Below are 114,269 nucleotides of genomic sequence, written 5' to 3'. Positions count from 1 at the left end.
GCCTAGGTGCCGGAAAAATGATGTGTAGTCCGGGCGTGACTCCTGAAGAAGAGCGACCAGCTCGTCCACGAGCGGTGAGGTCACGCCGTCGTCCAACCCATCACGGAATCCAAGCTTGGCGTTCATACCCACAGACCAGGCGGCACTATACTTCGGGCGGAACCCTTCGAGTGCTTCCACCGCAAGGGCCACCGCCTGTTCCTGGTCCTCGTGGAAGAGGGGCAGGAGCGTTTCAGCGAGCCGGGCAAGGTTCCACTCGGCCACCAGTGGCTGGTTGCGGTACGCGTAGCGTCCGGTCTCATCGATCGAGCTGTAGACGGCTACAGGATCGAAGCCCTCCATGAAGGCGCACGGCCCGTAGTCAATGGTTTCACCCGAGATCGTCATGTTGTCGGTGTTCATTACCCCATGAACGAACCCTACGAGCATCCAGTGCGCCACGAGCGTCGCCTGGGCGGAGAGAACCGCCTGGAGCAGGGCCAGGTAACGGCCGTCCTCCCCCGCCGCGGACCGATGGTGACGGGTGATGGCGTGATCAGCAAGACGGCGAAGCAGACCGATATCGCCGGTGGACCGTGCGTACTGGAAGCTGCCCACGCGCAGGTGACTGCTCGCCACCCGGGTAAGGACGGCGCCCGGCAGGAGAATCTCACGCTGGACCTGGCGCCCCGTCGCGACGACCGCAAGGGATCTCGTGGTGGGAATGTGCAGCGCGTGCATCGACTCGCTCAGGATGTATTCGCGCAGCATGGGGCCGACCACTGCCTGGCCGTCACCGTTTCGTGCGAACGGTGTCCGCCCTGACCCCTTGAGGTGGATGTCGCGGAGTTGCCCGTCAGCGTGCGCGATCTCGCCGAGCAGGAGTGCCCGCCCATCCCCCAGGCGGGGTGCATACCAGCCGAACTGATGGCCGGCGTATGCCTGCGCCACCGGCGTCGACTGGGCAGGGACTGCGTTGCCGACCAGCAGACGGAGCCCCCGTGGGCTCCTGAGAAAACCCGGATCAAAACCCAACTCGGCGGCAAGATCCTCATTGAGTACGAGAAGGCGCGGATCAGGAGCTTCGTCCGCCTGCCAGGGTATGGCCATCTCCTGGAACTCCCGGGCGAAATGATCATCGAAGGTGACGGGTGAAAGCGCGATGTCACTCATCCCTCAAGGATACCGGCGCCACTCATAACATCGTTTTCCAGCGTGTCCGGAACTGTGACGCCGTTGTCCGCTCGCGGTCCCAACGGCCCCCGGCTTTGTTGACTCCTCGGCCTAGCGAGCAAGTGCTCGTGGAAGGATGCTGACCTCAAGCATCGGGCGGGACCGTAAGCAGCGAACGGAGTCCGTGTGGTGTCGGTGTGCACAGGCGTCTTCGCGCTCGCTGCCGCGGGTCTCTTGGACGGTAAGCGGGCAACCACCCACTGGAGAAACGCTGAACGCCTCCAAACCCTTTACCCGGCCGTCGCCATCGACGCCGGTGTCCGGTACATAGACGAAGGCAGCGTCAGCACCAGCGCCGGGGTCGCGGCAGGCATCGACCTGTGCACCTGGTCCGCAAGGACTATGGAACCGAGGCGGCCAACAGCATTGCGCGGCGGATGGGGTGGCGCCACACCGGGAAGGGGCCAGGTCCAGTTCATGGAACGTGCGGTGGCCGCACCCCTGGTCCTCTTCGCCGACACCTGCGCCTGGGCCAGGCAGAACCTCGCTGAACAGCTCACCGTGGAGGAACTGGCAACCCATGCGGGGTGGTCTCCCAGGAAGGCAGCTACGCAGCCGGGCCGGCCGCTTCCTGGTCTACCCGGCGATCGCGGTGCTCGCTCTGGCTGGTGGTGCCCGGCTACGCGCCGCTCAACGATCCGGCCACCGAGGTCTGCGAGGCGCTGCGTCAGGCAAGCTTCGCACGGAAGTTCAGCGCCGAAGCAGGAATGACACCCTTGAACTGGCTGAACGATCAGCGCATGGCCGAAGCATGCCGGATCCTGGAATCCACCGACCTGACGGTGCAGGCGGTTGCCTCCAGAACGGGTTTGGGAACCAGAGCAAATTTCCGGCAGCACGGCGAACATCCCCCTGACGAGTAGCTCGCCGAACTGTTGGGACCCCGCGGAGTCCTTGGTTGTCAGCTGCAGGCCGCCGTCGTCCATCTTGACGATAAGCGCGACGGCGCCGTACACGAGGACTGTGATCACCAGAGCCACGATGGCCAGGATGAGCGCACGCACCCAGATGGACTCATTGGCCACCTCGTTTATGAAGATGACTATGATCTCGCAGGACAGGATGAAGGCGGTAGGCCGGACCCCGCTGGACCGCGGGCGCCTTTTCGTCCGAGCGGTCACCGCGGAGCTTGTGCTAGACCTTCTCGGCACCCTCGTAGCAAAGGTAGGTGCCGCCCAGCATGAGGATGAACGGCCACCTTCGCCGCTCCGGCAGCGGCGTCGTCCATCGAGGCGGCCGCTATGCGGGCCGCCGGACTACGAGGGCGCGGCCGCAAGGCAGGCGCTGGCCAGTGCCGGCGCCTGCCTTGCATTAATGGCCGCTGGGTCCAGCTCATCACGCACGCGGACGGTAAATTCCACAATGGGCCCGGTAGCGATGAGCCGCTCCAACCGGCTGTTCACCGTGGCCCTGGCCATCCCCAACTTCCGTGCAAGGCCGGCCACCGGCGCACGGCCGTCCTCACGCAGCGCAGAAAGGAGTCGACGATCAAGGTAATCAAGGGTGGTCATGCACAGAGTGTATAAAAAGCCTCAACAATCTGATTGATTATCTGACACAATCCGGTAGTTAGGCGATTGCTAGTGCACATCTCCGAAGCCCTGGAGTGTCGGCTTTAGAAGACCGGCGACGCAGGGGCTGGAGGTCCGGGTAGCGGAAGTTACGGGAGCGGCACGGGCTTCTTACCGGGGCCGCCTGTACCGTGCGCAGCCGCGGGCATATCCTGCAGGAAGACCCGTCCCTGCAGCATCAGCCTCCGGAGAAAACCCATGGAAATGCCGAAAGCGTCCGACGCCGACAAGGAACACTTCCGCTCGGTGCTGCCGGACCTTCCCGAGGTGGTCATCAAGCCGATGTTCGGCAATCTCGGGGCGTTCGTGAACGGCAACATGTTCGCCGGCCTGTTCGGTCCCACCATCGGCGTGAAGCTGGCCGGGGCGGACAAGGTACTGCTCGAAAGCACCGAACGGACCGTGCCGTTCGGCCCGGCCGAGCGCCCGATGGGCGGCTACACCGGGCTGCCGGAGGCCTGGAACGCAGACGACGGCGACGCCAACGGCGCCGAGCCCGACGCCCGCGCCAGGGTTTGGGTGGAGAAAGCGTTCGAGCATGTCGCCGGGCTGCCGCCGAAGGCCGCCAAGGCGCCGAAGGTTCCCAGGGCCAAAGCCGCGAAGCAGTAGCCATGCCTTCCTCCGCCGAACACCCGGACCACGTCGACACCCTGGTGATCGGCGCGGGGCAGGCCGGCCTGGCGACGAGCTATTGGCTGAACCGGCACGGCGTCGAGCACCAGCTGCTGGAACGTCGGGACACGCTCGGCGGCGCCTGGCAGGACCGCTGGGATTCGTTTTACCTGAACACCCCGAACTTCTCCTGCGTGCTGCCGGGCATGCCCTATGACGGGCCCGAACCGGACGCCTTCCTCCCCCGCGACACCGTGATCGGGCTCCTCCGGGACTACGCCGCCAGGATCGCCGCCCCGGTCCGGCTCGGCACGGACGTGACGCGGGTCAGCGCGGCCAACGGCGGGTTCGCCGTGGACACCAGCGACAGCCGCTGGCAGGCGCGGAACGTGGTCCTCGCCAACGGCGCGTTCCAGCTCCCGCGGATCTCGGCATCCGCCGCCGCCATCCCGCAGCATGTCCGCCAGCTGCACAGCCACGACTACCGCAACCCGCAGCAGCTCCCGGCGGGCGCCGTGCTGGTGGTGGGCACCGGCCAGTCGGGCGGCCAGATCGCCGAGGACCTGCTCGACGCCGGCCGGGAAGTCCACCTGTCGGTTTCGTCCTGCCCCGAGGCTCCGCGCCGGTACCGCGGCCAGGACGTCTTCTACTGGATCCTGCAGGTCAACCTTCACGGCCCCGAGTACGGCATCAACGGCCTCCAGACGGACCACCTCCCCTCCCCCGCGGCGCGCTTTGCGTGCAACCCGCTGATCTCCGGCAACGGCGGCGGCCACAGCATCCACGTCAGGGACCTCGGCCGGCGGGGCGTCCAGCTGCACGGCCGGTTTGAGGGAACCGACGACGGCGGCCTCGTCTTCAGCGACGACCTCCCCGCACGCCTCGCCCTCGTGGAGGCGGGGTTCGGGCAGCGGCTGGGACGGATGACCGACGCCTACATCGCCGCCGCGGGCATCGAGGCACCCGCCGCCGAGCCTGTGCCGGCGGACGACTGGCTGCCGACGGACTCAGGAGCCCGCCTTGACCTCGACGCCGAGGGCATCAGTTCCATCATCTGGTGCACCGGCTACGGCCTGGACTTCGGCTTCCTCGACGTGCCGGTGCTCGACGAGTGGAACTACCCGCGGCACAGCGGCGGCGTTACCGAGGTCCCGGGTCTCTACGCCGTGGGCCTCCCCTGGCTCACCAAGCACCTGTCGGCCACACTGTCGGTTTTGGGCGACGACGCGGAGTTCGTGGCGGCACACGTCGCGGCACGGTGACGCGACTCGAGGAATGGGCTCCCAGACTCGAACAGCAGCAGCGGTACTAAGGCCACCAAATGACTAAATATCAGTGGCGGATCGAACTTGTTACCTGTTTGTGACGGTTCGCCGCATCAATACGAACTAAGAGCGTCGTATCCCTCACTTAAGCTGAGCAAACTGACTCGCATTCTCTACTGGGGGAACATTGAAAGCCAAGACTCTTGGAGCCATAGCGCTCCTGCCAATCCTCCTCGCCGGTTGCGGCGGCACGCCCGCAAGCGCGCCAACGGCGCCAACTGTCGCTCCCGCCACATCTACGCAGGCTACTGACGCAGCTAGCCCTGGCCCGTCTGCAAGCGCGGCGTCGGCTAAGTCCTCCCGCGGGAACATCGTCAAGACGCCAGGTGAAGGCGCGTCTGTGACGGACAAGGAAAAGACCGTTGCCAGCTTTGTAATCAACTCCATCCAGGTTGACCCTGCGTGCACGAATAGCTCCGCTATGCCGGCAAAGAACGGCCATTTCGTTGTATTGGATGTTTCTATGGAAACAATGCCCGCGCTTGCCGACTCAGTAAACCCGCAGTTTGGACTTGCCGGCTACGGCTGGAAGGCCATCGCCGACAATGGGACCACATTCAACGGCGATGTGGCGTCGTTCGAGTCATATATGTGCCTCCCTGAAGCCGAAAGATTCCCGTCAGCTCTCGGGCCCGCAGAGAAGGCGACAGGAAAGATCGTTTTTGACGTCCCCACAACTACTGGCGTGCTCGTCCACAAGCAGGCATTCATGCCGGCAGGGTGGGAATGGGCATACCCCGCCAAGTAGCCTGCATTCAGCAAGGTCCCGATGCTGGTGCTACGAGCCCGCTCCTCCCGGACCGGCTGCCGTAATCCAAGCGATGAACCGCAGTTCGCCGAAGAGTGAACACACCCTGATGCCCTAAGTGCTGGGTCCGCGTAGGCAACCACCCCTGTGGCAGAATCCTCCTGTGATCGAATCAACCAACGAAGTCGGTATCCGCGTCTCCGAGAACAACGCTGTTCTCGTGGGAGACCCAGACCTAATCAGCACCCTCCTTTCGCGGTTGGATGTTGACGCTAAGCAGGTACAGAAGGCGGGCAGAGGGACAGCCGACCTCGTAGCGCAGGCCACGGGCATCGGGGCGGTCGTCTCGGCGCTGGACGGCAGCTGGGTGCAGCTCACCCCGGACTCCCATCAGAGGCTCATAGAGCTGGCAAACTTCAACATTTCCCCCGGGGGCACGTTCAGCGGAGCCTTCCGGGGAACGAAGGGGCAAATTGATTCGTTTGCCCAGTTCACGACAGGCGGCATGAACCCGCTGGTCATATCGAACCTCGCGACGCTCACTGCGACGATGGCTCTTCAAAGCGCCGTCGCGCAGCTCGAGGATCTAGCGCGGGCGATGGACGTCAAGTTGGATCGCCTTCTTGAAGATAACCGCGCCAAGGCACTGGGCGACATCCAAGGCCTCACGCAGGTGCTCCTCCGTGCATTCGAGCTGTATGAGGAAACCGGCAAGATAACTGACACTGCCTGGTCCCAGGTCGCAGGTCATGCCACGGCCCTTGCACAGGCGAGTTCACACGCGCTGGCCCAGATAGAGACCCTGACGCAATCTCTGAAGGCGCGTTCCTTTGCCGATAAGGTGAACGCTGCCGAGACCCTTGCGGACAACGAGCTGCGTTCATGGCTCGTGATTCTGGCTGCTTGCCAAGCGAATCAGCAGCGTCTCGAGACGCTTGAGCTTGTTCACCTGCGCCAACGCGACCCCGAGGCGGTCGAGGCACATGCCGCATCCATCCAGGTCTCCGCAGCCAAGCGGAACGACGCCGCTGCGAACCGGCTGCAGTCCTTGGTGGATGCGCTGACATCGGCCGCCAACGTCAGCGACTTCAATCGTCTTCGAAGCCCGCTGAAGAGCCGTTCGCTACTGGACTCCGCTGAAAGCGCCAACAGACTGATCGGCACCTTCGCAGAAATTTATGGACTGGATGGCCTGAGCCAAGGAGAGGTCGAGCGAGAGACGTGGCGGAAGTCCTTGTCCGATTTGGCCAAAACCACGACGACGGCCGTTTCGTCCGCTGCAAAGGCGGTGCCAGCTGGGATCGCGAAGGCTGGCGGTGACGCTGTGATCAGGGCAGCCAGCCAAATCGAGGCGCAGCGGTCGCCCGCAAAAGATATTACTTCGCAGACTTCGGAGGAGCCTGCGAACCCGAAGGCCGTAGACGTCCGCTGATTCGGCGAAACAGCCGCTAGCCAGCCAGGTGCACCACATCACCGCGCAGCTCAAGCCGATTGGTATCGACGCCGTACTGTAGACCCTGATTAAGGCGAGCAGTCACTGCCGGGGTACGCCGAGTCTTGCCGAATAGCTGCAGAGTTTCGCGGCACAAGTCTCCGATGGAAATTCCGCCGGAGCCGTGGACAACATGGACCATCGCGTTGCGGAGTTCAACCACGCTGATGTGTTCCGGCTTCCGGTCAGTGGCGGGGCCGTTCGGCCGAAACTGTGTCCAGGCCTCCCGGTCAACCGCAGCGTCCCAGATGAACCCGTCTCGATCACAGCGATGAACCGACGAATCCAGAGCGTCCAGGACGGAGTTGGCCCGGTCCGCGTTCATCTTGTTGAGGTCGAAGGCCATGCAGACCAGCCTGGCCAGCCGCTCCTGATGAATCGGCCCCTCCGCATCAACGATGGTTCGCAGGGCTTCGCGTACGGCGAGCACAGACCGCCGGGAAGGCAGTGCATCCAGGACGTCCCTGCGACCGAAGCGGCGGACGGTCCACGGCTCGTACACGGGGCGATCCCGCTCGACGACAGCCGTCGCAGGTCCGGGCCCACCACCCGCCGGAGCCAGCAACGGGGCAGGCGCGCCAAAGGGGACCACCGCGGAAGCCGGAGGCAGCGGGCTGTCCAAAGCGACTCCGGGGATAGAACCGGCCGACTCGTCGTTCAAGCCCTCAATTCCCGCGGAGGGAGCAGTCTCTGCGTCCGGACTCGCCAATCCGTATGCCGCCCCAGTGAGAACTTTCTCCAGCTTGTCCAGTACGGCATCGCGGTCGCTGAGCCAGGCCGGCAGCCAGACCCGCTGCACCGCGGGCCAACGCATCATCCGGGTCAGAACATCGCCCGGCAGCCCGTCCCGGTCGCCCGCGGTACGCCGCGCCGCCCACACGGGGCTGTCCAGGAGGACAGCCATCAATGGCCGGCCCGGCGCATCCGGAGAAGCGACGCTGATGTCTACCTTGAAATCAGACAGTCCGACGTCGGTGGCGACGGCAAAGCCGCGGTCGCGCAGCGCGTCGGCGATTTCCTCCCGATGCAGGTCCACTGCGAGGCTCCGCCGGCCGTCATAGGGCAGCGCACCGGTCCCCTGCTCGGCCAGGTTCAGGTACGTGCGAAGGTGCTTGATTCCGACAGAACTTGTCTCTTCGGCACGAAGCTCGGACGGGCTGAAGCTGGAGAAAACGATGACCTGCCGCCGTGCCCTGGTCACTGCGACGTTAAGCCTCCGCTCGCCACCGGCACGGTTCAGCGGACCGAAGTTCAGCGGCAGATAGCCCTTGTCGTTCTTGCTGAAGCCCGTGGAGAACAGGATGACGTCGCGCTCGTCACCCTGGACGTTCTCAAGGTTCTTGACGAAGAGCCCTTCCGGGTCCTCATCGAGTGCCTTGATGATCCGGGGATCGTCGGTGTCACGCAGCAGGCCTTCGATCAACGCGCGCTGCTGGAGGTTGAAGGTCACGACGCCGACGGACGGCGAGCCTTCGGCTGCGCCGAATCGACGCCTAATCTCTTCGACGATTGCCTTCGCTTCGATGGGATTGGTCCGCAATACCTTCGACGTTCCGGAGCGGTGGAACTGTCCGTCGACCCTGACGAAGTTGACGCCGTGGCCGCGGAGCCCGGCGTCGGGAGCCCCATGGGACGGCCCGGGGAAGGACAAGAGTTTGCTGTCGTAGTATTGCTGGTTGCTGAAGGCGATCAGGGATTCGTCCTGGCTCCGGTAATGCCAGGACAGCCATTGCCGGGGCACCCGCGCCTCCACACATTCGGACAGGATGGATTCCATGTCCTCCACCGCTGTGGCATCCGTCTCTAGGTCGTCCAGCGAGTCCCCGGATGACTCCGCGAACGACGTCGGGGGCATCTGCTTGCTGTCTCCCACCACCACCACGGAAGCACCGCGGCCCATGGCGCCGACGGCGTCTGCCACACGGATCTGGGAAGCTTCGTCGAACACGACGATGTCGAAGAGATCCGCCTTGGCCGGGAAGAACCGCGCCACCGAGTCGGGGCTCACCAGGGTGCAGGGCATGATCTGCGTGATGAGGTCGGCGTAGCCCTCCATGAGTTTGCGGACCGTGAGGCCGCCTCGCTGGCGGTTCAGCTGGCGTTGCAGCTCCCCCATCCGGCCGGAGTTCGACGACGCCGAAACTTTCCGTGAGCCGACGACGCCGGCGGCCAGGTTGCGCTTCAGGAGCTCCCGTACGGCAGTGGCCCGGCTAGTGAACCTGTCGATGGTCCGCTCGTGCGAGTGGACATCGAAGTCCTGCAAACCCGTCGCTGCCTGCCGCTCCACCAGCGAGCATTCGGCGAGGCCGCGTTCGAAGGCCGTCGCGGTGTCATCGGCGTCGAGTGAACCGTCGAGAATAGCCGCGCGGACTTCGCTGAGTCCAACGCCACGGAGCGGCTCAACGTGGGCAAGGAGCTCACGCCACCGCTGGAGAGGCTGGGACCCTGCGCCATCCAGCACCCGAGCGGTCCGGGTCATGAGCCAGACGCCCAGAAGACCTTGGTTTCTTGTCCACCGCGTGAGTTCTGCAGCGTCGACGGCGGCATCCGCAGCAAACGCGTCCCACGCCGCCGCTAGTTCGCGGAGCCAGCCGATCAGGTTCTCGTGGACCGCCGGTCCCTGCTCAAGGAAGTCGCGCAGCGCGGTTTGGAAGGTCGGACCGTCATCGGTGACGGTGGGGTGCACAGCCTGCGCCGCCCACCGCAGCCAACCCAGCCGGCGGTTCAACGCCTCCTGGTCAGCCGCTGTGAGCGGGTTCCAGGCGTGCAGGACGCCGACGCCGGGAACAGACTCGGTTTCGGCCCGCAGCTGAAGAACCTGGTGCTGCGCTGCAACCAGGTCCGCCAGCAGGGGTACCAGCTCCTTGGGCCGGATCTCGGCACCAGTGTGAACCACGGTGTCCAGCTCCGCAGCCACAGCGCGCAGACGCTTCTTGCGCCCGAAGAAACCACTGGCGGCCGCCTGCTGCGCCCGGCCTTGGATTTCCTGCAGGGGAAGCTCCATGGCCTCCGGCGCAACCATGTCCAAGCCGGGATGGTTGACAGCGGCGAAGGCCGTCACCAGCTGCTCCAAGTTCCGGGCGCCTGTGGACCATTCGCCCGACCGGATCACATCCAACGTCTCTACGGGCACAGTCCGGTCTGCCAGGAGCGCAGCGAGCGTCTCGACGTCGGACGGCTGCCTGGCGGACCGCAAAACGGCGTCAAGACCCGCAACGGAACGAACGGCGTCGAGCGCCGCATCGATGCGGCGCCCGACAGTGAGCAGCTGAGCCGCTTGAGAATCGGTGACCGGGCGCCCGACAAACCGCCAGGAGTGGTCCGCGGAGGGCCGTGCCCGATCGGTGAATTCCGGCAGCTCACGGAACAGGGCGCGGAGTGGCTCCAGAACAGTGTCATTGGCGGACGCCGCAAACCCCGCGCCCAGATTCAGGGCCGGATCATCAGGCTCAAAGGTGAGCGCCTTGGTCCGGGCGCTGTACATTGACAGCTTCGCGCCGTTTTCCTCGTGCAGCCGGGCGGCGTAGCGGACCAACGTCCGGCGAGCGGCCGCCAGATCTGTGGCTGCGGTGTCCAGCTGCTGCGTGTCAGCGGCCAGACTGAGCTCGAGCGCGTTCCTGATCTGGGCGCGGACCACGGCCGGCTTGCTCCCCTTGTCATGCAGGTCCAGGGAAAATGGGGCCATCCCCACTTCGGCGAGGCGCTTCTGGACGACGTCCAGCGCGGCGCGTTTTTCTGCCACAAAGAGCACCCGCTTGCCATCCACGATTGCGCGGGTGAGCAGGTTGGTAATCGTCTGGGACTTGCCGGTACCGGGAGGTCCTTCGAGCACGAAGGTCTGGCCGGCGACGGCCGACGCCACAGCCTGCAGCTGTGACGAGTCCGCGGGGATCGGGCACAGTGCGGCAAGAGCGTCGAGGTCGACGTCGGCAGTCACGCTGACCGGGTCCTGGAACACTTCCGTCGGGGTGCTGATGAGATGGTCCACGAGCTTGTTCGTGGCGAACTGTTCCCAGTTCTCGTCCAGGTCCTTCCAGAGCCTGAACTTGGCAAACTGGAGCATGGACAGGTCCACGGTGTTCTCCACCCGGAATGCCAGGCCCTTGGCCGATACTGCCTCCCGGACGGCGTCGAACGCGGCGTCCAGGTCAATGCCGGAACCGTCGTCGGCTGGCGCGGCCAGCCCGGGGACCCTCAGGCCGTGGGATTGGGCGAGCTTCTCGAGCAGGCAGTAGTTGGGCGTGGACTGGCCGGCTTCGTCCAGGGTGACGCGGTAGAGGCCGTTCTTTCCAGCCGACGTCAGGTTGACGGGGACCAGAACCAGTGGCGAGCGCAGGGTACGGCCGTCGAGTTCCCAGAGCAGGCTGCCGAGGGCCAGGTACAGGTTGTTGGCGCCGGTTTCTTCTAGCTGGGTCCTGGCTTTATAGGCCAGGCCGCGCATTTTGGAGTTGTAAGCCTCTTCGGTGACCTCGGCGAAGACGGTCTTCTTCGAGCTGAGCATGCCAATCAGTTCGTCTTGCGGGAGGTCGCGGCCGAAGCGGATCCCGCGTTCCTGGTGGACGGCGCTGATCTGGTTGGACGGAATGAGGCTGATGGGGGTGTCGTTGTTGATGAGGTCCTCGAAGGCCCCGATCCACGAAGCGGGAACGGCTAAGGGGAAGCGTGCCGTGTCCGTGAAGTTGATGAGGCGGTTCCGCAGGCTGAGGTCCAGCAGGGCGTTCTTCCACTGGGTAACGCGCGGCGGAACATCCGGGGTGGTCCCGTCCGTCCGCGAGACCCTTCCCTGTTTCACGGGGAGGACAGGGACTGCCTTGGCCTCGGGGACGTAGTTCGTGACTACCGTGTCCCCGGTTGCCGACCTGGTCCGGGCGGGCAGCGGGTAGATACCATCGAGGCGGGCACGGCGGATATCCGTGACCGCATAAATGTCCCCTTGTCCCGCTTCGATGTAGTTCGCTTCCGGTCCCTTACGCAGTAGGGCCGGCGTGATGGGCTGTTTACCCGTGAGCAGAGTGGTCTCGATCAGACCGATGAGGCCTCGCTGCACCAGACTGACCAGTTCCACCACGTCGTCTGAGGCCGCCGTATCCAGTGCGCGCTCCTCGCGCCAGTACCCGAGGAAGGCATGACCTTCGACGATCCAGAGCTGGGGCCGGATGCCGCAGAATTCCAGGGCCGCAGCCATAACGACGGTAGTGTCCAGACAGGTCCCGAGCCGATCCTCCAAAACTTGAGCGGGGGTGCGGATCTGCTGGCCCTGCAGGCCCCAACTGGCGGGGGGCATGCTGTAGCGGATGTCGCGGTTACTGGCCGCCTGGGCCACGGCGAAGACGATTTGATCCACGCGGTCGGCGTCGGCCAGGTACCCGTCCAGGCTGCTGCTGCCGGTCGTCGCCGCCAGGAGATCCGCCGCCTCGGAGACCAGCTTGCCGATGGCCGGGTGATGGGGCTGGACGAAAGCGGCCAGGAACTCATAGGACGCCAGACCGTTGCCGGCAATCCAGAGCTGGGCCGGTAGGAGCTGGATCCGGGCTTCGGACCGGCCGATTTCCGAGGTTCCAGCACCGGGCGCGCCGGACTCGACGGTGACCACCACCCGGCCCGGCTGCTTGTCGGACAAGTCGTACATGGTCTGCGCAGCAACGCGGACGTCCAGATCGTCCAGGACGATCGATTGCCCGGCCGCAAGGTCGATGTACTGCTGGAAGTCCTCCGAAATTTTGCCCGCACTGGAGAGTACCTCGACCCGAATCACGGCGCCGCGGATTTCCGTGCCCGGGTTCGTAATCACCACCTGGCGCAAGAACCTGAAATCGTTATGCACCATGGGATAGCTGAGGGCTTCGGCGGCTGTGATCTCGACGGATACCGCGTGTTGCTTCGCCGAATTTTCGGCAGCAGCCCCACCGGACTGTTCCGCATCCCCAGTTTCAGGGTCACCTATTCCGGTCTCGTCGACGTCGGCGGGTTCCCTTGCGCCGTCCCCTGCATCGCGGATCTTATAGTCATCCAACAGGGCAGCGAGTGCCTGTGATGCACCATCTAGCTGGAGATTCTTGGCCAAGCGGCCGGCGGTATCCAATGCGCGGTAGGTGTCCGCGTCATCGAAGCTCTCGTTGTGGGCCCAGAGGTTGCGGATCTGCCGGAGCTCGGAAGTGTGGCTGCGGGCATCGTGGGCCAGATTGAAGGGGTAACCGAGCGCACCCAGAGACTCGGTCATGACGCGGAGCTGGACGCTCAGATCAGTGGCTGAGTAGCTTTGCGCGGTTCTTCCGGCACTGGCGTCCTTATGTTCCAGGAGCTTCGGCCACGAAATCCCGGGCGCCACGCCCTCCAGAACTGACGCAATGTAGGAGCCAAGGCCGCCCGCCAAAGTCTCCAGTGCACGTCCGACGTACTCGCGGTTGGAAAGCCCCATTTGTGTTCCCCCATCTTCGGCGCCAACGCCGACCATCAACTCAGCTCAGAGTAGTGCGCATGCACCGTTGTCCCAACCTAGGCTTAACGGCGTTAGTTCCCCAGCAGCTTCTCCAGGTACGACTCGCCGACCACGGCGATACCATAGCCTCTAGCTTTCTTGGCCTTGCCGGACAGGCTGTCCGGGTCGGCAGCGACCAGGAGTTTCACCGATTTAGTGATGGCAGGATGCGGAAAAGCCGGCCGCCCGGAGGTCTGCCTCGATGTCGCTTCGATCCCGCGACATCTCACCGGTGAGGACGATCTTGTCGCCGGCAGCCAGCACCAGCGGCTGGACCGCGGCACCGGTTTCCGCATCTTGTCCCGAGACAGGAGCCACGAGCCCGCGGGTTATCGATTCCTGGCTGATGTCGAGAATGTCTGCGACCAGTCGGAGGTCGGCTTCCTCCTCTGCGGTAACGATTCCGTCGTCCCAGGCAGCGGCGAGTATGGAAATCATGTAGTCGACGTGAAGTTGTTCCGCGGAACTGCGGCTAATACCGAGGTCATCGGCCAACGCCACGAGGCTGTTCGCCTCTGATGCTGAGATTTGCCGGTCGATAAGCGCACGGTCGAGCATGGCCAGGTAGGCAGTGTGCTCATCGGGGCCAGCCACGCCAGGCAGCCGGTTGACCAAGCGCTCCAGAAAATGCAGTTGCGCCTCTTCAGCCATCCGACGCCGGGCAGGCGGCAGGCGCTTGGGCGTGACTGCAGGCCAGGACGCGAAGTGGGCGCGGTCAAGAACGCTGAACCATTCGGGGTTTTCGGAATCCATGCGCAGGTAGTTGCTCAGCACGTGGGCAGCGGCTTCAGCGTCGTCGCCGGCACAGTGGGCATTGTCGAGGCTAACCCCGAAACTGTCACAGCAGTCTTTCAACGACCGCCCCGCGCCTGGCAGGTACCGCCGCGCCAGCTTCATCGAGCATAGGCAGTCGCGAACCTCGAACGGCAACGCCAGCCCGGCCCGGCCCAGTTCATGGGAAACGAAGCGGTAATCGAAGTGGACGTTATGGGCAACCAGGACCCGTCCCGCCAGAAGGTCCATCACGTCGTGGGCGACGTCGGCAAAAACCGGAGCGTCCAGGATGTCCGCGGCCCGGATGCCGTGGATGTGCTGCGGTCCGAGATCCCGCCCGGGATTGACGAGCGTCTCCCAGCGGTTGGTAATGGTTCCGTCCGGTTCGACGTGCACCACGGCAATCTCGGCAATGCGGTGACTCCCCGGAAAGAGCCCGGTCGTCTCGACATCGACGACGGCGAATCCTGCGTTCATGCTTCCCCCAAATATCCGTTGTTTGTCGGCAGTCAAGGCTTCGTGCCGCCTTGGGCAAGTGTGCCGTTAGGCTGCGACATTCGAATGGTTGACGATCTTTGTGGCCAGGTTCTGGACCTGTTGCAGCAGGTTCTCCGGCCTAGCCTCCAAGTCCAAGGCGTGGCTAAAGATGTGGATGTCGGCGCCGTCGATCTCGTGCAGGAGCTCATCGTTTTCGGCCTTGGCGTAGATGAGGTGCCCGACTTTCATCTTGAACCGCGTGCAGTAGGCGAGCATTTGGTACAGGTCCGCGTTCGGGAACCGTTTGTTCTTTTCGGCCTTGTACTTTGCGTCCAGGACGGCGAGAACGACATTATCGTTATGCCAGACAATGTCCGGGCGCAGGGAGACTTTGGCGCCGACGTCCAAGTGTTTGCCCGTGTACTGCAGATCGATCCTTCCGTCGCTCGAACCCATGGCCTCACGGAGAGCCACCGAGACGAAGTCCTCGAAGACTTCCCACATGTCGAAGAGGAACGCCCTTGCACGGACCTTCCCGGAAGGCTGCTCCAATGAACCATGGCGGAGGATGATCTGCGCCAGAACAACAGCCGGTCGGTAGTGGGCGTTCAGGCGGGTAAATTGTATTTCCGGAAGCGCGGATCCACGGGCAATGGCTGCCACGCCGTCGAATTTCAGCAGCAGCTTCCGTAGGGACTGCCTGTCCGATTCAGGGATACGCGGAACCGTTAGAAGTGTCCTGGCCGCCGACAGCAAAAGGCGGTTCTCTGCGACGTCTACCGTGTAGTCGTCGTACGAGACCTCCGCTGGCAAGGGAAGGCCGGCACGGCGTCCAATCTGGGCCGCCACATCGAGCCTGCCCCGGATCATAGGTACGGCTTCGTGCACTGTCCTGTATCCCTGAAGCAGCCCCTGAACGGTCGCATTCTTTACTTGCCGGATGAATGAGCTGGCAATGCTACTGACCAGCTCGCAATCAGAGGAGAGAGACACATCTTCGTCGCGCCAATATCCCGGCGCCCGCGAATATCCCATTAGATAGAAGAGCCGCGATATGGGCATCTTCGGTCGGATGCTAAGCTCGTCGGTCCCAATGGCGATCACCCCTACTTTTGATACCGCGGACACAGTCCACTGGCCACCTCCTTCAGGAAGGGCCGTAGCGATCCCCAGGTCGTTAATCGCCCGGCCCACCTCATCCGGCAACGCCAACGTCTGACTGGCTCCGCTCTCACGAAGTTCGAAGATTGCCAACGACTATTCCGCCGCGGCCGGTGGTGTGCTCTCGCCGGTCGTATCCCTGGCGGCTCCATTCTCTATTGCGGAACGCTCCGCCCGCAGGGTCTCGAGTCGGTATTGCTTCAGGACATCTTTGCCCTCGCCGTAGTGATGCTCTTCGAGAAGCGGCAGGATTTCCGATGACCAGATACGGTCGAGGACGTCAGCGGTGAGTTCTCCTCGCTTCGGCATCAAGTACGACGGCCCGATGCTGAAAGCAGGGTCCTTGATCTTCGTATTGAGCTGGTTAAGCAGCGCTGCGGGCTCTTGGCCAAGTTGGTTGTGCTGGTGCGCGGCGAGCCAAGCGCTAAGCACCCCAGAGACAGGTTTGTGCGCGGGGTGGAGTTCACGGAACGCAAAACGACGCCGCATCGCCGCGTCCATGAGGGCGATGGAGCGGTCGGAGGTATTCATAGTGCCGATAATAAAGAGGTTGTCTGGGAGCTCGAAGGGCTCTGCGCTGTATTGGAGACTGATCTTCCGGTGCCTGTATTCCAGCAGGAAGTAGAGCTCGCCGAAGATCTTGGCGAGGTTGCCGCGGTTGATTTCGTCAATGACGAGAACGAAGTTCCGGTGCTTGGCCCTGTTGGCTTTGTCCACGATCCGCCGAAGCGGACCGTCTTTGAGCTCGTAGCTGAGGGTGCCATTGACAGTGACCGGGCGGTACCCCTGGAAGAAGTCTTCGTAGGCGTAGCTCGGATGAAACTGGACCAGCTCCGCTTCGTCGCGCGCGATGTGTTCGGCGAGGGCGAGGGCGACGAAAGTCTTGCCCGTGCCTGGCGGGCCAAACAGAATCAGTTGACGCTTTGACTCCAGCAAATCCAATGAGTCCTGCAGCCATTCTTGGTTGATGAACACCCTGCCGCTCAGTGCAACGTCTGCTTGCGGGAAGGGTACCCGCTCGTTTCCGGGTGCCGGCAGCGGTTCCGTTGCTTCGTCGCTAACTTCGCCGGCGTTATTGGGCCTCGGGCTGCTCCCCTTCTTCCACAGCGGCTTATGCTCCTTGTCATAGAAGTCGATGTGCTTGCCGTTCTCCTGCTGCATACGCAGGCCGATGCTAAACAAGTCCCGGTCAATATCCCCGGTGGAATCTGCGTCATGACTGATAAACGCGTTTCGTATCAGACCTTTGTCCTCGTCGGAGAAGCTATCCGTAAACGTCTCCGGATGGACCATGTAGAGCAGAGCGTTTCGTTGCGTCGGGAAGTTGTGGCCTTTCACCCCGAAGACGAAGGATTTCCAAGCCCACGGATCCTGCATCACTTCTTGCTGCGTCTCCACCGTTGCCTGCAGATAGGCCTCGACCACCGAAATAACCACCACCATCGCTTGGAAGGTGTTGCTGTTCATGGCCTGGCCGGGCATGACGACGCCATTCTTGAGCCCGCTGAGAACCTGCTCGGGAATGGCAACCGGCTCGTCCATGGTCTGCAGAACTGCCGAGATCCGTTCGCGTTTCTTTCCGAATCCGATGGCCCGGTCTACCGACGGAAGCACCTGCCAGGTCACGAGCTCGGCCATCAGCAGCCGAGCGTCATCGGAGGCTTCCGCAAACTGCTGGCGAACCTTCTCGACGAACGTCCCCTCGCCCATGTCAGGAGCGTCGATAAACATCTGCCGGATTTCCGAAATTGCCTCTACCGTCCAAACGTCACGGTCCGGGTCGAACACAGACGTGCCCTCGCGGAGACCCCGTTGCACGAACAGCGCAGTCGTGTTCCGGAAAACATCCTCAGCAGAGTTCCGTGAAACCAGCACCGTTCGGAGTTGTTCTGCGCGATTAGCCTTTCGGGCCGCGGTCTGGGCGGCACTCAACTTCGCCATCTGCCCGAACAGCTCGTCTGCCCCGGAGTAAAGGTCCAGCGCTTTGACCCCTTCGGGCGTAATGCGCCAGATCCCGTCCGTCTTGGTCATCCACCCCGCCACGACCAGGCCTATGGAATCAAAGGACAAACTTGAGTATCCGCGGAGCTGGTTGCTCGGATTCGTCGTAGATTCAGCGGGGCTGAGAGGAACGCGTTCGACGGCGAGCTGGAAGACCCCGTCCGCATCTTTCGTGTTAGCGACTCCCTCGGAGTGCGTAGCCAATATTTCCAAGACGGCGCGAATGCGCTTGCGACGGTTCGGTCCGGTGCTTTCAGACATATGTTCTGAACATCCTCTTCGATGTTGCGAAACGGGCGGGGCTAGCTTTCCAGCTACTCCACGATTTCGAGGGCGGGCAGGTTTGCGACAATCCTATTGGTATCCACCGACAATATGACTATTCGTTTGATGAGTTTCAGGACGTAGCGAGGTTTGCCAACTTCGCGACAGTAGTCGTTGGGGTCGTTAAGACTTCCCAGTCATATTGCTGTGACCCATAATCGTCGATGATCCGCTTATGCAGATGTTCCGTTGCCCGGGTAGTTGAAGGCTCAACCGAAATCCCCAGCGGGCCCGAAGGCAAAGCCCGTGAGGAGGTAGCCCATACCCTTCCATGCCGAAGAACCGGAGTGCGTCGCCGACACCCTCGTTATCGGGGCAGATCTGACCGACCTGGCCGGGAGCTACTGGCTCAGCCGGGCCGGCGCCGAACAGTGGCAGCATTCCTCGCACCCTCGCCTCGATGCTGTGGAACCTGTCGCCCGCCCTCCGTGCGCGCGGTCGCTGACGCCAACATTATGGGTCGTTCCCCCAATCACTACGCGGGCGAGTCCAGGAGCTGTTTGTCCGACCCAACAGACTCCGCAAGGCTTACGGCCCCACTACTGACTACGACAAGACCTCGAGCTTCGGCCCCTTCGATTGCATTCTCGAAATGTGCAGAGAGTCCCTTTGTAGCTTTGATGCGCCCAAAGGTCTTGAGTACCAGTCGCCGGAGTTCGTTGGCCGGCATGGCGCCGTTTCGTTTCAGGATGTCAACTGCGGCGTTGGCAATTTCAAGCGGACTGATCTGGGTAAAGACTCGAGTGTCGCCTATTGAACTCGTGCGATAGATCTTCCATTCGCTCGGATCGGTATCTGCGGGCCAGACAAACTTCTCCTTGTCCGTCACGCAAGCCGAGCCGTTGATCTGCGAGACGATCTTCTTCGCCCGAGCCTCGTGGACCTTTCCTAGACCGTAGGTGTAACCGACGAGTTTGGTCAGCCGATCGCGGTGGATCGGGCCCTCTAGATCCACGATTTCCTCGATGGTGGCCCGGACAGATTCCTTGGCCGTCTTCTTCGGCAAATTATCCAAGGTCTCAACGTTGCCGGTAACCACGATGTCCCAGGGTTCAAACGTGGTGCGGACTCCGGTGAAGCGTTCAGATGGGGCTTCGTGCTCGTCGGCGGGCTCCGCATCCGGCTCCGGTTTCTCGAAAGCGGAGGTCCCGTCGACTTCGACGGGTTCGTCGTCGTCCGCCGGTGTCTCAGCGACGGGTTGCGTCACGAGCTCCTTGATCACTGTGCCCCGAAGATCAGCCGCTGCCGCAGCGGCTTCACTGTCCCCAATATACGTGAGCACTATGAAGACCGTATCGGTCGCCCTCATGGCCTCCATTGCCGAGAAAGTATCCCCATGAGCCCAGCGGTTCCGAATCAGACGGAGTTCATTTCCGTAGATACTCATCAGCCGTTGAGGATCATTGGCGCTGAACGGGTAGCCCAGCGCCCCCAGCCGCTCGGTGACGATACGGAGCTGAGGTTGCACGTCGGTGTGGCTATATACCTTCGGCGATTTTCCTTTGATTTTGTCGAGCTGGTGCAGGACGTCCGTCCAGTGGAGCTCAGTTCCCAAGTGCGGGAGAAGCTCCTTCTCGATGTACGGGTCTAGGCTTTTTGCGAGCAGTTGCAACGCTGATTGGACGATAGCTTCATTCGACGACACTGGTTGGAGCCTTTCGATTTGATGACGATGGCACCGAGCAGGCGCGGGTTGAGTTTCTCGAGCTTTTTTTCGCAAACGGGACAGCATCGAGGTTTCCGGGAGTGACTGCGTCAGCCTGCATGATCTAAGTCCGTTCCAAGGGCCGTGGGCAGGACCAGGGTCCAGCAAACCAAGTGCACATCGTCAATGTCGATTAGCTCGAGCGGCGTGGGCGCCAACGGCACTGTAAGCCCAAGTGTTTCGACGGCGAGCTTTAGCTTGTCCACCTTCTGAGCATCCGTTAGATGGTTACCGCGGAGCACCCCCCGGATCTCCCGCCGGATTCGCTCTGCGTACTGTCCACGCAGCTTCTTGATGAGGGTGTCCTGGGCCTCGCCCAAGTGCCCGCCATGGCTCGCTACCAAGTTTGCCGCGTCCCTAAGAGCCTTATCGATCTGTGGCGAAAGGTTTGCCGGATCGGTCTGGTACATCCACGAATCGAAGACATGTTGCCTTGCGGCCTCCCATGCAGAGTACGCGGCGAGCCGCATTTCTGGAGACATCTCAGCACCTTCGAGTTGTTGTCTAGGATCCGCCGCGTTCAGGCACGCTGCTGTGTCGTCGGAGACGAACGGTGTGCCGTCGGTGTGCAGAAGCAAGGCCAGTGATTCATCAAGCGGAACCATCCTGAACCACGGTTCCTCATGATCAGCAATCTTCGCGCAGAAGACTATCGCCGGTTGCGCACGGTCTCGATGCAGGAGCGCGCCAGATCCCCAAGGCAGACCGAGCACGTCACCCGCGGTCTCTTGGTGTTCCATCGCGGCGCGGAGCCGGTACCTGTATTCCTCACCCGAGACGGACAACGCGCCATCATCATTGAAGAGCATGGCGTCTTCGGCCCGGAGCCGTTCGATGGTCTCGCGGTTCTCTGTGATGACGCGTTCAACCGCTTCGACGTCGGGTAGCACTGCGGAAATACCGACTGCAGCGGCCGCCTGCTTCAGTTTTCGTTGAAGGAGTGCTTCAAGCTTCAGCATCTTGTCAAGGCCCTCTGCCGGGAAGAAGCAACGCAGTGTGATCGACCTGTGCGGTGAGCCGATTCGGTCGATTCGCCCGTGCCGCTGAACGAGACGCATCGGGTTCCACGGCAGGTCGTAGTTCACGATGTGGCCGGCCTGCTGAAGGTTCACACCCTCAGCAAGAACATCCGTGGCCACGAGGATGTCAAAGAGGTCTTCATCCCCAGCCTTGCCGGCCGTCGTAGGGGCGAAGTGCGCGATGGCGTGTGTTTTGGACCCGCTGTCCGAACCGCTGACGCGAATGACTCGCCCCGCATAATCCGCCAAGCGCGGATCGTTGGCCGTGAGCTTCTCGAGAGCCTCGGCAACGTACGCGGCAGTGTCGGCGAAGTAGGTGAAAATGAGCACCTTGCGTTTGTTGCGTGTGTCTTGCGTCCCGGTCCCACTGAGCTTCGCCTGCTCCGAAATATGGGCCAACTCGTCCGCGAGAGCCAAGATCTTGGGATCATCCTCCGCCGTTATGCCGCGGACGTCAGCGCGGAGTTCCTCTAGGAGTTTGATGTCGGAACTGACGGCGCTGCTAAGCTTCTCGACGTCGTATCCGGAAGCATGCTGCTTGAAATCGTCGTCAACCCCGTCAATCACGGATTCGATGTCGTCCGTGTCCGCTGCTACCCACTCCTTTAGCGCGTCTCCGGACAGCACGTAGCCTGCTTCGAGGGCTGAGAGGAAGTGCTGATGCGAGGCAATCATGGTCCCGAGGGTCCGCGCGAATGCTTCGCCGCTGGACTCGAAGCGTTTGAGCATTGCAGATCTCAGAAGCCCGGCATTCTGGCGCTGGTAGCTCTCGACGGTGCTCCCGGTCAGGAACCGAGATGGCACGTAGCGAGCCATCGACAGCACCGTGCCCGGCTCCTCAAGGGCGACACCCGTGATTTCCAAGTCGTCTTCTGATGTTTCGGTGGCTCCCAGCGCGGCCGCCAGCTTGTCGAGGAAACCGGGGAGAGACTTCTCGAGATCGTAGTCGACCCGCTGCACCTTAGGCGTGGGAAAGGTGATGACAGTCGAGTGACCATTAAAATCGACTGCGTCGCCAGCATAGTGCTGCTTGACGAATCGTCTCGTTCGCCTGACCGCCACCGCGTCCAACACCGAAAAGAGCTGCTGCGGGGAAAGCTCGTCGGGATCTATGGCCATGGCAGCGCCGAAGTATTTGCCCAGGCTCGGAATTCCGATATCAGCGAAGGCTGCGTCGCTCGGGGCAAAATAGCTGATGAGGTTGTAAAGGTCCAGCAGAGAGTTGTTGACCGGGGTTGCAGTCAACATGACTAGGTCCTTGGGTGCCCCGCCCCCCAGAAGTGCGCGCATTGCTTCTGATTTGAGGGCGTTGGCGTTGCGGAGCCCATGCGCCTCGTCGACAACCACCATGGCATAATCGTTCGGATCAATCCCAGAATTGCCGAGGGCCAGTTCGTCGAAAGAGACAACTTTGGCCGGGATGTTCTTTGACTCGAGAAAGGGACGCCATGTGGTGTCCCGTAGCGTTGCGGGCGCGACGACGAGGACTTTCTGGCGTCGTTCAAAAGTCGCCTTGAAGATCAGTTCGCCAGCAAGGTACGTCTTACCCAGGCCCACTTCGTCCGCAATGATGACACCGCCGCGCGTCTCGAGGATCCGTTCTGCACGCCACACGCCGTCTGTTTGAAAACGGGTCAGGCCAAGATTTGATTTGTCCTCTTGGCCGGCGGGGAACTCTGTGCCGTATTTTTCCCAGAGCATACGAAGGAACACGGTAAGGGGAGAATGAGCGTCCCAGCGGCCGGAGTAAATCCCGGCGAGGTCGAAGGGCTGCGCCAACTCCCATTGTTCGTCGAACCAGTCAACAACCTTGCCGATGATGTGGCCCGAGTCGTGGCCAAGGTTTAGCTCATTGTTACTGGCGAGGCCTGCGTACGTGAAATTGGATGAACCGGCGAGCACTCCTTCAGGCTGGCCGCCGTCACGTTGGACAATGAATGCCTTTCCGTGAAGGAAGCCCTTTTCATACCTACGGACTTGAACATCCGGATGAGTAGAAAGCCATCGGATGAGTCTTTGTGCGGTCGCATCGGCTTCAATTGTGAACCCCAATAGGTCCCGGTCCTCTGCTAGTGCGCGGGCGTGTGCGTCCAGCGCGTCCCGGAGTCTGGGATCATTCCGCCGCGATGGTCGATCGGCCTTCCGCCGAAGAGCATTACGCTGGACATAGGCCTCCGGCTCGGCGCCGAGAAGAAGTCTGACAGGACCCGTCTGCTCCAGCTCGGGCGCCAGCAAATTGAACCCACCAGGATTGAAGTAAGCCGTCGAAATGGAGATGCGCGGAAGCTTGGCCAGCTGCTCGCGGGCGTCCCGGAGAACGTCTACGACGGCGTCAGCGACTCGCTCAGGGGGCGTAGCGTCCGGCCGGTTGGTGGCAAACTCTTGCTCCAGGTTCACTCGTGGTCCTTCCAAATGTCGTAATGGCGCAGGACTGCGTTCAAGCGCTCGGTGTAGTTCCAGCCACGGTGGAAGGTCTCAAAAATGTGGACGACGTCGTCACGGTCCAGTCCGTACAAGAGACTCACCAATGCGTCCACCTCTGCAATCAGATCGTTCTTTTCGGCGTTTGACGCTACGGACCCTACGGGGACGCCCACTGACGCCGCCCAGTCCGCATACCTTTCGTCCACCGCTGCGAGCCGACCTGATACATCCGACACCCGTTCGCCCCACATTGGATGACCCGAACGGGCAGGAACGGGCATGGGTGATAGCAACTCAAAGGTCAAGTGCAGGTCGACGAAACGTCTGGCATACCAGTCGAACGGAATGCTGGACATGACTCCTAACAGAAAAGCAGCGTCATTGTCATTACCACTCTTCTGAAAAAGGTAAGGGGCATTGTGCACAGGTGAGCAAAGAGGGGGCAGCAGGGCACAAATGACGGTTCTGCTATCGGTGGCCCGAGCGATGTCACGAAACGCGATTCGAGCGCGGTGGAGGGGAAGCGTGCACGGATCGGAGACGTCGATTCCATAAAATGCCGACGAAGAGGTTCGCGCCTGCCGCTGGCGCTTGGTATGCAGGTGATTGGTCAGATCTTCCGCATCAACGAAGGCGTACGGTCCGCCAAACCCTGGGGTCCAGAGGTTGAAAGACGCGCCCGCTAACACGGGCACCCGCCCGTCTCCACTTGCTAGGTCAAAGTTCATCAGCGCTTTGTCGCCTTTGGCGTCGAGCTCGCGAACTGGGACGAATTTAAACTCCGTCACGGCATCAAAACGGGGATGCGCTCGCAGCTTCTCGAAGACCGCGGCAGATCCAGAACTCGGCAACAGCGGAAAAGTCGCTGCATTAGTCCAGCTCATGAAATCGTCGGCCGGCACCTCAGCGAGCGTAGACCGCCCGGCCTCATACTCATCCATCGAATAGAAGGGCCCGTTATACCGAACTACGTGTTCACGCCCTCGGCGAATTGTGGACAGAGCAACGGTGTACTGCGGGTGAACCTCATCGAAAATCCACTGCCGGTTGTTCACCAAAAATGTAACTTCATCAAAAGCTCCCCCTGCCAATACGGACTCTCGCCATGCCGCGGTACCGGATCCCGACATCGCACCACGGGGAAAGACCACTCCTGCTCGGCCGTCCTTGCGAAGCAGGTCCCAATCCCTCCAGCAGAAGATCTTGTACAAATCCGTATCCCCGCTGCCGGCGGGATAGGGACCAGCCTTGAGTACCGACCGCAGCGCGGCAACCGTGACGACTTCTTCGTTGTACTCAGCCAACAGCTCGGGGCGGCTAACTTTGAGCGCGTCGAGAAGAGCGTTCTTCTCCATCTGGGGCATTGAGCGAAGTCCTGGGAACCGTAGGCCCCACCACGCGTGTTCCTCGATCTTCACTTTTTCCCACGGCGGGTTGCCAAGGACCACGTCGAAGCCGGGGTTGTCACGCATGAAGACTTCGGGGAAAGAAACCGGGAAGTGCACAGGGCGCAGGGCCGCGATCCTGTCGGCTGTGGCAGATTCAAGGACACGTCCGGCCAGTCCATCTGGGTCGGAGTCGTTTCCGAGCCAGCCAAGTCGCACCGCCAGAGCGGCGTCCATGAGGTGTCTGGCGGGTTTTGCCTCCTCGAGTGCTTCGGCGTAGAGGCGGTGGGCTTCGTTGGCTTCACCTATAGTCGCTTCCGAGACAAGCCCGAGTCTCATAAGACTGCGCCGTGAGTGTTCAAGGGAGTCCGTGAGGCGGTCCGCAAACAGGCTGAATTGTCCAGGCGCCCGTTGCGGCTCGAAGATGTTGAGAGCTTCGTCGAGAGTCGCCACCCCGGTGAGGCTATTTCCGAACACCAGCGAATGATCCAAGGAAGACATCGGAAGGCCGGGGACGAAAGTGTGAATCCACAGCGCAACACGTGTAAGTTCAACGGCAATTTCGTTGATATCAACGCCGTAGATGCACCGCTTTGCGATCTGGCGCCGGAGAAGTGACGCTCGTTCGATTTCGTGCAGTCCGGCGTGTGCACCAAGGCTTTCCTGGGCCGACTGACCAAGTTTGTCGAGCTCTTGATCAACCATCGGAATCGGGTGCTCCACCAAGAAAGCGGACATGATCGATTCCATGTGATCTACAGCGGCAACGAGGAAGTGGCCGGAGCCCATGGCGATATCGGCGACACGGAAGTCAAAGAACAGGGCTGCTGCGGCGGCGTCGTCGTTCGCCGTCAAGAGCTCGCGAACGCGGTTGAGGTGCTCCCGCAGAGTGGGTTCCAGCGCCGTTCGCAGCAGGTGGTCCACCGCAAAGGGCTTGGTGAAATAGGACCCGGTGGCTTTCCTCGCGCCGGATGAGTTGTGGAGATACACCTGCCCAGCTCCGACAACCGGGGCCTGCCCGTCCCCCGCGGGAACGTACGATCCGTTCTTGTCGACGATGAGATCCGACTCTGCGAGCGAAAGTGAGGACTCCAAGAGGCCCTCGTAAATGGTGCCGAATTCTCGAACGCTCAAGTCCCGGAAGTCAACAGGGCCGAGCTCATGGCCATCCACCAGCAAGGCGGCCAGGGCGGGCCCAAATTCCTCATTGGTGAGCCGCAAATCGGAGAGTCGGCTCCCGGAGACGCGGGCAACGGCGTCGTCCCGGAACAAACCTCCGTTGTATGCCGGCACACCAAGATCGTCGTTGCCCGAGTTGATGGCAGCCCAGACGGCAACCTGGTCGTCCCATAAATCGGTGGCGTGATCGTCGAATGTCAGGGTCCCCTCGGACATCCTCGAGGAAAGATGTTGGGCCAGCTGTTTCAGAGACTTAGCTTTATACCTGGAGTCCGTGCGATACGGCAGCAGATCGCCGTCCTCGGCGTAGGCAATGAACAGCAGCCGGAATAGGACGATCATGCTGTGGTGGTAGGCATCTTCCAGCTGCGCCGGGGTCTCGGCATCGAGACGGCGGGCTACGGCTTGGGCGAGCACGGGAACCACATGTTCATAAACGCGTTGCCGCAGACGATCGCCGACTGAACTCGCGTGTTCAGTGGAGGACACCAGGAGGGTCCCGACAGAACCGCCGGCTGAAAGCGCCTCCGGAGAGAACAGGAGCGGGAGATAGGCACCCTCATCCTTGCCGAGCAGCGCCAGATCAACCTGGGTGAATGTCTCCGTCTCACCCTTGCGGCCGACGCCTACGCCGGGATCCGTCGAATAGAGTCGCAAAACGGAGTCTCTAGCGACGACGACCCATTTGAGGTTTCGTTTTTTTGCCTCAGTGAGACCGTGCGCTACCGGCGAGGCGGAGTTGAAGCGGCTCGAGGTTCTTTCGAACGTCTCGTTGTTCTGGAGAAGAATCGCCACAGCTGTGTGGGTTTCACCGTTTTTGAGCAGCGTTCCGGTCGAGCCGATCTCCTCTGTCGCCCATCCCAGGGCTTTGAGCAGGTCTCGGCCGGACTTAGTTCGCGCGGACTCTGCAAGCCGGCTGGCTTCGGCCCAACCGCCGAGTTTGGGGGCGTTCTTCGTCAACGCGTAGGTTGAAAACAGCCCCGAGTTCCAAAGTCCGTGGTGTTCGTTGTCCAAGGACGTCAGCCGCTCCTGGACGGCCCGGGTTGCTTGGATGGAATCCCCGGAGGTCAAACCCAGGCGGGCTATGGCCTCGGCTACCTCCAAGTCCACTTCGGGCACGAAGGCTGCGTCTTCTCCCAAACCGTAGATGGAAGCCTTTACCCCGCCTGCGCTAGCGTAAGCCGCTACAAGCAGCACGGGGGCAGCGCGGCGGTTCCAGCGGGCCTTCCAGAGGTGCTCGACTGCGGCTTTTGTCGGCTTTGAAGGCGCCTGAGCCAGAAGGACCTCCAGCGCGTCGGCACCGTTGCCGAGGAACACCAGGTCAGGGATTACTCCCGAGACGCCTTGGACGGACCACTCAAGGGTCCGGTCATGGTCAGACAGAAACGACTCCAATGCCGATTCCAGTTGGGCCTTCTCGACGCTCATTAACTCCCCATGCCTCTGATTTCGTTTGGCTGCGCGCAACTTTGAATCGCTCGCAGGCGCAGTCCGTAGCCGCTTCTACGCATTGAGCGGTCGTCCAGAGACATCCTAAGGTTCAACATCGCTTTTTCATGGCAGGGGTCGCGGGGCGTCATCACGATCGAGAAACAGTACAGGGTTTCCGACGGTCACCGTGCCCTAAGCCGAGCGGCCGCGCACACTATGCCTTGGACGCCGTCGTCGGTCTTTCTGTGGCTTTAAGGCGAGGCCAGCGAAGGGCGGCTGCGGCCAGGCTGACTCGTGCGTATCTCAGACCCGTCATATGCTCCCGCCCACCCCATTTGGCGACATGAGGGACAACACTCAGCAATTCTTCGAGAACCTCAAGAACGAGACATCTAGTTAGGACAAACCGTTGTGAGGATCGCCAAGCGTCGACGGGGCGTCGAGGACTGATCGCTCCTCGCCGGCCTCATATGAACGGTCGGCGGCAGCTACAGGATCCAACGGAGGATCGATATTGAGGACACTCTGGCCTAACTGCTAGCCCTAGGCGAGGAGCTCGTGGGGGCGACGGCCTGGGCCCAGTTCAGGCGCGCCGGACAGCGGCAGGCCCCCGCACCCATGAAGATGAGACGGAGCAGGGAATTGGCGGTCGGGGCGGCTTAGTTCCAAAGTTCCTGACCCCCGATCTGAAGCTCGGCCGTCTTGGCGCCGACGTCGACGGTGATGCGCAATACGTCGCCGCGCTGCGCGCCCGTCGCAGCGATCGCCGGGTGCCAGCCCCAGCAGAACGCGTGGTCGTCACCAAGCTTCGCCGTCGTCACAGGCACGCCGTCGAGCATGACGGCGAGCGCCTGGCCGGCGAGCATGTTCTGGATCTCCGGGACGAACGAGAGTACACCGCTACCAAGAAACGATGTGGTGACATCCATGGTTTGAGCAATTCGCCCGTCAGCAGCCCAGGACCACGACTTCCGTCGTGGCTCAGCCTTGAGCCGTGCCCTCGCAGCGGTACGGATCGCCTCGACGGCGCCAGGATTGGGCGAGCTACCGCGGAGACCCCATACGTTGGGGCCAAATTTCTCCATCCACTCCCCGTAAGTGGTCCAAATTCCGTACGTGCCCGGAGAGATGCCCGCATCGCTGCAGGCCTCGTACAGGGACTGGCGGTCCATCACCTGATACTGCGACCCCTTCAGCACGTCTATCATCATCGCAGTCGTAGTGCCGAGGATTTCGCGGTAGTTGAGCGGCTCGATCGGGCGCACGAGGTCATCTTCCACAACGAAATAGGGGCTCTCCTCAAAGAAAGCCTTCATGGCCGCGATCGGGGGCAGGATATCGAGACCGCGAAACTTCCACATCCGGCGCGCGCCTTCGTGGATCGATGCGACCGTCTGCGGCGAGTTCACCGACAGGATCGACCGCGCCGTGTTCACCAGGCGATTCGCGTGGCTCCCGTCGTGGTCCTTCTCGACCCAGAGCCACTCGCCCGCCCACTTAATGCTCGGCTCCCGCTCGAGAACGCGGCGGATGTCTGTGGCATCGAGCTGTTTATCGGGGCTGGCAAGAGCCTGCCGAATCTCCTCGACGGTCGTCATGCCGTAGGAGCTCGTGTGCTTCTTGGCTACGGAGACGGCCTTCATCACTGGCACTTCTGACTCCTCCACTAGCCAACCGTCCATGGATACCAGTTGCGTACCGACCAGGTCTGTCGGTGAAGTGCCCGTGAGCTTGAGGATATTGAGGAACCCCTTGCCAGTGAGAGTGGGGCGCGTCATGCCTGACCTAGCGAGTCGACGCCCAATGGGTTCGGGAACCGGCGACCGCGCGACAAGAGTCTCCGCGACCTCCCGAGCGCCGGAGACCGCCGTGCCCCTAAGCTGCGGCTCGATCTTCGCCATAACCTGACGAACACGCTCACGCGTGACCCCGGATGCAGCGCCCGCCTCGTCGAGCGTCGCCACATCGCCCTTCGTTCCTACCCGCATCGCAATCGCCCTAAGCCATTCGTCGGACGGCTGCCGCTTGAACGCGGCCTTGTATGCCTCGATCAGCAGGTCCTCGACCTCGTCCTCGAAACTACGATTGGTCATCGAGATGTGCCCTTCCCTTCTACTGGGGTGATGGTTGCTGTGCCGGCGAGGAGATTCAACGCGATCGTCGCACGGGCGCCGACCGGCAGCCTCAGTTCCGAAAGTAGCGAACCAAAGCCCCAGAGCCTGGCGTTCCCCACCGCTACACGCATCGGTTTCTCCCCCTCGTCCACACGAAACTCTCGTCCCTCTATGAACTCCGACACCGCCTTCGGCACGGTGACGACCGGGCTCGGACTGCGTGGGACCGAAAACTCGATCATAAGCGACCCGTCCGCGCTCCAGGCGAATGTTGTTGGGCGAGCCCGCCCGGCGCGTCGAGGTTCGGCGACACGCGTCGGTTCGCCAGCTGCTTCCTGTCGCCCTCCCCGCAAAGCCCACGTGCCGCGGCCCACCCGCCTGACCGCCGGATGGATGCTTAGAGTCGTCGCGATTGTCGTCGGCTTCAGCCCTGCCCCCGCTGCCGCCTCGAAGAGCCCGCTCCGGTCAACCCCGCCGGGTTGGTCGCGCAGCGCATCGAGTAGGAACTGGCTGACCAGGTCAAGTTCCTCTGGCAGAACCGACGCGATCGTAAGCGGGCGCGCGCCCGAGTCAGCAGACGAGACGCTGAATCCGCCGGCCTCGCTGGCCCACGCGCGCATCGAGGCAACATCAGCAGGTAGTGGAGAGTACGGGGGCCTCCCGCCGGCGCGGGCCCAGGCATTCAGCACCTCATCCCACGGAAGGGGCCCGGTCATCGTGAGCAATCGACGCAGCGCGCGTGCAGTGGCAGGGGAGGCCGCCGATGGCTCGGACGGCGCGTGCAGCGACAGCGATGAGTACACCGTGCCGCTAGTCGTCCCGGATGTGGGCTCGATCGCGTTCAACAACTCGTTCCGAGCCCGCCGGACAGTCTCACGAGAAACGCCGACATCGGCGGCGATTGCGTCGAGACTCGCACGTTCGCCGTGGGCGCGGTCCAGCCCGGCCGCACGAAGGGCCATCATCGCTTTTGCCGCGTTCCACGTGCTCGTGACCTCGAGCGCCGCCTGGCGCAGCTCCTCGAGGTTAGGTCTAAGCGACTCGCTCATAATTCTATATTGACACATGGTAGTAAGTGTGCGAAAGTTGCATCTGGCAGTAAGTGTGCGATAGAAGGAAAGCTTATGAGGCTAACGAAGAAGGACGTGTCGGTGCTTGCGCTGGCCAAGTTAGGCGGGGCGGCGACCGTGATCGCCACTGAGGATGCAGCAATCGCGGCCCACGCCATCGACCGCGGGGCGTTCGGGTGGAAAAAGTATCCGGAGCGAGTAGACCTCGATGCAGTTCGCACCACTCTTCGCCACGAGGGAGAGGGCAAGGACCCCCGTATCGAAGGTTCGATTCAGAAGGGCTGGCATCTCACACCCCGCGGCGTTGAATGGATCGAGGCCAACCTCGAGCTCCTCGGCGATACGACGATCACGGTTGCTCCAACTTCGGCAGCCTCGCAACGTCGACGCGCAGAGACCCGCGAAGAGGGAGCCGCCGTGAACCGCATACGCATCTCGGAAGCGTTCCGACTGTGGACTGAGGGTAAGAAGTTCACGCCGCGACAAGCGGCCGGCGTTTTCCGCATCGACGAGTACACCCCCGCCAAAGACCGCACTCGCAAGACCGCGCAATTGCAGGAGCTGAGTCGCGGCGACGAGGACATCGAAGCATTCATGAAGGAGGCGATCCCGTCGGCCCTCGAATTGCGCGCGCCGGTCGGGCGTCTTCAGGAGGGAAACCAATGAGCAACATCAACGTTGTCAGCCATGTTGGCCGGGACATCATTCAGTCCGCACAGCTCTTCCGAACGCCCGAGGCGGCGGTGTGGGAGTACGTCGTCAACTCGTTGCAGTACGTTGACCAAGGCGTTGTCCCGCACGTGCGGGTGACAGTCGATGTGCCGGGTAAGAAGATCACGATCGCGGACAACGGTTCGGGGATGGACCACAAGGGCCTCCAGCACTTCTTCACCATGCACGGCGAGAACCAGCAGCGCAGGATCGGTGTCCCGGGACGCGGTAAGTTCGGCACCGGAAAGTCCGCGTCGTTCGGCATCGGCTCGGGTCTGACTGTCTCGACGACGAAGAACGGCAAAAGGCAAACCGTCGAGGTGACGCGCAAGGCGATCGACGAGTCCGACGGGAAGTCGGTTCCGGTCAAATTCATCGAGGACGACGTCGACGCGACCGGCGACTCGAACGGCACAACTGTCGTGATCAGCGGGATCACTGTCCGGCTTGCCAAAGAGCCGATCGTTGCACTCATCGAGCGCCACTTGTCGGCCTTCCAGGGTTCGCCCGTCGTCACCGTTAACGGTCGCGCCTGCGAGATTGTGCGCCCGACCGCTGCGATCACCAAGGTATTCAAGCCGACACCGGTTCTGGCCGCACTGATCGGCGATGTCGAACTCACAGTGAAGGCCGCCGCTGCCCCGCTCGAGGACATTCACCGCGGCGTGCAGATCACGATCGCCAGTGACAACCTTGTCGCCGTCGAGACAGCCGGCGTCGACACGAAGGAGTACGGCAAGTACCTCTTCGGGCACATCGACTGCCCCGAGCTGGACAACGCGAAGTACGACCCCGTGGCCGCGTACACCAACGACCGCAGCATGAAGCTCAACCCCGCTCACCCGGTTGTCCAGGCGCTTATCCCGTTCATCGGCGCCAGCCTCGAACAGGTCCGTCAGGAGCTTGTCGAAGCAGGTCGCCAGGCGAAGGCCGACGCCGACCGCAAGCGCCTTAAGGAGACGACTGACAAGATCGAACAGATCCTAAACGCCGACCTCAAGGACTTCCGTGAGCGGGTCGAAGGCCTCGGTAACAACGTCCGCCGGCGCACCCCGCTCGACGGCGAGGCTGGAGGCAAAGAGGAGCACCCGACCGATGAGGTTGTGGACCCGGATGGCCAAGAGACCGGGCGCCAGGACGGGGTAGGCGGCGAGAATATCGACGAACCGACCCCCAACCCTGACCCAACGCCGCGTCCACAGACTACTCCAGGGGCCAATAACCCGGGGGGCGAGAACGCGTCACCTGCCGGGACCACAGACCCGGAGGGTGCAGAGAATATCGCGCCCGCAGGCGCTAGCCATAGCCGCCTCCGGGGTGGCCTCATTATCGACTATGACCACTACGGAGCGGACTACGACCGGTACCGGTGGGCGCAGGACGAGCGAAAGATCGTCATTAACCTCGATCACCCCGTGGTGAAGGCCGCCAAGGATCTTCCCGACGATGAGACGACCTACCGTCGCCTCATCTGGGAGATTGCGTTCACCGCATACGCCGTGGCCCTCGCGGATTTGCAGTTCGAACGCGACCCCGCGCGAGATTCCAGCGACGCAACATACGAGATCCGCGAGGCTCTACGCAGGGTCTGGGCGAACGCGGGTTCCCTGTACGCAGTCTGAGTCCCAAGCTGGCCCCGCGGGAGGTACGGCTGCGGGACAGGTTCACTCAGCATCTCGGCAAAGCTGGACGGGGCGGCGCCGACCGGTCTGGCGCTTCCGAGGCGGGCCTCTACTCAGCCCACGTTGACCATTTGTTGAATGCCTGTGCCGGGGGGTGGGAGGACGGTATAGACGACCTGTCCGTCATCTCCCCGCCGGCGGCCTCTACCGTGCTTTGCAGCGCAAAGCGCCGGACGGTTTTGACGCGCCGAGCTGCGCAGGCCCGCCGCCTTAGCAGCGACGGGCCTGCGCACGCTGTTCAACCGGTTCGATGCCGCTAACTGCCAGACAAGCTCTACCCCGAAGGGGACCGCTGACAGAAGGTCCTGGGCTACTGCGGGACCTGGTGGAGGTCCTGAGGGATGTGAAGTCGGCCCAGGCTGGCAAACACACAGGTCAAGCTACTACCTGACAGGTGTTCTATTTCCGTCACGTGCACGCGATCAGTTCTTAGCTACGGCAGGTAACTTGCGAGCCGCTCCGGAGCCCACACCTTGTTCACGAGGTCGAGCAACAGCTCCGTTCGTTCCAGCTGCTCCTGCTTCCCGAACTTTTCGTACGGTTTGAAGGGCAAAGACTCCCGTACACGGAAACCCTCGAACTGTGGCTGGTGCTGGTAGGCACTGCCGGTCAGGCTGGCCGCATAGAGGTTTTGTTTGGCATAGTGAGGCGCCTTTTCGGCAAATGGCTTGTCCTGATAGCTCCGATTGACGTCCGCGGGCAGGAGGAGCAGCCCGGCTACGTTGTTGCGCCAGTTCTCAAAGTCTTGACGCGTGGCGCACTCGTCCTGGTAACGGCTGTAGTCGTTAGCCCAAATGTGCTCGACGTCGCTCGGGTTTTTGGCCTTTCGATCCACATACTTGTCAAAGAGATCTGGCTTACCAGAATTGACCTCGACGTACGCGGTGACGCGAGCGAGCATGTGATAGATGTACCGACGGCTGAACTGATTCAAGCCAAGTCCGGCAATGCCCCGCCGCCCGCGGCTTTCGCTGCCTTCAAAATCGACATCATCTTCCTTGAGTTTTCGGCTCAGAATGTCGACGAGCTCTACAACTGACTTGCCCCGAATTTCTTTGCAGAGCAGGTACATGGTGTAGCTGGTGGATGAATACCCAACGCGAATGTAGTTGGACGTACGCCGCATCAGCCAGATGTCGAGGTAGGAGGCCGTGATTGCCAGCTTTCGACGCACCGTTTCATCGTCATCGTCGACGTTCAGCGCGGCCATGAGCACTGTCGTTTGCCAAGTGAAATCGTTGTGTGCGTTGTAGAACAAAGGCTCCAAGCCCTTTGTGTATGTCCGGCTTGCTTGAAGAATCAGCTTGTGCGCTCTGGCGAAGAACGGAAACTCCTCCGTCATTAGAGCGAGATTTCTTGGCTCAGACCCGGCACCTAGACGCTCTTCGTTGTCTCTAATCCACCGGTGGAAGGTGGTGCCAATCAGTTCCCAGTCCTTGTCCGACGAGCCCGCCTTTCGCTCACGGATGCTTTCGGCGTACTTCGACCGAAGCCAGGCCTTGAGGCATGTGGCGTCTCGCTCCGGATCCGGATCAGCCTCCCAGGAGATCAAGTCCAGGACAGTCTTCTTCCACATCCGGTTTGCATCCTGGCGGTGTTGCTCTTGCTCAATCGGGGCCAACAGATAGGCCTTCAACATGTCAACTGGGCTAAGCGGCCTGCCTCGGTCATTCATCGTCTCAAAGATCGAGTAGGCGTGGGCGTCATTTTCAGTCGCGATCTCAATGAGCCCGACATTGCCCATAAGCCAATAGATGAAGCTCTGCAGACCCTCCCCGAGGTCGTCAACGACACCAGTGCTTTCGATGTCCTGGTAGCGAGCGAGAATCGTGCGGATAGATTCTTCTTTTCCGTCAGCGTTGTATTCTTCGCCGTTGAAGAGCGCCCTGATGACGGGGACCCGCTCAGGAATATCCAGGTTGAACTTCTTCTCGCCATACGTGTCCGAGAAGATGAGGGGCTCGATTGTGGACGCAACCTGCAAGTTCTTCTCTTTCGCTGCACGGTACAAATGGATCAGCAACAGCGTCAGGGAAGTGACACGCTGCTGCCCGTCCACCAGGTAGCTCTTTCCGCTTCGTTGAGTCACGATTATTGACCCAAGAAAGTAACTGGCGTAGCCACTGGCTGCCACCGGGCTATCGCCAGGCGTGTACTGTGCATCGAACTTTCCGAAAAGATCCGAGACTAGCTCTTCAATATTCTGACGTTCCCACTTGTATTCGCGTTGATAGTCGTCAATGGAGAACGATCGACTCTGCAGCAGTTGTGTGATGGTGCGATAGTGCGGCGTAATAGTGCTCACGCGTGAAACCTCTTCCCTAACCGGTTTAACCCCAGCATCCGGCGCCGGTGGATGTATGCCTGCGCAGCTGCGACTTTCAGGATCATTGTGCCACCGCAGCAGCATTAGCAAACACATCAGCCGGCATCGGCCGGTGCAGCTTCCAGGTAATCGCGATCGGCTTCTCCCCCACGTGCTGCACATAGTCCACTTGGCCAAGGCAGGTGTACGGCACGGTCAGCCCGGTCTCGTCTTCTGACGTATCCCGGGTGAAGATCAGGATCTTCGAACCGTGCGCGGCACGGTCCAGATACCGCTTACCAGTCGGGCTTCCGGGTGACGTGGCATTCTGCGATTCCCAATGGAATAGCTCCGGGCTGATGGCGTAGTCCTTGTACATCGTGGTGGCCGAGTGCTTCTTATCGTCCTTGTTGAGCGTGACAAAGAAGGCGTCCGTAGCAGTAGCGGGACACCAGGCCACACCCTCGCGGTGCTGCACGTTCTTACCCAGCTCCAGCGAGCCGTATTGGAGTGCCGCCAGGATCTCCTCGCGCCGGTAGGTCGCGTGCGAGAGCAACGGAATGTGTTGAAGCCCCGCACCCAAACCCTTCGCCGCGTGCTTGGAGGCGGCCACTCCGAGCTTCACGAGTTGGCGGATCTCGCTGCAGACGAACTGGTAACCGCGCAGATAGTCGAGTCCGTCGTCGTACGACTGGAACGCGCCCCCGTCGTCCCATAGAGTGTAGAACAGCATGCGGGCGAACGTCTGTTCCCGCATGCCGAGCTCCGCGTAGCGGGGCGCGTCGGCGCCGACGAGCATCGAATAGGCTTCCGCGCGTTCCGGATCGTCCACGTGGATCAGGGCGGCCATGCGGCCGAGGAGCTTCTTCTCGCCAGCGTCGGACAGCTCCTGGATCTTCCCACTGAGGAGCGTCTCCAGCGGCGAGAACCCGTCGATCAGCGCGGCCTGGCGCAGGTAGCCGGTCCACGAGTCCTTGGTGGACCGGTAGATCGATTTCACGTCATTTCCGGACCGCTCCAGGTAGGCCTCCAGCTCCGTCTCCGCGAACGAGGCGATGTCCCGAACCAGTTGCGCACGGTTGAACCGCAGCTGGGCCTTGATGTTGTCCAGCACTACTTTCTGCGCCACCCGGTCCAGCACGATCTGAGAGCCCGACGGCAGGTACGGGAACTCGTCCTCGACGGCCTTTTCCAGCTCCTTGCGCCCGTATCCGGTGAGCGCCCGGTAGCGCAGATCGAAGCGGAACTCGCGGCGTTGCTGGCCGATGAAGTCCATCACGGTCAGGACCGCCTTGCCCTCGGCCCGTCGCAGACCGCGTCCCAGCTGCTGGAGGAAGATGGTGGCGCTCTGCGTGGGCCGGAGCAGGAGGATGGTGTCCACCTGCGGCAGGTCCAGGCCTTCGTTGAAGAGGTCGACGGCGAAGATGCAGTTGATCTCCCGTGTGCGAAGCCGTTCCAGCGCGGCTGCACGGTCGGCGTCGTCGGTGCTCCCGTCGACGGCAACGGAGGCGATGCCCGCGCGGTTGAACACCTCGGCCATGTAGTGGGCATGCTGGACCGAGACGCAGAAGCCGATGGCCCGCATCTGCTCGGTGCTGGTGACCTTGTCGCGGAGTTCGCGGATCACCTTGGCGGCACGGGCGTCGTTGCCGGTGTAGAGGTTGTTCAGCTGCGCGATGTCGTAGTTGCCGCGCTTCCACTCCAACTGGCTCAGGTCGACGTCGTCAGAGACGCCGAAGTAGTGGAACGGCACGAGCAGATCCGCGTCCAGAGCATCCCAGAGGCGCAGTTCGCTGGCGGTGCGGCCGTCGAAAAACTGCTTGGCGACGTCGACGCCGTCGCCGCGTTCCGGCGTCGCTGTCAGTCCGAGGAGCTGCTGCGGCTCCAGGCGGTCCAGCAGCCGGCGGTAGGTGGGCGCCATGGCGTGGTGGAATTCATCGATGACGACGACGTCGAAGAAGTCGGGTTCCAGCTGCTCGACGCCGAGGGACGAGAGCGACTGGACGGAGGCGAAGATGTGCCTCCACTGCCGTGGTTTGTGCTCCCCGACGTAGAGTTCGCCGAAGGTGCCGTTCTGCATGACGTCTCGATAGGTGCGCAAGGCCTGCTTAAGGATTTCCTGGCGGTGCGCGACGAAGAGCAGCTTCAGGTCCTTGCCGGCTGCTTCGCAGAGACGCTTGTAGTCCAGGGCGGCGATGACGGTCTTGCCGGTGCCGGTGGCTGCGACCACGAGGTTGTGGTTGAAGCCCTTGAGCCGCTCGGCTTCCAGGTCTTCGAGCATTTCCTCCTGGTGGAGGTAGGGCTGGACTTCGAGGCCAGTGGCGGCCCCCGGGATGGCGCTGCGCCGGCCGCCGTTGCGTTCCAGGGCGGCGTCCAGTTTTTCGCCATCGCGTTCGGGATCATAGCTCTGGAAGGCGCGCTGCGCCCAGTAGCTGTCGAAGGTGACCTCGAACTTCTGCAGCAGTGCGGGTGTGCCGACGGAGCTGAGCCGGACGTTCCATTCCAGTCCGTCCAGGAGGGCAGCCTGGCTGAGGTTGGAGCTGCCGACGTAGGCGGTGTCGAATCCTGAGTCCCGTCGGAACAGCCAGGCCTTGGCGTGCAGGCGGGTGGCCTGGGTTTCGTAGCTGATCTTCACCTCGGCGCCGTAGCGGTTGACGAGTTCGTCGATGGCGCGGCGTTCCGTGGCGCCCATGTACGTCGTGGTGATGACTCTTAGGCGGGAACCGCGTTCCTTGAGCTGTGCGAGGGCTGGTTCGAGGAGCCTCAGTCCGGTCCAGCGGACGAAGGCGCAGAGCAGGTCCACGGTGTTGGCGGACTCCATCTCGGTCCTTAGCTCGGCCGCGAGGTTGGGATCGTCCTTGCTGTTGGTGAGGAGGGCGGAGTCACTCAGCCTGGTGGTGGGCCGGCGCAGTCTACGGCGCTTGAGGGTGTCCGGGCGGTGGAGGGACTGGAGTTGGGTGGGGCCCTCGGCGATGCGGTCTGTTGTATTCAGTTCCTGGAGGAGGCGGTTGGCGAGGCCGACTCTCTCCGCCGGTTTGGCTGCAGAGAGGGCCTGCCGGACGGCGTCGGCGACGTGGCGGGAGAGGATGTCCGGGGAGTCATCGTCTTCGATCTCTGCGAAGACTGGCTGGAGTTGCGCCTCTTGGCCCAGACGCTCGCCGAGTAGGTCCGTGTTCAGTAGTTCGTACAGGCCCTCGGGCAGCTGCTCCGCCGCCACTCCCCCAAAGAAATTAGTCACCGCGCCAGGGTATGGGGTGGAAGCGACAATGACGAAAAGTCAAGTTGCCCGGAGGTCACCTAACATGGGCGGATGACCATCTCAGTGGGGGAACTCTTCGACAAATGTGGACTACATCCGGCCGGCGTTGTGAAATGGGGTCAACAGGTTCCACTGGACGCGCCAGGCGTTTATGTAGTCGCTTCAACACCCGACATTCGTGACTCGTCGGGGGCACTTCGGAGCTACAGTCACAATCCCGCGGCGTTCGAAATGCTGCGCGATGTCTGCCCTGCCGTCGAGATCGACGGAAAATCCGCCACGGGCGATGAGATGGCGGCGCGCGTTGGAGCCTTCTGGATTCCAGATTCCGCTGTGCTCTACATCGGGCGTGCGGGGACCTCCGTTCAGAAGAGGGTGCGTCAGTATTACGTCACACGCATCGGGCAGCGATCGCCACACGCAGGAGGCTGGTGGTTAAAGACCCTCGCTGGTCTGGACGACCTCTTCGTTCACTACGCCTCGGCGTCAGATGCAAAATCGGTGGAGACGGCCTTGATCTCTGCATTCGCTGAATCTGTCCCGCTTGCCAGCGTCAGGAACCTCCACGACCTCCAACACCTCGCACCCTTCGCGAATGTTGAAGTACGGCCGGGAGTCCGGAAGCGGCACGGCATGGCAAACTACAAACTCACGTGATTGCACGGCCGGAACCTGCATTAACAACCGCCAACTTGGCTTTCGCCACTAACATCCGTGGGGTCAATACACCTATGGCTTTGCAGAGCGGTAGTCCACACCGCCCTCTGCGACGACAAGGCCGGTCAGGCAGACAGAACCTTCTAAGTTCGTCAACCCAACTGGCCTGCCGTGCCGAATGAAGGTCCACCCTAACGACTTTGGGGAGGTCCAATGCGCGCTAAAGAGCCCGCTATGCCAAACCAGCGCGTTCATTCTTCTCGATCACAACAGCGTTGCCATTCGCGGTCACTGCAAATAAGAATGGCAGATACAGTGTTCCGCCCGAACTACTCGCGGTCTCGGGGTCCATGGTCAGGTAGTCGAAATCCACTCCGATCACAGCGTTGCATCCGAGTGCATAAGCGGCTTCTTTCAACTCCGCTAGAGCGTTTTGCCTGATGCGCGACAGACCTGACAGCAGATCTGCGCCGACGTCCTTGCTCCCGCGCCCAAACCATCCGTGAGTTGGGCGGTCCATCGATACCGCGTCATCGCCGGAAATGTAGCCTGAGTATTTGGTGATGTTGTAGCCCTCAAAGTTGAAACCGGAGCTGATGAGCATGCTCGCCATGGCCTGCTGCTTGGCCAGCTCGGCTTGATCCGCGTTGGCCTGCTCGAGCGCGAGACGTTCTTGTTCCTGAGCTTCCCGTGCCTTCTCCTGCGTACGGTACTTGTTGAAGTGGCCTACCATCTCGTCCGCGTTGACGCCGTCGTCGACGCTCAGGCCAGTAATTCCAGACTTGAATTGGAAACTGGATTGCCTTAACCACAGATCGAAAGCGGCCGGATCAAGCTGGTATTTCTTGGCAATGTCTCTAGTTTTCATGTAACTCTCTACCGTAGATACTTCATGGCGTGCTGGTTGGGGCGATATCAAGGATTGGGCTTGCATAGCGATAGCTATTCATCGGGGTCTGGCTCACACCTTTGGAGTAGCGTTTGCATGTCCGAAAGCAAACCAACCACGATTTCCTGTTGGGGAACTTTTCCCGAATGCAGAGCCTATCCCGAACGACAGCGTGCCCACACGGAGTACCCTTTCACTTCGAAGAGTTCCCCGCTGCCCCATCGAGCGCACGCAGGTGGCGCCGGACGCCTTTGACCTGCAGAGGCCCAAGGCACAGATCACTTTTTGGTCCGGTGGCGTTACTCCCCTGCCCGCACCCACAACCGCGACGGCCTTCCCCGAGTCCCGTCGGACATCTGCCCGGTCTCCTGCAGCTTCGGCTCCATGAACCGCCGGAACGTATCGCGCATCAGCGTCGCCCCCGCCACCGCCTCATGCAGTTCCCTCAGGTCCTTCAGCGTGAACGGTTCGGCCAGCAGCGCTCCAGGGTCGGGTGCCTCCGCGTAGGCAGCCCGCAGCCACTCCACCGCCTTCGCCACGATGCCCACGTGGCCATAGGGCAGGTCGGCGATCAACTCCGGCTCCCCTGTCACGGATGCCAGCCGGACGCCGTCGGACGTTAGCGCCTGCTCCAACGCTGCCAGCGGCACCACGTCCACGTGCGCTGCCGACAGCACCCAGCCGCGGTCGTCACGCCCCGGGTCGTCAAAGACCTGCAGCTGCCGCGGCACCCGCCCGGAGATCCCCGCCTTCTCCCGCAGACAGCGCAGCACCGCGTCCGCCAGGGTCTCGCGCTCCCGCAGGAACGTGCCGGGCAGCGCCCACTTTCCGTGCTGGTGATCCTCCGCCCGCCGCACCAGCAGCACGCAGACGGAACCGTCCGCCACCGTCAGCACCGCCGTATCCGCCGCCACCGAGGGGCGCGGGTAGTCGAGCAGGGACGCTCCGGGGTCGTTCTTAGAATCCTTCACAGGATTATTTATCGCAGTATTGCGCTAAAGATGCAAGCCATGCATACTGGAACCAATTAGCGCAGAACTGATCTAAATCACCGGGAGGTTTCCCATGAAAGTCCCCCAGCTCCACGTCGGCGCCGGCAGCAGGCTCGGCCCGCTCAGCATCTTCCCCGTCTGGACCTCCGGCTCCGGCAGCCTCGGCATCAGCACCGGCACCCACGCCGACGTGGCCGTGACCGAACTCGCCAGCGGTCCCCAGGTCGCCCGGCTCACCGTCACCAACAACGGCCCGCACCCGGCCCTGCTGCTGGAAGGCGAGCTGCTCGAGGGCGGACAGCAGCACCGGACCTGCGCCCGCGACGTCGTCCTGGGCCCCGGCGAAACCCGCGACATCGACACGTTCTGCGTCGAGGCCGGCCGCTGGGAGGCCGGCCAGTCCAGCCACCGGCGGCAGGCGCGGCGCGCACCGCTGAACGTCTGGTCCGAGCTGGCCAACGGCCTCGACGGCCGCCGCGGCGGCGACCGGCAGGGGCGGATCTGGGAGCGGGTCAGGCGCTTCGACGCCGCCCGCGGCGCGTCCGTGACCAGCTCCCTGCTCGACCACCTTGACCAGTTCAAAGACAACGCGCACAACCGCTTCGATGCCGCCGATGCCCCGGCACCGCTGGAGGGCCAGCGCGGCGTCGTGATCGGGCTGGGCCAGCAGCCGCTGCTGCTGGAGGTCTTCGGTACCGGCACGCTGTTCCGCCGCCACTACCGCCAGCTGATTGATGCTGCACTGCTTGACCTGGAGCTTCTCCCGCCGCAGGTCCTGGCCTCCAGTCCGATGCCGGGCCAGCGGGCCCGCGACTTCGCCGCCCACGTCCAGGCGATGGACTTCGGCACGTTCGACGGCGGCGCCACGGCCGTCGAAGTCCGCAGCCACGGTCCGCTTCGGAGCCGGAACGTCTCCCGCGCCGCCGGCACGGTCTCCGCCGCGGGCATCGCCGTCGAACTTCCCACGCGCCGCCCCCAGCTGGCCCACCTGACCGGCTGGAACACCCAACACCCCCTGATGGAGCTGGCATGAAACTGACCCCCTTGCAGAACGACCGCGCGGCCGGCGTCCTGGTCGCCCTGGCCGCGGGCGACGCCCTCGGCGCCGGCTACGAGTTCGGCGCGCCGTTGCCGGACGGCGCCGCCGTCACCATGAAGGGCGGCGGACCGTTCGGGTTCGCGCCGGCCGAGTGGACCGACGACACCTCCATGGCCGTGCCCATCGCCCAGGCGTTGCTGGAGGCAGCGTCCGACGCCGGCTCCTCCTCCCCCGCGGCGCTCGCCATGGTGGTCCGGGCCTGGACAGCGTGGGCGGCCGAGGCCAAGGACGTGGGCGCCCAGACCAGCTCCGTCATCGCCGCCGCCCGGCGGCTGGCTTCCGCGGCCGGCCGGAGCAAGGTCCGGGCCGCAGATTTCAGCGCCGCGGCTGCGGACTTCCACGCCCGCACCGGCCGGAGCGCCGGCAACGGCTCGCTGATGCGCACCGCCCCGCTGGCGCTGGCCTACCTGGACCGGGATCCGGCTTCCCTGATGGCCGCGGCGGGCGTGCTCAGTGCGCTGACCCACGCTGACCCGGACGCGCAGGAAGCCTGCGGGCTCTGGTGCGTGGCCATCCGGGAGGCGGTCCTGACCGGACGGCTCGATGTGCGGGTCGGGCTGCCGCTGCTGTCGACTGAGCGGGCTGCCCTGTGGCGGGAGCGGATCGAGGGTGCCGAGCGGTCCCGGCCGCGGGACTTCACCCGCAACGGCTGGGTGGTCGAGGCGTTCCAGGGAGCCTGGAGCGCCATCCACTTTGCCGGCTTGTCCGCCTCGGGACCGGCACACCTGCGGGCTGCGCTGGAGGAGGCGGTACGCGGCGGCCGGGACACCGACACCGTCGCGGCCATTGCCGGCGGGCTGCTGGGTGCCGCCTACGGGTACACCGCGGTGCCGTTCGAGTGGCGCCGGCGATTGCACGGCTGGCCCGGGCTCCGGGCCCGCGACCTCATGATGCTGGGCATGGAACTGGGCCGCGGCGAGGGCCGCCGGCCCGCAGCCTGGCCGCGCGCCGAGCGCCAGGACTACAGCATGTGGGGCCGCACAGACGCGCTGGTCCAGCACCCGCACGACGACGGCGTCTGGCTGGGCGGCGTCGGGGCCCTGGGGCGGGTGACGGAGCTGGGGATCGACGCCGTGGTGTCGCTGTGCCGGCTGGGGACGCTGGACCTGCCCGGCGTGGCACCGGAAGACCACGCCACGTTCTGGGTCGTCGACTCCGCCGTCGAGGAGGACAATGCGCATGCCGCGTTTGTGCTGCACGACGCGGCGGCCGCCGTCGAACGTTTCCGCGCGGAAGGCAAGACGGTGCTGCTGCACTGCGTCCGGGCCGAGTCCCGGACGCCGACCGTGGCGGCGCTGTATGGAGCGCGGGTCGCGGGGGTTACGCCGTTGGAGGCGCTGGCTGAGGTGCGGCAGGTGCTGCCTACAGCGCGGCCGAATGCGTTGTTTCTCGGGATGCTCGGCGCGATGCCGACGAGCCCAGTGAATAGTGTCACACCGGCCAAGTAGTCTGCTTTGACGAGCTTGAACAGTCCAAATGGGGGATGAATTGACTGACCTGATCCACAAGGTAATGAATGGGACGGACTCCGAGCCTGCCGCGGCCGCCTCTGTCCCAGCTTCTTACGACTACGCATTCTTGTACTCGTGGCAACAGGAGGCGCTGAAGGCTTGGCACTCAAATGCGCGGCGTGGGGTCGTGGAGGCCGTCACCGGATCAGGCAAGACCCGCGTCGGCATCGCTGCAGCATTTGAAGCCGTCCGCCAAGGAATCAAAGTATTGATTCTCGTCCCCACCGCGGAGCTCCAGCGTCAATGGCTGTCCTCTATCCAGCGCGACCTCCCCCGGGTTCGCCGGGGCGCCCTTGGCGACGGCAGCACAGATTCACTTGACCATGTGGACATTCTGGTGGCGATTGTCCACTCGGCGTCCAACCGCGAGACGCTGCGGAGCCACAAGGCCGGGCTGATCATCGCGGACGAATGCCACCGCTACGCCGCCCTCATGTTCACCGGGGCTCTTCAAGAAGGATTCGCCTGGCGACTCGGACTGACCGCCACGTACGAGCGGTCGGACGGAGAGCACGAGACGGTCTTGTCGCCCTATTTCGGCGGAGTCGTCCACAAGCTTTGGTACGACCGCGCGCTAAAAGACAATGTCATTGCGCCGTTCGACATTGCCCTCGTCGGTGTTGAACTCATGCCGACGGAGAGAGTCAATTACGACGACCTCTCGAACACCATGCTGGAAGCGGCGCGCAACCTGGAGACCTACGCCGGAATCCCCCGGCGACCATTCCATCAGTTCATAGCGGCAGTCGCCTCACTCGCGGGGTCAGACTCCATCACTCGGGAATCAACGATCGCCCGCAAATACATGCGGGCGATGGCGTCCAGGCTCACCTTGCTCGCGGAAGCCCGGACCAAGTACCACGCGCTGGCGGCACTCAAGGAGACCGTGGACCAGTCGCGCGGGACGCTGGTGTTCACCCAAACCCAAGAATCTGCACGGCGTGCCCAGGAGCTGTACACGGCAATGGGTTCGAAGGCTTCTGCAATCTTCAGCGGCATGGCCAAGGATGACCGCCGGCAAGGCATGGAGGACTTCCGCAACGGCACTTCGCAGATCCTCGCCGCGCCCAGACTGCTCGATGAAGGCATCGACGTTCCAGAAGCCGACCTCGGCATCATCGTCGCTGCCAATCGCAGCCAACGGCAGATGGTCCAGCGCCTGGGACGCGTCATCCGCAAGAAGGCCGATGGACGGGTCGGCCGATTGGTTGTCCTGTACTCGAAGGACACTGTCGAGGACCCCGATGTCCAAGGCGAAGAGTTTCTGGGCCGCGTGCTTCCGTTCGCCCGCAATGTCGAGTTCTTCGACATCAGGACCGACTTGGACCGGCTGCAGAGATTTCTCCACCAGATTGTGGCCGAGCCCAAACCCGAACTTCCGCCCTTCCGCGAGGTGGGTCCGATCGCTGGTGGGGAGCAGCCCCAGGCGTCTCCCGAGCCGCCACATGAAGAACCCCAAGACGATGCCGAGCCAACGGGTTTTGATTTGGAAGACGACGAGTGGCCTGAACAGCTCGCCGGCAGTGATGGCGTCACGGATGACGCCGTCGCTGACTATCTCCGTCGGCTGGGCCGCCACGAATTGCTGACTGCTGAGCGGGAAGTGGAACTGGCTCAGGAAGTCGAAGCAGGCCTTTACGCGGAGCAGCTCCTCCTGGACAAAGATGCGCCGCGGCCGCGGCGCGAGACCCGTGAACTTGAATTCCTTGCGCTGCTCGGCAAGCGAGCCGCTGACACGCTCCTGAACGCCAATCTTCGGTTGGTCGTTTCGATAGCCAAGAACCACACAAATCGCGGGCTCGACTTCCTGGATCTCATTCAAGAGGGCAACCTGGGGTTGCACCGGGCGGTCTGCAAGTTCGATTTCACCCTGGGTTTCAAATTCTCAACCTACGCAACTTGGTGGATTCGCCAGGCCATCACCCGGGCTTTGGCCGATCAGGCACGTCTTATCCGTTTGCCTGTCCACATTGTGGAGCAGATTCACAAGCTCCAGTCGGAGCAGCGTACTGCCGTAATGAATGGATCCTCATGCACCAATGAAGATCTTGGCCGCCTCACGGACAACTCAGTCGAGAAAGTTGATTACCTTCTGACCTTGGACAAGGCGATCTACTCGCTGGATATGCAAGTTCCCGATGGCCGAGGAGGAACCGAATCGCTCGCCGAACAGCTGGCCGATCCGTTTGAGCTGGACGTGACGGATCCGCTCTTTCAAGTAGCTATGCAGGAACAGCTGCGTGCTGTTCTGGACACACTTGAGGACCGTGAGGCAGGAATTATTGCTATGCGCTTCGGGATGACTGATGGCCAGGAAAAGACTTTGGACGCAATCGGCAAGGTTTATGGCGTCACCCGGGAAAGGATCCGGCAGATCGAAGTCAAGACAATGAAGAAGCTCTGCCATCCATCACGATCACAAGTGTTGCGACCCTTCACGTTTGACGGCCACGACCCGCTGCACGCCAAAGCACCCGTGGACACGGCAGCCGCTGCCTCGAAGGGCGACCAAGCGGTGTCTTTCGACTGTCACGCCCCGGGGCCGCGCGGCCAACCATCACCACCTGCCGGGCAATGTCGGCCGCTACTGGTAGGAATGGGAGCATGACTACAGCTCCTGAACTCAGTCGGGAACAGCGTGAGGCCGTCATGCGCAGTGAACCAGCGGGCGACGCGTACGCCGCCGGTGAACCTCTCCGCGCCATCGCCGCCGATTTGGGCTGCACGGTCGACGAACTCTGCAATTTCTTGGCCACGCAACCAGCCAGCCACCTTGAGCTACAGCGCGCGAGATCCGTCCGACGCCGGAGCCTGGCCACGGACGAATTTCTTTACAAGAACCGCGTCCTGCTGAACCGGCTGAACGCCGCCGGGATTGCCTGGTCTGATACCCCGAAGGTCCTGAAAGCGCTGCAGACGGCCATCGACGTGGAAGTCGCCGTCGAGCTCGTGCACATTCCCGGAGTCGCTTCCGAGCGGACGGCGAGGGAACTACCTCCACGGACCTTGGGCGACAAGCTCAGTCTTTTGTACGTGGCGGGCAAACACCACGGAATCGAACCGGACTATCAGCTGGCGCTCGGCACCATGCCGATCGAAGAGTTGGCCGAACTTCGGTCACTCATGCAACCCAACCTTCCGCCGCGACGCCTGGCGGAGTTCGCCGCCGTGGCGGAAACTACCAAGCTCGCCATCCGCGCCAGGGCGGCGCGGACCATCTCCTATGCGGACTACACGAAAACGGCGGCGACGGTTTCTTCGCGCCTGGGCAACACGAGAGTTGCCGCCGAGGGCCAGTGGCCGGTGCCGGGATTCGTGCTGCTACGCCGTTACGGTCATGGCTTCTGGGACGATGCACTGCAAGCTGCCGGGCTGAGCCTGCCAGGTTCCGAGTCCGGGTTTACCGACAAAGACTTTTTCGATGCGCTCGACAATTTCACGGAGGAATGCATCGGTTTTGAGCATCCCATGAGCATTGCCATCTATGACCGGTGGGTTTACTCCGAAGCGTCCATGAGGAATGACCGGCCTTCGGCGGTGGAAATCGTCCGTCACTACGGCACCTGGGCTTCCGCAATGGGGATTATCCTTCCGCAAGAGGACGAGGACGACGACGTGCTCGAAGAGGATACTGAGCAAGGCGCCCTGCTGGTCGGCTTGCCATCCGCCGTCCGGCGCGCAATCCACCCGCCGCAACAATCACTGGGGTTTTGAGCGTGAGCACACCTTCATCCGAGACTGACGTTCTCCCGCGCGACGTGATTGGGCAGGTAACCAAATCCTTCCTGGCCGGGGATCCACTGCGGTGCATCGCGGCTGCCGCCAACACGAGCAGTTGGGCGCTTCTGGACATCCTCGGTAGCCGGGTCGCGGACCGGTGCGAGGAGCAGCGGTCCAGGGCCCTCCGGAATCGATGCAATGCCACATTGGCAGCCCTATACCAAGAGCGCGAACGCTTCGAACAGCTCAACCGAGCCGGTATCGATTTCGTGGATATACCCAAGGTTCTCGCCGCGCTCGGAGCACCCGTCGACGTCGACATTGCCGAGGAAATGCTCCGGACTACGCACACGTTCAAGGAACTCGCGCACCGTGCCTACCAACTACATAGGGGTGAGGTGGAGTTTGTTCCTCCCATCGAAATGCTCAGCTTGCTCTACGTGCTGGGCCGCCACCGCGGAGTCCAACCCGATTATGAATTGGCTCTGGGGATGATGCCGCTCTCATCGGTCGCCGAGATCCGGAACTTCCTGGGTCCGGGCGGCCCCTACGGCCAGCCAGCCGAAATCCTGGCGGTCATTGAAACAACGGCGCAGGCCATCCGCGCCGGTGATGACGCCGGAATCTCGTACTCAGACTACGACGAGATAGCGGAGGCAATCTCGGCGGACCTCGGAGACGAACTGCCCGGTCGCGGAGACCTTTGGCCGGTGCCGGCACGCACCGTGCGGCGCCACTTGGGCCAAGGGTTCTGGGGCACCGCGTTGGCTTCCGCAGGGCTGCAGCCGACATTGGACCCAGTTAGCTTCAGCAAGTCTGATTTTGTTGAGGCGGCCCGTAGGTTTGGAGGAGAGTCCCGCTACTTCGGCTCCCCGAAAGACGTGGCAAGCTACGACAGTTGGGCGACTGTCGAAATGGCCGCCGGCCGCCATCGCCCGTCCGTGGTCGCCATCAGGAGGCACTTCGGCGCTTGGGAGTCGGTGATCGGCGCCGCAATGCCGTCAGAAGTCGAGGATGAGTACGACGGCCTTGTCAACCACATCAGAGCCGAGAACGACGTCCAGGAAGGTTGGGCAAAAGCGGGCGAACTGATCAGTGAGGTCCTCGCAAACATGCCGTGGAACTCATTCCTGAGCATTCAATACGCCGAGGACGCCGAAGGACTGACACCCTACGCCCAAGCAGTTCCCAGCGCCGATGGGGTCTGGTTCGAAATTGTGTCCGAGCAATATTTGCCAGCCGACACGTGGCCCATAGATACCGGCTACCTGACCGTGAATGGCTGGTCTGCTCCGAATCACGATTTTCCGAACTGGTTCAAGGACGGTATCCCGCACATTGAAGCGGGGCACCAGATACTCGAAGGCTTCAGATATGGCCGGGACTGCGACGACGCTAGCAAGCTTCGATGGCATACCGGCGAATTCCCGACCGGGCCCGGTCCGGACGGCGGCGTCACACTTGCCGATGCTCTTGCCGGCGCAGTCCAAACACTTCAGAACGCGGCTTGAGCAGTCTCTCAAGGCCATTGCTCGGCGACCTGCCGCATGCACCGAAAATTTCGACAACCATTGGGGATCACAGCATGACGACACAGCACTTTGCATCGGCTCAGGCCGCCCTCGCCGAATTGAAACGGCTGGTGCAGGAGGCGAAAGCGGGAGACCCGTTCGCGCCGGTGACCGTGCTCGTCCCCTCCCGGGCCAGCGCCCTCGATATTCCGCGCTATTTGGCGAGGAAGTCCGGCAGTGGTGTCGTCGGAGTCCGCGCATTCACGCTCATTGATCTGGCCATAGACCTCTTTGCACCGAGTCCGGAGGCCAGTGGCCGAGGTTTGTTGGACCCCATGATCCGGCAGGGCGCTCTGACGGCAAGTCTCGCCCGCAATCCTGGTGTCTTCAAGGAGGTTGCAGACCAGCCCGGCACGGCCGCAGCCCTGACGAGGACTTCCTCGGCGCTGGACGGTGTCAACGTCGACGCCTCGGCGTCACTGCCTGAACTTGTCCCGGACGGACTTCGTCTGAACGACGCAGCCATGACCGCGCTCAAATCGGCGTACTTCACCGAGGCCGAGGCACTCTCGGGAGCGGCAAAGCTCCTTCTCAGCCAGCCGGGGGCTCTGGACCAACTCGGTACAATCATCGGCTTCATGCTTCCTGAGGGCCAGGGGCCCAGCGCCGAGCACCTGCTCGACACGCTGTCCGCTGCGGGCATGCAGTCGCTGGCGGCCGATGGTTCGGTCCGCGGGGTAGATAGCATCTACAGCGCTTCCGATTCCGACGATGAGTGCCGCGCCATCGTGCGCTCCGTTGCGGAGTTGCTCGGCTCCGGCGTCGCTGGGCATCGCATCGGGGTTTTCTACTCTGCGTCAGACCCGTATCGCTCCCTGCTGGCCCGCCGGCTGGATGAGGCCGGCATCGAGTTCAGCGGCCCCTCGGCTCAGCAACTTCGCGACTCGCCCCAGGCCCGCGGCTTGCTGAGACTGCTGCAACTGGACCCGAAAGCTTTGGACGTGAGGGCTGTTCTCAACACCATGGCCGAAGGCAGTGTCCACTGGAGTAACAATGATCTTCCGTCCGCCGCCGCCTGTGAGCGCCTGTACCTGAACCCGCCGCGAGACGAGGAAGCACCGGAGAGCGACGTGGTGCTGGACGAGGAGTCCCAGGAGCGAAAAGCCCGGAGACTGGCGGAGTTGGCCCAGTTCGTCAGTTTCCGCAACGCTCTGTCCGGCGGGTTGGCTCGCGTCGCGAAGGCCTCCTCATGGGCTGGGGCGGCAGCGGAACTCCGAGACTTCGTCCAGGAGTTCCTGGGCCCGCGCTCGGCATCAGAGCACCCGCGGGTCAGCGCCGCCCGGGCTGAAGTCTTAGAGATAGCAGACAGCCTGTCCCTGCTCGACGGAGTGGCGCCCGCTCCCAGCGGTGGCGCGTTGCGCACCGCGCTAGAACAAGGAATCAACCGCCGTTCCGGGCGGAGAGGAAAAATCGGCGTCGGGATCTCGGTTGGGACAATCGCCGACGGCGTTGGGCGGGACCTCGACGTCGTGATCCTGGCAGGAATGGCTGAGGGCCTCGCGCCCTCCAAGGTCCGAGAGGATCCGTTGCTCCCTGACCAGATCAAGGTCGAACTGGGCACCGGCCTTCCGACGGCGGAACAGAGAATTGCCCTGACACACCAGCAGTTTCTCGCGGCGCTGGCCAGCGGATCCCGGACGCTAGTGTTCTTCCCGCGCGGCAATCTTCGAGGCGGGGGATCCTACGAAATGTCCCGCTGGATCTCCGCCGGCCTCGAAGATCCAAAGTCTGTGGTGGAGCTCAGGTCTTACGAGCACGGAATCCGGACGGGCGCCGGAACAACAAACGGCTTGGCCCCCACCGCACAGGAGTGGCGGCTCAGGTCCTGCCTGAGCGGCAAACGCAATGAGCTTGCCTCCGACGACAGTGTCCTCCACCGTGCCCTGGAAATCCGCCACGACCGCCACCACGGCGCGTTCTCGCGCTTCAACGGGGATCTGTCGCGTTTTGCTGGAAGCTTCTTCAATCCGGCCAAGGCCATCTCACCCACAAGCCTCGAGGACTGGGCAACCAACCCCTTCAGCTACTTCATGAAGCGGGTCCTGAAGGTCAGCGTGTTCGAGGACATCCAATTGGAGCTGCAGATCAGTCCGATACAGCGCGGAGAGCTCATTCACAAAGCCCTCGAAACGTTTGTGCTCGGAGCAACCGAAGATGGGCAAGCATCCACTGAGCAGGACCTCACTTCGATAGGCGAAATCCTCTTCCAGAAACCCGAAAACTCAGCGTGGCTCGGCCACCTCTGGGATCGGGATAGGAGCCGAATGCTCGCGGACCTGCGGCGGGTGTTCGCGGCGGACCAACGTGACGCTGCCAAGGGATGGACCTATCAGCAACCGGAGGCAGGGTTCGGGCCCGCCGAATACGGCAAGCAGTATCAGCATGAGTCGGTAAACCTGGCCCTGCTCGATGGACAGGAGATTCAATTCCTTGGCTTCGTTGACCGGATCGATCGGCACGAATCCGGGGCCGTCCGAGTCGTCGACTACAAGACTGGTGGCACCAGCAGATTCAAGGGAATGTCTCAAGCGGATCCTACGGCTGGCGGGAAGAAGTTTCAGCTGCCCGTCTATGGGCTCTTTGCGCGCAGCCTCCAGGCCGACACTGCAGTTCCGGTCCAGGCCCAGTACTGGTTTGTGTCACAGGATGCAGACCCGATTGGGTATGCAGTCGACGACGCGGTGCTCCATCAGTTAAGGACGGACGCCTCCGTGATCGTCTCCGCTCTGCATCGCGGCATCTTTCCGCACAAGCCGGAGGAGTCGAGTTTCTCCAACTTCACTAACCTGGCCGGCACCGCCGGCGCCAAACATACTTGGCAGCGGCTTTCCAAAACCTCCGAATTGGTCTCACTCGCTATCCTGAAGGACGACAAATGAGCAGCGCAACAGTTCTTCCCCCAGCTCTGGAACTGCGCGATGAAAGCCACCGCGTTATCGTGCGCACGATGCTGGACAAGACCGTTTTCGTCGAGGCGGGCGCCGGCAGCGGCAAAACCCGGGAGCTTGTGGAACGCATCTGCGCCCTGGTGGATTCCGGCGTCGAGCTCCGTGGCATCGCGGCCATTACATTCACCGAGAAAGCAGCCGGCGAGCTGCGGGAGCGAGTCCGCAAGCGGCTCGCGGTTGCTAATGAGTCCAACGAGGCCAACGACGTGACCGAGACGCTGCGGGCGGCAGCTCTCAACCAGCTGGACACGGCCCCAATCGGGACTATCCACTCTTTCGCGGCCCGGCTGATTGGCGAGAACCCAGTGGCCGCCGGTGTCCCGCCGATGATCGACGTCGTCGACGAGCTGCGGTCCCAAATCGCGTTCACCAAACGTTGGGAGGCAGTGGTCGCGGCCCTGTTCAACGAGCCCCGCGCGGACAAGGCGCTGAGGGCCCTGCTGGCGGTCGGTGTCACGCTGGACAACCTCCGCGACCTCGGACGGGCCCTCGACTCAAACTGGGATCGTCTGGAGGACAGCCCGTCGGAGACCAGATACATCCCCGAGCTGAACGCCGGGCCGATTATCCGGCAATGCTCTGACGTCGTGGCCCTGCGGGAACACTGCACCAATCCGAATAACGTATTGCTGGCCAAAGGCCTGAGCGGGCTTGAGGCCTGGCTATTGCAACTCCAGGAAGCACAGTCCGCTGACGATCCGAACATGTTGATGGGTGTCTTGCGCAAAGTTCCGACCGCCCACCTCAAGGGCGGAGCGAAGGGAGACTGGCAGATTCCCGTCAACCAGGTGCGAAGTGCAGCACAGGATGTCGTGGCAAATGTCGCGGAGCTCATTGCGAGCATTGTAGGACCCGCGCTGGAGACGGTTACGTCCATAATGTCCGGGATCTTCCTAGACGAAGCCGGGAAACGTCAGCGGCGGGGTGAACTGGAGTACCACGACCTGCTGGTCCACGCCCGCAACCTGCTGGTTGGCGAGGAGCGACGAGAGATCCAGGCCGCCGTTCACCGCCGCTACCACCACGTCATGCTCGACGAGTTCCAAGATACTGACCCTATCCAGGCTGAGATTGCCCTGCGAATCTGCTCTGACGAGGTGTGCGGTCCAGGCGACTGGGAGAAGCTCCCGATACCCGCCGGACATCTCTTCACCGTTGGTGATCCAAAGCAGTCCATTTATCGCTTCCGACGGGCCGACATCGCTACCTATATGACGGCCCGAGGGCGCGCCGAAACGGATACGGCGGCGGAGGTAGCCCGGCTCAACACGAACTTCCGGTCCACTCCCGCCGTTCTTCGCTGGGTCAATCACACGTTTGCACAATTGATCGAGGCCAACGGCAGCATCCAGGCGGACTACCAACCACTCCATGCGGACCCTTCCAGGCCCGAGGTGGACGACTCCACTGGTCCCGCCGTAGCCGTCATTGGACGCAGTGGAATGATGCCGGGCGCCGACGGAGAGAAGCCCAGCGCCCAGGCCCGGCATGCCCAAGAAGCCGCGGACGTGGCGGCAGCCATTGGTTTGGCCCTGGGTCATGCGGGCTCGCCATGGCAGAAGCAGTCTGGAGCACCCTCCTACGCGCTTTCCAACCTCGAGTCCCGGGACATCTGCATCCTCCTGCCCACCCGGACGTCACTGTCTCACATCGAACATGCACTGGACTCGGCGGGCATCGAGTACCGGGCTGAAGCTTCCTCATTGGTCTACGGAACCCAGGAGGTCCACGATCTGCTCCTCCTGCTCCGGTCCCTCGCCAACTCGGCGGACCAGGCGTCCCTGGCCCTAGCGCTGCGGACGCCCTACCTCGGCTGCGGTGACGACGACTTGTACGAATGGCACGCCGGAGGCGGGTATTGGAGCATCCATGGAACGGCTCCCGAGGCTTTGGCGGGATCGCCTGTCGCCAGCGCGCTGAGCTATTTGAAGACGCTCTCTTGGGATCTTTCCTACAGTCCCCCGTCGGAGATCATGGAACGCATCCTGGCTGACCGCCGGGTGCTCGAGTCCGCGACGGACTCGCCACGCTACCGGGACGTCTGGCGCCGCTTGAGGTTTGTGGTCGATCAAGCGCGCGCGTGGTCCGAAGCGACCCACGGCAGCCTGCGCGACTACCTGCTCTGGGCCGCCGTTCAGCAAGAGGAGAATGCCAAGGTCAAAGAAGCCGTGGTCCCCGAGACAGACGCCCAAGCCGTCCGGATCATGACCATCCACGCCTCCAAGGGGCTTGAGTTCCCCATGGTGGTTCTGGCTGGGGCGGGCAGCACCAGAGGTGGCTCGTCGGACAAGGCCCTCTGGGACGAGTTCGGTCAGTTGCAGGTGCACATCTCGGGCAACATCGAGTCGGCCGGCTATCCCGAGGCCAAGAAGGCGGAGGCCGAACTGCTCGCTGCGGAGAAACGCCGGCTGCTCTACGTGGCCTGCACACGGGCCACCAGCCACCTCGTCGTATCCCTCTACAGCGGGGGCCCTTCGAGCCTCAGCGGCATGCTGGGCTCAGTCGACGATCCGGAAACGGTGCAGGAACTTGAGTTCCCCGAAGCGTTCCCCGCCCGCGTGAAATCCCAGCACGGAGTGTCTCCTGTACCGGCATTCGACGAATGGCAGGACATGCGTGCTCGGTGGGTTGCGCAGTCCGCAATTCCTGCCAGCACGTCTGTGACTGCACTGACCAAGGGCGGCGCTGTGCCGGCCGTCCAGGCGGCGGGTACGCGGGACGAGCCGCCGCAGGAACTGAGCTTCGCCGACGACGGCGCTGCCTCCGGTGCGCCATTCTCAAGCGGCGCCGTCGGGATGCATGGTGCTGACTTCGGCACGGCATTGCACCGTCTTATGGATGTGTCAGGTCTGCATGCCGATGACGGTTTCGGAGGCCTGGCCCGGACCGTGGCCCTGCAATTCGGGCTGGAGTCCGCGACTGACCTTGAAGCCTGCGCCCGATCGGCGATGTCAGCTGTTCCCGTCCGACGAGCAGCGGAGCGCCGGCATTGGAATGAGCTGCCCGTTGCAGTAGAACGCGATGGGGTGGTGATCGAGGGCATCATCGATCTGTTGTACCGGGAGGACGACGGCAGCCTGGTCATCATTGACTTCAAAACGGATGTGCAAATGTCGGAGGCGACTCAGTCCGCATACTGGCAGCAGCTCGGCCTGTATGCCGAATTGCTCGCCGAAACCACCGGCGAGCAAGTGAGCGAACTCGTATTGGTGCTGTGCAGGCCCAGCTTCGCTGACGTCCGTCGGCAGAAGCTCGAGAACCTGCCAGTGCCGGTTTCCTGATGCGGAAGAGAGAGGTACAGCGATGAGATGCATTCCAGCCGAGCCTGAATTCGGCGATGGCCAGTTGGCCGAGAAAGCCGTTTGGGAAGCACTGAAGGCCAGCCTGCCGGAGGAGGCGGTGCTGGCGCATTCCGTCCGGGTTCGGGACGGCAGGTCAGAGCACGAAATTGATCTGCTGGTCCTTTGGCCCGGCGTCGGAATGGCCGCCATTGAAGTCAAAGGCGGCCAGATCTCCGTAGACGATGCCCAGTGGTACCAGTCGGACCGCAGCGATAAGCGCAAAATTCAGAGCCCCGTTGCCCAGTCGCAGGGTTCACAGCACGCCTTCAAGAACTGGATCAGCGGCCAAACCGGGTCTCGCCTGACCAGTCGATTCGCTTACCTCGTGGCCTTTCCCTACACAAAGGTTCCTCAGACTTGGAACATGGCTGGTTGCCCGCGAACCTTGGTCCTGGACCAGACGGATATGCAATCCGCCGCTGAACTTGTCCGTCGGGCAATCGAACAGGAGGGAGGCGGCGCTACTCCACTCGCCGCTGCCTTCACTGAACGAATCGTTCGCCAGCTAAGCGGAACTCTCGAGCCCGCCGGAGACCACCAGGACCCCGCGCAGGACGAGTACGTGCAGGACCACCTGACGGAAGGACAGGCAGTGCTGCTCCGCGCAACGCGGTCACTGCGCCGTGTGCAGTTCACCGGAGGCGCCGGCAGCGGTAAGACATGGCTGGCTGTCGAAAAGGCAAAAGTGCTCTCCAAGTCCGGGAAACGGGTTGGCCTGTTCTGCTACAACAAGGGCCTCGGACAGTACCTTCAGGATCAGGTAGAGCCATGGCGCCAGGCAAAGCCGGTGTTCACCGGGGAGTTCCACGACTACGCCCGCGGGCTTGGCGTGCCGGACGGAGTCGGCCAGGCCTACTTCGATGAGGACATGCCCCGGCAACTCAAGTCACTCGCTGCCACCATGGACGAGTGGCTGAAGCTGGACGCCGTCGTTGTTGATGAAGCTCAGGACTTCGCGCCACTGTGGTGGGAAGCGCTGTTGGCTTGCACGAAGGACCCGGACACCAGCGAAGTCTTCGCGTTCCAGGACGATCATCAGGACGTCTACAGCCGTTGGACCGGTGCCTTGGGAGATTCCGGTCATCCGGCGGTTGGTCTGGTGCCCATCCACATTGACGACAATCTCCGGAACACCCGAAAGATCGCGGACACATTCAAGTCATTCGCCGGCGAGCATTTCACTCCGCGAGGCAGCACGGGACTGCCTGTCCGTCGAGTTGAATGTGCCACCGAGGACGCCCTGGACGTGGCTGAGGACTGTGTCGATGCCCTTATCGAGGAGGGGTGGGCGAACAACCAAATCGCCTTGTTGACGACCAAAGCACGGCATCCCATCCATCGAGAGTTCTTCGAGACCGGCACGACCGCGGACTATTGGCGCGAGTTCCACGCGAACGAACGAGAATTCTACGGCCACGTCCTGGGCTTCAAGGGTCTGGAGCGCTCCGTCGTAGTGTTGTGCGTGAACGGTTTCAAGGAGCCTAAGCGTGCGGCGGAGCAGCTGTATGTGGGGCTCTCCAGGGCACGGAGCCTCCTGGTCGTGGTCGGCGACTCCGGGTTGCTGGCGGAGGCAGGCGGTTCTGAACTCGGTCGGATTCTGTCGAGAGCGCAGATCTGGAGGCCCGCTGACGTGTCGAGATGAGCGGCCGCAGATGCCGGTCCTGACTGGATGATGTCCGACCCCTGACACACAATGTTGCGTATTCACAATGACAAGGGGGAAAGATGGCGGACGGCTACGAAATCTTTGATACTGGGCACGGATCAATGAAACGCACCCATTACCGGCTGAACGCCAAGGAAATTGACCAGGTAATGCGCGCAGTGCCGGCGCTAAGCCTAAGTAGCGCCGCCGAGGCGCGCCAGATGCTTCTCAAGGGGTCGGGGCGTAATGTCCAGACCGTCCCAGAACTCTACGACGTCGAACTCGGCAGGGTCCTCGACTACTTGGAGAGGCAAAGGCGCATCCGACGGTCATCTGGCCAGCTCTGACGAGCAGGCTGCCAGCACTGATTCATCCGCCTCGACTCATTTCGGGGTGTCGAAGGCCTGATATGGGCCGAAAGTCACCACCAGCGGTGCCGGCACTCCGGGTTCTGGCACGCCCACTCGGGTGTGCCGATCCCCGTTTTGCCGGTGGCGGGGTATTCACGGACAACCATGTCGATGCAGAAGCCTGCGAACTCGATGTCAAGCCCCGGGTTTGGTGGAGGGTTTGTTAGACCCGTTCCATCGTTTTGATGGTGGGCAGATTTGAGTAGAAAATGGTTTCTGCTTCCACTGGCGGGATATAGCCGATCTCGCCGTGGAGACGCCGGTGGTTGTACCAATCGATGTATTCAGCGACGGCGATTTCAAGGTCGTTGATGCCGGTCCATGGACCTTTGTTCCGGATGAGCTCTGCCTTGAAGAGGGAATTGAGCGCCTCTGCCATGGCATTGTCGTAGCTTTAACCGGCTAATAATTGGGTGCACTTCGCCATAACTGGCTAATCTTCAGGCGTCAGCGTGGTGTGCTGTGCGGCCTGCCTTCGAGCTGCCGGAGGCGTTCTTCCTGGTTGCGGACCCGCGCGGCCAGCGCATCAACCAGCGTGCTGAGCCGGAGGATCTCCAGGGCCATATTCTTCTCCGAGTCCAGGCGTGTTTCCGCGATGCGCCGGTGGATGAGATCGCGTGCCGCGGCGTTGCGGTAAAGGCTCGAGCGCGGGATGCCTGCAAGGGCGGCAACCGCGGTGATGCTGATCCGGGCGCCCTGGCCAGTGAGCTGGCGCAGGGCTGCTTCGACTCTTTCGTTCAGCGGTTCAGGATTCATGCCGTGCCGGTTTCCCGGATGAGCAGGTCCAGCTGGTCCACGAGCGCTTCGTGCCGGCGTGCTTCGCTGTCCCAGCCACGGCCCCGGGCATCTTGGGCCAGCATGGCGGCATCCTTGCGCTGGGCTTGGAGGACCGGGAGGTTGCTGTTCTCGGCGCGGAAGCTGGGGCAATGCTCGCAGATGTTCGCGTAGGGACAGGCTTCCTGGGCCGGGGCGCGTAGGCAGTAGCCGCCGGCCAGCCGGGATTTGATGGTCGGTGTCTCACGCCAGTTTCCGCTGGTCACGGCCGTGATCGGCAGCAGCGTCCTTCCCGTTCCGGTCGTGGTGCCGATGCGGGTCTTGGCCAGGTCCAGGGCTCGCTCGTATTCGGTGCGCACGGTGGAATCAAAGAGAGATGCGTAGCGCAGGCTCATCTCCGCCGAGACGTGCCCCAACAGGCTCATCAGGGCTTGGAGGGTGACGCCGGCATTGATCAGGGCAGTCGCGTAGGTATGGCGCAGTTGGTGTGTGGTCACGTGCCCCAGTCCGGCATTGGCCGCGGCGCGGTCCAGCTCTGAGCGCAGTCCGTTTACCTGCAGCCGCTTCCCGTGGCGGGTGAAGAGGAACTGCACGGGTTTGCCGCTCACGGGGTGGGTGATCGCCTGGCCCGGGGACCGGGTGGAGATGATCCGGTCCAGCAGGGCCAGGCTGTCATCATCCAGGGGCACCATGCGTTCGGTCTTCATCTTGCCCAAGGGGACTTTCAGCCAGGCGCCGTTGCCGGAGAGCTGGTGGACGCAGTCCAATTCCAGGTCCAGGAGTTCACCAACTCTCAGTCCGCAGGCTCGTTGCAGCAGCAAGGCGTCGGCGACCAGCCTGTTGGTGGAATTCAATAGGGCTTGGGCGAGCATCCTGTCGCTGTCCGGCGGCAGGTAACGGGGCAGAGGGCGGGGCAGGCGGGGAACATCGGAACGGAAAAGCAGTTGCCGTGCCGGGGCATCCGGCCATCCCCATTCGGTGATTTCCCGCAGAAAGTTTGAGACGGCATGGATTCTGCGGGCCTGCTCCGCAGGCGAGAGTATGCCCCCGCTCTTGGTGTTCGGGGCCCGACTCAACGCGATGAGGTACGGCTCGATATGCCGGCACCGCTCCAACCCGGCAGGTCCGGAAAGGTCAGGGTCCAGCGTGGTGACATACGCACCAAAATGGGCCAGCCGGGTCGCCAGCGAGGACACGGTATGGGGCACGCAGGTCACGGTCTTGCGATCCAGATACCGCACCAAGGCCCCGCCCAGGGGCCCGTGGACCGTTTCCATTCGTTGGGTGAAGGAGCGGCGAGTATCTGGTTTCGGTGGTGGTTCGGCCATGAGCTCGGCATGGAAGAGCACCCTGCGGACATCGGCGCTGAGCACCAGATAGGGGTGGGCGGAACGTCCGCTGCGTTGCTCCCGTGCCCGGCACGCGGCCTCCACTTCCTCCAGATCCCCGGCTCCCACCGCCGAAAGCGGGCCACCGCGGTGAAGCAGGATCCGAGCCACGATCCCGGTGGTCATGGCACGGCTGACGCGTTCGCTAAAGCCCAGCGTGCGGGCCTTGTCCAGGAAGAAGAGCAGGTCTGTTTCGAGTGCTTGGCCTGGCGCACGCGCTGAGGATATTGGTGAGTTTGGTTTCCAGAAGATACCCGTAGTCACCGTGGATTCTTCCGGTGAGCATCAGGAAAAGGACGAAGGGCGTCGTATGGTGTCGGGTTTCCCACCGCATCTCAAGGGGTTCTCCCAGCCAGTCTTCGGGGACCGGCCAGCGGGCCATGAACGTTCTGGCAGCAGAGAATGCCGGCATGGAACCGTGCCCGCGCGAGGCCAGGTAGTCCCGGTATTCACCCACGACCAAGGCCGGGTCTTCAATCCGTGGATTGTTGGCGTCTGCGGGCAGCATCATATTCGGCTTTCACATGGGCCGGGGCCAGATGGATATAGCGGGCGGTGGTGTTGATGTGGGCATGGCCCAGCAGTTCGCGCATGACGGCCAGATCAACCCCTGCCTCTGCCAGAGCGCTGCCGAAGGTATGACGCAACGCGTGTGGGTGGCCTTCGGCGACGCCGGAGATTTCCCGGTGGTAGCGGAAGATGGTCCGCAGCCCCGCCGGTGTCAGTGGCTGGCCGCGGGTCTTGCCCTTGGCCACCAGAAAGAGCATCCGGCTTGTTGATTCGGGGCGTTCGATCAGCAGGTAGGTTTGGATGGTCGCGGCAACATCTGTATCCAACGGGACCCGGCGTTCCTTGGATCCCTTGCCGTGCACCAACAGCCAGCGCGCACCAATATCCACATCACCCACCCGCAAGGCCAGCACCTCGCCGGCGCGCAGCCCGCAATAGAGCATCAATCCGGCCATGGCCCGGTCCCGCCAGGATTTCAGGCCCTGGAAGAGAGCCACGACCTCCTCATGGTCCAGGGCGCGTGGAAGCCGGCGTGGTTCGCGTAGCCGCAGGGCGGAGCGTGGTTGGGGACGGGCCAGATGCCCGAGCAGCCCGGAGCGGTGGCCCTGCCAGTGCCATCTGGTTTCCGCTCCCCGCGGGACCGGGTTCTTCAACGCCGGATCACGCATCACCATGAACGTGAAGAGCCCCGATACGGCGGCTAATCGTCGGTTGACTGTGGCCGGGGCATAACCGTCGGTTCGTTGACCTTGGAGGGTCAGGACGTTGGGTCCGGGGCGGCCCGGAACCGTGGCGTGACGGCAGGCGGTGAGGTAACGCAGCAACACGTCGGTGCTCACCTCACCCAGGCCAAGTCCTTCAAGGGCCAGCCAGCGGCAGAAGGCCAGCAGATCGAATCCGTAGGCACGCACCGTCGCCGGCGAATAGTTGCGGTCCGCCAAATAGCCAAGGTACTCATTGACCGTGGTGAACGCGGCTGAGCCCGCCCCGGCGATCAACCATCCTCCGCCAGAGGCCTCCAACCTCAAATCCGGGTCGGTCTCCATGGAACAAAAGGGTCTGCCCTGTTCGGACCAATGTCAAGGGTTGCCAGCGGATTATCGGGAGCAAATAACTGGATTAGCCGGTTAACGGGGAATCGCCCTTGGCTCCCACGGAGGCGACCGCCTCGGCGTCAGCAAGGCGTTCGGTGTATCGGATGGCACGATACTGCACCCCTCTGTCTGAATGGTGTACGAGCTGGGAGAGGTCCTTCCCAGCTCGCCGGCGGGTCCACAACCCCATCTCCAGGGCGTCCAGTGCCAGGGCTGTGTGCATGGTCGTGGACAGCTGCCAGCCGACAACCCGGCGGGAGAAAACATCCAACACAAAGGCCGCGTAAACCCAGCCGGAGAACGTTCGAACGTAGGTAATGTCTGCGACCCAAAGGCAGTTCGGAGCAGGTGCGCTGAATTGCCTCCGGACCAGATCCGCCGGCCGCTCCGACAAGGGTCCTGGCACCGTTGTGCGAGGCCCCTTGGCACGGCGCACACCGTGCAACCCGGTACGGCGCATCAACCGCTCCACAGTGCACCGGGCCACTTTGTGGCCCTCACGGTTCAGGGCCGCATAGACTTTCCTGGCCCCGTAAACACTGTAGTTCTCCCGGTGCACCCGGCTAATATTTTCCGCTGTCACGGCGTCCGCGATTGATCGTTTGGACTCCGGTCGTGCCTTGGCAGCGTAGTAGGTCGACGGGGCGATCGGCAGCTCTCGGCAGATCGGCTCGACCCCGTATTCGTCCTTGTGATCATCGATGTAGGAGATCATCGTCGGGAGGGGCGGTCGAGCTCCGCCGCGAAGAAAGCCGATGCAGATTTCAAGATCGCATTCGCCCGCCGCAACTCGACGACCTCGCGTTCCAGCTCTGCCAGGCGAGTCGCGTCTTCGGTGGTGGTGCCAGGGCGCACGCCCTGATCGATCTCGACGGTACGCACCCAGCCACGGATCGTGTCAGCAGGAATGCCCAGCTGCGTACCAATCCGGGTGCAGGCACCCCGCCGGCCACTGGGGCTTTTCTGCGCGTCCATCACAAGCCGGACCGCCCTCTGGCGAAGCTCGTCAGGATACTTTTTTGGTGCTGACATGGTGCTCATCCTTTCAAGGACTCAACACCCTCCATTAAACCCGGGGCGGTTCACGATGTTCTCTGGCATTGCTTCGCGCGCCGACGGCATGATCATCCCGTACTCGATTCGCCAGGCCTCACTGCCGCACATCGGGCATATGCGCGTGGCAGCGCGTTTCGTCTTCGATTTCGGGCCGGAGGTCGTTTCGTCGGGAGTCATGGAAGCACTGTAGGCCCCCGGTCCGACACATAAGAGCATCTACGGGATTTACAAAAAGTTCTAAGCTCCTAAAAAATTTTTGTAACTTAGCGCGAGGTGCCGGCCAAGCGTGGCTTTGATCGTTTCCGGGAGGGTAATGGCGTCGTTAGAGCTGCTTTCCGCTCCTCCGTGAGCCTTTCATCCGGCCAGGAGGGTCCGCTGTGGGCCTCTACCCTGCGAAATAAAAGTCGAGGGTAACTTCGGGAGCGACACTTGCGATAATCCCGGAGTAGTACGCCTTGGCCTGCTCTTTCAAGGCTTCTTCATTTTGGGAGATGTACTTCTGCTTATTCTCATTACTGAGAATGTTGTTGACCATCCGCGTTTGGACGGCTGGCTCGGCCAGCCAGCTAAGCGGGTTGCCGCTCTCGAGAGCATCCTCGAACACGGGATTGTCAAAGCCGATGAACTTGGATTCAGGGATAGTCACGCGCAGCGACTCTGGACCGGTTCGTTCGACCTTCACCTTCGCGCCGTCGACGCCCAATTTCGCGTCGAACTTGTACTGGAGCAGAGTGGTTTTCTCGCTCGCGGGGATAGCCACGCCGAAAATTTCCCTATTGCTTTCGTACCTATCGATGCCCTCGATGTGAAGGCTGAGCAAGGCGACCTCTTGCACTCGCGTGACGGCTTGAACCACCTGGGAATCACGTTCGCTGGAGCTGCTGGTGAACAGGGACTTGAGGGCGAGTGCGTTAACTCCGCCGGATGCGAATGCGGCGGCCGCTCCCCCACCCAGCAACACCAAAAGCAGCGCGGCCGGCCAAAGCAGCACCCGGGCTTTGAAAAACTTCATGACGATTCAATCTCCAGTTTCGTTCGACGCGGAGGGGTCCTCGAATTCCGTGTTTTGGAAAGACGTCGGCTGTCCGCCGCCTCAAGGCTCCTCGAACTTTATACATAGGCGAAGATCACTCTGTCGTGGCACGCCCAGCCGCCCACGAAATTAGTCTGAGCGCCGAGGGTCGAGCAGGAATCTGTCGACTGGCTGACCCAGGGCCACGGCGCCGTCGGTCGGCACTTGGAAGTCCGACGATGGTGCACCTCCGGGAAAATCTTCTCCTCGGGGCGTGCACCAAAGGATGAGCGCCTCGTTGGGTTAGCCTGATAAAAGTTCAGCGGCCTGTCTGTCGGCAACCGCGCGCATCATTGCACCTACCGGGGGATTACGCCATGCCTGAAACTCCGACTGACGTAGTCGACGATTTCGATACCGTCGACAGTGACGAGCCCACTGACGCCGACCGGAAGGTCGTGGAGGATGAGCGAGCCGAGTTGCGGGAGTTCATTAAGAGGTTGAGCCCCGACGACATCAAGTCGGGCGGCTGGTTCACCAAGCTCATCGCTCACGCACTAGGCTCCTACACTGACAAGGTCAATTGGCAGTACTTCCAAGAGCGCTACCAAGGTGTGCCCGCAGATGCCATCGTTGATCAGCGGATCAAGATAGCGACTCGGTACGCCGCTCTTGAAGGTGGGCTCTCCGCCAGCGCTTACTCTGCGGCCGTCATCACTACTATGGGGAGCCTTGGGGGCTCCTCGCCTGCGACTGTCCCGGCCGCCATCGCGACCGTTATGGTCGACGTCGCGTTCATCACGCAACTGCAGCTCCGTCTGGCATACGACGTCGCAGTCCTCTATCGGGTGCCGCTCGATTTGTCCGACCCTGAAGACACATGGAAACTCATCCGCGTGGCGCTCACGATCAAGAGTGGCGAACTGGTTCGTGGCGGCGTGACCAGAGCTGTCCCGGCTATTGTGCGGCCACTGATCAAGCGCTATTACTCCGGCGCGGTCCTGGCCGCCGCCAAGGGGCTTCCCTTCGTCGGCAAGTTTCTCCTGCAGCGAAGTGTCATCAAGATCGGCATCCCCCTAGTTGGGATTCCCCTCTCGGTGGTCATGAACCGCTACTCGACGCTGCTTGCGGGTCGCCACGCACAAGCCGTCTTCCGCAACGAAGCGCGTGTGATTGAACTCGCCGAGAACACGATCAAGGGCAGTCAGCATCCTCAGCTGATGCTTTGGGTTGCGTGGCTGGTGATTATGGCGGACGGCAAAATTACCGACGACGAGACTCTCTTGTTCCGTAACCTCGTGAGTCTGGTCCGGGACCACCATCAGGTGGTGGATGAGGAGCTCGCCCGACTAGTTGATATCGACCCTGCCGAGGTGTGGCGACGCCTAGACAACGAGCCGGGGGATCTGTGTGAAATCCCCGGTATCGCCGAACGGGTGGCTTCTGTGGATGGTGCGCCAAACAAATTTGAGAACGCAGTAATCGCCGAACTGCGAGATCGGTGTAAGAGCCGGGCTAAACACCAACGGGGCGGCTAAAACTGGCAGAGGAGCCCGTTGTTCTAGGCGGCACTGGCGGCCGGACCGGGCTCGCCGGAGCGGGAGATGTTCCACTTTATCCGCGGTCCCGAGGGTGACGCTTCCCCGAACAACTGGCAGAGCGTGTTCGGCGGCCGGGCGTGGAGCCGCGCCAATCCCGCATCCGCGACAGACCGCGACTGGTACCTGCACCTTTTCTCCGCCGGCCAGCCGGACTGGAACTGGCGCAACCCGGCCGTCGGCGACTACTTCGACGGCGTGCTGCGCTTCTGGTTCGACCAGGGCGTGGACGGGCTCCGCATCTACGTCGCGCACGCGCTGTTCAAGGCCGAGGGTTTGCCGGATGCGCCCTCGGAGGGCGGCGTGGTGGACGGGCTGCGGTCCAACCCGCAAGTCTCGGACCAGGAGGAGGTCCACGAGGTGTACCGCCGCTGGCGCGCCCTGGCCGAGAAGTGTGAGCCGCACCGCCTGCTGGTGGGCGAGGTCAACCTGGAACCGGCCCGCGCCGCCCGCTACACCCAGGCCGACGAGATGCAGCAGGCCTTCGCGTTCGCGTTCGTGAAGCTGGGCTGGGACCCGGAGTCGCAACGCCGCATGGATCCTCACATCCTGAAGCCTGCTGCAGCGCCGGATCTTTCTGGAGTGGCCGACACAGCCAAGGCCAGCCACCCCAGATGAACCCGTAGGGCGCGCCCGGCCAGACCGGACGCGCCCTACGCGTGCACCGGACCCGCGGGGTGGGTCCGCAGCACGCGATCTAGTCGATCAGCACCGGTTCCTTGGCACGCTCCGAGGATTCCCCAACCCGCGCAACCTTCCGGTTCCGCTGGTTCAGCCAGCAACCCACCGCAAGAAGCGCGACAAGCCCAAATGTGCTCAGGAGCTGGGGACGGGAATCCTCGCCGATGAAGCCCACCGTGAAGATCGCCGCGAGGATCACCAGACCAAACATCGTCAGCCACGGGAAACCAGGCATCCGCAGGGGAAGCTCCGTGCCCTCACGGTCGGCGCGGAGGCGCAAGGCGAGCTGAGCCAGTAGTGCGGACGTCCACACCAGCAGGCACGTCGACCCAACGATGTTGAGCAGGACGGGAAGGACCATGCCGGGGAAGGCCAGCTCCAGCACCACCGTGACAACACCGAAGGCGACGCTGGCCAGGACGGCAACCACCGGAACCCGGGCCTTTGACACCGAGGCAAGCAGGCGCGGTGCTTCACCGCGATCCGCGAGGGAGTATGCCATCCGTGACGCACCGTAGAGATTGGCGTTGAGGGCCGAGAGCAGCGCTGCGACGGCCACCAGGGTGATCGCGGTGGCTGCGCCGGGCATGCCGGCGGCCTCCAGCACGGCAGCGAACGGGCTCTTCAGCCCCGCCGAACCCACGGGAACCACGGCCGCAATAATGAAGATGGAACCGATGTAGAAAACCAGGATGCGCCACAGCACCGTGCGGACCGCTTTTTTCACGCTGCGGGCAGGCTCTGCGGTCTCGGCGGCCGCCACGGAGACAATCTCAGTGCCGCCGAACGCGAACGCCACCACGAAAAGCGCCGTCGCAATCCCGGCAAAACCGCTGGGCGCGAACCCTGCACCCGTGAAGTTGGACAGGCCCGGCGACTGCACGCCCGGCAGCCAGCCGAAGAGCAGCGCAGCGCCCACCAGGAGGAACCCGAGGATTGCTGCCACCTTGAGCAGGGCGAACCAGAACTCGAACTCGCCGAAGTTCTTCACGCTGGTGAGGTTCACGGCGGTGAGCAGCACGATGAACACGAAGGCCATCAGCCACACCGGGAGGGCGGGGAAGATGGTGGCCAGCAGGCCGGCCGCGCCGAGCGCTTCGGCGGCGATGACCACCACGAGCTGCAGCCACCAGAGCCAGCCCACCGTGGCACCGGCCACCGGTCCGTAGGCCTTGGCGGTGTAGACGGAGAAGGCTCCGCTGTCCGGGTTGGCGGCGGCCATCTCGCCGAGGGCCCACATCACCAGTATGATCAGGGTGCCGGCCACGAGGTAGGAGATCAGCACGGCCGGTCCGGCTGCCTGGATGCCGGCGCCGGAGCCGATGAACAGGCCCGCGCCGATGGCGCTTCCGAGGCCCATCATCGTGAGCTGCCGGGGTTTGAGTGTGGCGCCGAGCGGGCGGCCAGACGTCTTTGTCTGTTGTTCCATGGGGAGTCCTCTGGTTGTGGAACGGATGGATAAGGTTCAGGAAGTTCCTAGGCAGCGTAGGCTTCGAGGAGCCGGAGCACGCGATCGTTGGAGGCGGAATCGGCAACGGTGATCCGTACGCCGTCGCCCTGGTACGCCCGGACCAGGATGTCGGCGCGGTCGAACGCGTCCACCAGCCTTGCCCGGAGGTTGTCATCCGCGCGGATCCACAGGAAATTGCCCTGGCTTGGCTGCAGTTTCCAGCCCTGCGCTTCCAGCTGCGCGGCCATCCGGGCGCGCTCCTGCCTGACGGCGGTCACCCGCGATTCCATCTCCTCCCCCGCGTCCAGCGACGCGATGGCAGCCTTCTGGGCCAGCGCGCTCACCGAGAAGGGAAGCGCGGTCCGGCGCAGTCCCTCCGCGATGTCCGGCGCCGCCACGGCGTATCCCACGCGCAGGCCAGCGAGCCCGTAGGCCTTGGAGAAGGTGCGCAGGATGCAGACGTTCGGGTACCGGCGGTAGAGCGCCAGGGAATCGGGGCCGCTGCCCGCTTCGGCGTATTCCACATAGGCCTCGTCGATCACCACCAGGATGTCGGAGCGGACGGACTGCAGGAAGACTTCGATGCGGTCGTGGCTGATCGGCACGCCTGTCGGATTGTTGGGGGTGCAGAGCAGGATCACCTTGGTGCGTTCGGTGACGGCCGCGGCCATGGCATCGAGGTCATGGCCTTCAGCGTCGTCCAGCGGGATGCGGACCGGCCGGGCGCCGGCCAGCTCCACCAGGATGGGGTAGGCCTCGAAGGAGCGCCAGGCGAAGACCACCTCATCCCCGGCGTCGCACAGTCCGGTGATGATCTGCTGGAGGACGCCCACGCTGCCGGGCCCCACCGCGACCTCCCCTGCGGTGACGCCCAGGTGCCGGGCGAGCCGTTCGCGGAGTTCGACGGCGGCACTGTCCGGGTAGCGGTTCATGGTGCCGGCCGCTTCGGCCACCGCAGCCGCGGCAGCGGGGAGCGGTTCGTAGTGGCTTTCGTTGCTGGCAAGGGCTGCGATGTCAGCGCCGGCGCCGCGTCGGCCCGGGACGTAGGACGGAAGTCCGGCCACGGCGCCACGAAGGGTGGGAAGCGCGGTGTCCGTTGCGATAAGGAGCTGATCACTGGTCATGAGGAACGATCATGATTGTGACCCGCCCCACAATGCAAGATACCCTCAACCCATTGGGACTTCTGCTCAACTTCTAGCAACTGTGGTGAAAATATGACCATTCCGAGCCCGCGCACCCTGGACTCCCTCGACGGCAGGATCATCCTGGCCCTCGACAAGGATCCGGAAGCCAGCGCCCTGGCCCTCTCGCGGACGCTCGGCGTCGCACGGAACACTGTCCACGCCCGGCTGGCGAGGCTCGAGCGCAGCGGCGCCCTCCGGTCCTTCAGTCGAAGGCTGGACCCCGCCGCGCTGGGCTATGGCCTGATGGCCTTCCTCTCCCTGTCGATCAGCCAGACCCGGACAGGCGCGGTGGAAGACGGGCTCGCCGCGATCCCGGAGGTCATCGAGGTGCACGCCACCACCGGAGACGCGGACCTGATGGCCAAGGTGGTGGCACGCAGCACGGCCGATCTCTACCGCATTACCAACCAGATCCTGGAAATCGAGGGGATCCAACGGACCAGCACGTCCATTTCCGTGCTGGAACTCATGCCGCCCCGCTACGACGGCCTCCTGGCGCGGCTCTCCGAGCAGGAATCCCGCCCTTCCAACTAGCTACGAGTGATGCACACCACAAGTGCGCAAATTTTCACTTCTACGGGCAGTCCCCTGCCAAAAATCCCAGCCAAACTCGGCTCTCTTGCCTATCCGTGAACTACGCCACAAGCTTCCTGCATGACTACTCTTACCGTCTCCGGCCGCGTGGCGCAGGTTCTCAGCAGCTACCTCAGCGATGTCTTCGGCGTCATGGGCAACGGCAACGTCTACTTCCTGGACGCCGCGGAGAAGCAGGGCCTCCGCTTCTCCCCCGTCCGGCACGAAGGCGCCGCCATCGCCGCGGCCGACGCCTACTACCGGACGTCCGGACGGCTCGCCGCGGGCACCACCACCTACGGCCCCGGCTACACCAACGCACTCACCGCCCTCGCCGAGTCTGTCCAGGCGCAGATCCCCGTGGTGCTGGTCACCGGGGACGCACCGAGCACCGGCGCCCGGCCCCAGGACGTGGACCAGGCCGCCATCGCCGCGGGACTTGGCGCGGCGACCTTCACCGTCACCCGCGACGCCGCGGGCTCCATCACCCGGCAGGCGGTGGAGTACGCACTCACCAGGCGCACCGCCGTCGTGATTGCCATTCCTTACGACCTCGCGGCACTTGAGGCTGCGGACGAGGAACTTCCGGCGCCGCTCGCACCAATGGTGACGGACGACGTCGACGGCAGCCTTGGGCAGGTAGCGCGCCTGCTCGCCGGGGCCAAGCGGCCGCTGATCCTGGCCGGCCGGGGCGCGCACCTCGCCGGCGCCGGCCCGGAGCTCCGCGAGCTCGCCGACCGCCTCGGCGCACTGACCGCCGGAACCGCCCTGGCGCTCAACCTCCTCAAAGGCGAGGGGTACTTGGGCGTCGCGGGCGGTTTCGGCACCGACACCGCGGCCGGGCTCATGGGTGAGGCCGATGTGGTCCTCGTGGCCGGGGCGAGCCTGAGCCCGTTCACCATGCGGTTCGGGCACCTGCTCGGCCCGGACAGCACCGTCATCCAGATCGACACCGCCCTGCAGCCGACGCACCCCCGGGTGGACCTGTTCGTCAGCGCGGACGCGAAGGCTGCTGCGGGACGTCTCCTGGGGCTGCTCGATGGTGAGGCTGCGGCGGAAGCCTGGCGCGGGGAAGCCCGCAGGCGTCTGGCTGACGGACCCGGGCACGACTCCGGTTCCGACGAAACTGTGGACGGCCGGCTGGATCCGCGGGCCCTGGCCACCGCCTTGGACGCCGTGCTGCCGGAGCGCCGCACAGTGGTCCAGGACGGCGGGCACTTCATCGGCTGGGCACCCATGTACTGGAACATCCCCAGGCCACAGGACCTAGTGATGGTGGGAACCGCCTTCCAGTCCATCGGGCTGGGCCTCGCCAGCGCCGTCGGGGCAGCCCGCGCCGTGGAGGACGGCCGCACCCTGGTGCTGGCCTCCGGCGACGGCGGCTTCCTGATGGGCCTGTCCGACCTCGAATCGCTCATTGGCACGGCCCGCAGCGCCGTTGTGGTGATCTACAACGATGCCGCCTACGGGGCCGAAATCCACCAGTACGGCTCCAAGGGTCTGACCGCAAAGCCCATGCTGATCCCCGAGGTGGACTTCAGCGGTGTTGCCCGCGCTTTGGGAGCTGAGTCCGTTGTTGTCCGTTCCCTGGCGGATCTTTCCGCGCTGCAGGACTGGATCGACGCCGGCGCTAAGGGAACCTTCGTGGCCGACTGCCGCATCACGTCCAGTGTCCGTGCGCCGTGGCTGAGCGAATGGATGAACGCCAAGCAGGCAGCGAAGGCGGCGGTGGCGGGCTAGTTGCGTACCTGCAGGTCCACCCACACCACACGGTGGTCGCTGCTCGGGAACGGATAGACCCCGGTCAGCCGTGAGAGGGGGTCCGCCTGGGGCGGCCAGAACACACCGGAGCCGAGTACTGGGGTCCTGCGTGAGGGCAACACGTAGTCAGTCCGGAGGTTTCCCGGCGCGGTGTCGGCGACGTCGGCCGTGTCGTTGCGAGGGTCACCTCTATGGGTGGCGTTGGCTCCGCCCTGCCGGGCCGCCGCCTCCACGCCGCCCTCGGAGGCCGGCAACGGGTCGACAATCTGCTTGGAATCCAGGAGCTGGTTGACCGCGGCTACCACGGAGTCGCCGTCGAACGGGTCCGCGTTCCGGTCACCGACGATGACGAACGGTTCGCTCGGCAGGAGTCCGTGACCGCCCCGCCCGACGCGACACGCGACGAGCACGCGCTCCAAACCGTCTCTGCGTCCCAGGGGTAATCTCCGTCGAACCTTTGCAACATCGCTTCGCCTACATCGGCACCGACCTGCAGGACATTTACGGAGTCCACGCCCACGCATCGGACCATGACCTGCAGCGCCGGTCCTTCGAACTCAAGGATCATGCGTAAGCGGGGGCTCGACGGGTCATCGACCGCGGAATGGGCACCACCGACTCTGGACACGGCCCCTCTCCGGGAGCATGCTATTGCTGTCCGCGTTAGTCACCGCACGGGACCCGAGATCGGTGAAGGAAGCTGGCATCAGATCATGAGCGCAACACCGGACGCTCGGCAGCGACTGTCCACCCGAATCGACGATAAACAACAAGCCCTCCGCGCCTACCTTGCCCGGGAACGACCCCGGCGGAACAGGCTCTCCAACATCAGCATCATCGGCAGCGGCCTGGCCGCCGTGCTCACCGCCGGTCCCGCAGTTGGCGGCACCGGGTTCAGCCACGCCGTGGCCGGCATCTTCGCGCTCAGCGAGGACTCTACCGTGTGGCGGGTGCTGTGCCTGCTCGCAGTAATTTCCTCGGTCGCCGCGGCCCTGGCCACCAACTTCGCCACCTCCCGCGGAGTCGCGGACAGGGTCAGCGCCGCGGAAACCTGCTGCGCCCAACTCGACGCTCTTGCTGTCTCATTGGACATCGGCCATATCGACCTCGACGAGGCGGTGAAGTTATACCAGCAGTACGCGGGTCGGGTATCCTTCGTGGACGGCACGGCAAGCCGCTGAACCAGTCGCCCGCAGGTAGCACGCCAAGGACTACGCGTATGCACGGGACGCGACGGGTCACTAATGTCATGTGTTAATGGTTTGTTTTCGTTTGATCTTGCCGAGTAGGTAGTCGGCGGTTTTGATCCAGCGGAATGGTTTGGCGCGGTCGTTGTAGTTCGCGATGTACGTCTCGATGGTCTGCTCAAGGTCCTGGACCGAGTGGAAGGAACCGCGCCGGATGCCTGGCGGGTAACCAGCCCGAAGAAGATCTCGACCATGGTCAGCCAGGAGCAGCTCGTTGGGGTGAAGTGCAGGCTCACCCGCGGGTTCGCGGCCAGCCAGTCCTTGACGTTTTGGTGCTTTTGCGTGGCGTAGTTATCACAGATGACGTGCAGTTCAACATCCGGATGTACGGCCGCAACCTGGCCCAGGAGTCCACGAACTCGGTGTTGGTGTGCCGCTGGTAGAAGGCGTTGGCGCTGACCTTGCCGGTGAGCACATCCAGGGCCGCAAACAGGGTCGTGGTCCCGTTGCGCTTGTAATCGTGCGTCTGCTGGGATGCATGGCCCAAGAAGAGCGGCTGGTTCTCGTGGGTGCGGTCCGGGCCTGGATCTGGGTCCACTCATCAATGCTGACCACCACGGCGTTCTCGGGCGGTGACATGTAGAGGCCGACCACGTCGCGGAGCTTGGTCTCCAACTGCGGGTCGGTGAAGAACTTGAACGTCTCGATCCCGTGCGGCTGGATTTTCCATCTGCGCCAGATCCGGGCCACGGAGGAAAAGGAAATCCCGAACCGCTCAGCCATGATGCGCGCGGACCAACGCGAGATCCCCAGCTCTGCCCGCGGCTTCCCATCATTGACGAGGGTCTCGGCGATGAGCGCCAACTCATCGATCTCCGGCTCGCGGCCCGGACGCGGCGCATCACGCAGCCCCTCAACACCTTCGAGGAGATACCGCTTCCGCCACTTCACGTCTCCTTCGTTGCACCATGGCTTCGTGTCCGCTTCTCCGGCGGCGGCTCCGTGGATGCCGCATCCGGCCGGCTAGGGCGGGCACGCCGTCGAAACCCAGCAGCAGGACCCCGTTTCCATGCTCGCGCTGGTGACTGCCGCGACGACGGCCGCTGGCCAGGTGACCCGTCGGCTACGCCCTATTGCCCCGGACTATCGGCGAACAAGCCGCCACAGGGAGGTCACCTCGGCGGCGCGCGCCTCGAACAGGGGATCGTCGCGGTCCGAAGCCTTCGGATGCGTTGGCTTGGTGTCGAGCCTCTCCACCACCTTCAGCCCGGCCGCCTTGATGGCGGCCAGCAGATCCTCACGCGACCGCAGGCCAAGGTGCTCGGCCAGGTCGGAGAGGACAAGCCAGCCCTCACCGCCCGGCTCCAGGTGGTCGGGGAGTCCGTTCAGGAAGCGGAACAGCATCCTGCTCCCGGGGTCGTAGACGGCGCTGTCAAGGCTGGAATGCGGCGTGGCCGGAATCCAAGGCGGGTTGCACACGACGAGCGGCGCCCGTCCGGGCGGGAACATGTCGGTCAGGACGGCCTCAGCACGGTCCTGGACACCGAGGTTCCGGAAATTCTCACCGGCGCAGGCAATTGCACGCGGTTCATTGTCCGTCGCCACCACGCGGTGGACGCCACGGCGCGCGAGGACGGCAGCGAGCACCCCGGTGCCGGTTCCGACGTCGAACGCCAGCGTGTCAGAGGGCAGCGCAGCGGCGGCCACGAGATCCACATACTCACTCCGGGTGGGGAAGAACGTGCCATAGTGCGGGTGGATGCGGCCCTGCAGGGCATCGACGTAGACACCATTCCGCCGCCACTCGTGGGCGCCAATTGCCCCGACAAGCTCGTGCACGGACACAACGGAAGATTCGCCGATGTCACCGTACGCTTCCACGGCGGCCTCCCGGATATCCGGTGCGCGGCGCAGCGGCACCACCGGGCCCGGGTCAAGAGGAATCAGCAGCAGGCCGAGAACGCGTGCTCGATGCGAGCGGGACTGGCGATGCCGATAAAACCTATCGGCCGGAGTTCCTGCGATCTTCTTTCCGGCGCCGAGCCGCCGGTCCAGGGCGTTGAGGATCTGCCGTGCGTTGTGGAAGTCGCCGTGCCAGAGCATCGCGATCCCCTGTGACGCCATCCGGTTCGCCTCATCGGCCGTGAGCGAGTCGTCGACCACTTCGACGCGCGTCGGCGCCGGTCTGCCGTTCGCCGAACGCCATCGCGCGGTCATGCCCTCACCAGCCTCGGTCCAGGTCACGACGGCGGGCTCATCCACCGCAGCTGTGCGCGAGGGCTTGAGAGCCGGCGTCGGGATTCCCACGGGAGCTGGCGTATCGGTACTGATAGAGATCCATTCCAAGAGTCCGGGGGGCCGATAAGGGAGTGACGATTGCGGCCGCGATTCCACGACGTCCAAGGCTACGGCCCAAGATCCCAGACCGTCATCCGGCCGCAAACCGAGCTTGGCCGATGGCCGCTGGGGCCCTTGAACCTACATTCTCAGGATACAGGGGTGCCGTGGCTCCCAACCGCCGCCGCCCGACCCGGCAAAGACCTCGACCACCTGTACGGCGGCTGGCCAATGATCCTCTCCGGCCTCAAAACCTGGCGGCCTACCAGCCCGGTCCCCGCGAGTCAGTGTGGAAACGGCCCCGGCCTGTAGCGGAGCGTGACAAAGAGGATCACCAAGCGCAGGTTTAGCACGACATTGGCACGGAGCACCTCCTGACGGCTGCCATCTGAACAGCATGCTGGCATGCTGTTCAGGTGGCAGGGGTGGCTACCCCGGCAGCTGACTGCCTTCGAAGAGCTCCGCTTCCAGCGCGTCCAGTTCCGCCACGAAACGCTCAAGCAGCTTCGCCTTGGCGGCTTCGGGCAGCCAGCAGGCGTCGACGCCGTTGAGGGCGATCTCGCGCATCTTCGCCGCCGGGAAGCCCAGCTCGAAAGCCGCGATCCGGTACTCGGCCGCGAGCGTCGTCGGGAACATCCCGGGGTCGTCCGAGGCGATGACCATCTTCAGCCCGGCGTCGGCCATGGCCTTGATCGAGGCCCGGCGCCACGGGCGCCAGGAGCGGCGCGACGTTGTGAAGATGCCCGTGAAGGCCACCTGTTCGTCGCGGACCCGGGCCACGACGTCGTCGTCTTCCAGCACAAAGTAGCCGTGGTCAATCCGGTCGCAGCCCAGCACATCCAGGCAGGTGATGGTGTTCTTCGCCAGCGGAGCATGCTCCGAGGAGTGCGCCGTGCGCTTGAGCCCGTGGCGGCCGGCCAGCTGGTAGGCGGCTTCGAATCGCTCGGGCGGGCCGGAGGTCTCCAGGTTGTCCAGACCGATTCCCACGACGTCGGGGTGCGGGTTGTCGATCAGGTTCTGGACCAGCGCGAGGGCATGCTCACCGGACTGGCTGCGGTCGATGCCGGCGATAAGCAGGCCCGTCATGTCGAAGTCCTGTTCGGCCCGGCGGATGCCCTCCGCCATGGCCTGGACATAGCCGTGGTAGCCCAGGTGGGTAAGGCTGGGCGGCAGTTCGTCGAAGAACAGCTCCAGGTGGCGGGTGGCGCTGGCGTGAGCGTCCTCGAAGGCCTCGTAGACAATCCGCGTCACGTCATCGGCGGAACGCAGGCACTGCAGCGCCCACTCGGAGGCCTTGAACAGAGAGTAGGAGACCCCGGGCTCATCGTCCGAGGGTCCCTGCGGGACGGGAATGCGGGTGTTGACGTACAGTGCCGGGTCCGGCGGCCGGGAGTTGATGTTCGCGAAGATCTCCAGCGGATCCTCGGGAAGCTGCAGACCCTCCCGTGCGGCAAGTTCGGCAAAAGTGGAGGCCCGGACCGTCCCCGTCAGGTGGACGTGGATATCGGTCTTGGGCATGCGGTCCAGGTAGGCGCCATAGGCAGCGCTGTCGATCATGGTGTTGTTTCCCTTTCGGGGCGGGCAGGGCGGGGCCGGGCAGTGCCGGGCAGGCCGAGGCCCTTGAGCCGTTCGGTCAGCATGGTCAGGAAGTTGGCCGCCGCGACGTCGCGGCCGTAGCGGATGTTGGGTTCGCGGCCGGAGACTCCACGGACGTCGGCGACGACGGCCCCGCGGGTCAGGGCGCCGTGCAGTTCCACGGTGGCCGTGGCTGCTTGCCAGGTAATGAGGGACTGCTCAATCACGGCCGCGGCCGCCAGGGGATCGTGCATCACGGCGCCGTCCGGCCGGCCGCGGGCCACCATGGTGTTGCACATGTCCACGAGCATCGCGCCAATCTCCCCTGCCGGGGACGGCAGGCCGGCGAGCATGGTCGCCGTCGGGCGGTCCACTACCGCCTTGCGGGTCACGTCCAGCGGAACCAGGCGGATCCGCTGGCCGCGCTCAAGCACCAGGGCGGCGGCCTCGGGGTCGGCGTAGAAGTTAAATTCGGCGCTCAGCGTGACATTGCCCTGGCTGAACACGGCGCCGCCCATGATCACCAGCTGGCCGATCGCCGCAATGGTGTCCGGGAAGCGGTTGAACAAGTGCCCGACGTCGGTCAGCGGGCCGAGGGCAAGGAGGGTGACCTCGCCGGGGCGGTCCAGGATGAGGCCCGCCATGTGTGCCACGGCGTCGGTCTCAATACTGCGGGTGGAGTCCGGCAACAGGACGCCGCCGAGGCCGCCCACTCCGTGGACGGGTTCGTCCGCGATCCGTTCGCCGCCCGCGAGCGGGGCGGCTGCCCCCGAATAAACGGGGAAGTCCGCAGCCACGCCCAGCAGGTCCAGCAGGGCCGCCGCGTTGGCGGTGGCCCTCCCCAAGGAGACGTTCCCCGCCGTCGCTGCGACCGCCAGCACCTTCAGCTCGGGTGAGCCGAACGCCAGGGCCAGGGCCACGGCGTCGTCGATGCCGGGGTCGCAGCTGATGATGACGGGTAGGGTCACTTGGAGGTGACTTCGCGTGCGTAGCGCTCAACCCATGCGGAACGGTTTTCCACGATCGGGCCCATGTCCAGCGTGGCGAAGCCAGCGCCCACTGGGTCCTTGGCGGCCGGTCCGGAGACTTTCGTCAGGATGTCCGGAACCATGGCCTCCGGGTTCACCGGCTTGTCGCCCAGAACCTCGGCGGAAGCTGACTGTGCCTTGGCGGAGAGCATGTAGTCGATGAATTTCTCGGCGGCGCTCTGGTGCTTGGTGCCCTTGACGATCATGGCCCGGTTGGTGGTCATGTATTTGCCGGTGGCCGTCGGGGTCCAGGCCACGGGGGCGCCGGAGCTAACCAGGTTGCGGGCGAAGCCGTCCAGTGCCGGGGCGGCCACGATCTCCTTCTGCTGGATCAGGTTGGTGACCTCGGTGGAGGCAGTGTAAAACTTCAGCACCGACGGCGCCAGGGCACCCATGGTTTCGAGGCCCTTGTCGACGTCGAGCGGGCCCGAGCCGTAGGTGGCGGCGAAACCGGAGAGCGTCAGCTGGCCGGAGGTTGCCGCGAGGTCCGGGAGGGCGATCTTGTTGGCCCTGGCCGGATCGCTCAAGGTCTCCCACTTGGCGGCCGTGGCCGCGTCCATGACATCGGTGCGGTACATCATGCCGTTGAGCTGGAAGGTGTAGGCGGGACCGTCGATTTTGTCGTCGACGGCGAAGGGAGCCACCTTGGACATGTTCGGGATCTTGGCCGGATCGGCCTTCTCGAACAGGTCCTTGGCCTGGCCCGCTGCTGCGTAGTAGTCCGAGATCAGCATGACGTCGGTGCCGGAGTTCTTGTTCAGCTCCAGCTTGGACAGCCGGTCCGCATTGGAGCCGGTCTCCACCTCCACCTCAATGCCGGTGGCGGCGGTGAAGGGGTCGATCACAGACTTCTTGAAGTCGTCGACGCCAAACGCGAAGGTGCTCAGCACCAGGGTCTTGTTGTCGCCGCCGGCCTGGGTGTCGCCGCCGCAGGCGGTCAGGGCCACGGCCGAGGTGAGGAGTACAGCTGCGCTGGCGGACCAGCGCGTGGAACGCTTGTTGTTGCTCATGATTGCCTTTTCGGGTTGGGGAGGATGCTAATCGGCCAGGGGGACAAGATCGGCCGGACGGATGGCTGCGGTGATTTCGGCACCGGGCTCAAGGTGGAGCCCGGAGGTGGCGCCGGAGTCGGCACGGACTGAGGCGAGGAGGTCCACTACCGTTCCGGTGCTGTCCGTGGCGGTGGCCCGGACCATAACGTCAACGCCCCGGTAAGCGATCTGGGTGATGACCGCCGGGAGGTTGTGTGCGCCGCTGTTGAGGGCTGCGCCGCGGCCGATAAGCTGCAGGTTTTCCGGGCGGACCGTGGCCTGGGCGTACTCGGGGGTGGCGAAGAAGTTCTCGTAGCCCATGAATTCGGCCACGAAGCGGTTGGCGGGACGCTGGAAGACGTCCTGCGGGGAGCCCTGCTGCATGATCTTTCCGCTGCGCATCAGGACCATGTCGTCGCTCATTTCGAGCGCTTCTTCCTGGTCATGCGTGACCAGGACCACCGTGAGGCCGGTTTCCTGCTGGATACGGCGGATTTCCGCACGCATCTGCAGGCGCAGCCGCGCGTCCAGGTTGGAGAGGGGTTCGTCCAGCAGCAGGATATCGGGGCGGATGGCGATGGCGCGGGCCAGGGCAACGCGCTGCTGCTGCCCACCGGAGAGTGCCTTGGGCCGTCGCTCCGCGAGGTGGCCGAGCCCCACCATGTCCAAGGCTTCGGTGACACGCTTGCGGCGCTCCGGGGAGGCCACCTTGCGCAGCTTCAGGCCGTAGCCCACGTTGTCCGCCACGCTCATGTGCGGGAACAGCGCGTAGCTCTGGAACACCATGCCAAGGTTCCGCTTCTCCGGCGGCAGCCGCGTGGCGTCCTTGCCGTTGATCAGGATGGAGCCCGACGTCGGCTGTGAGTAACCGGCGATCATCCGCAATGTGGTGGTCTTGCCACAGCCGCTGGGGCCCAGCAGGGTGGTCAGCTTCCGGCTCGCGATGTCCAGGTTGATGCCGTCGACGGCGGTGAAGTCGCCGAAGACCTGACTGACGTCGCGCAGTTGCGCTGCAATGGTCATTTGTTGATGCCTCCGAAGATTGTGGCGAAGCCGACGGTGCGCTCAGCGATGAATGCGAAGACGATGGTGGCAGCCAGGATCAGTGTGGACATGGCCGCGATCATCGGATCGTAGGATTTCTGGACGTAGTCGAGCATGGAGACCGGCAACGTGTTGAAGGTGCGGCCCTGCAGCAGCAGGGAGAGCGGAACGTTGTTGAATGAGGTCACGAAGCTCAACAGCGCCGCGGAGACAATGCCCGGGCGCAGCAGGGGAAGGGTCACTGAGGTGAAGACCTTGAACGGGCGTGCGCCCAGGCCGCGGGCCGCTTCCTCCACGAACGGATCGGCGAGCGCCAGGGACGCCCCGGTGACGCGGACGGCGTACGGGATCAGCAGTGCAGTGTGGCCCACCAGCAGGGCCGTGAACGCGGCCGTGCCCAGCCCGGCGATCAGCTGCTGGTAGAGGGCCAGGCCCACCACCAGTTCGGGGACGATCAGCGGCGAGAGGAAGAGTCCCTGTACCCAGCCCTTGCCGGCGAAGGTGCTGCGCTGCAGGGCCAGTGCAGCGGGGACGCCGATGATCAGGGCGAGGACGGTGGCCAGGACTGCCAGCTGGGCGCTGGAGACCAGTGCCGTCATAAACGGCTTGTAGCTAGCGGCCGCCGCGAACCACTTCAGGGAGAAGCTTTCGGGCGGGAACTGCAGGCTGTCCCCGCCCGAGAAGGCCGCGGCCACTACGAACAGGATGGGCACGATCATGACCATGTAGCCGATGATCGCGAGGGCTCCGAGGATGGGGCGTCGGCCGGTTGTTGGCTGCACGGTTCGTGGCGGCGTCATCTTGGGGTTCTTGTTTTCGGGCTGCGCACCGGGAAGCCGCAGGACTGTACGGATGGTCATGAGATCCTTCCCTTCTTGCCGACGGCGGCGGCTACTGCCGAGACTGCGAACACCAACACGGTCATGATCATTGCCACGGCGGAGGCCGCAGACCAGTCGATGCTGACCGTGGAGTAGTTGAACAACTGCGTAGCCAGCATCCGCTGGTTGCTGCCGCCCAGGAGGTAGGGCGTGGTGTAGGCGGTGGTGGATCCTGCGAACACGAGCGTTGCGGCCACGATCACCCCGGGGAGGGAGAGCGGGAGCGTCACTGTCCACAGGACCCTGGTACGGGAGGCACCCAGGCCGCGGGCGGCGTCGTCGAGCCCTGCATCCACCTGGGCCACCGCGGAATAGCAGGACACGATGGCCAGCGGCAGGAAGAGCTGCAGGAGGCCCAGGACGATCGCCGACTCCGTGTAGAGCAGCTGCGGGGCGGGCAGCCCCATGGCGGAGATAACCTGCCCGATCACGCCGTTCTGGCCCAGCAGGACCAGCCAGCCATAGGTGCGCACCACGTTGCTGAGCAGGAGCGGGAAGATGGCCAGGGCCAGCAGCATTCCGGACCAGCGGGAGGTGGAACGGGCCAGCAGCAGGGCGATGGGAAAGCCGAGGGCCAGGCAGAGCACAGTGACCAGCAGGCCCAGGCCCATGGTCCGGCCGATGATGGCCAGGTCATACGGGTCCTGGAGCATGCGGCCCAGGCGGGCGAACACTTGGCCGGTGGAGATCCCGGGGGGCGCCAGGAGGAGCATCAGGGCAGGCAGGCAGAAGCCAACCAGGATGAAGATCAGGCCCGGACCCAGCAGGAGGAGCGAAGATTTCTTTGACAGCACCCGACGGCACTCCGTTTCGAGGTACGATTCGACTGATGATGTAACCGGTTGTACAACCGGTTACATCGCTACAACGTAGAGTACATCACACAAGCAGTCCATAAGGGAAGGTCATGACGATATGGTGACGTTGGCAGATGTGGCGGCGCTAGCCGGCGTTTCCAAGGCAACGGCGTCACGCGCCATGAACCAGCCGCAGCTGCTGAGCCCCGAGACACGTGAACGGGTGATCTCAGCCGCCGCCAGCCTGGGCTTCTCCGCCAACCGGGCAGCCCGCGCCCTGGCCAAGGGCTCCACAGGACTCGTGGCGATTGTGGTCCCCACACTGGAAAACAGCTTCTTCACCCCCATCATCCAGGGCGCCCAGCGCGCGGCGGAACTCGGAGACCTCCAGGCGACGATCACGGTCCTGCAGGCAGAGAACGACGCCGAGCAGCAGCGCCTGCTGCGGCTCGCGGAACAGGTGGACGGCTTTGTCCTGGCCTCCCCGCGTGCCTCAGCCGGCTTCCTGAAAACGCTCTCGGAACGCAAGCCGCTGGTGACCGTGGACCGGCAGGAAGAGGGCATCCCCTCGGTCATGGCAGATACCCCAACGGCCCTGCTGGAGCTGGTTACCGGACTGGTTGCCGCCGGGCACCGACGCATTGCCTACGTCAGCGGACCTGCTGGATCCTGGATGGACCAAAGGCGCCTTGCCGCGGTCCGCGAGGCGGCCGGCGAGACCTGCACGGTGGAGGTTATCGGCCCGCTTCCGCCGACGTTCGCATCCGGTACGGAGGTCGCCCGGCTGCTTTCCGGTTCCGACGCCACCGCCGTTGTCATCTATGCCAGCGCCATCTCGCTGGGCCTGTTATTCGAGCTGCAGCGCCAGGGCACCTCTGTTCCCGGAAAGCTCGTTGTGGCCAGCGCCGACGACCTGGCCATCGGAACACTCTCCGGACTTAACATCACAGCATTGAAAGTGGACGCCGATCTGGTGGGGGAAACTGCCATGAAGACCCTGCTGGGTTTGCTGGACGGCAACCTTGAACCGCGGCCCTTCCATCGCCGTGTTGAAGTCCCGCTGCAGTGGGCTCCGGAGTTCGGCTGACCCCCTGCCTCCAAGGCACGCACACCCGGTTTCAAGCCCAAGTCAGTCTCAACAACCCCCATTCGGATCCACCAGCACGCTTCGTCCCACGGAGATCGGCGGGGCCTGGCATACCCCGGCCACGTACACGCTGTTCTCGATGGCGCGGGCGGCGTTGAGGGCCAGCCACTGCTCTGTCTTGTGCTCTCCCGGCACCCAGGACGAGCACCCGTCCGCGCTGCGGACGAATTTCAGACGGCGTGAAGGGACGATTCCCGCGCCCATCGAAGCTCAGAGACAATGGACAGCATGACCCTCACAACCTTCGCTCTCATCCGCCATGGCCAGACCGACTGGAATGCACAGCGCCGGCTGCAGGGATCCACCGATATTCCCCTCAACGACGTCGGCCGCGGCCAGGCCCGGGAAGCCGTCAACGCCCTGTCCATCCATGAATGGGACGCCGTCGTGTCCTCGCCGCTGAGCCGCGCCGCGGAAACTGCGGACCTGATTGCCGCAGAATTAGGGCTCGGTGTCCACCGGCATGTGCCTGAACTCACCGAGCGCAGCTTGGGCCGCGCCGAAGGACTCCAGGACGGGCCCGAGCTGGATGCACTGCGCATCCCCGGCGGCTTCCGTGGCGCGGAGGGCGAGGACGAAGCCGCGCTCCGCGGACTCACGGCGCTGGAAGCCCTGGCCGAGGAGTTCCGCGGCGGCCGCATCCTCGTCGTCGCCCACGGCACGCTCATCCGGCTCAGCCTCAACCGTGCGATCGGGCGCCAGCTGGAGCGCATCGACAACGCTGTGCTCAACCTGGCCCACCACCACCCCGCCGACGGCTGGAAACTCGAATACCTCAATGGCGTGCAGCTGGCGGCCGCGGCCATGAGCTGACCGCACCGGGGTCCACTTGACTCCGGGTTTTTCCTCGCAGCACAAACCAACGCGGGGTCACTTCTCGCCATCCCGGCCATCAGGATGGGCGAAAAGTGACCCCGCGTTGCTGTCAGGCTGGGACAACGGCAGGCGGGGCGGTGAACGTCGGTGTGTTGAAAACCGAGCCACAGTCACACTCGGTTACTACGGCTGGCCCCACCTAGAATGACAAAAAGCACCTCTGGAACTGCTGGCCGGGCCATCCGGCCGGCTGACCATCCCCTCGCCGTCAAGGCCTGGGCCGAGATGCGGCATCAACGACTGATCCTGCCTTCCGAGAAAGAGCTGAATCAATGAAATTCGCACGTCTTGGTACACCCGGTTCCGAAATCCCCGCCATCATGAATGGCGAAAAGTGCTACTCCCTAGCGTCCTTGACGGCGGATATCAACGCCGACTTCTGGTCGTCCGGCGGGCCCGCCCGCGCCGCCGCAGCCCTGGCCGCCGGCGAATTGCCCGAGCTGGAGGCCGACGGCCTCCGGATCGGCGCCCCCATCACCAGGCCCTCCGCGGTGTATGGCATCGGCTTGAACTACGCAGGACACGCCGCCGAATCCGGCTCCGCTCCCCCCGCCTTCCCCCTCCTCTTCCACAAGGCCCCCAACACCGTCTCAGGGCCCCATGACGCCGTCGCGATTCCCCGCGGCTCCAGCAAAACGGACTGGGAGGTCGAGCTCGGCGTCGTTATCGGCGCGCGCGCTTCATACCTCGCGTCCCCGTCGGAGGCCGTCGACCACATCGCCGGTTTCGTCACGGTCAACGATCTGTCCGAGCGCGACTTCCAGCTCGAAGTGTCCGGCGGCCAATGGTCCAAGGGCAAGAACTGCGCCGGGTTCTGCCCCACCGGCCCGTATCTGGTCACCCCTGACGAGGTCGACGCCGGCAACCTGCGGCTGCGCAGCTGGGTCAACGGCGAACCGCGCCAGGATTCCACCACGGGGGACCTGATCTTCAACGTCGCCACCCTCATCCACCACCTCAGCCAGTATCTTGTATTGGAGCCAGGGGATCTGATCTGCACCGGCACCCCGGAAGGCGTGGCACTGTCGGGGCGCTTCCCGTACCTGAAAGCCGGCGACGTCCTCGAAATTGAAGTGGAAGGCCTCGGGCGCCAGCGCCAGGAATTCATCCAGGCCTAAGGAAGGGCACGGTCAGACCACGGAATTGGAAAGCGCTCCTCAGCGCCACCCGATGACCTCGACGCCGTTCAGCGCAAGGCGCGGTCCCGCCGTCATTATTCCCCGCTGATCGCCCTGCAGGAGGACCAGGTGGACGGCCTGTTGGAGACGCTGGGCGGGGAGTCCGCCGTCGCCAATAATTCCGGCCGCAGTGAGTCGGAGGTGAACGGCACCACTGATCACGGTGCTGTCCCGTGACAGAAGGCAACCTGCTGACGCTCGCCAACCGCTAGCCGAACAGCGCCGCCACGCGGGTCAGGGTTTCGTAGACTCCGTAGGCCAGCGGCACCCCCACGAGGGCCCAGGCCACGGCGAGCCTGCCGGTGGACGCTTTCACGGGCGCCTGTGCGCCGGGGGTGTGTGCAGTGCTCATCTCAGGCCTCCATGGCAGATTCGTGCCGGCCGCGGCCGGCGCTGGATTCGTGGAACCGTGCGTCCACCGGTTTGACCAACAGGTTGGCCACGAAGCCAACCACCAGCAGCCCCACCATGGTCAGCAGCGCCGGCTGGTAGGACGCGGCGTTCAGCTGCCCGGGCTTGCCCTGGGCGTCCAGGAAAGCGTTGACGATCAGCGGCCCCGCCACCCCGGCAGCGGACCAGGCGGTCAGCAGCCGGCCGTGGATGGCGCCCACCTGGAAGGTCCCGAAGAGGTCCCGCAGGTATGCCGGGACGGTCGCGAAGCCGCCGCCATAGAAGGAAATGATGACGAATGCCAGTGCCACGTAGAGGATGGTGGTGGTTGAACCGGCCAGCGCCAGGACGGTGTAGAGCACAGCGCCTACGCCCAGGTACACCATGTAGATGCGCTTGCGCCCGGTGACGTCGGACGTGGCGGACCAGGCGAAGCGCCCGGCCATGTTGCCGATGGAGAGCAGTCCCACGAAGCCTGCGGCGACGCCGGCACTGACCAAGGACACGCCGTCGGCCTGGCGGAAGAAGTCCTGGATCATCGGTGCGGCCTGTTCCAGGATGCCGATGCCGGCGGTGACGTTGCAGAACAGCGCCACCCACACCAGCCAGAACTGCCGGGTTTTGATGGCGTTCTTGGCACTGACGTTCTCCGTGGTGACAAGCTTTGCAGCCTTGACCTTGGCGGGGTCGAACCCGGCCGGGCGCCAACCGTCGGCGGGGACCCGGATGGTAAAGGCGCCGAAGAGCATGTACGCGAGGTAGACGACGGCGAGGGTCAGGAAGAGCTTTCCGACGGCGTCGCCGCTGGCCACCCAGCCCTGGGCGCCGGAGTTGGGATCATACATTTTGAGCAGGGCCGTGGAGACGGGGCTGGCGATCAGCGCGCCACCGCCGAAGCCCATGATGGCCATGCCGGTGGCCAGGCCCGGCCGGTCCGGGAACCACTTGATCAGGGTGGACACGGGCGAGATGTAGCCGATGCCCAGGCCGATGCCGCCCACGAAGCCGTAGCCGAGGTAGACGAGCCAGAGCTGGTGGGTGAAGATGCCGATCGAGCCGATCAGGAAGCCGCTGGCCCAGAACATGGCCGAGGTGAACATCGCCTTGCGCGGGCCGTTTGTGTCCACCCAGGTGCCCATGATCGCCGCCGAGAGGCCCAGCATCACGATGGCGATGGAGAAAATCACGCCGATTTCGGTCAGGCTGGCACCGAAATGCTTGACCAGCGCCGTTTTGTACACGCTGGTGGCGTAGGCCTGGCCGATGCAAAGGTGGACGGCGAGCGCCGCGGGCGGTACGAGCCAGCGGTTGAATCCCGGCGGGGCGATTGTGTGGTCACGATCCAGCCAGCCCATAAGTGCTCCTCTTGCTTGTCGACGACGTCGATGTCCGTTCGATCCAGAGGCGAAAGACCCCACCAGGTTCCGTTACCTCCAGCAATCATGTGCCAGATCATCAGCAAACGTACTAATTGCGCGCCGAGCGGTAGGTAATTTACGGGGAGCGGTGTGACGGCAGGTCCCGCGCGGGGCCCTGTGAAACAAAATGGGGCAGTTGCTACCGCTCCCTCTGGCACCGCACGCCCGGCGGCAAGTGGACCATCTACGCCAACGCCGCACCCGAGTTCAGCTGCGCGCGTTACTGCGGGACAGCCGTGCGCCACGGTAGAGGCCGACGTCGACATCCAGCATCCGCGTCCGCGACGGCTTCGCCGCAGTGCGGATCACGGAAGTCCCGGCCGCGTCAGACCGCCGGCGACCCATCAGCTGCCGCGCTTTCCTGCACGTCCTGGACTACCTCGTTGTGGCGCAGGAACCAAGGCTTGAACGGCGGGTCAAAGCGGGCGAACCGCGGCGGCCCCGCCGCGGTAAGTCCGGCGAGTGTCAGTGCGGCCTGCAGTCCGTTGTTCCGCCGAGCGAACGCTGCCGCGGTGCCGCTGCCTGAGAAGCGGAGGGCCGCGGCCAGGGAGCCGGGTACTTCCCGGAGCTTGACCTGAGGGTCCGACGGGACAGGCGCCGTCGCGGCCGTGAGGCCTGCGGGGAGCACAAAGGCCACCACGAAATCTGCGATCCCTCGGCTTCCCGGCAAGGGCCCGCTCTGGATGACCGGTGCAGTCATCGCCAGCTTTTGTGGAGCTCCGGTCCCCTGGATGACCGGGGCCGTCATTGCCATTTTCTGCCGCGACGTATTGTTGCCGCTGATGTAGTTGAACAAATGCCGGAAGGCGGCGTAACCGGCACGGTCAAAGGTGGCATTGACCACCACCTCGGCGAGGACGTGCCCCGGATACCGGCGCAACTCGAAGTGCGGGTAGCGGTGAACCAGTTCGTAAGGCTGCTGTTCGGTCATGGTCCCCCGAGCCTACGCCGCCCCGGTCCGTGCGGCCACCCTGTCAGCGCACCGGCTGCCGATGACGCACCCAAGCACAGTCTGCCGTCGTAACCATTGATATGTGACCATACAGTCACCTATCATGGAACCATGGACGCCGTGTTCAAGGCTCTCGCCGACCCCACCCGCAGGGACCTGCTCGATGGGCTCTTCCGCGAGGATGGCCAATCGCTGACGGCACTCGGGGCGCGGTTCAGCATGACCCGTTTCGGGGTCATGAAGCACCTCAAGCTGCTGGAGGACGCCGGCCTGGTGGTCACCCGCCGTCGGGGCCGGGAGAAACTGCATTTCCTCAATCCGGTGCCCATCCGCCTCATCCACGACCGCTGGGTGAGCAAATACGCCGAACCATGGGCCGCTGGCCTCAGCGACCTCAAATCCAGATTGGAAAGTCCCATGGAAAAAATCTTCGAAATCTACATTAAAACCACCCCGGAACGGCTCTGGGAGGCCATTACGGACAGCGAGATCCGCAGCAAATACCAGTTCGGGAACTCCATCAACTCCGACTGGACCCCGGGCGGGCGGTTTGAAATGGGCAACCCCAAAGCCGGGGCGCTTCTGGGCGAAGGCGAGAACATCGAAGTTGACCCGCCGCGGAAGCTCGTCCAGACCATGACCGCGCTCTGGGGCGAGGACGTCAAAGCCGAAGGCACCTCGCGCATCACCTGGGAGATCGAACCCGTGGGCGATTCCTGCCACCTCACCGTCACCCACGACCACCTCCGCGAAGGCGCCAACGACCAGCTCTACGGCGGCTGGCCCATGATCCTCTCCGGCCTGAAAACCTGGCTCGAAACCGGGGAACTCCTCACCACCCCCGGCTCCCTGCTGTACACCTGAGGCGAGGTGCGGCACCCACACCCGGGCAAGCTGCGTTCCACAACCCCCACCCGGTAGCGTTAACCTGTGACTCTCACGAACCCGCCACAGCTCGCCGACCCCGTGATCAGCTCCCTCGTGGGTGGCACCTCGCTCAGCCGCGGCCGCACCTACTCGCGCAAAGGCGCGGTCTCGAGCGTCGAATGGAACCCCAAGAAGCTGGAGCTGAAAGGAATGGTCCAGGGCAACCGCAGCGCCCCGTACCGGACCAGGGCCGCGTTCAAGAACGGTGTGGGCGGACTGCGCCTTGAATGGGGCTTTTGCTCCTGCCCCATGCAATTTAACTGCAAGCATGTGGCCGCTTTGCTCCTGGAAATCAGCAGCGGGCCCGTGATGGAACAGCTGGCACTCCTGGAGATTCCCCCGGCGCCGAAGCTATCTCCACCCGAGGCCCGGAAGACTGTCCAGAAACCCCCTGCGCAGAAGAAGACACCGCCCGCCCTGTGGCAGGAGCAGATCCACAGCCTTCTCCACCCCCAACCGGCAGCAAAGGTACCAAGGTTTCGCCAGCGGTCCCGGCAGGTCCGCAAGCCCGCCGGCAGTGAGGCTCGGCGTGCAACTGGAACTTATAGAATCCATGCCCAGCAAGCCGCTTTGGCACCAGCGGGGACGCAGCGACCCCTGGCAAAACTCATCCGCCCCCGGCATCAGCCTGACCGCCAGACCGGTGAAGCAGAATGCCAAGGGGAAGTGGGTGGTTGGCCAGCTGCGCTGGGATAGTTTCGGCCAGTCATATTACGGGTATCAAACTGACGAATTCAGCACAGAGCAGGTGCGCTGGATGCGGACCTTCAGATCCCTGTACGCAATCGCGGGCACGCAGGCACCAGCGGCGCATCTGCCCCTGGAACTGTTTCATAGCCCGCTGCTCTGGCAGCTTCTCGGCCAAGCAAGCGCAATCGGCGTGGCGCTGGTGGCCGCAAAGTCCGGCGACGCCGTGGCCGTCCATGACCCCGTCAGCGTTGCACTGGACGTCCGGGCACACGACGGCGGGTTGATGCTGGTACCGCACCTCGGCGTCGGCCGTGGAGACGCCGACGGTGAGTCCGGCGATACCGCCGCAAACCACACCGCCATGGGCGTGATCGGCCAGCCTGGCCACGGGCTGTTCTGGTGGGACTCCGCCACGGGCCCGGGCACCTCCACGGCAACCAGCGGCCTGCACCTTGCCCCCACCACAGCCCCGGTTCCCGACGCCGTCCGTCCGCTGATCCATCACCGCACGGAACTGCTCATTCCGGCGGCGGCCCGCGAGTCCTTCCTGGGCGCCACCTTTCCGCAGCTGGCCCAGGCAGCGGATGTCATCTGCAGCGATGAGTCAGTGGAGCTGCCGCAGATCCTGCCGCCGGAGCTAGTGCTGACAGCCGCCCACAGCATCGGCAAACTGGACCTTCAATGGCACTGGGAGTACGTTTCCGCCGGTACCGTGACCCGCCAGCCGCTGCCCGACGCCGGCACCGGCTTCCGCGACCACACCTTCGAATCAGAACTCCTGGCTAAGGTGGCCGTTGCCCTGTCCCCGTTTTCGGCGGCCTGGCGGGAGCAGTTCCCGGACGCACCGTCCGGCCACCCGGGCAGCACGCGGCCGGCCGAGCTCAGGAACGTCGCCGCCGCCCGCTTCACCACCGACGCACTCCCGGCAGTGGAGCTGCTTGAGCACGTGCGCGTAGTCACCACAGGCACGGTGCCGGACTACTCCGAGCTCACGGAAACACCCCTGATCGGCATCAGCACCACGGGAACGGCCGACGGCGACTGGTTTGATTTGGGCGTCACGGTCACCCTCGGCGGGGAAGACATCCCCTTCCAGCAGCTCTTCCGGGCCCTGGCCGCCGGCGAAGAACACCTGATGCTGGCCAACGGCAACTACTTCCGGCTCGACCAGCCCGAGTTCCAACAGTTGCGCCGGCTCATTGAAGAGGCCCGGTCACTGCAGGAGCACGATGGGCCGCTGCGGATCAGCCGGTACCAGGCCGGCCTCTGGGACGAGCTGGAGGAACTCTCTGCCACCGCGGAGCAGGCCGAGTCCTGGCGGCGGAGTGTCGGCGGGCTGCTGCGGTTCTCGGAGCTTCGGGACTCTCCGCTGCCGGCTGGACTCAACGCATCGCTGCGCCCCTACCAGCAGGACGGCTTCAACTGGCTGGCCTTCTTGTGGGAGCAGGGCCTGGGCGGTGTGCTCGCGGACGACATGGGCCTGGGCAAAACCGTGCAGGCCATCGCCTTGATCTGCCATGCCAAGAATGGCATCGGCGCCCCGGAACGGGACGAAACCGCGCGCCACCCCTTCCTGGTGGTGGCCCCTACCTCCGTGGTGCCCAACTGGGCCGCGGAAATCGCACGTTTTGCGCCCGCGCTGCGCCTCACCGCCATTTCGGACACGCTGCAGCGCAGCGGGACGGATCCGGCGGCACTTACCGCCGGGTCCGACGTCGTGGTTGTTTCCTATACGCTCTTCCGGCTCGACTACGAGGCCTACGCCGCACAGCGGTGGGCCGGGCTGGTGCTGGACGAGGCCCAGTTCGTGAAGAATCCGGCCACCAAGGCCAGCCAGAATGCCCGCCGTTTCCCGGCCCCGTTCAAGCTGGCCATCACGGGAACGCCCATGGAGAACAACCTGATGGAGTTGTGGTCCATGTTCTCGATCACCGCCCCGGGCTGTTCCCGTCGTCGAATCATTTCACCGACTACTACCGGAAGCCGGTGGAGAAGGAAGGGGACGCGGACAAGCTGGCGCAATTACGACGGCGCATCCGGCCCCTGATGATGCGGCGCACCAAGGAGCTGGTGGCCAAGGACTTGCCCGCCAAGCAGGAACAAGTGCTGGAACTGGAACTGGCGCCGCGGCACCGCACCATCTATCAGCGGCACCTGCAGCGCGAACGGCAGAAGGTTCTGGGGCTGCTCGATGACATGGACAAGAACCGCTTCGCGATCTTCAAGTCCCTCACGATGCTGCGCAGGCTCAGCCTGGACGCGTCACTGGTGGACGAGAAATATGCCTCCGTCCCGTCCAGTAAGCTCGACGCCCTGATGGAACAGCTCGGCGACATCGTGGCCGAGGGACACCGGGCCCTGATCTTCAGCCAGTTCACCGGTTTCCTGGGCAAGGCGGCCGCTCGGCTTGACGCGGAAGGCATCCCCTACGCCTACCTGGACGGCAAGACCCGCCGGCGCGCTGAGGTGATCGAGCGGTTCAAGTCAGGAAGCGCACCGGTGTTCCTTATCAGCCTCAAAGCCGGCGGATTCGGGCTGAACCTGACTGAGGCAGACTACGTCTTCCTGCTGGACCCGTGGTGGAACCCCGCTTCAGAGGCACAGGCTGTGGACCGCACCCACAGGATCGGCCAGACCCGGAATGTCATGGTCTACCGCCTGGTGGCCAAGGACACCATCGAGGAGAAAGTCATGGCGCTCAAGGAAAAGAAGGCCAAGCTCTTTACCGCTGTACTGGACGACGACGCCATGTTTTCCTCGGCGCTGTCCGCGGAGGATGTCCGGGGTCTGTTCGACGGCTGACTCAGCGGCTGTTCACTCTGCGTTGGGTCATCGGTTCAACGTCAACGGCGACACCACCGGCGGCGTTACGGGTACTTCCAACTCGCTGCTGCTGGTGCAGTCCTCGAAGTCAAAGGACCCCGCCTGGGCCATGACCACGTCACCACCTACGTGGGCAACTACTACGGGGTGGAACTCGGCTACGGGCCCGGGACAGGTTTCGGCGCCTGCGGACTGCCCGGCGCCGACAAGAACAGGCTCCGCGGTGCCCGCGTCTTTGAGCTGGACGAAAACCACGCCGGCATCTACAAAGAGACACGGCTGGTTTTCGCCAAGGACCTGGGCATCGATCTTGCAGCGAACGACCAGCCCATCACTCCCCTGCCCCTGAACCCGGCGCAGCTGTAGTGGCTGGTCCCGGGGTGCCGTGGATACCTCGCGAATGGTATCCGCGGAACCTGGGGCCCGGTGCCTCGCGCCCCAGGGGCAGCGGCGGCTTCATGGCGCCCCGTTAACCTCCCCGCCAACTCCAGGCACCTCACTGGCCATATGCCCTCCCTACGGTGGACGGGTCATCGGCGAACCTGCCGGAACCGTTTACCCAGGAGGATCCACCACCATGCGCAAAGTCCTGACCGCCGCGGCAGCCGCCGCCCTGATCGCCTCAATGGCGAGCCCCGCCGCCGCCGCCCCCACCAGCGGGGACCCGGGCACGGAGGCCGGCACGCCGTCGTCGAACGCTGCCGGCGCGGCACCCACCGCGCCAACTACCGGCCTGAAAGTGAACGAGCGCAACGGTTCCTTCGACCTCCAGGCGCACCGCGGCGGCCGCGGCGAATGGACCGAAGAGTCCCTGGCAGCCCTCGGCAACTCCCTGCAGCTCGGCGTGACCACCCTCGAACTGGACACCCACCTGACCGAGGACGGCAAGGTTGTGGTCTGGCACGACGACACCATCTCAGCCACCAAATGCCTGGACACCGCACCCGCCGCCGCCGGGGACCCCGAGTTCCCCTATGTGGGGGACCGCGTCGCCGAGCTGTCCCTCGCCCAGCTCAAGACCCTCAACTGCGGCTTCACGCAGCTGGCCGGCTACCCGGAACAGGACGTCATCGAAGGCAACCGCATCGCCGAGCTCAAGGACGTCTACCAGCTGGCCGCGGACGACAACGCCAAGAAGGTCCGCTTCAACGTGGAGACCAAGGTGGAAGATGGCATGGCCGGCGGCGCCGGCATGGTGGCCCTCACCAAAGCCGTGGTGGCGGAAGTCCAGGCCTCCGGCGCCGCCGACCGCACCACCATCCAGTCCTTCGACTGGTCCTCACTGAACCTCACCAAGCAGCTCGCGCCGGAACTTCCCCTGGTTGCCCTTTCCAGCGGCGACGCGTGGATGGGCGTCGGCCAGCCCGGCGCCAGCCGCAACCTCGGCGGCATCGACATCGATGACTACGACGGTTCGCTGCCCAAGGCAGCAGCCGCGCAGGGCTACGACGCCGTCTCCCCCACGTTCCGCTCAGTCACCCCCGCGATGATCACCGAAGCCCACAACCTGGGCCTGCCCGTCATCCCGTGGACCGTGAACACCACCGCCGACATGAAAAACCTCATGGACATGGGCGTGGACGGCATCATCACCGACTACCCCACCCGCCTGCGCACGCTCATGGCAGACCGGGGCCTGAAGCTGCCCAAGGCCTACGAACTCAAGGGCTGATCCCCTCACTTCCATGCCAATTACACTGCGTGCCCACATCTGGTGGCGGCCGTGCACGATTGGCGCTGCGCCCCCCGCGGCGTCGCCTGATTAAAGCCGAATGCCGCGGAGACCTTCAGGTGAAGGTATCCGCGGCGTCCGTCAATCACAGGACGACGGAGCTGTTCCGTGCAAGCTTCCGATCCGCTTACTTATCGCACCCGATGCCGTCGCCGTCCCGGTCGAGGTGCTTCCCGTACCCTGGCGTACCAGCATAAATCGGCGCAGCTCCGGCTGCACGTACAGCCGTGCAGTTCGCGTAGGACACGGCTGCCGGCGCCTGGACTGCCGGTGCGGGAATCGGGGCGGGCTTCGCCGCCGGTTGGGGGGCTTGCTGGGCCGCTGCCTGCTCGGCGGCCTGCCGGGCTGCCGCGTCCCGCGCGGCCTGTTCACCGGCAGCGGCCTGATCGGCAGCAGCTTTATCAGCCGCAGCCTTCGCTGCAGCAACCTCTGCTGCCACCTTGTCAGCGGCGGCCTTATCCGCCGCAGCCTTTTCCGCCGCCAGCTTCTCAACGGACTTGACACCCAGGCGCACGGTGGAATCCTTGGCCACTTGTGCACCGTGGGCAGGGTCCTGGGACGTCACCTGCCAGTTCTTCTTTGAAATGATTGACTTGCCGTCGGCGGTGTCCACAGCCTCGACCTTGAGCCCGAGATCTTTCAGCTGGTCCGTGGCTTTGTCCAGCGTCAGGCCCAGCACGTCTGGAACCGTGACAGCTTCTTCAACCACCGCAACGGCGGATGCAGGTGCAGTGGGCTTGCCACCACATCCAGTCAGCATGAGGCCGGCCAGCACAACTAATGTAAGCGTCTTCTTCAATTTTCCCCCTTGGAAAGTTTTGAACAGTGGAGTGATGGGACGTCGCCTAGCTTTCGCAGGCAACGCCATCGGAATCGCGGTCCAGACCAGCACGGTAGCCGGCCTGTCCTGCGAAGATTGGTGCGGCACCGGCGGCCTTCGCCGCGGCGCAGTTGGCGTAGTAAGCGGCCACAGGAGCCGCGGGAACGGGAGCAGGTGCCACCGCTGCCGGAGCCACAGGTGCTGCCGGAGCAGGGGCCGGAGCCACAGGTGCTGCCGGAGCAGGGGCCGGAGCCACCGGCGCGGGAGCCTGGGCGGCAGGTGCCGGGACAACGGGAGCGGGCACTGGCTCAGCCGCAACAGGAGCAGGAGCCGGCCGGTCCGTCGGCGCGAGCTGCCCGGTACAGTCGGCCAGGATCCTGGCCATCGCGTCGTGCTCCGCCTGGGTGACCCAGAGACTGTACGTTGCCTTCACGGAGATCTGCCGGGCCACATACTCGCACCGGAAGCCCTTGTTCGGCGGCAGCCAGGTGGCTGCGTCGCCGTCGCCCTTTTTCATGTTCGTGGGACCGTCCGTCGCCTGCAGGTTCAGCGGATCGTTGGCGAACGCCGTCCGCTGTTCCGCGGTCAGCTGCTGCGCACCTTTCTGCCAGGCATCGCTGAGGGCAACCACATGGTCGATCTGGACAGCGCTACTCGTTGCACTCCCCCGTAGGAAACTGATGGTTGTGCCGGTGTACGGGTCCGCCAGGGTTCCGGACTGCACCTTGCAGGGGACACTGTTCGCGTAGATGGTGCCCGTCAGGTCGCGCTTGAGAATGTCATTCCGGGTGTCGCAGCCGTTACGGTCGACGTCTGCCCAGGCCTGTCCGAAAAGCGCGCGGTCATATCCCGTCTTGGGCGCCCTGCCCTTGATGGGGAGGGTAGCCAGCAGATCGATTGCCTTGGTAGCAAAGGCAGGCTGCGTCTTCGGAGCCGTTGCGCTGAGGCCGTTCGCCAGGACGTAAGTGGTCTCCGGATCGAGCGGCGCGCCCGTCACCTGGGCGGGTTCAGCGGACGACGGCGTCGGCTGGACCTTGGAGGAGGCGCTCGCTGTGGCGGTTGCTGGCGAGGCATTCCAGTCCGAGGAGGCTGCCTGAAGGTCCTCCGCGCTGGTCCGCGGCAACGCGGCGGCACCGGCGGTGAAGAGACCAAAAGCGACGGCGAGGGCGATGGCCCCTGCTTTCCGCTTCGCCGGGAGCCACGCCCAGGATCGGCGTCCGGTCGCCAGAACGTACAGGCCGGTGATGGCTGCCGAGATGGCCAGGAAAACGAGCGCGCCCCCGAACCCAACATTGAAGGCGCCAATAATCATGAAGAGTGTTGTAAGGCCTCCGACGACGAATGTGGAAGCGCGTGGCCTGCGGGGCAGTTTTGGCCCGGGCGCAGGGGCAGATGGTGCTGACCCGAAAAGGGTCTGATAGTTCGACATTCTTCCCCAATACAAGGGCCCGGCGTTTAGCCCAACCCTTTCCTTGAAACTTCACGTAAATGCCGAGCCTATTACCCGCAGAGCCGGGAAATCCGAAACCGCGACGAACCTCGGACAACCTTGATTGAGTCTTGAGCCGATCTTGATCTGTGAATGTTGGCGGTACTCCTTCCGCCCGCCGAGGTGCGGATTCCGCTCACTTTCGTGGCCGTGGTGATCGCCCTGTCGATCATCGGCTCGGTCAGTGCGAACCTCGGCGGTAGCTTGGGCGGCCGGTGGCTTGTACCAATCACGTTGTTCATGGGTATGCTCGCAGGAATTTTCCTGCTCTACGAATCAGTGGTGACCGGCCATTCCGGCTCAGCTTCCGTATGGAGCGGAGTCTGAGGCACCATCCCTTTGGAGATCGTCGCCGCCCCTCATCCGCACCGCAACGACTGCTCCGGAAACGGCGGTGAGGACGGCGACGGCGGTGATGGCCGCCGGGATCCCGTACAGGCCGGCGAGAAGCCTCGAGAGCAAGGCGCCGACGGCGAACCCGCCGTCGCGCCAGAGCCGGTTAGCCCGTGGTGGGGACATGAAGGTGCCCGGGCAGGAGGAGGTCCTGCCCGGCGCCGTGCTCGGTCCTGTTGCGGACATCCAGGACCATGGCGGCGTCGAAACCGTCGAGTTCCTCGGGCTGGATCAGCTTGGGGGTGAAGGTGGCAGACCGTCGATGCCGGTGACGTAGCCTGCGACGTTGTCGATGCCCACACGGACCAGGTGGTCCCACGTGTCCTGCGCAGCTTCCTGGTCCGGGGCCAGGAGCACCAGCGGGTTCTTGTCCGTCTCCGGGTTGACCACCCAAGCGCAGTAACTGGCGACGGACCTGCCGGCCGGGAGGTTCAGTGACCGGACCACCGTGCCCTGGTGGACTTCGCTGTTGGAACGCGTGTCGATGAAGGTGACGGCGTCCTGGGCCAGGTCCCGGCGACGTCCGCGGTGTCCAACTCCGGCAGCGGGGCACGTTCGCCCATCACGGCCGGACCTTTGCGATTTTCGCGCTTCATGCGGCCGAAGTACGCGTGCGCATCCGGCTGGCCGTCGAGGAGTTCATCAATGAATCCCTGCTCGTCGTTCGTGGCAAGGTACGGGCCCCACCAGGCGTAGAGGCGTTCGTAGCCCACGGTGGAGGAAGGGATCGCGCCCAGTGCCTTGCCGCAGGCACTGCCGGCGCCGTGGGCGGGGTGGACCTGGACGTAGTCCGGCAGGGTAAGAAACTTGTCCCGCAAGCTGGCGAAGAGCTGCTTTGCGCCCCCGAACCGCGTGTCCACTCCGCCGGCTGCCTCATCCAGCAGGTCCGGGCGGCCGAGGTCGCCGGAGAAAGCTTTTCCTCTCCCTAGCTCGAACCGCCTATCCTCGAACAACCCCCTGGACGGTCCCCTGCTTCTGGTACTTCCCCTGGTCTTCGGGTCCGCCATGGTGGCCTGCCTGGTCCTGGACTTCATCCAGGTGCGGCGGCGCAACTACGTGTCCGGGCTGGGCCTGCTGGTCATGGTGGTCCTGATGACAGCCGGCTACTTCGGCGGCGTCGTGCCACTCATCACCCCCGGAGAGGCCGCCAAGGACAGCCCAGGACATCTCGCAGTCGGGGGCGGTCTATCTCGCCGGCGTCGCCTGCATCTTCCTGGTCATTCTGCTCGACGTGGTGGTTGCAGGCGCCTGGTACGCCCTCTTCAAGAACGTCAACCGGCGGATCTCGGCGGCCGCGGCCTGGCCGCGAATCACCTTCGCCGGGCTCTTCGCAGTAGCCACCGGCCATCTGGTGTACGCCTACACCCTGCTGGACGATCCGGACCAGGCCCTGCACGCCATCGAATCGTTCCGCACCCTCTGGCTGATCAGCCTTGGACTGTTCGGCCTCTGCCTCATCCTGATCGGGTACCTGGAGCTCCGCTCCACCTTCGTCCCCACGGTCTTCGGAGTCCTCCTGGCCACCTCCGGCGCCGGGTACATCATCGACGCTTTCGGTGTCGCCTTCGTGGATGCATTCACCCCGATGTACGGCCTGTTCGCCATCGTCGGCGAAACCAGCTGCAACTTCTGGCTGCTGATCAAAGGCCGCAGGCTCGCCACCCCCGAAGCACGCCACGCCTGAGGCGACCCGCGACGGGAAGCCGTGCGCCGCCGTCGTAATTTACGACGGCGGCCGCTGGCTTGCGTGCGCACCGGGGAAGCCGCGGGCTGGGGCCGGTGTATCTGGTTTCTTTCGCGGTGATCACCATCGCTGAGTTCGGCGTGCTTCGCGACGCTTTCAAGGCCCACGATCAGGAACTACGGAAACTCGCCGCCACCGCAAACGATCTCACCCGGACCAACCACCACCGCCTCTCCGTCCAGCAGGTCAGCAGCAGTTCAAGCTATTGGGCGGCGCGGGAGCGCTTTGCGGGCTGGAAGTAGTCGGTCAGAAACCCGGCCAGAACACCGGCCAGGATCACGGCCACCGCCGGCAGGAGCGTCAGCGGGCCCACCACTTCGCGGAGGTCGATCCTGAAGAACAGCATCAGCACCACTACAAGGAGGACATAGGCGATCGCCAACACCAGTCCCACCATGGTGATGGTCCTGCCCCGCGTCCGCCTCTTCGTCCTGGGAAACTGCTTCGCGTACTCCTCGGCGGCGCCAAATTCAGTTTCGACATTAGTCCCGGCGGTGGCCTCGTGCGCCCGCACCTCGTTCAGGACTTCGGCGATCTCAGCTTCGGACAACCCACGCACCCTGAGCTTGAAGGTCAGGTTTCGCTCGTAGCTCATGGTTGTTCCTGTCGGTTCGTTCGGATGTCGGTGAGTGCCTGGCTCATCCGGTGCCAGGCCGCTGCCGAACGCTCCAGTTCGTCGCGCCCCTGCCCGGTGAGTGTGAACAGTTTCCGGCCCGGACCTGCCTGGTCATGCTGCCACGCGTGCTGAAGGAAGCCCTGGTCTTCCAGCCGCTTGAGGAGGGGATACAGCGTTCCGCCCTTAATGCGGACGAAACCGTGATGCCGCAGGACCTCGGCGATGGCGTAGCCATGGTTTTCGCCTTGGCTGAGCACCCCGAGCACTGCCTGCTGAAGCGCAGCCCGGGTCAGCTCCTGGTCAAGCTCGACATCATCCACAACTAGATAGTGTCACTAACTAGGTAGGTGCACAAGCGGCTCAGCGTCAGGACACGCGGCGGAATTCTCCGGGCCGCAGCTGGACATGGAACGGCAGAGCCAGTTGGATGTGGGAGTCGCCGATGGGCTCGTCGAGCAGCTCGTTGATGGAGGTCTGCCCCTCCAGTTCGCTGCTCTGTTCCCTGCCCACCACACGACAATATGTGAGGCGCGGGTGCCGCGAATCGTATGACACGGCCAGAGCCGCCGCTGGCGCTGCTGATTCTTGGGGACTGATTCGTTCTCAGGGACTCGTCGCAGTGGTGACAAGCCGGTAGACGAAGCGGCCGTTCAGGCCGCCGCCCGGGCTCATCGGCCGGTCCGCTCCCTCGGTGGGCTCTGCTTCAGACGGCATGCCGGGATCCGACGGCGGTGCCCGGAGCAGGCGCGCCACTTCGGCGGCATTTTCCTCAACAACAGCGAGACCAAAAACGTGACCTGGTCCGGGACCGTCAGGCCCGCACTCCACGATCCCGCCGTCGTGCTCCGGCCGGTCAACGGCTGCCCCTCTGGATGGCAACCGGCGGGAGCGCAGCGTCCTCGGTTCGCGCCCGGAGCTCGGCCTGCCCATTTCCTACGGCATCATCGGCGGGGCACCCGCCAGGTTCGCACCGCTGGCAGAGCTCTACCGGGCCTCCGCCGCGAAAGCCGGACACACCGTCGAGGACAATCAAGGTCTCCGTGGCGGCCCTCGGCCTGGTCCCCCCTCCAAAAAGGAAGCGGTGGAGCGGTTCTACCCCTGCTGGGACAACCTCAACATCGAAATGGGGCGAGCTCCGCGGCTGGCGCGCACCCGATAAGCGCCAGTTCCTGGCACAGACCGAGTTCCCCGGCGCCTACTACGTCGGTGACCCCGAGGAAATCGCCGGACGCATCGCGGACCTGCACGGCCACATGGGACACATGCGCCACTTCCTCCAGATGGACAGCGGCGGCCTGCCCCAGGAACACTTCCTGGAATCCCTGACCCTGCTCGCCACCGAGGTCAAACCCCGCGTCGAACGCCTACTCGCCGGCAAGTACGGCCAGCCAATCCCGAAACCGTACGAGGCGTGACAGGATGGGCGCATGAGCAGAGTCACCTGTGATCTCACCATCTCCCTCGACGGATTCGTCGCCGGTCCGAACCAAACCATGACGGACCCCTTGGGCGAGAACGGCGGGCGCCTGCACCGGTGGATGTTCGAAGACGCCGAAAACAACGCAGCCGAGCTGGAAGGCATCCTGACGTCCGGCGCCTACATCATGGGGCGGAACATGTTCGCCGGTCCCGGGGCGTGGGCCGAGGACTGGCGGGGATGGTGGGGTGGGGAGCCGCCCTATCACGCACCCGTCTTCGTGCTCACCCATCAGGCACGCAGGCCGCTGGAGATGCAGGGCGGCACCACGTTCAACTTCGTGACCGATGGCATCGAATCCGCGCTGGCCCAGGCCCGGGAGGCCGCCGGCGGCAAGGACGTGGCCATCGCCGGCGGAGCGCAGACGGTCCAGCAGTACCTTTCGGCGGGGCTGATCGACGAGCTGCGGCTCCACACCGCGCCCGTCCTGCTGGGAGCGGGCGAAAGGCCGCTCGACGGCGTCGCCAACCTCGCGCTGGAGCCGACCGAAGTGCGTGGCACCCGCTACGTCACGCACGTGAGCTACCGGGTCATCCGCTGAAATACTGAAGCTCGGCTACGTGGCCTGAGGGCCTGCCTCAGTCACTGCAAGGTGGTCTAATTGTCCGCTGCAGGCATTCGTGCGCGCCAGCGCCGGCGGGAAGTCACCAGTCCTTCGCATAAGATTTTGTGGTGGCCACCTCATCGGTCCTGACGTGCGATTCCATTCCTCCTGGCTGGAAGGATCCGCAGAATCAGTGGTGCCGGCCGTGGGTTGCTCATGACCCAATAGATTTCCCGGGAGACGTAGCGTTTACGGCAGAGGATGATTTCCTTTTTGTTTTGCCTTCTTCGGTGCGTTCGGCCACGTAATCGCGGGATCGTTTGTCCTTGGACATGCGCACCAAAACGACGCGGTAGAGCGAGGAGTTAGCTTCCCTGTCCCCGCCGCGGGAGAGTCGGTGGCGGCTGGTTCTGCCGGAGGACGCGGGAATGGGGGCGACCCCGGCCAAGGCAGCAAAGGAGGCCTCGCTGGCCATCCGTTCGGGGTTGTCCCCGAACGTCACCAGCAGCTGGGATGCCACGACGGCGCCGACCCCGTTGACATCCAAGAGCTCTGGGGCGTGGGTGGAAACGATGACTGACAGCTCGGCATCAATCTCGGCGATCTCCTCACTCAGGAACCGGTGCCGGGCGCCCGGCCGCTTTCACCTTAAAAGGGTCGCCACCGCCGGATCCGCAGGGTCCCCGGCGGGCCGGCTGATGGCCACGGCCTTCACCCGTGCTTCACTGGCCATGCCGCGCTACTTGGCTCTGAGCTGCTCCGGGGCTGAGGTCAGGGCCCCGCTTTATCTGGTCAGCAAGGCGGTGCGGGCCTTGACAGCGCTGGTGCGGGCGGTGCGGATGACGCGCAGAGCCTAAACCAACCCGTCACGGCTGTTGGGCGTGGAGGTGCCCCGGTCGGCCAGCACGGATTCGGCAGCCTGGTACGCATCCAACGGATCTGATTTGCCATGCAATTGGCGCTCGGCCCGGTTGGCCCGGTTCACTTCCCGGACGGTGAAACCGTGGCCGGCCAGAACCCGAGTCAGCTCGGCACCGTAGGATCCGGTGCCCTCGACGCCAACGGCGGTGACGGGGCCCGAAGCTAGTCAGGTAGGCTGCGATTTCGTGGTACCCGGATCCGACAGCCAGGAACTACCTCCCCCGCTTTCCTGCCGCGCCGCGTGTCCAGGGATCCCGCCGCCGCTCGGTCGTGTCCAGGGTTCGTTCAAGCATGGAAAGGGACGCGTCCGGGAACTGGAAGGGCAGACGTCGATCAACGAGCTGCTCGAGGAACCAGTCTGCGCCGCCCCCGTCCAGCTGGCGTTGCCCATTCTGGTCCAGGTGAAGCCGGGTCATTTCCGGCGCGTCCTGACCCGGACTGCCTGCTTGCTGCCGCCGGCCGCGACTATAGGCCCGATTTGATCGCCGCGAGCAGTGCCGTCCCGTCGGGGCTGCCGAGCCCGGTGCAGGGATCCCAACCGGCCGAGGCCTGGTAGGTGCCGTTGTTTCCGGTGGTGACGTCGCGGAACCCGGCGCTCCGGGTGTATAGCAGGGGCTGGATTTGGCCGAAGCGCCGCCCGGTCGTCTGGGCGAACAGGGCGATCAGTGCTGCCCAGAGGGGTGCGACGGCGCTCGTGCCGCCGATGACCATGTCCTTGCCGTCAACTCTGACTTTGTAACCGGTCTGGGGGTCGGCGACGGCGCTGACGTCCGGAACGCCGCGGCCATGACCCCCTGGTGTGGGCTTCGGAGCAGGTTTGTGGTGTCTGGCGTGGGCGGGCAGGCCGCTCTGCCAGGCCGGGGCGGGGAACGTGTCGCTGTAGCCGCCACCTGTGGCTGAGTGCGGTCCATCGTTCCAGACGGTTTCGGACCTGATTATTCCGGTGGCCGGGTCGGCATCGAGACGGGTGCCGCCGCACGCCAGTACGTGCGGGCTGGAGGCCGGAAAATCCGCGTGGTCTTTGCCGTCCGTGGCCCCGTCAGCGCTGCCGTTGTCGCCGGCCGCTGCCGTGACGGTCACGCCCAGTGCCGTGGCGTCGGCCAGGGCCTGGTCGAACGCAGTCCGTGCCTGAGCGGTCCAGGCGTCCTCGTTCTGGCCCCAGCTGATGCTGATGGAGGCAGGTGCCGGGGTCGCGTGGGAGGCGTTGATAATCGCGTCGAGGAAGCCTGCGTCGGTGTTCGGGGCGAAGTAGACCAGGATGTCCGCCTTCGGTGCCAGGGCGCCGACCACTTCGACGTCGAGCAGCACTTCCCCATCCGCCCCGGTCGGGTCCTGTCCGGGCTGGTTGACGGCGCCGTCCACGCTTACCGCCGTCACCTTCGGTCCGGGGATCCCCAGACCTCCGAAGTACGCGTCCAGGTCTGCCTGGCCGAAGCCGCCACCCAGCTCGATGATGGCAACGACCTGGCCGCTGCCGTCTGCGCCGGCCGGGAAGTTGTAGATCCTGGCCAGTTCCGGCGGGGTGTAGCTGGTACCCGTTGCGGCGAGCGGGATCGCCTGGAATTGCGCGCGGGCCTGGGGGCGGTCATCCAGCCCCAGGACGGCCGTGACGATTCCTTCCAGCTCTGCCGGGATCTGCAGGCCTCCGGTCCGGTGCCGGTGGGTGATGTCGTGGCCGTGGGGACCGCTGCTGGTCACTTCTTCCAGGCTGGTGCCGAAGATCCGGCTCAGCTCTTCGACGGTTCCGGCCAGCCGCAACCGGCGGGAGGCCGGGTCCGCTTCGAGGATTTCCGCTCCGAGCCGGGTAAACGTCTCGGTGGCAAGATGCACGTCCCCGTTGGAGGCTCCGTGCCGTGCTCCGAGCTCGTCGCTGGACATCGGTCCGGCGGGCATCTCCGTCAGCGGTTCCTGCCGGCGCAGGATCACGGTCACCTCAATCCTGCGGGAAGGATTGACGGGCCCGTGCGTGGCCTGGATTCTCGCCGCCGCAGGGCGTTCCGAGCCCGCGAGCGGGACACTCCGCTCGGCGGAGTTCGGGGTGGTGTTCTGGTCAGACATGACAGTGCTCCATTCGTAGGACGGTCATCGTTCAGGGCTTCTTTGTTGCCAGGGGAACGTCGTTCGGCGGCGGAAGCGTGCCCCCGCCGCGCATCACCACCGGTGCCACCGGAGTTGATGCCGGTGCGGGAGGTGCCGGCAACGGCTTAGGTTTGGGAGCCTGCTGCGGCTGAGCAGGGAGGGTGACTTTCGACCCGTAGGCAGGCGGTGCAGGGTTGTGCAGGGCCGGATCAATCAGGTCGGCCAACCCGGGGTCGTTGTCGACGCGATCCACACCCAGCCTGGGCAGCCCGAGCAGCTGCATCACGGTCTTCGGGATGCCGGCGTGGTTGGACCAGCGGCTGTCGATGCCCCGCTTGACCGGGCCGCCGAACATGATCAGCGGGACCCGCGGACCGTAGGCGAGTTGCACCCCGTCCGGGGTGTGTTCGACATTAGGAGTGGCCACGTGGTCGTCCCACCCGCCCCAGTCGTCCCAGGTGAGCAGGAACACCGTCTCGTCCCAGCCGCCGGACCTGACGACAGCGTCCACGGATTCCCAGATCTTGTTCATCCCGATCGTAACGTCGGCGGTTGGGTGTTCGTCTTCGGGCGAGTTGTGCCACAGGTAGGTCAGCGGCGGCAGTTTCCCGGCGGCGGCATCCGCGACGAAGTGCGAATTGGGAATCAAATTCTTGGTGCCGTTGAGCTGCTGGTAGAACCCGACTGGGTAGTTGCTGTTGCCGGTGTAGCAGGCCCAGCCGATTCCCGCGTCGGCTGCCAGGCCCGGGACCGAGGGCATGTCCCACAACGGCGGCGGCAGGGTTCGGGACGGGTTGCGCAGCGTCGGTGACTGGCCGCCGACGATCAGCAGATGGTTCGGGGTAGAGTTGGTGCCGAAGCCACTGCAATGGTTCTCCAGGAACGCCCCGGTCAAGGCCAGGTAGGCGTAGAACGGCAGTATGTTCATGGTGTCGAACTGGGTGCCGGTGGCCTTGTGCAGCCCGGTGAGCCAGCGGTAGTAGGCGTGCCGGTCGTGGGGCTGATCCGACGCTGGCGGGTTGACCTGAATAGGCCAGTCCGGCGCGACGTTGGCACCGTACGGCGCCAGACCCCGGAAGTAATTGTCGGTGGTGTGGTTTTCCTGGACCATCACCACAACGCGGCTGACCCTGCTGTTCGCCATGACATCCCCGTTTCCTCGTCCGGGTCACCCGGGCGCTTGATCGGTCACAAACGACACTATGCCGAAAGCTGCCCCTTGCGCCCTGACGGTGGCCGCCTTTTTAGAAAGTGTTCACGTCCGAGTGGTCCCGAGCAGCAGAACCTTACCCGGCACCCAACTCTCACGCCCCGGACGCAAAGAAAAAATTAAGGGCCTCCAGTTCCGGCCGCTGCAGAATGCCCCGCCAGTGGCCTACGCGACGAAACTCCTCTGATGGTTCTTCAATACCTACGCGCATCTTCTCTGAGTCAACGCGGTCCCTTGTGCGGGTCAGTCGGCAATGCCAAAATGAGCGATGATGCGGGACGGGAGCTACTAATGAGTGAGCGACTTCCAATTGTCTATGTCCGGGGGTTCGCCGGTGGTCAGAATGCTATCAATGACGCCGTCGACGATCCGTTTTACGGCTTCAATGAAGGATCGACCCACATCCGGGTCGGCGCCGCAGGCCAGCCCCGGTTCTATCAGTTTGAGGGACCGCTCCTGCGGCTAATGAAGGAACACAACTACAATCTGGCCACGGCCGGCAGCCAGCAGCAAGTCCTGCTCGACGCCGCTCCGGGTGAACTCGCCCCGGATTCAATCTGGATATACAGGTTCTATGATGCCGATTCCGGGACCTTCTGCGCCGACCCACAACCGTACGATATCGGGCAGGCCGCGACAGGCTTGGCAGATTTCATTGCCTTGGTGCGCTCGAAAACACAGGGCGAGCCCCTGGTCTACCTGGTTGCGCATTCGATGGGTGGCCTGATCTGCAGAACTGCCTTGCAGCGCGAACTGGAAGATCCCGTCGGAACCGTATCGAAGTTGTGCACCATCGGCACTCCTCATGGGGGTATCGATCCGCAGCTGGGAGGTCCGGTCGGCGGCTGGATCATGAACACGTTCGGGCCCATGGGTTCTGCTGTCTTCACCCCCGATCACATGCAGGAATACATGCTGCCGCCCGGTCATGACCCTGCCGGTGAGACTGATCCCCGGACGGGTCGATGGGACCCGCGGCGCATGACCGGTCCGTTCAAGCCCGCCCGTGTGCTGAGCATTGTGGGCACCAACGCAGGAGATTACGCCGTGGCGCGGGGATTGTCCTCAGCGCTGATGGGCGTCCAAAGCGATGGTCTTGTCGCCATCCGCAACGCTTACGTCTACGGGTCCGCGCGCGCCTACGTTCACCGCTCCCATTCCGGCCGTTACGGGCTGGTCAACTCCGAAGAGGCTTACCAGAACCTCAGCCGGTTTCTTCTCGGCGCCCTACGTGTGGACATCGGTCTGCACGGGCTGGACTTCGGAAACCAGGCAGACCGCATCTGGCAGGCGGAAGTCCGTCTGGCCTTGCGCGGGGTCCCGGTGTTAATCCATGAACAGACAGCAGATCACTACTGTCCCGTAGATCTCAACGCCGAAGCGAAAGAACTCGCCACACCGTTGTCTCCGGTGCCGCTGGTAACGATCTTCCTGCAACCCCGGGAACAGCCCGTCTGCCGGTACGCACTGGACCTGAAGGTCCTCTCCCTCAAAGAATCCGGCGGCATCCTGGGTTTCGACGACCACCTCGAGCAGATCGGCGACTGGGAAGACACCCTGGTCGTGGATGTCGTGCTCGACGCTGAGGGTGCCGGGGGAACCGTTACCTGGCAATGGAACAGCACCCTATCCGGACGGATCGCCGATCAGGCAGAACTGACAAACCGGCTCGACTGGGGACCCGAAAACACCAGCGACAGCCACTGGCATGTCAGCATCCCGGTCACCGACGTAGGCCGGACCCTGCTCGGCACCGACACCCGACTGGAACTCGACGTCAGCCAATGGGACTAGAACCGCCGACGGCGTTCGGCGGGTCGGTGAAGACCCGGTGGCAGCCCGCGGCATTCAACGCCGCATGATTCAGATCCACGTTCTGCTCCGAGGTGCTGCCCCTGGCATATCCGACACTCCCATGCCCACAGACATAGGACCATTCCTGGGTCCTAGGCTGGGTGCCGCCCGTTAGGGTCCCGCACCGACCTGACGTCCGTCCGGGATTACAACCTGGCTCTGCCGCACATGATTGATTTCCATGACCTTCATGTCAGCCTCATCGGCTCCGGCACTCCCATGATCACCGGGCACGTTACCCTCGAAGACGTGCCTCACGGACGGGCACGCGGCCCCGATCCTCGCGGACGTGCAAAAATGCGTGGCGGAGCACTGACGTTTCCGTCGAACACTCCACCTTCCAGCTCGAACCGGCCACTCACCGCGACCAGGAACAGTTCCCCCCACTGACGAAACGGATACCCGCCATGACCAGCGCCGACCCCACGGCCACCAACACCGGCACCGGCATGCTGCAGCGCCGCGTGCTGCGCCTCGAATACGCGACCCTCGGCTGGAACGTCATCGGCCTCGCGGTCCTGGCCGCCGCTGCGGTCCAGGCGGGCTCCCTGCCCTGGCCGGCTTCGGCCTGGACTCACTGATTGAGATCTTCGCCTCCCGTGTTCTGGTGTGGCAGCTCAAGGTAGTCCATGCGGGCCAGGAGGCCCGGGCGATGCGTCTGATCGGGGCCGGCTTCGCCGTCCTGGTCGCGTACCTGATCATCCAGCTCATCCTCATTTCTGCCACCGGCGGGCAGCCCGCAGTATCACTGTTGGGGATCATCTGGACGGCCCTGACGTTCCTTGTCATGCTGGCCCTGGCTGGCCGGCGTGGCCCTAAATGCCCTATTCGGGTGGTGGTGGGCCGACACGCCCGCCGGGGCCGTGATCATCTACTACTCCGCACGGGAAGCACACCACCACCTCACCCACACCAGCGAAGCGGCCGCGGCGTGAACTGGTGGGACGCACTGATCGCCGTCGCCGGCGGTATCGTGTTGATCGACGCCGTGCTGCTGGTCCTTCTGGCCCTCTACGCCCGCAGAAACCCGGAGACCGTGGGCATGAAAGAGGCCCTGCGGCTGCTGCCTGACCTACTCACCCTGCTGCGCCGGCTCACCGCCGACCGGACGCTGCCGCGCGGGATCCGCGTCCGGCTCGTGCTGCTGCTGATCTACCTCGCCTCGCCCATCGACCTGGTGCCGGATTTCCTGCCCGTCATCGGGTACGCCGATGACGCCATCATCACCGCCCTCGTCCTGCGCTCCGTCATCCGGAAAACCGGCAACGGACCATTGGAACAACACTGGCCCGGCAGACCCGCCGGCCTCACCCTGATCCAACGACTGGCCGACACACTGTGCCCGCCGATGCAGTCGGCCCCCAGGCGGAATCCTAGGAAACGGGCCCACGGGGAGCGAACATGATCACCGCCACCCCCGCAACACAAATCAGGGAGCCGATAACGTCCCAGCGATCAGGGCGGAACCCATCGAGCACTCGGCGTGCCGCAGGTCACCAACGGCTAGGGCAGGGGCACTTCCTTCCACAACCCGGCGGGGGTGCCCTTTCTGCCCGTGGCACCGCCAACACATCGCAAGGGGCGGGGGCGGAAGGAACCATTGCCCGCATCGGTCCTTAAATGGGCCGCGCCAGCATGGCGGGAATCGATTCAGGAGTTGCCGATGAAGGCCCTCCAATACAATGTTATCGGCGCACCTCTAGGAGTCGTCGAAGTCGATACCTGAGCCCGGGCCAGGACAAATTCGGCTTAGGGTCACGGCGGCCGGTGTCTGCCATTCGGACGAATTCATCATGGGTTTGCCGGACGCTGCCTACCGGGCCAGTTACCCCCTGCCAATGACGTTGGGTCACGAAGGTGCGGGGTTGTTGACAACCTTGGCGAAGGTGCGCTCGGTTTTCAAGTCGGTGACTCCGTCGTCGTCTACGGCCCTTGGGGCTGCGGGCAGTGCTACCCCTGCTCCCAAGGGCACGAGAACTACTGCGAAAACGCTGCAAGCTCGGCATCACTCCTCCGGGGCTGGGCTTCCCCGGGTCCATGGCCGAGTACATGATCATTGACAACCCTCGACACCTAGTTTCCCTGAACGGCCTCGACCCGGTGCAAATCGTCTCCTCAACCGACGCCGGTCGTACGCCCTACCACGCAATCAAGGCGTCCATCGATAAGCTCGTGCCGGGCTCCCTCGCCGTCGTCATCGGAGCTGGCGGCCTGGGCCACGTGGCCATCCAAATACTGCGCGCCGTAACCCCATCCCTCGTCGTGGCGTTGGACATCTCCAGGAAAAATTGACCTTGGCAAAAGACGTGGGCGCTCACCACGCGTTCATCTCTGACGCCAGCGCGCGGTGGACAAGGTCCAGGAACTAACCAAGGGTCTCGGCGTACACGCTGTGTTCGACTTCGTGGGAGTACAACCGACCCTGGAGCTGGGAAATGCATGATCCGAGTGGGCGGAGACCAAGTGCTCGTCGGTGTTGGCTCGGGCAGCCTCCTGGTGGGCATGCTTGACAAACCTTGGGAGTCCTCCATTCGCGCGCCCTACTGGGGCTACCGTTCGGAGCTGTTCGAGGTCCTGGAGCTCGCTCGCTCTGGCCCTGTCCGAGTGGAAACCGAAGTCTTCTCCCTCGACGAGGCCCCGAAACCGTACCTAAAACTGCACACCGGACAACTCCGTTGCCGGGCAGTGATTTTTCCCTGACACGCATGGGAATTCAGCGCATCAATCTTCCGGTGGCGCCCGGTGCCCTCGGTAACTGGTGCCTGCAGCGTTCTCGGGCGTGTCCGTCAGACACCGATGGTTGGCTTCCTAGGCTGATTCGTCCACGTTTGCCGAACCGTCTTCACTAGACGGGGAGAATACGAGGTGTATTCTCCCCGTTTTTCATGACTGACAGCGGTCCGTAGGGGCCAGCTTCAGCCGGATCAAACGCTGGGGACCACGACGCTGGGCCCGGGGCCAGCGGCCGTAAGCCGGTGGGCTTCCGGCGTCACGGGTCGTCCCGGGCGGTGCGGGCAGATGTGGTGTGAATTGGAGCGATCCGCGTTCGCCGGTGGATTGTCAGGGCGGCGGCGGCGAGGAGGACCGCGGCGGCTTGGGCTAGGGCGGTGAGGGTTTTGTCGTAGAACCAGACGGGTTCGTACATGGCGGGGAAGGGCCCGATGGCGGGGATGTCGATGTAGCGGTAGAGGAGCAGGACGGCCAGGCCGCCTCCGCCGGTGAGCAGGGCCAGGACCCAGGCGGGGCGGCTGCCGCGGATCAGGACGTAGAGCCCCACCAGTGCGGCGGCCGCGGCTTCGGCGAGGAAGAGGTTGCCTTCTCCGAGACCGTCGGGGGCTGCGGACTGGTAGCCCGGGGCGAGCCGGGCGTGGACGACGGCGTCCACGGCCAGGGCGGCTGCTGCCAGGACCCGTAGCACCACGGCCGCGGCTGAGTGGCCATGGTGCCTGGTCGGCTCTGATGGTTCCATGGGGTCCTGACTGGAGCTTTCGGCCGTGGTCATTTGACGTTCAGGGTCCCGTGCATGTTGGAGTGGTAGGTGCAGTGGTATGTGTAGGTGCCTGGTTTGGCCGGGGCGGTGAATGTGGCGCTGGTGCCGGGTTTGACGACGGCGTCAAAGGAGCCGTCGTCGGCGGTGAGGGTGTGTGCCACGGTGTCCATGTTCATCACGGTCACCGTCGCGCCGCCCGGGACGCTGTCGGGGCCGGTGTAGGCGAAGGATTTGATGTGGATGGTCGTTTCGGCTGCGGTGCCCGTGGATCCCATTGAGGACCCAGTCGGGGAGGCTCCCGTGCTGGGGTCCATGGTTGTGGTGGGGCTGGCCGTTGTGGCGGCCGGCTGTGTTGCTGTGGCTGATGGTGTGGCTGTCCCGGTACCGGTGGTCCCGCAGGCGCTGGCACCCAGAAGGGTCGCTGCACAGATCAGGGCAAGAACGAGGGGTTGCGGGGTGCGGGTCGTCTTCATGGTGTTCCCTTTTCACAGAGCTGACGGGTTATGGGAGCTGGCGGGGGAGTGCTGGAGATCCCGGCTGCCCGTCCTGCCTTGGCGTTTTGGGGGCCAGCTCTGGGGTTTGTTAGGCGGGGTGGCTGGAGGTCATGTGGGCGTAGACGACGGTGTTGTCCAGGTATTCCCTGGTGGCCGGGTCGTAGCCGCCGCAGGTGATCAGGCGGACCTCGGGCCGGTCCGCGTTCTGGTATACCTCCACGGTCGGGAAGGTCGCTTTGTGGTAGACATCGACTTTATCGACGGTGAAGACCGCGGCGGTGTGGTCGGCGCGGGTGACGGTGATGCTCTGGCCCGGGGTGAGTTCGTGGAGACGGTAGAAGAGCCCTACAGGGGTGTTGATGGCGTTGACGTGGCCGAGGATGATGGCGGAGCCGCTCTGGCCCGGGGTGGGCGAGTCTTTATACCAGCCCGCTGGGGAGCCGGGTTCACCGGGCGGGATCTCGACTTCGCCGTTGGCCTGCTTGCCCAGTTGCAGCAGGGTTGAGCTGACGCCGATGGAGGGCACCTCAACGCTGACCGGTAGGGAGGCGGTCAGCGCCGCGCCCGGTGCGGGAAGAAGAACCTGGGACGGCGGTGTGGAATTGACAGGTGCCGGGGCCGGGGCCCGAACCTTTGCCGGGTCAGCCGCGGGGGTGGCCGGGGCGGCGGCGGACGTTGTGTCGTTTGTCCCTGGTGTGGGGGGTTCGGCGTGGAGTCCGAGGCCGATGGTGGTGATCCCGCCGGCGAGGAGCAGGGCGGCCGCCGCGGACGCGATGAGGCGTCCGCGGCGGCTGCTGTTCTCAGATTCCACCAGGTTCCCGCGTCTTCTCAGACCCTATGCGGCCATCTTGCGGCGGGCCGCGTAGGCTCCGCCGGCTGCCAGGAGGAGGCCGCCGCCGGCGGCCAGGAGACCCAGGTCAGGTCCGGCAGGAGCCGGGGTGGTGATGCCGGTGCCCGGCGCTCCGGCAGGCATGGCCTTTACCGGGCCACAGAGAGCAGGCGAGGTAGCGGCCAGCGGCAGCGAGGGAACCAAATCGCTCGGAGCCTTCTGCGCTGCCTCTGACAAGGTTGCCGGGTCCAGACCGTGCACCACGACAACGGCGGTACCGGCCTTGAGCGAGTCAGCGGTTTTCGCGTCCAGCGTGAAAGTCCGGTTGTACGTGTAGGAGGCACCCATCCCGGCGACCTTCAGGTCGGTGCCGGCAGCAGGGCTGGTGTCGCCGCTCGTGGACAGCGTGGTGCCGATCCCGCCGTAGGACGGGGCACCTTCGGTGGTGCTGATCACGCCGTCATTGTTGGTGTCCGCGGACATGTCCGGGCAGGTGCCTTTCGCGCCGATGTGGATGTGCTGGACGTGCGGGTAGGGATTGCCGCTGAAAGTGGCAGCAAGCCCGGAGACTTTTTCGGTGACAGTGGCCTGATCACCGTGGAGGGCAATCATGAACGTACCCGAGGCGTTGCTGCCGTTGATCGCGGCAAGGTTCGCCTGGTACGTGGTGGTGTCCGCGTCGTGCGCCGAAGCGGCCCCAGCGGCAAGTGTAAGGGCGCCTAGGGCCAGGGCCGGGGCGATCAGGAAAGCGGATTTCTTCATGACGGGTTTCCTCCGATGACAATGAACGTTCCCCTGATGGGCACATCCATAGGGCTGACACTAACGGTTCGTTGTGGTCTACGTCACGGATGGGGAGGTTTCGGAAACACCTTTCACGAAACGCCGACGCCCGGGAAGGCGGAGGATAGACGCCGGATGAGTTGTCAGGTTATTCATATCGGCGGCCAACAGGGCCGGTTCCTTCACGGTATGGAGCGGCTATTCGGACCAGCAGGCCAGGATGGTGGTGGCCACCTCATAGGCGAAAGCGCTGGGGGTAACGCCATGCGGGCCAAGGCTCGCCGGCAGGGCCGTCGCGTCGACGGTGAGGACGAAGTTGTCCTTGACGAAAACCACGGCCCCGGCCGGTGTCTGGAAAGCGGGGAAACCCAGATTCGCCATGCCCTCGATCGGCTGGGCTGAGGCGGTTCTGCGCTGCAGTGCGTCACAGTGGTCGCGTGCGCCGGCAGGGTCCGGTGTCTCCTTCACCGAGAGCACGAGCGACCCGGCCGGGAGCGCATACGTGCAGGTGTAGAGGCTGTCCACCCAGGCGTCGGTGGTCCGGGGCGGATGAGGCAGGGACAGGATCCGGACGATGTTGGACCGAGTTTCCTCCCCGCAGACCATCCGCGCCGACGCCGAGGGCGAACCATCTGCCGGCAGGCCCGAAACATCAGAAGCTGGCGGCGTTGCCAGGGAACCACCGCCAGCCGCGGCGGGAGCGCCATAGGCCCGGGCGGGTCAGAGCGGGAATCCCAGCGCCAGAGAGCCCCTCGTCGGGGACGAAGAGCAATTTTGGTCGCGGCCATCATTTCTGGGCTCATTCCGGGTTAGTTTCTGAGGGGCGCTTCGCTCCGCCGTGAGGACGGAAAATTTGTCCGCGTCACGTCTGTTCCCGGGATCTCTGGTGCGGACAGTCGGTCTGGGGACACACTTGATGTGTGTGTTTCGGTCGACCCCGATTCGTCTATGGTGCCGGTGAGCCTGTGGGTTAGTTTGGTGGTGGAGGGGACAGCTTTGTTGTCCGCGGGACCGTGGATTGTTGCCTTGAGCACGAATGTCAGATTTGTTGTTTTATCCGCCTTCCCCGGAACGCATGCACCTTGATTCCTGCAGGACGACTGGGAAGTGTGATCCGAGATGGAAGTGATCCACCCGCGGTGCGCGGGTATTGATATTGCGAAGAAGGACGCGAAGGTCTGTATCCGTGTGCAGGGGCGGGGGCCAGGGCAACCGCGTCGACGGTCACCACGTGGGGTGCGATGACCGGACAGACCTTGGACCTGAAGGAACACCCGCTGACGGAGCGGGTGAGTCTGGTGGTGATGGAAGCGACCAGTGATTACTGGCGTCCCTTCTACTGCCTGCTCGAGGGCGAGGGATTGAACGTCATCCTGGTCAACGCCCGTGATGCCAGAAACGTCCCGGGCCGTAAAACCGATGTCTCCGACGCTGCCTGGCTCGCGGATCTGGGCGCCCACGGGCTGGTCCGAGCCTCGTTCGTGCCCCCGCCCCCGATCCGTGAACTGCGGGACCTGACCCGGGCCAGGATGCGGTCAAAGATCCCTGAGCTCACCGAGGCGCTCACTGGCCGGTTCAGCAGCCATCACCGCTACATGGCGGAACTCTACCTGCACCGGGTCGACGCCCACACCGCCGATATCAAGGACCTGAGCGCCAGGATCGAGGCGGCGATGGAGCCCTTTCGTCTCGCCCCGGAACTCCTGATCAGCATCCCGGGATTCAGCACCACCATCGCGGAGATCTTCATCGCCGAAACCGGCGCCGACATGACCGTGTTCCCCACCGCCGGACACCTGGCGTCCTGGGCCGGCACGTCCCCGGGATCCGGGATCCAACGAATCCGCCGCACGGGTTAAATCCACCAAAAAACGCCCCGGCAACCGCTACCTCAAAGGAGCGCTCGATATCGCCGCGCTCTCGGCAGCACGGTCGAAAAACACCTACTTCACCGCGAAATACTCCCGCCTCACCGCCCGGCGCGGGCCGTCCAAAGCACTCGTCGCGATCGAACCCGCCATGCTCACGGCCGCCTGGCACATGCTCACTACCGGCGAACTCTACAAAGACCCTGGAGCCGACTACTTCACCCGGCAGGCACCAGCCAAAACCAAGACCCGCGCCATCAGACAGCTCGAATCCCTGGGCTACCAAGTCACCTTCGAGCCCCTGGAACAGACCGGATAACCCAGCCTCACGATGTTGACCCCTCAGATCATCCAGTCAGAGGGACAACGTCACCGCAATTTTCATGTCAGAAGGACAAAAGAGGAGGAACAAACGCACCACACCTCGGGCAGAACCTTCCAAGGGGCGTGAACGGGAGGCGCAGTAGCTCATTCACGACCTCGCCGTCCTTGCCGCCACACACCGGTCGCCATACTCGTAACAAGCTGCCCAGAAGCCAAGCAACCGCTCTAGCCTTTACCGAATAGTGACCCATGAGGCGCGTGTTACCTATTGTTACGCCTGTGACTTGCAATTACTCTAGCTTATATGGTGTTAGCATGCGCAGGGATCCCACCTCCCCCTGCCACCGGGCCGGCACCCATATCAGAAGGAGAATTCCAATGGGGGAAATTCAGGCCAGCGCACCGGCATCCAGCGGGCGAGTCCGGCGGTTGTCCACGTTCGTCCACCAAACCCTGGCCCGCGCATGCACGGCGCCTGTCCCCTACAAAATCGGCGACGTAGTCATCGGCGACGATCCCTTCAACGGCCGCAATGAAGGAGTCGTGGCCTCCAAAAACCGCACATTCGTAGGGCTGCAGACCGCAGACCACATCGTCTTCTACGACTATCGGCAACTAAGGCGCCCAGACTAGCAACGAGCCCAAACCAGATCCGAACCCGCGAGAGTCAGAATGACATGTCCACTGCAAACGTCCCAACCCAGTATCTGACCATCGCCGAGGTGGCCTCGATTCTGCGTGTGTCCAAGATGACCGTATATCGACTGGCCCAGGCCCGCACCCTGACCTCTATGCGCTTCGGCAACTCCTACCGCATTCCTGAAAAAGCCGTCGAAGAGTACATCAAGAAGGCCGGCACCTCCCGTACCCCAGGAACTACACCTCCGAAAACATAGACCTCTAGGTGCGTGGGTCGGTAATTGTTTGAGGGTTCCTCAGGTTTGAGCCGTAACGGCCCGAGGCCGGTTTCCTTGTCTTGGAAAGGGGCCGGCCTT

The 114,269-nt window shown here is 63.9% G+C and carries 101 protein-coding genes, 8 pseudogenes and 1 other annotated feature (1 of these 110 running past the window's edge); of the genes and pseudogenes, 49 read left to right on the top strand and 60 right to left on the bottom strand.

Annotated features, from left to right (window positions below):
* A protein-coding gene (locus tag ABIB27_RS05270) for a protein adenylyltransferase SelO (protein ID WP_354253638.1) crosses the window boundary here: on the bottom strand, positions 1–1,152 show its 5' portion. 312 nt of this gene lie to the left of the window's left edge; the window shows 1,152 of its 1,464 coding nt (coding positions 1–1,152); the start codon lies at positions 1,150–1,152; the stop codon falls past the left edge of the window.
* Between the two features lie 186 nt (positions 1,153–1,338).
* Here ABIB27_RS05270 and ABIB27_RS05265 point away from each other — a divergent pair, with 186 nt between their 5' ends.
* Together ABIB27_RS05265 and ABIB27_RS05260 are read left to right on the top strand one after the other, a co-directional pair.
* Positions 1,339–1,923, top strand: a complete 585-nt coding sequence (locus ABIB27_RS05265) for a DJ-1/PfpI family protein (protein WP_354253637.1) — start codon at positions 1,339–1,341, stop codon at positions 1,921–1,923.
* Positions 1,920–2,075, top strand: a complete 156-nt coding sequence (locus tag ABIB27_RS05260) for a hypothetical protein (protein WP_354216107.1) — start codon at positions 1,920–1,922, stop codon at positions 2,073–2,075. Before ABIB27_RS05265 ends, ABIB27_RS05260 begins: the two co-directional genes overlap by 4 nt.
* On the opposite strand, the pseudogene ABIB27_RS05255 reads toward ABIB27_RS05260, so the two are convergent.
* Together ABIB27_RS05255 and ABIB27_RS05250 are read right to left on the bottom strand one after the other, a co-directional pair.
* A pseudogene (locus ABIB27_RS05255) lies at positions 2,037–2,406 on the bottom strand (DUF808 family protein); the annotation flags it as partial. The gene ABIB27_RS05260 and the pseudogene ABIB27_RS05255 sit on opposite strands and share 39 nt — an antisense overlap.
* A 62-nt stretch (positions 2,407–2,468) precedes the next feature.
* Entirely contained in the window at positions 2,469–2,723 is a 255-nt protein-coding gene (locus tag ABIB27_RS05250; RefSeq protein ID WP_354253636.1) for an Lrp/AsnC family transcriptional regulator, read from the bottom strand.
* Between the two features lie 258 nt (positions 2,724–2,981).
* Here ABIB27_RS05250 and ABIB27_RS05245 point away from each other — a divergent pair, with 258 nt between their 5' ends.
* The 4 genes from ABIB27_RS05245 (at position 2,982) to ABIB27_RS05230 (ending at position 6,900) form a co-directional block, all read left to right on the top strand.
* Positions 2,982–3,392, top strand: coding sequence for a TfoX/Sxy family protein (locus ABIB27_RS05245; protein ID WP_354253635.1), 411 nt, complete (start codon positions 2,982–2,984; stop codon positions 3,390–3,392).
* Positions 3,393–3,394: 2 nt separating this feature from the next.
* On the top strand, positions 3,395–4,657 hold the full coding sequence (locus ABIB27_RS05240) for a flavin-containing monooxygenase (RefSeq protein ID WP_354253634.1): 1,263 nt from the start codon (positions 3,395–3,397) through the stop codon (positions 4,655–4,657).
* A gap of 403 nt (positions 4,658–5,060) precedes the next feature.
* Entirely contained in the window at positions 5,061–5,468 is a 408-nt protein-coding gene (locus tag ABIB27_RS05235) for a DUF4352 domain-containing protein (RefSeq protein WP_354253633.1), read from the top strand.
* 163 nt (positions 5,469–5,631) lie between these two features.
* The gene (locus ABIB27_RS05230; protein WP_354253632.1) at positions 5,632–6,900 is read left to right on the top strand and encodes a hypothetical protein; all 1,269 of its coding nucleotides are present in this window, start codon (positions 5,632–5,634) and stop codon (positions 6,898–6,900) included.
* A gap of 16 nt (positions 6,901–6,916) precedes the next feature.
* Here ABIB27_RS05230 and proA read toward each other — a convergent pair whose 3' ends face one another.
* From proA to ABIB27_RS05185, 9 genes are all read right to left on the bottom strand, one after another.
* Positions 6,917–13,378: an anti-phage protein ProA gene (gene proA, locus ABIB27_RS05225; protein ID WP_354253631.1), complete on the bottom strand. Its 6,462-nt coding sequence runs from the start codon at positions 13,376–13,378 to the stop codon at positions 6,917–6,919.
* Positions 13,379–13,591: 213 nt separating this feature from the next.
* Positions 13,592–14,689 (bottom strand): 3'-5' exonuclease, encoded by a 1,098-nt coding sequence (locus ABIB27_RS05220; protein WP_354253630.1) that lies wholly within the window; start codon positions 14,687–14,689, stop codon positions 13,592–13,594.
* 66 nt (positions 14,690–14,755) lie between these two features.
* Positions 14,756–15,817 (bottom strand): McrC family protein, encoded by a 1,062-nt coding sequence (locus ABIB27_RS05215; RefSeq protein WP_354253679.1) that lies wholly within the window; start codon positions 15,815–15,817, stop codon positions 14,756–14,758.
* 129 nt (positions 15,818–15,946) lie between these two features.
* Positions 15,947–18,112 (bottom strand): AAA family ATPase, encoded by a 2,166-nt coding sequence (locus tag ABIB27_RS05210; protein ID WP_354253629.1) that lies wholly within the window; start codon positions 18,110–18,112, stop codon positions 15,947–15,949.
* Positions 18,113–18,650: 538 nt separating this feature from the next.
* Positions 18,651–19,820 carry a DUF3320 domain-containing protein gene (locus tag ABIB27_RS05205; RefSeq protein WP_354253628.1) on the bottom strand — a complete coding sequence of 390 codons (1,170 nt, stop codon included), beginning with the start codon at positions 19,818–19,820 and terminating at the stop codon, positions 18,651–18,653.
* 110 nt (positions 19,821–19,930) lie between these two features.
* Positions 19,931–23,296: a helicase-related protein gene (locus ABIB27_RS05200; RefSeq protein ID WP_354253627.1), complete on the bottom strand. Its 3,366-nt coding sequence runs from the start codon at positions 23,294–23,296 to the stop codon at positions 19,931–19,933.
* A complete protein-coding gene (locus tag ABIB27_RS05195; RefSeq protein WP_354253626.1) occupies positions 23,293–27,315 on the bottom strand; it encodes an Eco57I restriction-modification methylase domain-containing protein in 4,023 nt (1,340 codons plus the stop codon). Before ABIB27_RS05195 ends, ABIB27_RS05200 begins: the two co-directional genes overlap by 4 nt.
* A gap of 662 nt (positions 27,316–27,977) precedes the next feature.
* Positions 27,978–29,411 (bottom strand): hypothetical protein, encoded by a 1,434-nt coding sequence (locus ABIB27_RS05190; protein ID WP_354253625.1) that lies wholly within the window; start codon positions 29,409–29,411, stop codon positions 27,978–27,980.
* Positions 29,408–30,481, bottom strand: coding sequence for a hypothetical protein (locus ABIB27_RS05185; protein WP_354253624.1), 1,074 nt, complete (start codon positions 30,479–30,481; stop codon positions 29,408–29,410). The genes ABIB27_RS05190 and ABIB27_RS05185 overlap by 4 nt, the downstream gene beginning before the upstream one ends.
* Positions 30,482–30,556: 75 nt before the next feature.
* On the opposite strand from ABIB27_RS05185, the gene ABIB27_RS05180 reads away from it, so the two are divergent.
* Positions 30,557–31,168 carry a hypothetical protein gene (locus ABIB27_RS05180; protein ID WP_354253623.1) on the top strand — a complete coding sequence of 204 codons (612 nt, stop codon included), beginning with the start codon at positions 30,557–30,559 and terminating at the stop codon, positions 31,166–31,168.
* Positions 31,165–32,835, top strand: coding sequence for an ATP-binding protein (locus ABIB27_RS05175; RefSeq protein ID WP_354253622.1), 1,671 nt, complete (start codon positions 31,165–31,167; stop codon positions 32,833–32,835). Before ABIB27_RS05180 ends, ABIB27_RS05175 begins: the two co-directional genes overlap by 4 nt.
* A gap of 493 nt (positions 32,836–33,328) precedes the next feature.
* Here ABIB27_RS05175 and ABIB27_RS05170 read toward each other — a convergent pair whose 3' ends face one another.
* Both ABIB27_RS05170 and ABIB27_RS05165 read right to left on the bottom strand, forming a co-directional pair.
* Positions 33,329–35,200, bottom strand: a complete 1,872-nt coding sequence (locus ABIB27_RS05170; protein WP_354253621.1) for a DUF262 domain-containing protein — start codon at positions 35,198–35,200, stop codon at positions 33,329–33,331.
* Positions 35,201–35,282: 82 nt separating this feature from the next.
* Positions 35,283–38,402 (bottom strand): DEAD/DEAH box helicase, encoded by a 3,120-nt coding sequence (locus ABIB27_RS05165; protein ID WP_354253678.1) that lies wholly within the window; start codon positions 38,400–38,402, stop codon positions 35,283–35,285.
* A 108-nt stretch (positions 38,403–38,510) separates the two neighbouring features.
* On the opposite strand from ABIB27_RS05165, the gene ABIB27_RS05160 reads away from it, so the two are divergent.
* Positions 38,511–39,116: a hypothetical protein gene (locus tag ABIB27_RS05160; protein WP_354253620.1), complete on the top strand. Its 606-nt coding sequence runs from the start codon at positions 38,511–38,513 to the stop codon at positions 39,114–39,116.
* Positions 39,117–39,348: 232 nt separating this feature from the next.
* Here the strand turns inward: ABIB27_RS05160 and ABIB27_RS05155 are convergent, their stop codons facing one another.
* Together ABIB27_RS05155 and ABIB27_RS05150 are read right to left on the bottom strand one after the other, a co-directional pair.
* Positions 39,349–39,984, bottom strand: a complete 636-nt coding sequence (locus ABIB27_RS05155; RefSeq protein WP_354253619.1) for a YbjQ family protein — start codon at positions 39,982–39,984, stop codon at positions 39,349–39,351.
* Between the two features lie 320 nt (positions 39,985–40,304).
* The gene (locus ABIB27_RS05150; RefSeq protein ID WP_354253618.1) at positions 40,305–40,976 is read right to left on the bottom strand and encodes an NUDIX hydrolase; all 672 of its coding nucleotides are present in this window, start codon (positions 40,974–40,976) and stop codon (positions 40,305–40,307) included.
* A gap of 94 nt (positions 40,977–41,070) precedes the next feature.
* Between ABIB27_RS05150 and ABIB27_RS05145 the strand changes: the two genes are divergently transcribed.
* From ABIB27_RS05145 to ABIB27_RS05105, 9 genes are all read left to right on the top strand, one after another.
* A complete protein-coding gene (locus ABIB27_RS05145) occupies positions 41,071–42,030 on the top strand; it encodes an ARPP-1 family domain-containing protein (RefSeq protein WP_354253617.1) in 960 nt (319 codons plus the stop codon).
* Positions 42,027–43,544: an ADP-ribosylglycohydrolase family protein gene (locus ABIB27_RS05140; protein ID WP_354253616.1), complete on the top strand. Its 1,518-nt coding sequence runs from the start codon at positions 42,027–42,029 to the stop codon at positions 43,542–43,544. Before ABIB27_RS05145 ends, ABIB27_RS05140 begins: the two co-directional genes overlap by 4 nt.
* 40 nt (positions 43,545–43,584) lie before the next feature.
* A complete protein-coding gene (locus tag ABIB27_RS05135; protein WP_354253615.1) occupies positions 43,585–46,215 on the top strand; it encodes a sigma-70 family RNA polymerase sigma factor in 2,631 nt (876 codons plus the stop codon).
* Positions 46,212–47,321 (top strand): hypothetical protein, encoded by a 1,110-nt coding sequence (locus ABIB27_RS05130; RefSeq protein ID WP_354253614.1) that lies wholly within the window; start codon positions 46,212–46,214, stop codon positions 47,319–47,321. Before ABIB27_RS05135 ends, ABIB27_RS05130 begins: the two co-directional genes overlap by 4 nt.
* A gap of 2 nt (positions 47,322–47,323) precedes the next feature.
* A complete protein-coding gene (locus tag ABIB27_RS05125) occupies positions 47,324–48,838 on the top strand; it encodes a TY-Chap domain-containing protein (RefSeq protein WP_354253613.1) in 1,515 nt (504 codons plus the stop codon).
* Positions 48,839–48,912: 74 nt separating this feature from the next.
* Positions 48,913–51,777: a PD-(D/E)XK nuclease family protein gene (locus tag ABIB27_RS05120; protein WP_354253612.1), complete on the top strand. Its 2,865-nt coding sequence runs from the start codon at positions 48,913–48,915 to the stop codon at positions 51,775–51,777.
* Positions 51,774–55,127 carry a UvrD-helicase domain-containing protein gene (locus tag ABIB27_RS05115; RefSeq protein ID WP_354253611.1) on the top strand — a complete coding sequence of 1,118 codons (3,354 nt, stop codon included), beginning with the start codon at positions 51,774–51,776 and terminating at the stop codon, positions 55,125–55,127. The genes ABIB27_RS05120 and ABIB27_RS05115 overlap by 4 nt, the downstream gene beginning before the upstream one ends.
* 22 nt (positions 55,128–55,149) lie before the next feature.
* Positions 55,150–56,829, top strand: a complete 1,680-nt coding sequence (locus tag ABIB27_RS05110; RefSeq protein ID WP_354253610.1) for a nuclease-related domain-containing DEAD/DEAH box helicase — start codon at positions 55,150–55,152, stop codon at positions 56,827–56,829.
* A 125-nt stretch (positions 56,830–56,954) separates the two neighbouring features.
* Positions 56,955–57,179: a hypothetical protein gene (locus tag ABIB27_RS05105; RefSeq protein ID WP_354253609.1), complete on the top strand. Its 225-nt coding sequence runs from the start codon at positions 56,955–56,957 to the stop codon at positions 57,177–57,179.
* A gap of 226 nt (positions 57,180–57,405) precedes the next feature.
* On the opposite strand, the gene ABIB27_RS05100 is transcribed toward ABIB27_RS05105, so the two are convergent.
* The 6 genes from ABIB27_RS05100 to ABIB27_RS05075 all read right to left on the bottom strand — a co-directional run bounded on the left by ABIB27_RS05100 (position 57,406) and on the right by ABIB27_RS05075 (position 62,040).
* Entirely contained in the window at positions 57,406–57,621 is a 216-nt protein-coding gene (locus tag ABIB27_RS05100) for an integrase core domain-containing protein (protein ID WP_354253608.1), read from the bottom strand.
* A 68-nt stretch (positions 57,622–57,689) separates the two neighbouring features.
* Positions 57,690–57,998 carry a hypothetical protein gene (locus tag ABIB27_RS05095; protein ID WP_354253607.1) on the bottom strand — a complete coding sequence of 103 codons (309 nt, stop codon included), beginning with the start codon at positions 57,996–57,998 and terminating at the stop codon, positions 57,690–57,692.
* Entirely contained in the window at positions 57,995–59,668 is a 1,674-nt protein-coding gene (locus tag ABIB27_RS05090; RefSeq protein ID WP_354253606.1) for a tyrosine-type recombinase/integrase, read from the bottom strand. Before ABIB27_RS05090 ends, ABIB27_RS05095 begins: the two co-directional genes overlap by 4 nt.
* Positions 59,669–59,877: 209 nt before the next feature.
* A complete protein-coding gene (locus tag ABIB27_RS05085; RefSeq protein ID WP_354253605.1) occupies positions 59,878–60,960 on the bottom strand; it encodes a tyrosine-type recombinase/integrase in 1,083 nt (360 codons plus the stop codon).
* 73 nt (positions 60,961–61,033) lie between these two features.
* The gene (locus ABIB27_RS05080; protein WP_354253604.1) at positions 61,034–61,723 is read right to left on the bottom strand and encodes an IS3 family transposase; all 690 of its coding nucleotides are present in this window, start codon (positions 61,721–61,723) and stop codon (positions 61,034–61,036) included.
* Positions 61,649–61,762: a sequence feature (AL1L pseudoknot), on the bottom strand. It overlaps the preceding gene by 75 nt.
* Positions 61,720–62,040 (bottom strand): transposase, encoded by a 321-nt coding sequence (locus tag ABIB27_RS05075; protein ID WP_354253603.1) that lies wholly within the window; start codon positions 62,038–62,040, stop codon positions 61,720–61,722. Its footprint overlaps the feature before it by 43 nt. Before ABIB27_RS05075 ends, ABIB27_RS05080 begins: the two co-directional genes overlap by 4 nt.
* Here ABIB27_RS05075 and ABIB27_RS05070 point away from each other — a divergent pair.
* On the top strand, positions 62,039–62,254 hold the full coding sequence (locus ABIB27_RS05070) for a hypothetical protein (protein ID WP_354253602.1): 216 nt from the start codon (positions 62,039–62,041) through the stop codon (positions 62,252–62,254). The genes ABIB27_RS05075 and ABIB27_RS05070 overlap by 2 nt on opposite strands.
* A gap of 195 nt (positions 62,255–62,449) precedes the next feature.
* On the opposite strand, the gene ABIB27_RS05065 is transcribed toward ABIB27_RS05070, so the two are convergent.
* On the bottom strand, positions 62,450–63,076 hold the full coding sequence (locus ABIB27_RS05065; RefSeq protein ID WP_354253601.1) for a DUF4230 domain-containing protein: 627 nt from the start codon (positions 63,074–63,076) through the stop codon (positions 62,450–62,452).
* 377 nt (positions 63,077–63,453) lie between these two features.
* Here ABIB27_RS05065 and ABIB27_RS05060 point away from each other — a divergent pair, with 377 nt between their 5' ends.
* Both ABIB27_RS05060 and ABIB27_RS05055 read left to right on the top strand, forming a co-directional pair.
* On the top strand, positions 63,454–64,614 hold the full coding sequence (locus tag ABIB27_RS05060) for a hypothetical protein (RefSeq protein WP_354253600.1): 1,161 nt from the start codon (positions 63,454–63,456) through the stop codon (positions 64,612–64,614).
* A gap of 66 nt (positions 64,615–64,680) precedes the next feature.
* Positions 64,681–65,292: an alpha-amylase family glycosyl hydrolase gene (locus tag ABIB27_RS05055; RefSeq protein WP_354216016.1), complete on the top strand. Its 612-nt coding sequence runs from the start codon at positions 64,681–64,683 to the stop codon at positions 65,290–65,292.
* A 79-nt stretch (positions 65,293–65,371) separates the two neighbouring features.
* Here the strand turns inward: ABIB27_RS05055 and ABIB27_RS05050 are convergent, their stop codons facing one another.
* Both ABIB27_RS05050 and hisC read right to left on the bottom strand, forming a co-directional pair.
* Entirely contained in the window at positions 65,372–66,784 is a 1,413-nt protein-coding gene (locus ABIB27_RS05050) for an amino acid permease (protein ID WP_354253599.1), read from the bottom strand.
* A gap of 47 nt (positions 66,785–66,831) precedes the next feature.
* The gene (hisC, locus tag ABIB27_RS05045; protein WP_354253598.1) at positions 66,832–67,929 is read right to left on the bottom strand and encodes a histidinol-phosphate transaminase; all 1,098 of its coding nucleotides are present in this window, start codon (positions 67,927–67,929) and stop codon (positions 66,832–66,834) included.
* 93 nt (positions 67,930–68,022) lie between these two features.
* On the opposite strand from hisC, the gene ABIB27_RS05040 reads away from it, so the two are divergent.
* Together ABIB27_RS05040 and ABIB27_RS05035 are read left to right on the top strand one after the other, a co-directional pair.
* Positions 68,023–68,526 (top strand): Lrp/AsnC family transcriptional regulator, encoded by a 504-nt coding sequence (locus ABIB27_RS05040; RefSeq protein WP_354253597.1) that lies wholly within the window; start codon positions 68,023–68,025, stop codon positions 68,524–68,526.
* Positions 68,527–68,646: 120 nt separating this feature from the next.
* On the top strand, positions 68,647–70,305 hold the full coding sequence (locus ABIB27_RS05035; RefSeq protein WP_354253596.1) for a thiamine pyrophosphate-binding protein: 1,659 nt from the start codon (positions 68,647–68,649) through the stop codon (positions 70,303–70,305).
* On the opposite strand, the gene ABIB27_RS05030 is transcribed toward ABIB27_RS05035, so the two are convergent.
* Positions 70,302–70,736 carry an endonuclease/exonuclease/phosphatase family protein gene (locus ABIB27_RS05030; protein WP_354216011.1) on the bottom strand — a complete coding sequence of 145 codons (435 nt, stop codon included), beginning with the start codon at positions 70,734–70,736 and terminating at the stop codon, positions 70,302–70,304. The genes ABIB27_RS05035 and ABIB27_RS05030 overlap by 4 nt on opposite strands.
* Positions 70,737–71,039: 303 nt before the next feature.
* Here ABIB27_RS05030 and ABIB27_RS05025 point away from each other — a divergent pair, with 303 nt between their 5' ends.
* Complete coding sequence (locus ABIB27_RS05025; RefSeq protein ID WP_354216010.1) at positions 71,040–71,507, top strand: hypothetical protein; 468 nt, start codon at positions 71,040–71,042, stop codon at positions 71,505–71,507.
* A gap of 275 nt (positions 71,508–71,782) precedes the next feature.
* Here the strand turns inward: ABIB27_RS05025 and ABIB27_RS05020 are convergent.
* The 9 genes and pseudogenes from ABIB27_RS05020 to ABIB27_RS04980 form a co-directional block, all read right to left on the bottom strand.
* Positions 71,783–71,875: pseudogene (locus tag ABIB27_RS05020) on the bottom strand (hypothetical protein); the annotation flags it as partial.
* A gap of 10 nt (positions 71,876–71,885) precedes the next feature.
* Positions 71,886–72,464, bottom strand: coding sequence for a helix-turn-helix domain-containing protein (locus tag ABIB27_RS05015; protein WP_354253595.1), 579 nt, complete (start codon positions 72,462–72,464; stop codon positions 71,886–71,888).
* A gap of 192 nt (positions 72,465–72,656) precedes the next feature.
* Positions 72,657–73,820 carry a methyltransferase gene (locus ABIB27_RS05010; RefSeq protein WP_354253594.1) on the bottom strand — a complete coding sequence of 388 codons (1,164 nt, stop codon included), beginning with the start codon at positions 73,818–73,820 and terminating at the stop codon, positions 72,657–72,659.
* A 459-nt stretch (positions 73,821–74,279) separates the two neighbouring features.
* Complete coding sequence (locus tag ABIB27_RS05005; RefSeq protein WP_354216006.1) at positions 74,280–75,407, bottom strand: adenosine deaminase family protein; 1,128 nt, start codon at positions 75,405–75,407, stop codon at positions 74,280–74,282.
* The gene (locus tag ABIB27_RS05000) at positions 75,404–76,393 is read right to left on the bottom strand and encodes a nucleoside hydrolase (RefSeq protein WP_354253593.1); all 990 of its coding nucleotides are present in this window, start codon (positions 76,391–76,393) and stop codon (positions 75,404–75,406) included. Before ABIB27_RS05000 ends, ABIB27_RS05005 begins: the two co-directional genes overlap by 4 nt.
* A complete protein-coding gene (locus ABIB27_RS04995) occupies positions 76,390–77,463 on the bottom strand; it encodes an ABC transporter substrate-binding protein (protein ID WP_354253592.1) in 1,074 nt (357 codons plus the stop codon). Before ABIB27_RS04995 ends, ABIB27_RS05000 begins: the two co-directional genes overlap by 4 nt.
* A 27-nt stretch (positions 77,464–77,490) precedes the next feature.
* Positions 77,491–78,507 carry an ABC transporter ATP-binding protein gene (locus ABIB27_RS04990; protein ID WP_354216003.1) on the bottom strand — a complete coding sequence of 339 codons (1,017 nt, stop codon included), beginning with the start codon at positions 78,505–78,507 and terminating at the stop codon, positions 77,491–77,493.
* On the bottom strand, positions 78,504–79,388 hold the full coding sequence (locus ABIB27_RS04985; protein ID WP_354253591.1) for an ABC transporter permease: 885 nt from the start codon (positions 79,386–79,388) through the stop codon (positions 78,504–78,506). The genes ABIB27_RS04990 and ABIB27_RS04985 overlap by 4 nt, the downstream gene beginning before the upstream one ends.
* A complete protein-coding gene (locus ABIB27_RS04980) occupies positions 79,385–80,203 on the bottom strand; it encodes an ABC transporter permease (protein ID WP_354216001.1) in 819 nt (272 codons plus the stop codon). The genes ABIB27_RS04985 and ABIB27_RS04980 overlap by 4 nt, the downstream gene beginning before the upstream one ends.
* A 121-nt stretch (positions 80,204–80,324) precedes the next feature.
* On the opposite strand from ABIB27_RS04980, the gene ABIB27_RS04975 reads away from it, so the two are divergent.
* The gene (locus tag ABIB27_RS04975) at positions 80,325–81,293 is read left to right on the top strand and encodes a LacI family DNA-binding transcriptional regulator (protein ID WP_354216000.1); all 969 of its coding nucleotides are present in this window, start codon (positions 80,325–80,327) and stop codon (positions 81,291–81,293) included.
* A 48-nt stretch (positions 81,294–81,341) separates the two neighbouring features.
* Here ABIB27_RS04975 and ABIB27_RS04970 read toward each other — a convergent pair whose 3' ends face one another.
* Positions 81,342–81,557: a nitrilase-related carbon-nitrogen hydrolase gene (locus ABIB27_RS04970; RefSeq protein WP_354215999.1), complete on the bottom strand. Its 216-nt coding sequence runs from the start codon at positions 81,555–81,557 to the stop codon at positions 81,342–81,344.
* 24 nt (positions 81,558–81,581) lie between these two features.
* Between ABIB27_RS04970 and ABIB27_RS04965 the strand changes: the two genes are divergently transcribed.
* Entirely contained in the window at positions 81,582–82,166 is a 585-nt protein-coding gene (locus ABIB27_RS04965; RefSeq protein WP_354215998.1) for a histidine phosphatase family protein, read from the top strand.
* Between the two features lie 335 nt (positions 82,167–82,501).
* Positions 82,502–83,347 carry a fumarylacetoacetate hydrolase family protein gene (locus ABIB27_RS04960; RefSeq protein ID WP_354215997.1) on the top strand — a complete coding sequence of 282 codons (846 nt, stop codon included), beginning with the start codon at positions 82,502–82,504 and terminating at the stop codon, positions 83,345–83,347.
* Positions 83,348–83,386: 39 nt separating this feature from the next.
* Here ABIB27_RS04960 and ABIB27_RS04955 read toward each other — a convergent pair whose 3' ends face one another.
* The 4 genes from ABIB27_RS04955 to ABIB27_RS04940 all read right to left on the bottom strand — a co-directional run bounded on the left by ABIB27_RS04955 (position 83,387) and on the right by ABIB27_RS04940 (position 86,146).
* A complete protein-coding gene (locus ABIB27_RS04955; RefSeq protein WP_354215996.1) occupies positions 83,387–83,569 on the bottom strand; it encodes a hypothetical protein in 183 nt (60 codons plus the stop codon).
* A 46-nt stretch (positions 83,570–83,615) separates the two neighbouring features.
* Entirely contained in the window at positions 83,616–83,759 is a 144-nt protein-coding gene (locus tag ABIB27_RS04950; protein WP_354215995.1) for an MFS transporter small subunit, read from the bottom strand.
* 1 nt (position 83,760) lies between these two features.
* A complete protein-coding gene (locus tag ABIB27_RS04945) occupies positions 83,761–85,152 on the bottom strand; it encodes an OFA family MFS transporter (protein ID WP_354215994.1) in 1,392 nt (463 codons plus the stop codon).
* Between the two features lie 388 nt (positions 85,153–85,540).
* On the bottom strand, positions 85,541–86,146 hold the full coding sequence (locus ABIB27_RS04940) for an SOUL family heme-binding protein (RefSeq protein ID WP_354215993.1): 606 nt from the start codon (positions 86,144–86,146) through the stop codon (positions 85,541–85,543).
* 132 nt (positions 86,147–86,278) lie between these two features.
* On the opposite strand from ABIB27_RS04940, the gene ABIB27_RS04935 reads away from it, so the two are divergent.
* The 6 genes and pseudogenes from ABIB27_RS04935 to ABIB27_RS04910 all read left to right on the top strand — a co-directional run bounded on the left by ABIB27_RS04935 (position 86,279) and on the right by ABIB27_RS04910 (position 92,279).
* The gene (locus ABIB27_RS04935; protein WP_354215992.1) at positions 86,279–87,031 is read left to right on the top strand and encodes an ArsR/SmtB family transcription factor; all 753 of its coding nucleotides are present in this window, start codon (positions 86,279–86,281) and stop codon (positions 87,029–87,031) included.
* 66 nt (positions 87,032–87,097) lie between these two features.
* The gene (locus ABIB27_RS04930) at positions 87,098–87,790 is read left to right on the top strand and encodes an SWIM zinc finger family protein (protein ID WP_354215991.1); all 693 of its coding nucleotides are present in this window, start codon (positions 87,098–87,100) and stop codon (positions 87,788–87,790) included.
* 61 nt (positions 87,791–87,851) lie between these two features.
* A pseudogene (locus ABIB27_RS04925) lies at positions 87,852–89,974 on the top strand (DEAD/DEAH box helicase); the annotation flags it as partial.
* Positions 89,975–89,980: 6 nt separating this feature from the next.
* Positions 89,981–90,586 (top strand): DEAD/DEAH box helicase, encoded by a 606-nt coding sequence (locus ABIB27_RS04920; RefSeq protein ID WP_354253677.1) that lies wholly within the window; start codon positions 89,981–89,983, stop codon positions 90,584–90,586.
* Positions 90,587–90,736: 150 nt separating this feature from the next.
* Positions 90,737–90,973 carry a hypothetical protein gene (locus ABIB27_RS04915; protein ID WP_354215989.1) on the top strand — a complete coding sequence of 79 codons (237 nt, stop codon included), beginning with the start codon at positions 90,737–90,739 and terminating at the stop codon, positions 90,971–90,973.
* 211 nt (positions 90,974–91,184) lie between these two features.
* Positions 91,185–92,279 carry a glycerophosphodiester phosphodiesterase family protein gene (locus ABIB27_RS04910; protein WP_354215988.1) on the top strand — a complete coding sequence of 365 codons (1,095 nt, stop codon included), beginning with the start codon at positions 91,185–91,187 and terminating at the stop codon, positions 92,277–92,279.
* Between the two features lie 187 nt (positions 92,280–92,466).
* On the opposite strand, the gene ABIB27_RS04905 is transcribed toward ABIB27_RS04910, so the two are convergent.
* Both ABIB27_RS04905 and ABIB27_RS04900 read right to left on the bottom strand, forming a co-directional pair.
* On the bottom strand, positions 92,467–93,138 hold the full coding sequence (locus ABIB27_RS04905; protein WP_354215987.1) for an excalibur calcium-binding domain-containing protein: 672 nt from the start codon (positions 93,136–93,138) through the stop codon (positions 92,467–92,469).
* Positions 93,139–93,184: 46 nt separating this feature from the next.
* The gene (locus tag ABIB27_RS04900) at positions 93,185–94,471 is read right to left on the bottom strand and encodes a GmrSD restriction endonuclease domain-containing protein (protein ID WP_354253590.1); all 1,287 of its coding nucleotides are present in this window, start codon (positions 94,469–94,471) and stop codon (positions 93,185–93,187) included.
* A gap of 270 nt (positions 94,472–94,741) precedes the next feature.
* Between ABIB27_RS04900 and ABIB27_RS19390 the strand changes: the two genes are divergently transcribed.
* Positions 94,742–94,975: a hypothetical protein gene (locus tag ABIB27_RS19390; RefSeq protein WP_502909117.1), complete on the top strand. Its 234-nt coding sequence runs from the start codon at positions 94,742–94,744 to the stop codon at positions 94,973–94,975.
* Here the strand turns inward: ABIB27_RS19390 and ABIB27_RS04890 are convergent.
* From ABIB27_RS04890 to ABIB27_RS04880, 3 genes and pseudogenes are all read right to left on the bottom strand, one after another.
* Positions 94,949–95,146, bottom strand: a pseudogene (locus tag ABIB27_RS04890) (hypothetical protein); the annotation flags it as partial. The gene ABIB27_RS19390 and the pseudogene ABIB27_RS04890 sit on opposite strands and share 27 nt — an antisense overlap.
* 28 nt (positions 95,147–95,174) lie before the next feature.
* Positions 95,175–95,955 (bottom strand): annotated as a pseudogene (locus ABIB27_RS04885) (rhodanese-like domain-containing protein); the annotation flags it as partial.
* A gap of 25 nt (positions 95,956–95,980) precedes the next feature.
* The gene (locus ABIB27_RS04880; RefSeq protein WP_354215985.1) at positions 95,981–96,208 is read right to left on the bottom strand and encodes a hypothetical protein; all 228 of its coding nucleotides are present in this window, start codon (positions 96,206–96,208) and stop codon (positions 95,981–95,983) included.
* Between ABIB27_RS04880 and ABIB27_RS04875 the strand changes: the two genes are divergently transcribed.
* The gene (locus tag ABIB27_RS04875; RefSeq protein ID WP_354216105.1) at positions 96,207–96,725 is read left to right on the top strand and encodes a DUF4386 domain-containing protein; all 519 of its coding nucleotides are present in this window, start codon (positions 96,207–96,209) and stop codon (positions 96,723–96,725) included. The genes ABIB27_RS04880 and ABIB27_RS04875 overlap by 2 nt on opposite strands.
* Before the next feature lie 95 nt (positions 96,726–96,820).
* On the top strand, positions 96,821–97,027 hold the full coding sequence (locus ABIB27_RS04870) for a hypothetical protein (RefSeq protein WP_354215984.1): 207 nt from the start codon (positions 96,821–96,823) through the stop codon (positions 97,025–97,027).
* Here the strand turns inward: ABIB27_RS04870 and ABIB27_RS04865 are convergent.
* Positions 96,988–97,380 (bottom strand): hypothetical protein, encoded by a 393-nt coding sequence (locus tag ABIB27_RS04865; RefSeq protein WP_354215983.1) that lies wholly within the window; start codon positions 97,378–97,380, stop codon positions 96,988–96,990. The genes ABIB27_RS04870 and ABIB27_RS04865 overlap by 40 nt on opposite strands.
* Positions 97,377–97,613 (bottom strand): PadR family transcriptional regulator, encoded by a 237-nt coding sequence (locus ABIB27_RS04860; RefSeq protein ID WP_354216104.1) that lies wholly within the window; start codon positions 97,611–97,613, stop codon positions 97,377–97,379. Before ABIB27_RS04860 ends, ABIB27_RS04865 begins: the two co-directional genes overlap by 4 nt.
* Between ABIB27_RS04860 and ABIB27_RS04855 the strand changes: the two genes are divergently transcribed.
* Entirely contained in the window at positions 97,527–97,727 is a 201-nt protein-coding gene (locus ABIB27_RS04855) for a hypothetical protein (RefSeq protein ID WP_354216108.1), read from the top strand. The genes ABIB27_RS04860 and ABIB27_RS04855 overlap by 87 nt on opposite strands.
* A 40-nt stretch (positions 97,728–97,767) precedes the next feature.
* Here ABIB27_RS04855 and ABIB27_RS04850 read toward each other — a convergent pair whose 3' ends face one another.
* Together ABIB27_RS04850 and ABIB27_RS04845 are read right to left on the bottom strand one after the other, a co-directional pair.
* Positions 97,768–97,956, bottom strand: a complete 189-nt coding sequence (locus ABIB27_RS04850; protein WP_354215982.1) for a hypothetical protein — start codon at positions 97,954–97,956, stop codon at positions 97,768–97,770.
* 48 nt (positions 97,957–98,004) lie between these two features.
* Positions 98,005–98,331: a hypothetical protein gene (locus tag ABIB27_RS04845; RefSeq protein ID WP_354215981.1), complete on the bottom strand. Its 327-nt coding sequence runs from the start codon at positions 98,329–98,331 to the stop codon at positions 98,005–98,007.
* A gap of 110 nt (positions 98,332–98,441) precedes the next feature.
* On the opposite strand from ABIB27_RS04845, the gene ABIB27_RS04840 reads away from it, so the two are divergent.
* Both ABIB27_RS04840 and ABIB27_RS04835 read left to right on the top strand, forming a co-directional pair.
* Entirely contained in the window at positions 98,442–98,816 is a 375-nt protein-coding gene (locus ABIB27_RS04840) for a hypothetical protein (RefSeq protein WP_354215980.1), read from the top strand.
* Between the two features lie 12 nt (positions 98,817–98,828).
* Complete coding sequence (locus tag ABIB27_RS04835; RefSeq protein ID WP_354215979.1) at positions 98,829–99,419, top strand: dihydrofolate reductase family protein; 591 nt, start codon at positions 98,829–98,831, stop codon at positions 99,417–99,419.
* Positions 99,420–99,636: 217 nt separating this feature from the next.
* On the opposite strand, the gene ABIB27_RS04830 is transcribed toward ABIB27_RS04835, so the two are convergent.
* Positions 99,637–99,942 carry a transposase gene (locus tag ABIB27_RS04830; RefSeq protein ID WP_502909116.1) on the bottom strand — a complete coding sequence of 102 codons (306 nt, stop codon included), beginning with the start codon at positions 99,940–99,942 and terminating at the stop codon, positions 99,637–99,639.
* Between the two features lie 333 nt (positions 99,943–100,275).
* Positions 100,276–100,437, bottom strand: coding sequence for a hypothetical protein (locus ABIB27_RS04825; RefSeq protein WP_354216103.1), 162 nt, complete (start codon positions 100,435–100,437; stop codon positions 100,276–100,278).
* Between ABIB27_RS04825 and ABIB27_RS04820 the strand changes: the two genes are divergently transcribed.
* Positions 100,372–100,509, top strand: a complete 138-nt coding sequence (locus ABIB27_RS04820) for a hypothetical protein (protein WP_354215977.1) — start codon at positions 100,372–100,374, stop codon at positions 100,507–100,509. The two genes, ABIB27_RS04825 and ABIB27_RS04820, sit on opposite strands and share 66 nt — an antisense overlap.
* 46 nt (positions 100,510–100,555) lie before the next feature.
* Here the strand turns inward: ABIB27_RS04820 and ABIB27_RS04815 are convergent, their stop codons facing one another.
* Genes ABIB27_RS04815 through ABIB27_RS04805 form a run of 3 tightly spaced genes read right to left on the bottom strand, consistent with a single transcriptional unit; the run spans position 100,556 to position 103,566 of the window.
* The gene (locus ABIB27_RS04815; protein ID WP_354253589.1) at positions 100,556–100,759 is read right to left on the bottom strand and encodes a hypothetical protein; all 204 of its coding nucleotides are present in this window, start codon (positions 100,757–100,759) and stop codon (positions 100,556–100,558) included.
* A 49-nt stretch (positions 100,760–100,808) separates the two neighbouring features.
* Positions 100,809–102,401, bottom strand: coding sequence for a S53 family peptidase (locus ABIB27_RS04810; protein WP_354215976.1), 1,593 nt, complete (start codon positions 102,399–102,401; stop codon positions 100,809–100,811).
* A 31-nt stretch (positions 102,402–102,432) separates the two neighbouring features.
* Positions 102,433–103,566, bottom strand: coding sequence for an alkaline phosphatase family protein (locus ABIB27_RS04805; RefSeq protein ID WP_354215975.1), 1,134 nt, complete (start codon positions 103,564–103,566; stop codon positions 102,433–102,435).
* 357 nt (positions 103,567–103,923) lie between these two features.
* Between ABIB27_RS04805 and ABIB27_RS04800 the strand changes: the two genes are divergently transcribed.
* The 3 genes from ABIB27_RS04800 (at position 103,924) to ABIB27_RS04790 (ending at position 106,891) form a co-directional block, all read left to right on the top strand.
* Positions 103,924–105,426, top strand: a complete 1,503-nt coding sequence (locus tag ABIB27_RS04800; protein ID WP_354215974.1) for an esterase/lipase family protein — start codon at positions 103,924–103,926, stop codon at positions 105,424–105,426.
* Between the two features lie 467 nt (positions 105,427–105,893).
* The gene (locus ABIB27_RS04795; RefSeq protein ID WP_354253588.1) at positions 105,894–106,067 is read left to right on the top strand and encodes a hypothetical protein; all 174 of its coding nucleotides are present in this window, start codon (positions 105,894–105,896) and stop codon (positions 106,065–106,067) included.
* Positions 106,068–106,138: 71 nt separating this feature from the next.
* Entirely contained in the window at positions 106,139–106,891 is a 753-nt protein-coding gene (locus tag ABIB27_RS04790) for a YkvA family protein (protein WP_354215972.1), read from the top strand.
* Here the strand turns inward: ABIB27_RS04790 and ABIB27_RS04785 are convergent.
* Positions 106,860–106,964, bottom strand: a pseudogene (locus ABIB27_RS04785) (YnfA family protein); the annotation flags it as partial. The gene ABIB27_RS04790 and the pseudogene ABIB27_RS04785 sit on opposite strands and share 32 nt — an antisense overlap.
* A gap of 240 nt (positions 106,965–107,204) precedes the next feature.
* On the opposite strand from ABIB27_RS04785, the pseudogene ABIB27_RS04780 reads away from it, so the two are divergent.
* The 3 genes and pseudogenes from ABIB27_RS04780 to ABIB27_RS04770 all read left to right on the top strand — a co-directional run bounded on the left by ABIB27_RS04780 (position 107,205) and on the right by ABIB27_RS04770 (position 108,186).
* Positions 107,205–107,539 (top strand): annotated as a pseudogene (locus tag ABIB27_RS04780) (alcohol dehydrogenase catalytic domain-containing protein).
* Positions 107,536–107,778 carry an MDR/zinc-dependent alcohol dehydrogenase-like family protein gene (locus tag ABIB27_RS04775; protein ID WP_354215971.1) on the top strand — a complete coding sequence of 81 codons (243 nt, stop codon included), beginning with the start codon at positions 107,536–107,538 and terminating at the stop codon, positions 107,776–107,778. The pseudogene ABIB27_RS04780 and the gene ABIB27_RS04775 overlap by 4 nt, the downstream one beginning before the upstream one ends.
* Positions 107,779–107,949: 171 nt before the next feature.
* Positions 107,950–108,186, top strand: coding sequence for an MDR/zinc-dependent alcohol dehydrogenase-like family protein (locus tag ABIB27_RS04770; RefSeq protein ID WP_354253587.1), 237 nt, complete (start codon positions 107,950–107,952; stop codon positions 108,184–108,186).
* A 289-nt stretch (positions 108,187–108,475) separates the two neighbouring features.
* On the opposite strand, the gene ABIB27_RS04765 is transcribed toward ABIB27_RS04770, so the two are convergent.
* From ABIB27_RS04765 to ABIB27_RS04745, 5 genes are all read right to left on the bottom strand, one after another.
* Positions 108,476–108,955, bottom strand: coding sequence for a hypothetical protein (locus ABIB27_RS04765; protein ID WP_354215969.1), 480 nt, complete (start codon positions 108,953–108,955; stop codon positions 108,476–108,478).
* Between the two features lie 29 nt (positions 108,956–108,984).
* Complete coding sequence (locus ABIB27_RS04760) at positions 108,985–109,449, bottom strand: cupredoxin domain-containing protein (protein WP_354215968.1); 465 nt, start codon at positions 109,447–109,449, stop codon at positions 108,985–108,987.
* A 109-nt stretch (positions 109,450–109,558) separates the two neighbouring features.
* Entirely contained in the window at positions 109,559–110,281 is a 723-nt protein-coding gene (locus ABIB27_RS04755) for a class F sortase (protein ID WP_354215967.1), read from the bottom strand.
* Between the two features lie 24 nt (positions 110,282–110,305).
* Positions 110,306–111,061: a hypothetical protein gene (locus ABIB27_RS04750; RefSeq protein ID WP_354215966.1), complete on the bottom strand. Its 756-nt coding sequence runs from the start codon at positions 111,059–111,061 to the stop codon at positions 110,306–110,308.
* Between the two features lie 219 nt (positions 111,062–111,280).
* The gene (locus ABIB27_RS04745; RefSeq protein ID WP_354215965.1) at positions 111,281–111,688 is read right to left on the bottom strand and encodes a hypothetical protein; all 408 of its coding nucleotides are present in this window, start codon (positions 111,686–111,688) and stop codon (positions 111,281–111,283) included.
* Positions 111,689–112,201: 513 nt separating this feature from the next.
* Here ABIB27_RS04745 and ABIB27_RS04740 point away from each other — a divergent pair.
* The 3 genes and pseudogenes from ABIB27_RS04740 to ABIB27_RS04730 all read left to right on the top strand — a co-directional run bounded on the left by ABIB27_RS04740 (position 112,202) and on the right by ABIB27_RS04730 (position 114,170).
* Positions 112,202–113,269, top strand: a pseudogene (locus ABIB27_RS04740) (IS110 family transposase).
* A 383-nt stretch (positions 113,270–113,652) separates the two neighbouring features.
* The gene (locus tag ABIB27_RS04735) at positions 113,653–113,907 is read left to right on the top strand and encodes a hypothetical protein (protein ID WP_354215964.1); all 255 of its coding nucleotides are present in this window, start codon (positions 113,653–113,655) and stop codon (positions 113,905–113,907) included.
* A gap of 44 nt (positions 113,908–113,951) precedes the next feature.
* On the top strand, positions 113,952–114,170 hold the full coding sequence (locus tag ABIB27_RS04730) for a helix-turn-helix domain-containing protein (protein WP_354215963.1): 219 nt from the start codon (positions 113,952–113,954) through the stop codon (positions 114,168–114,170).
* The last annotated feature ends 99 nt before the right edge of the window (positions 114,171–114,269 follow it).

The organism is Arthrobacter sp. UYEF21, from assembly GCF_040546085.1.
Classification (GTDB): Bacteria; Actinomycetota; Actinomycetes; order Actinomycetales; family Micrococcaceae; genus Arthrobacter.
The sequence above is the reverse complement of the archived record's forward strand: the minus strand, read 5'-3'. Positions and strand labels throughout refer to the sequence as shown.

Coding starts and splice junctions, on each gene's coding strand:
- ABIB27_RS05055 (WP_354216016.1), top strand. CDS start 64,681: ATGTTCCACTTTATCCGCGGTCCCGAGGGTGACGCTTCCCCGAACAAC.
- ABIB27_RS04810 (WP_354215976.1), bottom strand. CDS start 102,401: ATGTCTGACCAGAACACCACCCCGAACTCCGCCGAGCGGAGTGTCCCG.
- ABIB27_RS05050 (WP_354253599.1), bottom strand. CDS start 66,784: ATGGAACAACAGACAAAGACGTCTGGCCGCCCGCTCGGCGCCACACTC.
- ABIB27_RS04775 (WP_354215971.1), top strand. CDS start 107,536: ATGATCATTGACAACCCTCGACACCTAGTTTCCCTGAACGGCCTCGAC.
- ABIB27_RS04965 (WP_354215998.1), top strand. CDS start 81,582: ATGACCCTCACAACCTTCGCTCTCATCCGCCATGGCCAGACCGACTGG.
- ABIB27_RS05245 (WP_354253635.1), top strand. CDS start 2,982: ATGGAAATGCCGAAAGCGTCCGACGCCGACAAGGAACACTTCCGCTCG.
- ABIB27_RS05185 (WP_354253624.1), bottom strand. CDS start 30,481: ATGAGCGAGTCGCTTAGACCTAACCTCGAGGAGCTGCGCCAGGCGGCG.
- ABIB27_RS04975 (WP_354216000.1), top strand. CDS start 80,325: ATGGTGACGTTGGCAGATGTGGCGGCGCTAGCCGGCGTTTCCAAGGCA.
- ABIB27_RS05145 (WP_354253617.1), top strand. CDS start 41,071: ATGAAAGTCCCCCAGCTCCACGTCGGCGCCGGCAGCAGGCTCGGCCCG.
- ABIB27_RS04990 (WP_354216003.1), bottom strand. CDS start 78,507: ATGACCATTGCAGCGCAACTGCGCGACGTCAGTCAGGTCTTCGGCGAC.
- ABIB27_RS05115 (WP_354253611.1), top strand. CDS start 51,774: ATGAGCAGCGCAACAGTTCTTCCCCCAGCTCTGGAACTGCGCGATGAA.
- ABIB27_RS04795 (WP_354253588.1), top strand. CDS start 105,894: ATGACCAGCGCCGACCCCACGGCCACCAACACCGGCACCGGCATGCTG.
- ABIB27_RS04865 (WP_354215983.1), bottom strand. CDS start 97,380: ATGAGCTACGAGCGAAACCTGACCTTCAAGCTCAGGGTGCGTGGGTTG.
- ABIB27_RS05095 (WP_354253607.1), bottom strand. CDS start 57,998: ATGAATCCTGAACCGCTGAACGAAAGAGTCGAAGCAGCCCTGCGCCAG.
- ABIB27_RS05220 (WP_354253630.1), bottom strand. CDS start 14,689: ATGAACGCAGGATTCGCCGTCGTCGATGTCGAGACGACCGGGCTCTTT.
- ABIB27_RS04985 (WP_354253591.1), bottom strand. CDS start 79,388: ATGACCATCCGTACAGTCCTGCGGCTTCCCGGTGCGCAGCCCGAAAAC.
- ABIB27_RS05140 (WP_354253616.1), top strand. CDS start 42,027: ATGAAACTGACCCCCTTGCAGAACGACCGCGCGGCCGGCGTCCTGGTC.
- ABIB27_RS04805 (WP_354215975.1), bottom strand. CDS start 103,566: ATGGCGAACAGCAGGGTCAGCCGCGTTGTGGTGATGGTCCAGGAAAAC.
- ABIB27_RS04765 (WP_354215969.1), bottom strand. CDS start 108,955: ATGGAACCATCAGAGCCGACCAGGCACCATGGCCACTCAGCCGCGGCC.
- ABIB27_RS05005 (WP_354216006.1), bottom strand. CDS start 75,407: ATGATCGACAGCGCTGCCTATGGCGCCTACCTGGACCGCATGCCCAAG.
- ABIB27_RS04920 (WP_354253677.1), top strand. CDS start 89,981: ATGGACAAGAACCGCTTCGCGATCTTCAAGTCCCTCACGATGCTGCGC.
- ABIB27_RS05190 (WP_354253625.1), bottom strand. CDS start 29,411: ATGACCAATCGTAGTTTCGAGGACGAGGTCGAGGACCTGCTGATCGAG.
- ABIB27_RS04945 (WP_354215994.1), bottom strand. CDS start 85,152: ATGGGCTGGCTGGATCGTGACCACACAATCGCCCCGCCGGGATTCAAC.
- ABIB27_RS05085 (WP_354253605.1), bottom strand. CDS start 60,960: ATGGAGACCGACCCGGATTTGAGGTTGGAGGCCTCTGGCGGAGGATGG.
- ABIB27_RS19390 (WP_502909117.1), top strand. CDS start 94,742: ATGTTGGCGGTACTCCTTCCGCCCGCCGAGGTGCGGATTCCGCTCACT.
- ABIB27_RS04750 (WP_354215966.1), bottom strand. CDS start 111,061: ATGAAGAAATCCGCTTTCCTGATCGCCCCGGCCCTGGCCCTAGGCGCC.
- ABIB27_RS04995 (WP_354253592.1), bottom strand. CDS start 77,463: ATGAGCAACAACAAGCGTTCCACGCGCTGGTCCGCCAGCGCAGCTGTA.
- ABIB27_RS04745 (WP_354215965.1), bottom strand. CDS start 111,688: ATGGTCTGCGGGGAGGAAACTCGGTCCAACATCGTCCGGATCCTGTCC.
- ABIB27_RS05250 (WP_354253636.1), bottom strand. CDS start 2,723: ATGACCACCCTTGATTACCTTGATCGTCGACTCCTTTCTGCGCTGCGT.
- ABIB27_RS04800 (WP_354215974.1), top strand. CDS start 103,924: ATGAGTGAGCGACTTCCAATTGTCTATGTCCGGGGGTTCGCCGGTGGT.
- ABIB27_RS04735 (WP_354215964.1), top strand. CDS start 113,653: ATGGGGGAAATTCAGGCCAGCGCACCGGCATCCAGCGGGCGAGTCCGG.
- ABIB27_RS04760 (WP_354215968.1), bottom strand. CDS start 109,449: ATGAAGACGACCCGCACCCCGCAACCCCTCGTTCTTGCCCTGATCTGT.
- ABIB27_RS05035 (WP_354253596.1), top strand. CDS start 68,647: ATGACTACTCTTACCGTCTCCGGCCGCGTGGCGCAGGTTCTCAGCAGC.
- ABIB27_RS05180 (WP_354253623.1), top strand. CDS start 30,557: ATGAGGCTAACGAAGAAGGACGTGTCGGTGCTTGCGCTGGCCAAGTTA.
- ABIB27_RS04970 (WP_354215999.1), bottom strand. CDS start 81,557: ATGGGCGCGGGAATCGTCCCTTCACGCCGTCTGAAATTCGTCCGCAGC.
- ABIB27_RS05260 (WP_354216107.1), top strand. CDS start 1,920: ATGACACCCTTGAACTGGCTGAACGATCAGCGCATGGCCGAAGCATGC.
- ABIB27_RS05155 (WP_354253619.1), bottom strand. CDS start 39,984: ATGAAAACTAGAGACATTGCCAAGAAATACCAGCTTGATCCGGCCGCT.
- ABIB27_RS04845 (WP_354215981.1), bottom strand. CDS start 98,331: ATGGGCAGGCCGAGCTCCGGGCGCGAACCGAGGACGCTGCGCTCCCGC.
- ABIB27_RS04880 (WP_354215985.1), bottom strand. CDS start 96,208: ATGTCCTGGGCTGTCCTTGGCGGCCTCTCCGGGGGTGATGAGTGGCAC.
- ABIB27_RS04935 (WP_354215992.1), top strand. CDS start 86,279: ATGGACGCCGTGTTCAAGGCTCTCGCCGACCCCACCCGCAGGGACCTG.
- ABIB27_RS05025 (WP_354216010.1), top strand. CDS start 71,040: ATGAGCGCAACACCGGACGCTCGGCAGCGACTGTCCACCCGAATCGAC.
- ABIB27_RS05120 (WP_354253612.1), top strand. CDS start 48,913: ATGACGACACAGCACTTTGCATCGGCTCAGGCCGCCCTCGCCGAATTG.
- ABIB27_RS04820 (WP_354215977.1), top strand. CDS start 100,372: ATGCAATTGGCGCTCGGCCCGGTTGGCCCGGTTCACTTCCCGGACGGT.
- ABIB27_RS05040 (WP_354253597.1), top strand. CDS start 68,023: ATGACCATTCCGAGCCCGCGCACCCTGGACTCCCTCGACGGCAGGATC.
- ABIB27_RS05075 (WP_354253603.1), bottom strand. CDS start 62,040: ATGTCAGCACCAAAAAAGTATCCTGACGAGCTTCGCCAGAGGGCGGTC.
- ABIB27_RS05195 (WP_354253626.1), bottom strand. CDS start 27,315: ATGAGCGTCGAGAAGGCCCAACTGGAATCGGCATTGGAGTCGTTTCTG.
- ABIB27_RS04790 (WP_354215972.1), top strand. CDS start 106,139: ATGCGTCTGATCGGGGCCGGCTTCGCCGTCCTGGTCGCGTACCTGATC.
- ABIB27_RS04960 (WP_354215997.1), top strand. CDS start 82,502: ATGAAATTCGCACGTCTTGGTACACCCGGTTCCGAAATCCCCGCCATC.
- ABIB27_RS04835 (WP_354215979.1), top strand. CDS start 98,829: ATGAGCAGAGTCACCTGTGATCTCACCATCTCCCTCGACGGATTCGTC.
- ABIB27_RS04900 (WP_354253590.1), bottom strand. CDS start 94,471: ATGATTATTGGCGCCTTCAATGTTGGGTTCGGGGGCGCGCTCGTTTTC.
- ABIB27_RS05070 (WP_354253602.1), top strand. CDS start 62,039: ATGGTGCTCATCCTTTCAAGGACTCAACACCCTCCATTAAACCCGGGG.
- ABIB27_RS05105 (WP_354253609.1), top strand. CDS start 56,955: ATGAAACGCACCCATTACCGGCTGAACGCCAAGGAAATTGACCAGGTA.
- ABIB27_RS05110 (WP_354253610.1), top strand. CDS start 55,150: ATGAGATGCATTCCAGCCGAGCCTGAATTCGGCGATGGCCAGTTGGCC.
- ABIB27_RS05080 (WP_354253604.1), bottom strand. CDS start 61,723: ATGATCTCCTACATCGATGATCACAAGGACGAATACGGGGTCGAGCCG.
- proA (WP_354253631.1), bottom strand. CDS start 13,378: ATGGGGCTTTCCAACCGCGAGTACGTCGGACGTGCACTGGAGACTTTG.
- ABIB27_RS05210 (WP_354253629.1), bottom strand. CDS start 18,112: ATGTCTGAAAGCACCGGACCGAACCGTCGCAAGCGCATTCGCGCCGTC.
- ABIB27_RS04815 (WP_354253589.1), bottom strand. CDS start 100,759: ATGACCCGGCTTCACCTGGACCAGAATGGGCAACGCCAGCTGGACGGG.
- ABIB27_RS04730 (WP_354215963.1), top strand. CDS start 113,952: ATGTCCACTGCAAACGTCCCAACCCAGTATCTGACCATCGCCGAGGTG.
- ABIB27_RS04940 (WP_354215993.1), bottom strand. CDS start 86,146: ATGACCGAACAGCAGCCTTACGAACTGGTTCACCGCTACCCGCACTTC.
- ABIB27_RS05175 (WP_354253622.1), top strand. CDS start 31,165: ATGAGCAACATCAACGTTGTCAGCCATGTTGGCCGGGACATCATTCAG.
- ABIB27_RS04950 (WP_354215995.1), bottom strand. CDS start 83,759: ATGAGCACTGCACACACCCCCGGCGCACAGGCGCCCGTGAAAGCGTCC.
- ABIB27_RS05060 (WP_354253600.1), top strand. CDS start 63,454: ATGCCTGAAACTCCGACTGACGTAGTCGACGATTTCGATACCGTCGAC.
- ABIB27_RS05065 (WP_354253601.1), bottom strand. CDS start 63,076: ATGAAGTTTTTCAAAGCCCGGGTGCTGCTTTGGCCGGCCGCGCTGCTT.
- ABIB27_RS05130 (WP_354253614.1), top strand. CDS start 46,212: ATGACTACAGCTCCTGAACTCAGTCGGGAACAGCGTGAGGCCGTCATG.
- ABIB27_RS05240 (WP_354253634.1), top strand. CDS start 3,395: ATGCCTTCCTCCGCCGAACACCCGGACCACGTCGACACCCTGGTGATC.
- ABIB27_RS04910 (WP_354215988.1), top strand. CDS start 91,185: ATGCGCAAAGTCCTGACCGCCGCGGCAGCCGCCGCCCTGATCGCCTCA.
- hisC (WP_354253598.1), bottom strand. CDS start 67,929: ATGACCAGTGATCAGCTCCTTATCGCAACGGACACCGCGCTTCCCACC.
- ABIB27_RS05100 (WP_354253608.1), bottom strand. CDS start 57,621: ATGGCAGAGGCGCTCAATTCCCTCTTCAAGGCAGAGCTCATCCGGAAC.
- ABIB27_RS05160 (WP_354253620.1), top strand. CDS start 38,511: ATGACCATCTCAGTGGGGGAACTCTTCGACAAATGTGGACTACATCCG.